This window comes from Pseudomonas sp. RV120224-01b (assembly GCF_003208145.1).
GTDB classification, from domain to species: Bacteria; Pseudomonadota; Gammaproteobacteria; order Pseudomonadales; family Pseudomonadaceae; genus Aquipseudomonas; species Aquipseudomonas monteilii.
Genome location: NZ_QKMQ01000001.1, coordinates 1 through 113,840 on the forward strand (window position 1 = coordinate 1; position 113,840 = coordinate 113,840).

Annotated in this window: 101 protein-coding genes, 5 tRNA genes and 3 pseudogenes (1 of these 109 running past the window's edge); 64 read left to right on the plus strand and 45 right to left on the minus strand. The window is 62.4% G+C overall.

Annotated elements, in window-relative coordinates; translation table 11 throughout:
• On the plus strand, positions 1 to 1,401 hold a 1,401-nt coding region (locus tag N436_RS00005), incomplete at its 5' end, for an acetolactate synthase large subunit (protein ID WP_110740149.1).
• 152 nt (positions 1,402 to 1,553) lie between these two features.
• Positions 1,554 to 2,105: a UPF0149 family protein gene (locus N436_RS00010; protein WP_110740150.1), complete on the plus strand. Its 552-nt coding sequence runs from the start codon at positions 1,554 to 1,556 to the stop codon at positions 2,103 to 2,105.
• 79 nt (positions 2,106 to 2,184) lie between these two features.
• On the opposite strand, the gene N436_RS00015 is transcribed toward N436_RS00010, so the two are convergent.
• The 4 genes from N436_RS00015 to N436_RS28640 form a co-directional block, all read right to left on the minus strand.
• Positions 2,185 to 4,518: a TonB-dependent receptor gene (locus N436_RS00015; protein ID WP_158261451.1), complete on the minus strand. Its 2,334-nt coding sequence runs from the start codon at positions 4,516 to 4,518 to the stop codon at positions 2,185 to 2,187.
• A 201-nt stretch (positions 4,519 to 4,719) separates the two neighbouring features.
• Positions 4,720 to 5,661 carry a FecR domain-containing protein gene (locus N436_RS00020; protein WP_158261450.1) on the minus strand — a complete coding sequence of 314 codons (942 nt, stop codon included), beginning with the start codon at positions 5,659 to 5,661 and terminating at the stop codon, positions 4,720 to 4,722.
• Positions 5,658 to 6,164, minus strand: coding sequence for a sigma-70 family RNA polymerase sigma factor (locus N436_RS00025; RefSeq protein ID WP_105945522.1), 507 nt, complete (start codon positions 6,162 to 6,164; stop codon positions 5,658 to 5,660). Before N436_RS00025 ends, N436_RS00020 begins: the two co-directional genes overlap by 4 nt.
• 40 nt (positions 6,165 to 6,204) lie before the next feature.
• Positions 6,205 to 6,339, minus strand: a complete 135-nt coding sequence (locus N436_RS28640) for a hypothetical protein (protein WP_256589585.1) — start codon at positions 6,337 to 6,339, stop codon at positions 6,205 to 6,207.
• A 34-nt stretch (positions 6,340 to 6,373) separates the two neighbouring features.
• Here N436_RS28640 and N436_RS00030 point away from each other — a divergent pair, with 34 nt between their 5' ends.
• The 4 genes from N436_RS00030 (at position 6,374) to N436_RS00045 (ending at position 11,501) form a co-directional block, all read left to right on the plus strand.
• Positions 6,374 to 7,003, plus strand: a complete 630-nt coding sequence (locus N436_RS00030; protein WP_016712045.1) for a glutathione S-transferase family protein — start codon at positions 6,374 to 6,376, stop codon at positions 7,001 to 7,003.
• Between the two features lie 27 nt (positions 7,004 to 7,030).
• On the plus strand, positions 7,031 to 9,067 hold the full coding sequence (locus tag N436_RS00035) for a pyridoxamine 5'-phosphate oxidase family protein (RefSeq protein WP_110740151.1): 2,037 nt from the start codon (positions 7,031 to 7,033) through the stop codon (positions 9,065 to 9,067).
• Positions 9,068 to 9,151: 84 nt separating this feature from the next.
• Entirely contained in the window at positions 9,152 to 10,048 is an 897-nt protein-coding gene (locus tag N436_RS00040) for a LysR family transcriptional regulator (RefSeq protein WP_105945520.1), read from the plus strand.
• Positions 10,049 to 10,205: 157 nt separating this feature from the next.
• Entirely contained in the window at positions 10,206 to 11,501 is a 1,296-nt protein-coding gene (locus tag N436_RS00045; protein ID WP_105945519.1) for an MFS transporter, read from the plus strand.
• A 148-nt stretch (positions 11,502 to 11,649) separates the two neighbouring features.
• Here the strand turns inward: N436_RS00045 and N436_RS00050 are convergent, their stop codons facing one another.
• From N436_RS00050 to N436_RS00085, 8 genes are all read right to left on the minus strand, one after another.
• The gene (locus N436_RS00050; protein ID WP_110740152.1) at positions 11,650 to 12,519 is read right to left on the minus strand and encodes an aldose 1-epimerase; all 870 of its coding nucleotides are present in this window, start codon (positions 12,517 to 12,519) and stop codon (positions 11,650 to 11,652) included.
• 24 nt (positions 12,520 to 12,543) lie between these two features.
• Entirely contained in the window at positions 12,544 to 13,467 is a 924-nt protein-coding gene (locus N436_RS00055) for an EamA family transporter (RefSeq protein WP_105945517.1), read from the minus strand.
• 157 nt (positions 13,468 to 13,624) lie between these two features.
• Entirely contained in the window at positions 13,625 to 14,905 is a 1,281-nt protein-coding gene (locus N436_RS00060; protein WP_110740153.1) for a TRAP transporter large permease, read from the minus strand.
• Positions 14,906 to 15,433: a TRAP transporter small permease gene (locus N436_RS00065; protein ID WP_105945516.1), complete on the minus strand. Its 528-nt coding sequence runs from the start codon at positions 15,431 to 15,433 to the stop codon at positions 14,906 to 14,908.
• A gap of 66 nt (positions 15,434 to 15,499) precedes the next feature.
• Positions 15,500 to 16,471 (minus strand): TRAP transporter substrate-binding protein, encoded by a 972-nt coding sequence (locus tag N436_RS00070; protein WP_105945515.1) that lies wholly within the window; start codon positions 16,469 to 16,471, stop codon positions 15,500 to 15,502.
• A 65-nt stretch (positions 16,472 to 16,536) separates the two neighbouring features.
• Positions 16,537 to 17,418, minus strand: a complete 882-nt coding sequence (locus N436_RS00075; protein WP_110740154.1) for an SMP-30/gluconolactonase/LRE family protein — start codon at positions 17,416 to 17,418, stop codon at positions 16,537 to 16,539.
• Positions 17,419 to 17,444: 26 nt separating this feature from the next.
• Positions 17,445 to 18,251 (minus strand): NAD(P)-dependent oxidoreductase, encoded by an 807-nt coding sequence (locus N436_RS00080; RefSeq protein ID WP_110740155.1) that lies wholly within the window; start codon positions 18,249 to 18,251, stop codon positions 17,445 to 17,447.
• 231 nt (positions 18,252 to 18,482) lie between these two features.
• Positions 18,483 to 19,721 carry an OprD family porin gene (locus N436_RS00085; protein WP_105945512.1) on the minus strand — a complete coding sequence of 413 codons (1,239 nt, stop codon included), beginning with the start codon at positions 19,719 to 19,721 and terminating at the stop codon, positions 18,483 to 18,485.
• 702 nt (positions 19,722 to 20,423) lie between these two features.
• On the opposite strand from N436_RS00085, the gene N436_RS00090 reads away from it, so the two are divergent.
• Positions 20,424 to 20,663: a type II toxin-antitoxin system RelB/DinJ family antitoxin gene (locus tag N436_RS00090; RefSeq protein ID WP_110740156.1), complete on the plus strand. Its 240-nt coding sequence runs from the start codon at positions 20,424 to 20,426 to the stop codon at positions 20,661 to 20,663.
• 326 nt (positions 20,664 to 20,989) lie between these two features.
• On the opposite strand, the gene N436_RS00095 is transcribed toward N436_RS00090, so the two are convergent.
• The 4 genes from N436_RS00095 to N436_RS00105 form a co-directional block, all read right to left on the minus strand.
• Positions 20,990 to 21,526 (minus strand): Bro-N domain-containing protein, encoded by a 537-nt coding sequence (locus N436_RS00095; protein WP_105945510.1) that lies wholly within the window; start codon positions 21,524 to 21,526, stop codon positions 20,990 to 20,992.
• Between the two features lie 200 nt (positions 21,527 to 21,726).
• Complete coding sequence (locus N436_RS00100) at positions 21,727 to 22,977, minus strand: ribonucleotide-diphosphate reductase subunit beta (RefSeq protein ID WP_105945509.1); 1,251 nt, start codon at positions 22,975 to 22,977, stop codon at positions 21,727 to 21,729.
• Positions 22,978 to 23,418: 441 nt separating this feature from the next.
• Complete coding sequence (locus N436_RS28645; RefSeq protein WP_256589582.1) at positions 23,419 to 23,550, minus strand: hypothetical protein; 132 nt, start codon at positions 23,548 to 23,550, stop codon at positions 23,419 to 23,421.
• A gap of 139 nt (positions 23,551 to 23,689) precedes the next feature.
• Positions 23,690 to 26,569 (minus strand): ribonucleoside-diphosphate reductase subunit alpha, encoded by a 2,880-nt coding sequence (locus tag N436_RS00105; protein ID WP_016712029.1) that lies wholly within the window; start codon positions 26,567 to 26,569, stop codon positions 23,690 to 23,692.
• Between the two features lie 745 nt (positions 26,570 to 27,314).
• Between N436_RS00105 and N436_RS00110 the strand changes: the two genes are divergently transcribed.
• A complete protein-coding gene (locus tag N436_RS00110) occupies positions 27,315 to 28,013 on the plus strand; it encodes a response regulator transcription factor (RefSeq protein ID WP_060498597.1) in 699 nt (232 codons plus the stop codon).
• Positions 28,010 to 29,617, plus strand: a complete 1,608-nt coding sequence (locus N436_RS00115) for an ATP-binding protein (RefSeq protein WP_110740157.1) — start codon at positions 28,010 to 28,012, stop codon at positions 29,615 to 29,617. Before N436_RS00110 ends, N436_RS00115 begins: the two co-directional genes overlap by 4 nt.
• Positions 29,618 to 29,620: 3 nt before the next feature.
• Here N436_RS00115 and N436_RS00120 read toward each other — a convergent pair whose 3' ends face one another.
• Together N436_RS00120 and N436_RS00130 are read right to left on the minus strand one after the other, a co-directional pair.
• Positions 29,621 to 30,322, minus strand: coding sequence for a 4'-phosphopantetheinyl transferase (locus N436_RS00120; protein ID WP_110740158.1), 702 nt, complete (start codon positions 30,320 to 30,322; stop codon positions 29,621 to 29,623).
• A 174-nt stretch (positions 30,323 to 30,496) separates the two neighbouring features.
• Entirely contained in the window at positions 30,497 to 31,288 is a 792-nt protein-coding gene (locus tag N436_RS00130) for a dienelactone hydrolase family protein (RefSeq protein WP_110740160.1), read from the minus strand.
• A gap of 129 nt (positions 31,289 to 31,417) precedes the next feature.
• Between N436_RS00130 and N436_RS00135 the strand changes: the two genes are divergently transcribed.
• From N436_RS00135 to N436_RS00155, 4 genes are all read left to right on the plus strand, one after another.
• Entirely contained in the window at positions 31,418 to 32,023 is a 606-nt protein-coding gene (locus tag N436_RS00135; protein WP_110740161.1) for an outer membrane beta-barrel protein, read from the plus strand.
• 86 nt (positions 32,024 to 32,109) lie between these two features.
• Entirely contained in the window at positions 32,110 to 32,787 is a 678-nt protein-coding gene (locus tag N436_RS00140) for a response regulator (protein ID WP_105945505.1), read from the plus strand.
• A complete protein-coding gene (locus tag N436_RS00145; protein ID WP_105945504.1) occupies positions 32,784 to 34,130 on the plus strand; it encodes an ATP-binding protein in 1,347 nt (448 codons plus the stop codon). Before N436_RS00140 ends, N436_RS00145 begins: the two co-directional genes overlap by 4 nt.
• Positions 34,131 to 34,541: 411 nt before the next feature.
• Positions 34,542 to 35,864, plus strand: a complete 1,323-nt coding sequence (locus N436_RS00155; RefSeq protein ID WP_019098118.1) for a dicarboxylate/amino acid:cation symporter — start codon at positions 34,542 to 34,544, stop codon at positions 35,862 to 35,864.
• A gap of 63 nt (positions 35,865 to 35,927) precedes the next feature.
• On the opposite strand, the gene tsaA is transcribed toward N436_RS00155, so the two are convergent.
• The 4 genes from tsaA to N436_RS00175 all read right to left on the minus strand — a co-directional run bounded on the left by tsaA (position 35,928) and on the right by N436_RS00175 (position 38,376).
• On the minus strand, positions 35,928 to 36,620 hold the full coding sequence (gene tsaA / locus N436_RS00160) for a tRNA (N6-threonylcarbamoyladenosine(37)-N6)-methyltransferase TrmO (RefSeq protein ID WP_110740163.1): 693 nt from the start codon (positions 36,618 to 36,620) through the stop codon (positions 35,928 to 35,930).
• 6 nt (positions 36,621 to 36,626) lie between these two features.
• Positions 36,627 to 37,088 carry a DUF1456 family protein gene (locus N436_RS00165; RefSeq protein ID WP_019098116.1) on the minus strand — a complete coding sequence of 154 codons (462 nt, stop codon included), beginning with the start codon at positions 37,086 to 37,088 and terminating at the stop codon, positions 36,627 to 36,629.
• A gap of 47 nt (positions 37,089 to 37,135) precedes the next feature.
• Positions 37,136 to 37,846 carry an rRNA pseudouridine synthase gene (locus tag N436_RS00170; RefSeq protein ID WP_110740164.1) on the minus strand — a complete coding sequence of 237 codons (711 nt, stop codon included), beginning with the start codon at positions 37,844 to 37,846 and terminating at the stop codon, positions 37,136 to 37,138.
• 77 nt (positions 37,847 to 37,923) lie between these two features.
• Positions 37,924 to 38,376, minus strand: a complete 453-nt coding sequence (locus N436_RS00175) for a GNAT family N-acetyltransferase (protein WP_110740165.1) — start codon at positions 38,374 to 38,376, stop codon at positions 37,924 to 37,926.
• A 197-nt stretch (positions 38,377 to 38,573) separates the two neighbouring features.
• On the opposite strand from N436_RS00175, the gene N436_RS28500 reads away from it, so the two are divergent.
• The 4 genes from N436_RS28500 to N436_RS00195 are packed head-to-tail and all read left to right on the plus strand — an operon-like array spanning position 38,574 to position 42,559.
• Positions 38,574 to 39,230 carry a hypothetical protein gene (locus N436_RS28500; protein ID WP_371920888.1) on the plus strand — a complete coding sequence of 219 codons (657 nt, stop codon included), beginning with the start codon at positions 38,574 to 38,576 and terminating at the stop codon, positions 39,228 to 39,230.
• Positions 39,231 to 39,287: 57 nt separating this feature from the next.
• Positions 39,288 to 40,082, plus strand: a complete 795-nt coding sequence (locus tag N436_RS00185; RefSeq protein WP_110740166.1) for a DUF6502 family protein — start codon at positions 39,288 to 39,290, stop codon at positions 40,080 to 40,082.
• Positions 40,079 to 41,755, plus strand: coding sequence for a DUF5666 domain-containing protein (locus tag N436_RS00190; RefSeq protein ID WP_110740167.1), 1,677 nt, complete (start codon positions 40,079 to 40,081; stop codon positions 41,753 to 41,755). Before N436_RS00185 ends, N436_RS00190 begins: the two co-directional genes overlap by 4 nt.
• Positions 41,756 to 41,809: 54 nt before the next feature.
• Positions 41,810 to 42,559, plus strand: coding sequence for a hypothetical protein (locus N436_RS00195; RefSeq protein ID WP_105945499.1), 750 nt, complete (start codon positions 41,810 to 41,812; stop codon positions 42,557 to 42,559).
• A 57-nt stretch (positions 42,560 to 42,616) separates the two neighbouring features.
• On the opposite strand, the gene rimO is transcribed toward N436_RS00195, so the two are convergent.
• The gene (rimO, locus tag N436_RS00200) at positions 42,617 to 43,948 is read right to left on the minus strand and encodes a 30S ribosomal protein S12 methylthiotransferase RimO (protein ID WP_060498611.1); all 1,332 of its coding nucleotides are present in this window, start codon (positions 43,946 to 43,948) and stop codon (positions 42,617 to 42,619) included.
• A 310-nt stretch (positions 43,949 to 44,258) separates the two neighbouring features.
• Between rimO and N436_RS00210 the strand changes: the two genes are divergently transcribed.
• The 3 genes from N436_RS00210 to N436_RS00220 all read left to right on the plus strand — a co-directional run bounded on the left by N436_RS00210 (position 44,259) and on the right by N436_RS00220 (position 46,886).
• The gene (locus tag N436_RS00210; RefSeq protein WP_110740168.1) at positions 44,259 to 44,513 is read left to right on the plus strand and encodes a type II toxin-antitoxin system RelE/ParE family toxin; all 255 of its coding nucleotides are present in this window, start codon (positions 44,259 to 44,261) and stop codon (positions 44,511 to 44,513) included.
• Positions 44,497 to 44,823 carry a helix-turn-helix domain-containing protein gene (locus N436_RS00215; protein ID WP_110740169.1) on the plus strand — a complete coding sequence of 109 codons (327 nt, stop codon included), beginning with the start codon at positions 44,497 to 44,499 and terminating at the stop codon, positions 44,821 to 44,823. Before N436_RS00210 ends, N436_RS00215 begins: the two co-directional genes overlap by 17 nt.
• Positions 44,824 to 44,975: 152 nt before the next feature.
• Positions 44,976 to 46,886, plus strand: a complete 1,911-nt coding sequence (locus N436_RS00220; protein WP_105945498.1) for a potassium transporter Kup — start codon at positions 44,976 to 44,978, stop codon at positions 46,884 to 46,886.
• 135 nt (positions 46,887 to 47,021) lie between these two features.
• Here the strand turns inward: N436_RS00220 and N436_RS00225 are convergent, their stop codons facing one another.
• The 5 genes from N436_RS00225 to N436_RS00245 form a co-directional block, all read right to left on the minus strand.
• On the minus strand, positions 47,022 to 48,314 hold the full coding sequence (locus tag N436_RS00225; RefSeq protein ID WP_105945497.1) for a virulence factor family protein: 1,293 nt from the start codon (positions 48,312 to 48,314) through the stop codon (positions 47,022 to 47,024).
• The gene (gene mprF / locus N436_RS00230) at positions 48,314 to 50,956 is read right to left on the minus strand and encodes a bifunctional lysylphosphatidylglycerol flippase/synthetase MprF (protein WP_110740170.1); all 2,643 of its coding nucleotides are present in this window, start codon (positions 50,954 to 50,956) and stop codon (positions 48,314 to 48,316) included. Before mprF ends, N436_RS00225 begins: the two co-directional genes overlap by 1 nt.
• A gap of 260 nt (positions 50,957 to 51,216) precedes the next feature.
• Positions 51,217 to 51,293 (minus strand) — tRNA-Met (locus N436_RS00235).
• Positions 51,294 to 51,426: 133 nt separating this feature from the next.
• Positions 51,427 to 51,503, minus strand: a tRNA-Met gene (locus tag N436_RS00240).
• Between the two features lie 133 nt (positions 51,504 to 51,636).
• Positions 51,637 to 51,713, minus strand: a tRNA-Met gene (locus N436_RS00245).
• A gap of 220 nt (positions 51,714 to 51,933) precedes the next feature.
• Here N436_RS00245 and dinB point away from each other — a divergent pair.
• Positions 51,934 to 52,992 carry a DNA polymerase IV gene (gene dinB, locus N436_RS00250; protein ID WP_164525228.1) on the plus strand — a complete coding sequence of 353 codons (1,059 nt, stop codon included), beginning with the start codon at positions 51,934 to 51,936 and terminating at the stop codon, positions 52,990 to 52,992.
• A gap of 27 nt (positions 52,993 to 53,019) precedes the next feature.
• Here the strand turns inward: dinB and N436_RS00255 are convergent, their stop codons facing one another.
• From N436_RS00255 to N436_RS00265, 3 genes are all read right to left on the minus strand, one after another.
• Positions 53,020 to 53,973: a hypothetical protein gene (locus N436_RS00255; protein ID WP_105945495.1), complete on the minus strand. Its 954-nt coding sequence runs from the start codon at positions 53,971 to 53,973 to the stop codon at positions 53,020 to 53,022.
• 20 nt (positions 53,974 to 53,993) lie between these two features.
• Positions 53,994 to 55,709, minus strand: coding sequence for a proline--tRNA ligase (locus tag N436_RS00260; protein ID WP_110740171.1), 1,716 nt, complete (start codon positions 55,707 to 55,709; stop codon positions 53,994 to 53,996).
• Positions 55,710 to 55,869: 160 nt separating this feature from the next.
• Complete coding sequence (locus N436_RS00265) at positions 55,870 to 57,150, minus strand: OprD family porin (protein WP_105945493.1); 1,281 nt, start codon at positions 57,148 to 57,150, stop codon at positions 55,870 to 55,872.
• 691 nt (positions 57,151 to 57,841) lie between these two features.
• On the opposite strand from N436_RS00265, the gene N436_RS00270 reads away from it, so the two are divergent.
• Positions 57,842 to 58,261, plus strand: a complete 420-nt coding sequence (locus tag N436_RS00270; protein WP_105945492.1) for an HIT domain-containing protein — start codon at positions 57,842 to 57,844, stop codon at positions 58,259 to 58,261.
• Between the two features lies 1 nt (position 58,262).
• On the plus strand, positions 58,263 to 58,469 hold the full coding sequence (locus N436_RS00275; RefSeq protein WP_016712002.1) for a SlyX family protein: 207 nt from the start codon (positions 58,263 to 58,265) through the stop codon (positions 58,467 to 58,469).
• 60 nt (positions 58,470 to 58,529) lie between these two features.
• Here the strand turns inward: N436_RS00275 and N436_RS28840 are convergent, their stop codons facing one another.
• Positions 58,530 to 59,123 (minus strand): cold-shock protein, encoded by a 594-nt coding sequence (locus N436_RS28840; protein ID WP_019098462.1) that lies wholly within the window; start codon positions 59,121 to 59,123, stop codon positions 58,530 to 58,532.
• Positions 59,124 to 59,404: 281 nt separating this feature from the next.
• Between N436_RS28840 and N436_RS00285 the strand changes: the two genes are divergently transcribed.
• From N436_RS00285 to N436_RS00425, 28 genes and pseudogenes are all read left to right on the plus strand, one after another.
• Entirely contained in the window at positions 59,405 to 59,878 is a 474-nt protein-coding gene (locus N436_RS00285) for a Dps family protein (RefSeq protein WP_003254783.1), read from the plus strand.
• A 222-nt stretch (positions 59,879 to 60,100) separates the two neighbouring features.
• On the plus strand, positions 60,101 to 60,430 hold the full coding sequence (locus N436_RS00295; RefSeq protein ID WP_105945491.1) for a ribbon-helix-helix domain-containing protein: 330 nt from the start codon (positions 60,101 to 60,103) through the stop codon (positions 60,428 to 60,430).
• A 92-nt stretch (positions 60,431 to 60,522) separates the two neighbouring features.
• The gene (locus tag N436_RS00300) at positions 60,523 to 60,744 is read left to right on the plus strand and encodes an FmdB family zinc ribbon protein (RefSeq protein WP_003254776.1); all 222 of its coding nucleotides are present in this window, start codon (positions 60,523 to 60,525) and stop codon (positions 60,742 to 60,744) included.
• Between the two features lie 93 nt (positions 60,745 to 60,837).
• Positions 60,838 to 62,613 (plus strand): aspartate--tRNA ligase, encoded by a 1,776-nt coding sequence (gene aspS, locus N436_RS00305; RefSeq protein ID WP_105945490.1) that lies wholly within the window; start codon positions 60,838 to 60,840, stop codon positions 62,611 to 62,613.
• A 113-nt stretch (positions 62,614 to 62,726) separates the two neighbouring features.
• Positions 62,727 to 63,473, plus strand: coding sequence for a YebC/PmpR family DNA-binding transcriptional regulator (locus N436_RS00310; protein WP_016711997.1), 747 nt, complete (start codon positions 62,727 to 62,729; stop codon positions 63,471 to 63,473).
• A gap of 189 nt (positions 63,474 to 63,662) precedes the next feature.
• Positions 63,663 to 64,187, plus strand: coding sequence for a crossover junction endodeoxyribonuclease RuvC (ruvC, locus tag N436_RS00315; RefSeq protein WP_003254769.1), 525 nt, complete (start codon positions 63,663 to 63,665; stop codon positions 64,185 to 64,187).
• Positions 64,188 to 64,296: 109 nt separating this feature from the next.
• Positions 64,297 to 64,914, plus strand: a complete 618-nt coding sequence (ruvA, locus tag N436_RS00320) for a Holliday junction branch migration protein RuvA (protein WP_016711996.1) — start codon at positions 64,297 to 64,299, stop codon at positions 64,912 to 64,914.
• Entirely contained in the window at positions 64,911 to 65,957 is a 1,047-nt protein-coding gene (ruvB, locus tag N436_RS00325) for a Holliday junction branch migration DNA helicase RuvB (RefSeq protein WP_019098466.1), read from the plus strand. Before ruvA ends, ruvB begins: the two co-directional genes overlap by 4 nt.
• Positions 65,958 to 66,082: 125 nt before the next feature.
• Complete coding sequence (ybgC, locus tag N436_RS00330) at positions 66,083 to 66,535, plus strand: tol-pal system-associated acyl-CoA thioesterase (protein ID WP_016711994.1); 453 nt, start codon at positions 66,083 to 66,085, stop codon at positions 66,533 to 66,535.
• Between the two features lie 2 nt (positions 66,536 to 66,537).
• A complete protein-coding gene (tolQ, locus tag N436_RS00335; RefSeq protein WP_010952367.1) occupies positions 66,538 to 67,233 on the plus strand; it encodes a protein TolQ in 696 nt (231 codons plus the stop codon).
• A gap of 14 nt (positions 67,234 to 67,247) precedes the next feature.
• Positions 67,248 to 67,700: a protein TolR gene (gene tolR / locus N436_RS00340; RefSeq protein WP_003254760.1), complete on the plus strand. Its 453-nt coding sequence runs from the start codon at positions 67,248 to 67,250 to the stop codon at positions 67,698 to 67,700.
• Positions 67,700 to 68,818, plus strand: coding sequence for a cell envelope integrity protein TolA (gene tolA, locus N436_RS00345; RefSeq protein ID WP_016711993.1), 1,119 nt, complete (start codon positions 67,700 to 67,702; stop codon positions 68,816 to 68,818). Before tolR ends, tolA begins: the two co-directional genes overlap by 1 nt.
• A 26-nt stretch (positions 68,819 to 68,844) precedes the next feature.
• Entirely contained in the window at positions 68,845 to 70,116 is a 1,272-nt protein-coding gene (gene tolB, locus N436_RS00350; RefSeq protein WP_019098470.1) for a Tol-Pal system beta propeller repeat protein TolB, read from the plus strand.
• Positions 70,117 to 70,170: 54 nt separating this feature from the next.
• Positions 70,171 to 70,671, plus strand: coding sequence for a peptidoglycan-associated lipoprotein Pal (gene pal, locus N436_RS00355; RefSeq protein ID WP_012273762.1), 501 nt, complete (start codon positions 70,171 to 70,173; stop codon positions 70,669 to 70,671).
• 6 nt (positions 70,672 to 70,677) lie between these two features.
• The gene (gene ybgF, locus N436_RS00360) at positions 70,678 to 71,484 is read left to right on the plus strand and encodes a tol-pal system protein YbgF (RefSeq protein WP_105945489.1); all 807 of its coding nucleotides are present in this window, start codon (positions 70,678 to 70,680) and stop codon (positions 71,482 to 71,484) included.
• A gap of 168 nt (positions 71,485 to 71,652) precedes the next feature.
• Positions 71,653 to 72,300, plus strand: coding sequence for a 7-carboxy-7-deazaguanine synthase QueE (queE, locus tag N436_RS00365; protein WP_105945488.1), 648 nt, complete (start codon positions 71,653 to 71,655; stop codon positions 72,298 to 72,300).
• Between the two features lie 17 nt (positions 72,301 to 72,317).
• Complete coding sequence (gene queC, locus N436_RS00370; protein ID WP_198749417.1) at positions 72,318 to 72,992, plus strand: 7-cyano-7-deazaguanine synthase QueC; 675 nt, start codon at positions 72,318 to 72,320, stop codon at positions 72,990 to 72,992.
• A 63-nt stretch (positions 72,993 to 73,055) separates the two neighbouring features.
• Positions 73,056 to 73,131, plus strand: a tRNA-Lys gene (locus N436_RS00375).
• 410 nt (positions 73,132 to 73,541) lie between these two features.
• Positions 73,542 to 75,722 carry a hypothetical protein gene (locus tag N436_RS00380; protein WP_110740172.1) on the plus strand — a complete coding sequence of 727 codons (2,181 nt, stop codon included), beginning with the start codon at positions 73,542 to 73,544 and terminating at the stop codon, positions 75,720 to 75,722.
• A gap of 12 nt (positions 75,723 to 75,734) precedes the next feature.
• A pseudogene (locus N436_RS00385) lies at positions 75,735 to 77,381 on the plus strand (glycosyl transferase family protein); the annotation flags it as partial.
• A gap of 68 nt (positions 77,382 to 77,449) precedes the next feature.
• A complete protein-coding gene (locus N436_RS00390; RefSeq protein WP_218277629.1) occupies positions 77,450 to 80,224 on the plus strand; it encodes a hypothetical protein in 2,775 nt (924 codons plus the stop codon).
• A gap of 11 nt (positions 80,225 to 80,235) precedes the next feature.
• Complete coding sequence (locus N436_RS00395; RefSeq protein ID WP_110740173.1) at positions 80,236 to 81,219, plus strand: twin-arginine translocation pathway signal; 984 nt, start codon at positions 80,236 to 80,238, stop codon at positions 81,217 to 81,219.
• 3 nt (positions 81,220 to 81,222) lie between these two features.
• Positions 81,223 to 82,350 carry a cell division protein FtsQ gene (locus tag N436_RS00400; protein WP_105945483.1) on the plus strand — a complete coding sequence of 376 codons (1,128 nt, stop codon included), beginning with the start codon at positions 81,223 to 81,225 and terminating at the stop codon, positions 82,348 to 82,350.
• Positions 82,340 to 83,914, plus strand: a complete 1,575-nt coding sequence (locus tag N436_RS00405; protein WP_105945482.1) for an MBOAT family protein — start codon at positions 82,340 to 82,342, stop codon at positions 83,912 to 83,914. Before N436_RS00400 ends, N436_RS00405 begins: the two co-directional genes overlap by 11 nt.
• Before the next feature lie 14 nt (positions 83,915 to 83,928).
• Positions 83,929 to 84,162: an acyl carrier protein gene (locus N436_RS00410; RefSeq protein ID WP_105945481.1), complete on the plus strand. Its 234-nt coding sequence runs from the start codon at positions 83,929 to 83,931 to the stop codon at positions 84,160 to 84,162.
• A gap of 33 nt (positions 84,163 to 84,195) precedes the next feature.
• The gene (locus tag N436_RS00415; RefSeq protein ID WP_105945480.1) at positions 84,196 to 85,668 is read left to right on the plus strand and encodes an AMP-binding protein; all 1,473 of its coding nucleotides are present in this window, start codon (positions 84,196 to 84,198) and stop codon (positions 85,666 to 85,668) included.
• Positions 85,665 to 86,324 (plus strand): alginate O-acetyltransferase AlgF, encoded by a 660-nt coding sequence (locus N436_RS00420; RefSeq protein ID WP_105945479.1) that lies wholly within the window; start codon positions 85,665 to 85,667, stop codon positions 86,322 to 86,324. The genes N436_RS00415 and N436_RS00420 overlap by 4 nt, the downstream gene beginning before the upstream one ends.
• 6 nt (positions 86,325 to 86,330) lie before the next feature.
• Positions 86,331 to 87,461, plus strand: coding sequence for an acyl-CoA dehydrogenase family protein (locus tag N436_RS00425; RefSeq protein ID WP_110740174.1), 1,131 nt, complete (start codon positions 86,331 to 86,333; stop codon positions 87,459 to 87,461).
• A 15-nt stretch (positions 87,462 to 87,476) separates the two neighbouring features.
• On the opposite strand, the gene N436_RS00430 is transcribed toward N436_RS00425, so the two are convergent.
• The 5 genes and pseudogenes from N436_RS00430 to N436_RS00450 form a co-directional block, all read right to left on the minus strand.
• Positions 87,477 to 88,472, minus strand: coding sequence for a DUF4434 domain-containing protein (locus N436_RS00430; RefSeq protein WP_218277631.1), 996 nt, complete (start codon positions 88,470 to 88,472; stop codon positions 87,477 to 87,479).
• Between the two features lie 40 nt (positions 88,473 to 88,512).
• A complete protein-coding gene (locus N436_RS00435) occupies positions 88,513 to 89,472 on the minus strand; it encodes a cation diffusion facilitator family transporter (RefSeq protein WP_060498628.1) in 960 nt (319 codons plus the stop codon).
• A 154-nt stretch (positions 89,473 to 89,626) separates the two neighbouring features.
• Positions 89,627 to 90,382: a methyl-accepting chemotaxis protein gene (locus N436_RS28855; protein WP_371920889.1), complete on the minus strand. Its 756-nt coding sequence runs from the start codon at positions 90,380 to 90,382 to the stop codon at positions 89,627 to 89,629.
• 102 nt (positions 90,383 to 90,484) lie between these two features.
• Positions 90,485 to 91,693, minus strand: a pseudogene (locus N436_RS28860) (HAMP domain-containing protein); the annotation flags it as partial.
• Positions 91,694 to 91,759: 66 nt separating this feature from the next.
• Entirely contained in the window at positions 91,760 to 93,112 is a 1,353-nt protein-coding gene (locus N436_RS00450) for an APC family permease (protein ID WP_105945474.1), read from the minus strand.
• 442 nt (positions 93,113 to 93,554) lie between these two features.
• Here N436_RS00450 and N436_RS00455 point away from each other — a divergent pair, with 442 nt between their 5' ends.
• Both N436_RS00455 and nadA read left to right on the plus strand, forming a co-directional pair.
• A complete protein-coding gene (locus N436_RS00455) occupies positions 93,555 to 95,063 on the plus strand; it encodes a YdgA family protein (protein ID WP_110740176.1) in 1,509 nt (502 codons plus the stop codon).
• Positions 95,064 to 95,278: 215 nt separating this feature from the next.
• Positions 95,279 to 96,337: a quinolinate synthase NadA gene (nadA, locus tag N436_RS00460; protein ID WP_016711984.1), complete on the plus strand. Its 1,059-nt coding sequence runs from the start codon at positions 95,279 to 95,281 to the stop codon at positions 96,335 to 96,337.
• A 123-nt stretch (positions 96,338 to 96,460) separates the two neighbouring features.
• Here the strand turns inward: nadA and N436_RS00465 are convergent, their stop codons facing one another.
• Positions 96,461 to 97,897: a M48 family metalloprotease gene (locus N436_RS00465; protein ID WP_016711983.1), complete on the minus strand. Its 1,437-nt coding sequence runs from the start codon at positions 97,895 to 97,897 to the stop codon at positions 96,461 to 96,463.
• Positions 97,898 to 98,018: 121 nt separating this feature from the next.
• On the opposite strand from N436_RS00465, the gene N436_RS00470 reads away from it, so the two are divergent.
• Positions 98,019 to 98,258 (plus strand): sulfurtransferase TusA family protein, encoded by a 240-nt coding sequence (locus N436_RS00470; protein WP_008097503.1) that lies wholly within the window; start codon positions 98,019 to 98,021, stop codon positions 98,256 to 98,258.
• A 20-nt stretch (positions 98,259 to 98,278) separates the two neighbouring features.
• The gene (locus tag N436_RS00475; protein ID WP_019098477.1) at positions 98,279 to 99,349 is read left to right on the plus strand and encodes an AI-2E family transporter; all 1,071 of its coding nucleotides are present in this window, start codon (positions 98,279 to 98,281) and stop codon (positions 99,347 to 99,349) included.
• 34 nt (positions 99,350 to 99,383) lie between these two features.
• Here N436_RS00475 and N436_RS00480 read toward each other — a convergent pair whose 3' ends face one another.
• Positions 99,384 to 99,857: a peroxiredoxin gene (locus N436_RS00480; RefSeq protein ID WP_016711981.1), complete on the minus strand. Its 474-nt coding sequence runs from the start codon at positions 99,855 to 99,857 to the stop codon at positions 99,384 to 99,386.
• A gap of 10 nt (positions 99,858 to 99,867) precedes the next feature.
• Entirely contained in the window at positions 99,868 to 100,428 is a 561-nt protein-coding gene (locus N436_RS00485; RefSeq protein ID WP_003254741.1) for a glycine cleavage system protein R, read from the minus strand.
• 259 nt (positions 100,429 to 100,687) lie between these two features.
• Between N436_RS00485 and dapA the strand changes: the two genes are divergently transcribed.
• From dapA to N436_RS00510, 5 genes are all read left to right on the plus strand, one after another.
• Positions 100,688 to 101,575 (plus strand): 4-hydroxy-tetrahydrodipicolinate synthase, encoded by an 888-nt coding sequence (gene dapA / locus N436_RS00490; protein WP_019098479.1) that lies wholly within the window; start codon positions 100,688 to 100,690, stop codon positions 101,573 to 101,575.
• A 15-nt stretch (positions 101,576 to 101,590) separates the two neighbouring features.
• Positions 101,591 to 102,712: an outer membrane protein assembly factor BamC gene (gene bamC / locus N436_RS00495; RefSeq protein WP_110740177.1), complete on the plus strand. Its 1,122-nt coding sequence runs from the start codon at positions 101,591 to 101,593 to the stop codon at positions 102,710 to 102,712.
• The gene (locus tag N436_RS00500) at positions 102,713 to 103,471 is read left to right on the plus strand and encodes an MBL fold metallo-hydrolase (protein ID WP_110740178.1); all 759 of its coding nucleotides are present in this window, start codon (positions 102,713 to 102,715) and stop codon (positions 103,469 to 103,471) included.
• Positions 103,472 to 103,501: 30 nt separating this feature from the next.
• Complete coding sequence (purC, locus tag N436_RS00505) at positions 103,502 to 104,212, plus strand: phosphoribosylaminoimidazolesuccinocarboxamide synthase (RefSeq protein WP_011535129.1); 711 nt, start codon at positions 103,502 to 103,504, stop codon at positions 104,210 to 104,212.
• Positions 104,213 to 104,303: 91 nt separating this feature from the next.
• Positions 104,304 to 104,393, plus strand: a tRNA-Ser gene (locus N436_RS00510).
• 73 nt (positions 104,394 to 104,466) lie between these two features.
• On the opposite strand, the pseudogene N436_RS00515 reads toward N436_RS00510, so the two are convergent.
• From N436_RS00515 to N436_RS00525, 3 genes and pseudogenes are all read right to left on the minus strand, one after another.
• A pseudogene (locus N436_RS00515) lies at positions 104,467 to 104,643 on the minus strand (putative addiction module antidote protein); the annotation flags it as partial.
• Positions 104,640 to 104,912, minus strand: coding sequence for a DUF3077 domain-containing protein (locus tag N436_RS00520; RefSeq protein WP_016711970.1), 273 nt, complete (start codon positions 104,910 to 104,912; stop codon positions 104,640 to 104,642). The gene N436_RS00520 and the pseudogene N436_RS00515, both read right to left, overlap by 4 nt.
• A gap of 138 nt (positions 104,913 to 105,050) precedes the next feature.
• Entirely contained in the window at positions 105,051 to 105,314 is a 264-nt protein-coding gene (locus N436_RS00525) for a hypothetical protein (protein ID WP_110740179.1), read from the minus strand.
• Positions 105,315 to 106,352: 1,038 nt separating this feature from the next.
• Between N436_RS00525 and N436_RS00535 the strand changes: the two genes are divergently transcribed.
• The 3 genes from N436_RS00535 to N436_RS00545 are packed head-to-tail and all read left to right on the plus strand — an operon-like array spanning position 106,353 to position 110,330.
• Positions 106,353 to 107,213 (plus strand): SH3 domain-containing protein, encoded by an 861-nt coding sequence (locus N436_RS00535; RefSeq protein ID WP_016711968.1) that lies wholly within the window; start codon positions 106,353 to 106,355, stop codon positions 107,211 to 107,213.
• A gap of 8 nt (positions 107,214 to 107,221) precedes the next feature.
• Complete coding sequence (locus N436_RS00540; RefSeq protein ID WP_110740180.1) at positions 107,222 to 109,111, plus strand: hypothetical protein; 1,890 nt, start codon at positions 107,222 to 107,224, stop codon at positions 109,109 to 109,111.
• 10 nt (positions 109,112 to 109,121) lie between these two features.
• Positions 109,122 to 110,330, plus strand: a complete 1,209-nt coding sequence (locus N436_RS00545) for a hypothetical protein (RefSeq protein ID WP_105945466.1) — start codon at positions 109,122 to 109,124, stop codon at positions 110,328 to 110,330.
• 78 nt (positions 110,331 to 110,408) lie between these two features.
• Here N436_RS00545 and N436_RS00550 read toward each other — a convergent pair whose 3' ends face one another.
• Positions 110,409 to 111,026 carry a LysE family transporter gene (locus tag N436_RS00550; protein WP_016711965.1) on the minus strand — a complete coding sequence of 206 codons (618 nt, stop codon included), beginning with the start codon at positions 111,024 to 111,026 and terminating at the stop codon, positions 110,409 to 110,411.
• Between the two features lie 189 nt (positions 111,027 to 111,215).
• Here N436_RS00550 and N436_RS00555 point away from each other — a divergent pair, with 189 nt between their 5' ends.
• Positions 111,216 to 111,407: a YhfL family protein gene (locus N436_RS00555; protein WP_003254720.1), complete on the plus strand. Its 192-nt coding sequence runs from the start codon at positions 111,216 to 111,218 to the stop codon at positions 111,405 to 111,407.
• Between the two features lie 88 nt (positions 111,408 to 111,495).
• On the opposite strand, the gene N436_RS00560 is transcribed toward N436_RS00555, so the two are convergent.
• Positions 111,496 to 113,840, minus strand: the 3' portion of a protein-coding gene (locus N436_RS00560; RefSeq protein ID WP_110740181.1) for a TonB-dependent siderophore receptor. It continues 85 nt past the right edge of the window; the window shows 2,345 of its 2,430 coding nt (coding positions 86–2,430); its start codon lies beyond the right edge, outside the window — the gene reads right to left on this strand; its stop codon occupies positions 111,496 to 111,498.

Genomic DNA, 113,840 nt, shown 5'->3' on the forward strand with positions numbered 1-113,840 from the left:
GCCAGTGCCTACGCCTACCTGGGCGGCATGCCGATGATGATGATCACCGGCCAGAAGCCGATCAAGAAGTCCAAGCAGGGCCGCTTCCAGATCATCGACGTGTGCGGCATGATGGACCCCATCACCAAGTACACCCACCAGTTCGCCTCGGCCGACAACATCCCGTCGCGCATGCGCGAAGCCTTCCGCCTGGCCGAAGAAGAAAAGCCGGGTGCGGTACACCTGGAGCTGCCGGAAGACATCGCCGCCGAGCAGACCGATGCACTGCCGATCCCGCGCAGCCTGCACCGCCGCCCGCTGGCCGAGCATGTGGCCATCGAAGCCGCCGTGCAGAAACTGCATAACGCCCGTAACCCGATCCTGGTGATCGGCGCCGGCGCGAACCGCAAGATGACCGCCAAGGTCCTCAAGCAACTGATCGACAAGACCGGTATCCCGTTCATCACCACCCAGCTGGGTAAAGGTGTGGTCGACGAGCGCCACCCGCGCTTCCTGGGCAACGCCGCCCTGTCGTCCGGCGATTTTGTGCATCGTGCGGTTGAAGCCGCCGACCTGATCGTCAACATCGGCCACGACGTGATCGAGAAGCCGCCATTCTTCATGGTCCGTGGTGGCACCGAAGTCATCCACATCAACTTCCGTTCCGCCGAAGTCGATGCCGTGTACTTCCCGCAGGTCGAAGTGATCGGCGATATCGCCAACGCTGTGTGGCAGATCAGCGAAGCCCTCACCGAAACCTCGCACTGGGACTTCACTCGCCTGATGGCCATCCGTGAAGCCAACGAAGCGCAAATCGCCGAAGGCGCCGACGACGACCGCTTCCCGGTCTACCCGCAGCGCCTGGTTGCCGACATCCGTCGCGTGCTGCCGTCCGAAGGCATCGTTGCCCTGGACAACGGCATCTACAAGATCTGGTTCGCCCGCAACTACAAGGCGCACAAGCCAAACACTGTGCTGCTGGACAACGCCTTGGCGACCATGGGCGCCGGCTTGCCATCGGCCATGGCCGCGCATCTGGTGCACCCGGACCGTCCGGTGATTTCGGTTTGCGGCGACGGCGGCTTCATGATGAACAGTCAGGAGCTGGAAACCGCCGTGCGCCTGGGCATGCACATCACCGTGGTGATCCTGCGTGACGACGGCTACGGCATGATCCGCTGGAAGCAGGCCAACATGGGCTTCACCGATTTCGGCCTGGACTACGGCAACCCGGACTTCGTCAAATACGCCGAAGCCTACGGTGCCAATGGTCACCGCGTGGAAAGCGCCGAAGGCCTGCTGCCACTGCTGGAGCACTGCATCAAGACCCCGGGTGTGCATGTGATCGACTGCCCGGTCGATTACAGCGAAAACGACCGCATCCTCAACAGCGAGCTGCGTGAGCGCGCGCTGGCGGTATAAGGCGTAGCTTCAAGCTGGCACCGACCGGCAGCATGAGTTGCCGGGTTGGCTGCCTTCCTGAAAAATCTGCCCGTGCTGTGGCACGCACGGGCAACCCTTCAAGCGTTGCTGTGCTAGGGTGCACACACTTTTGCTTCTCAGGATGTACGCCCATGCTCCCCGCACTCAGCGAAAAAGAACTCGACCGCCTCGAAGACCTGCTGATCACTTACGGCAACGACTACTCGGTGCTGAACCTGGCCGAACTCAATGGTTTTTTCACCGCGCTCGCCAGCTCGCCGGTCACCGTCTACCCCGAGCAATGGCTGCCTGCGGTAGCCGGTGGCAAGGTGCCGAAGTTCAAGAAGCCTGCGCACGAAGAAGCGTACACCGCGTTGATGCTGCGCTATGCCAACCAGGTGGCAGAAGAGCTGGGTGACGACGTCGACCACTTCGAGCCGCTATTCGAAGAAAACGAAGGTGATGAAGGCAATGTGATCGTCATGGAGGAGTGGTGCTTCGGTTACATGCGCGGTACCCAGGTTGCCGGTTGGGAGGCGTTGCCGCCAGAGCAGGATCAACTGCTCAAGGCTATTTCGCTGCATGGGCTGGAGGACAACTTCGAGTTGTTGGACCAGATGAGCGAAGCCGATATCCAGGCGTGCGTGCCACAGGTGGTCGAGGCCGCGCGGGGGCTGTTCCGGTATTTCAACAAGCTGCACTGATCGGGAATTTGGAATGAGGCTGCTGGCCTCTTCGCGGGTAAACCCGTTGAGAGGCCAGCAGGTCCAGCACACAATTGACTCAGAACCCCAGGCTCACCGTCGCCACCAACGATGCTGGCTCACCCGCATAATTCCCCGCACTGGAAATGGTCTCGATGTAGTCCTTGTCCAGCACATTGCGCGCGTTCAGCGATACCCGCAGGTGCTCGTCGAAGTCATGGAATACACTCAAGTCCAGCCGCCCGTAACCACTGGCACTGTAACTGTTGGCCAGGTCGCCATAGCGCTTGCCGGCAAAGAACACGCCCGCACCAAAACCCAGCCCTTGCAGCGGGCCATCCTGCAGTTGGTAGGTTGACCACACCGAGCCACTGACCACAGGCACACCCTCCAACCGGTTGCCTTCCTCGTAACGCGTATCCTCGACCAGCTTGGCATCGAGCACGGCGATGTTCCCGATCACGTTCCAGCCGTCGCGGATCTCGCCACTCACATCCAGCTCCACACCGCGCACCCGCTGCTCACCCGTCTGGATCGAATAGTTGCTGTCCAACGGGTCATTGGCCGCCAGATTCTTGCGGCGGATCTCGAACGCCGACAGTGTTGCAGCCAGGCGCTCGGGGATGATGTCGTACTTGGCGCCCACCTCGTATTGCACACCGGTTTCCGGGTCGAGCACGCTGCGGTCACGGGTCAGGCGGTTTTGTGGGGCGAACGAGGTGCTGTAACTGAGGTACAGCGCCAGCCGATCGGTAGGCTGGTAAACCAGGCCTGCACGGGGCGATGTGTCGGAGGGCTCGATGTCGATATCGGCGTAGTCACCTGCTTCGGTGTAGTTGCGGTTACGCTGCTTCACCTGGTCGTGGCGCACGCCCAGCAGCAGCTTCCATTGCTCGCCCAGGTCTATCTGGTCCTGGACATACACACCGTAAGTCTCCTGGTCGAAGCGCGAGTCCTCACCAAAGCGGAACCGCCCTGGCTGCGCGCCATGCACGGGGTTCCAGATATTCAACGGGGCAACATCGGCCCGCAGCATGGTCACGCTGCGCCTGCCCGTTACCGACTCCACCCCCGTCAGCAACTGATGCGCCAGCCCGGCAGTGGCGAAGCGTGCGATGGCCTCGAACTGGGCGCTGAGCGAGCGCTGTGTTTCGTCGAAGTCGGTGGCACGTCGGGTCAGGGTAAAGCCGTCCTTCTCCAGGGTGCGCTGGGAGATGTTGAGCATGGTCTTGTTCGACTTGTCCCAGCGGGTGAGCTGGCGCAGGGTCAGCCAATCGTTCAGGTCGTGCTCCAGCTTGAACCAGGCGGCAGTCTTGTCGCTGTTGCTATGTGACCAAGGTTCTTCGAGAAACACCTTGTGCCGTGAGTCGACCCGGTCGCCGATCACTTGCAGCCCGCGGTCGTACTGGGCATCGGTCTCGGTGTATTCCAGGCCCATGTCGACCCGGGTGTGCTCACCCGGTGTCCACGACAGCGATGGGGCAAAGTGGCGGCGGTGGCTGTCGCGGTACAGGTCACGAAAACTGCCCTCGGTCTGGTAGGCCATGGCCAGGCTGCCAGCCAGGTTGTGTTCGGCCGACAGGGGGCCACTGAGCCAGGCCTGGCCGCGCTGATAGTCGTAGGAGCCGGCTTGCAGCTTGACCTGGGCTTCCGGCACCAGCGTCGGCTTGCGTGTCACCACGTTGATCAGCCCGCCCGGGTTACCACGGCCATACAGCACCGAGGCCGGGCCTTTGAGCACTTCGATTCGCTCCACGCCGGCCAGGTCGGTGAGGATTTCCGGGCGTACGGTCAGCGAGTTGGTCAGCACCCCGTCGATGGCATAGGTGGTGCCCTGAAAACCACGCACGATGAAGCTCTCGATACTGCCACCGTGGGTGTTACCGCGCTGGATACTGCTGACGTTGCTCAGAGCGTCGGCCATGCTGTTGGCCTGTTGGTCTTCCAGCACCTGGCGCGGTACCACCTGGATCGATTGGGGGATGTCTCGCAGTGCGGCGTCGGTCTTTGTACCCACTGTGCTGCGTGAGGCCTTGTAGCCTTGCAGCGCACCGATGGCCGAGAGATGCATGTCGTGCAGACCGTTGATGTTGGTCGACTCCAGTTGCAAGGCCGAGGAGGTGGGCCTGGTGCGCAGGGTATAGGTGTTGCCGCTTTGCGGTACGGCCTCCAGGTGGGTGCCACGCAGCAACAGGTCGAACCCTCGAGCGGTGCCTACGTCGCCTTGCAGGCCTGGGCTTTGCAGGTCGCCGAGCATGGCCGGGTCCAGGGGCAGGGTAACGCCGGCCTGGGCGGCGAACTCGGCCAGGGCCTGGTCCAGGGGGCCGGCGGGGATCGCGTAGTGACGGTCGTCCTCGGCCCAGGCGAGGGGCGAGGCGATGAAGCTGGCGAGCAGGGTGAGGCGCAGACGCATGGGGGCTTCCTGATGGGCTGAAGGGTGGTTTTCAGGAAGAGGACACCTGAGGCGGGTAAAACACGACACGGTCATTTTCATGTGTTGGTTTTGCTGGCCTCTTCGCGGGCACGCCCGCTCCCACAGGTACTGCATCAACCTTGAAACCTGTGCCATCCCTGTGGGAGCGGGCGTGCCCGCGAAGAGGCCAGAAGCACCAACTCATCCCTCGGCCGGTAACACCGTCACCCAGTAACGCGACACGTACTTCACCTTCAGCGCAAACGCCATCGTCAACGCCCGCAGCGCAGCATCGCTGTCCGCCAGCTGATAAACCCCGGAAATCTCCAACCGGGCAACCTCGGGTGCACACCGCACCCATCCATGGCGATAACGCCCCAGCTCTGTCAGGAACTGTGCCAGCGGCATGCGTTCCACCCGCAACACGCCATCGATCCAATCCACCCTGGCCGGCACCGTGGTCAAACGCGTTACCTGGGTATCGCTGACCAATGCCTGCTCTCCGGCCATGATGCGCAAGGTCGCACCCGTATTCGGCGTCGCTGCGACCGTCCCCTCCAGTACTTTGAGTTCGTCATGCCCGGTGAACTGGCGCACGGCAAAACGCGTCCCCAGCGGCTGGAACATGCCCCACGTCGAGCGCACCAGCATCGGCCTCGGGTCCTTGCCGGTACGCACATGCAATTCACCGCGGCGCAGCACCAACAGGCGTGCACTTGCGCTGTAGCGGATGTCCACGGCTGTATCGGTGTTCAGGCGTAACTCGGTGCCATCGTCGAGGGTCAGCTCGCGCTGCTCACCGACACCGGTACTGGCATCCGCCAGCCAGGTGTCCACTGCCCCCGTGCGTGACAGCGTCACCCCAAGCGAGCCCAGTACCACCAGCGATGTCAGCGCCTTCACCGCCGCACGGCGGCCCAATGCTGCCGGCCGCTGCAACGTCGAGCGGGCCAGCGTGGGCGGTATTGACTGCACCTGGGCACTGAAACGTGTCGCCAATTGCCAGGCCCTTTCGTGATCGGCACTGGCCGCGCGCCAGGCTGCGCAGGCCTGCTGCTGCTGATCGCTGGCGCCACCTTGCAGGCACAGAAACCAGCGCGCCGCTTCCTGGGCTATACGCCGTGATACCGGTTGTGCCGTCATGCCCATTCCCCCGACGCCAGTACGATGCATTCCTCAAAGGCCCGTACCAGCCAACGTTGCACCGAGCGCACGGTCACCCCCATCTCCTGGGCAATCTGCTCTTGGCTGAAGCCTTCCACTTGCGACATCAGGAATGCACGTCGTGCCTTGCCCGGCAGGCGCGCCAACACCCGATCCACGGCATTCAGGGCCTCGAGCAAGGCCGCTTGGTATTCGGCGCTGGGGGCCTGGTCTTCTGGCATGTTCGCCAGTGCTTTCAGGTAGGCCTGCTCCAACGAGCGGCGACGATAAAGGTTGAGTAGCAGGCGCCGGGCGATGGTAGCCAGGTAGGCACGCGGTTCGCGCAGCTCGGCGGGTGGTGCGTGGGTGAGCAGTTTCACGAACGTGTCCTGGCTCAGGTCTGCTGCATCGCAGCGGTCATTCACCCGGCGGTACAGCCAGCTTTGCAGCCAAGTGTGATGGCTGCGGTAGAGCTGCTGGATGGGAGCGCGATCCGGGGGCATGGGCAGGGTGGTTTCGTTATTGAGAATTAGTTGCATCATTCTATGCGGGGTCGCGCTGGCGCGGCAATTGGTGTTTGGCACGACCGATCTGGCAGATTATTTCGCGCAGCGAAATTATGGTTTCCTCATCACACGGATTCTGCTCTGCGCCGATCAGGTGCAGCATGTGCTCCATCAGCCCACTCCGGTGCTGACCAGGAGCCAAGCCCATGTCGAACCCGATCAAGCTTTACAACTTCCCCAAGTCTGGCCACGCCCATCGCATTGAACTGATGCTGTCTCTGCTCAACCTGCCCACCGAGCTGGTATTCGTCGACCTGGCCAAGGGGGCGCACAAGCAGCCGGACTTCCTGGCTCTCAACCCGTTCGGCCAGGTACCGGTCATCGATGACAACGGCACGGTGATCGCAGACTCCAACGCTATCCTCGTTTACCTCGCCAAAAAATATGACAACGGCACCTGGCTGCCCGAAGAGCCAGCCGCTGCCGCCCGCGTGCAACGCTGGCTGTCGGTCGCTGCAGGCCCGCTGGCCTTCGGCCCCGCCGCTGCCCGCCTGGTGACCGTGTTCGGTGCTGCGTTCAACACCGACGAAGTGATCACCCGCGCCCACACCCTGCTCAAGGTGATCGATGCCGAGCTGGCCAAGTCGCCCTTCCTGGCCGGCAACACAGCCACTATCGCTGACATCGCCAACTACTCGTACATCGCTCATGCACCAGAGGGCAATGTGTCGCTGGAGCCCTATGCCAATGTGCGTAGCTGGCTGGCGCGGATCGAGTCACTGCCGGGCTTCGTGCCCATGCCACGTACCGTGATCGGGCTGCAGACCAGCGCCTGACACCCCGCCCTCGGGAGGAACGCCGCCATGCAACAGACGCCGGACCAACGCCCCTCGCCCTGGCATGCGGGCGAGAAAACCCTGCAGGAAAAGGTCGGTGTAGCAGAGCGCATGGAGGCGTTCGGGCAAAAGGTCATTCGTGACTACATGCCCGACCAGCACCGCACGTTCTATCACCAGTTGCCGTTCATGGTGGCGGCCAGCGTTGACGCTCAGGGTCGGCCCTGGGCGACGCTGCTGGAAGGGCCAGAAGGTTTCGTCAGCTCGCCCGACCCACGCCAATTGACGATTGACACCAGGTTACCGGCAGATGACCCCGCCACCCCGGGGCTGGTCGCCGGGCAGGCAATCGGCCTGCTGGGCATCGAACTGCACACCCGCCGGCGCAACCGCCTCAACGGGCAGATCCGCCAGGCTGCTGCGGGGCAATTGCAGGTGGCGGTGGAGCAGTCGTTCGGCAACTGCCCGCAGTACATCCAGCTGCGCGACTACACCCGCGTCACCGAACCGGCCCTGGGGCGCGTCGATGCGACAACACTGGATGCCACGACCGTCAGCATGATCCAGTCTGCTGACACATTCTTCGTCGCCAGCTATGTCGAGCATGAAGGCGGCCAGCGCTCGGTGGATGTTTCCCACCGAGGCGGTCGGCCGGGGTTCGTCAAGGTCGAAGGCAACACGCTGACCATTCCCGACTACGCCGGTAACCTGCACTTCAACACCTTGGGCAACTTGTTGGTTAACCCGAGGGCAGGTTTGCTGTTCATCGACTTCAGCAACGGCAACGTACTGCAGGTGTGCGGGCGTGCCGAGGTGCTGCTGGAAAGCCCGGCCATCCAGGCTTTTGAAGGTGCAGAGCGGCTGTGGACGCTGGAGGTCGAGCAGGTGGTGTGGCGGCCGGCTGCGGTTTCCCTGCGCTGGGCCTTCAAGGAGTACGCACCGACCAGCCTGATGACCGGCATCTGGGCTGAGGCCGATGCGCGTTTGCAGCAACGCCAGCAACAGCGCCAATGGCAAGCCTGGCGCGTGCTGCGGGTGGAGCAGGAGAGCCGCGATATCCGTTCGTTCTACCTTCAGCCGCCCAGCGATAGCGCTGTGGTGTTTGCACCCGGGCAACATGTTCCGGTGCAGGTACAGCGCGACGGTGAAGCGCCGCTGATCCGCACCTACAGCTTGTCCAGCGCACCTTCCGATGGCTATTTGCGTATTAGCGTCAAAGCCCAGGGCCCGGTTTCCCGCCACTTGCATGAGCGCATCGCGCCCGGCGATGTGCTTGACGTGCGTCCACCCATGGGCAGCTTCACGCTGGACGTGCAGAGCACGCGGCCGCTGGTGCTGATTGGCGCGGGGGTGGGTATCACGCCATTACTGGCCATGCTGCGTGAGCAGTTGAGCAAGGCCCAGACGCGGCACATCCACTTGTTCCATGGCGCGCGTAGCCTGGCCGACCTTCCGTTCAGGCAGGAACTGGCGAGCTTGTGGCAACAGGCGGGAGGCTTTCTGCACATCCATCGCGCCCTGAGTCAGCCGGAAGGCCATGCGCTGCTTGGGCGAGATTACGAGTTTGCCGGGCGTCTGGGCATCGAGCAGGTCAAGGCGACGCTGGCGCTGGACGACTACGATTTCTACCTGTGCGGACCGGGCAGTTTTACCCAGGACTTGTATGAAGGGTTGCGCGGCGTGCATGTGCCGGATGCGCGGATTCACGCCGAAGCCTTTGGGCCGTCGACGTTGCGGCGGCACACGGACGCCGACCAGCCCACCTTGCAACAGCCGCCCGCCGCCAGCGAGCCAGTACCGGTGTACTTTGCGGCGTCAGCCAAGGAAGCGCGCTGGGCACCCGGCAGCGGTACCTTGCTGGAGCTGGCCGAGGCGCGCGGTCTGGCGCCGGAGTTCAGTTGCCGGGGTGGCTCGTGTGGTACCTGCAAGACCAAACTTGTGAGTGGCCAGGTGCATTATCCGAATCCACCGGCAGAGCTGCCGGAGGCGGGGTCGGTGTTGATCTGTTGTGCGGTGCCGGCGCAGGTGGAGGAGGGGTTACAGGCATTGGTGCTGGACATCTGACAAACCAGCCCCGGCCTCTTCGCGGGCAGCACAAAATGCCCAGATGAATAATAATCCCGGCACCTCATGTCCTCAGGAGCCCGCATGGACCAGATCCACCTGATGAAGGTGTTCGTCGCCGTAGGTGAGCTGGAAAGCTTCGCCGCTGCTGCCCGCCGCCTGGACATCTCCCCGGCTGCCGTCACCCGCGCCGTCAGCGCCCTGGAAGACCAGCTTGGGGTAAAACTGCTGCTGCGCACTACCCGCAGCGTACGCCTGACCGAAGCGGGAGGCCGCTACCTGGAAGACACCCGTCATATCCTCGCCAGCATCAACGAGGCCAACGCCGCCGCTGCGGGCATCAACGCCACCCCCAAGGGCGACCTGGCGGTTACCGCGCCGATCCTGTTCGGCAAGAAGTTCGTCATGCCGTGCATCGTCCGCTACCTGCAGCAGTACCCTGAAGTCGATGTGTCTGCCTACTTCCTGGACCGCGTGGTGAACATGGTCGAGGAGGGCATGGACGTTGCGGTGCGCATCGGCCCGTTGCCCGACTCGGGGTTGAAGGCGCTGCGGGTCGGCAGGGTGCGGCGCATGTTGTGCGCATCCCCCGATTACCTGGCGCGACATGGCGTGCCGAAACATCCTTCGGACCTGGCCGGGCATGCGGTAATCGGCACCACCAACCTGTCGCCCCGTGCCGGCTGGCGCTTTGGGGTGACAGAAGAGCCGACCATGGTACGCATGAAGCCGAGGCTGACGGTCACCAGCAACGATGGGGCCATCGCGGCTGCCAGTGGCGGGCTGGGTATTGCCCGGTTGTTGTCGTACCAAGTGGCCGATGAACTGGCCAACGGGCAACTGCAGGTGATTCTGGCTGAGTACGAAGAGGCACCCTGGCCAATTCATGTGCTGCATCGGGAGAGCAAGTATGGCTCGGCCAAGGTCAGGGCCTTCATCGACATGCTGGCGCAGGCACTGCGAGCCCAACAACTCGATTGAGATCGTACAACAAGGGTTAAAACAGCTCGAAATAATATTTGTTGTACGACGACCTATGACGTGGCACTCTTTCGCCTGAAACAATTTGTCGCAAATAGCCCTGCCGGCGTTTGCGCCAAACGCTCGCCACTCTAAAAACAAGAAATTCAGGTGAACCATGAAGATGAAAGGCATCCGTTGGTGGATGGTCAGCCTTGTCACGGCTGGGCTCGTCGTCAACTACCTCGCCCGCAACACCCTCTCGGTGGCTGCCCCCACCTTGATGACCGACCTCGCCATCAGTACTGAGCAATACGCCAAGATCGTAGCTGCCTGGCAGGTGTGCTACGCCCTCATGCAGCCCATTGCAGGCTGGTTCATCGACTTCATCGGCACCAAGCTGGGCTTTGCCGTGTTCGCCATGGCCTGGTCGCTGGCCTGTGCCGGCGCGGCCCTGGCCACTGGCTGGCAGAGCATGGCGTTCATGCGTGGGTTGTTGGGCATGACCGAAGCCGCCGGCCTGCCGGCCGGGGTCAAGGCCACCACCGAGTGGTTCCCGGCCAAGGAGCGATCGGTGGCGATTGGCTGGTTCAACATCGGCTCGTCGCTCGGCGCCTTGCTGGCGCCGCCGCTGGTGGTGTGGGCGATCCTGCACAGTGGTTGGCAGCTGGCGTTCGTGATCGTTGGTGTTTCGGGCATTGTCTGGACCCTGTTGTGGATGCTACTGTACAAGCACCCGCGCGACCAGAAACGCCTGAGTGACGAGGAGCGCGACTACATCCTGGCCGGGCAGGAAGCGCACTTCAAGCAGGACACCCGCGAGAAGGGCGCGTGGAAGCGTATCTTCAAGGCCCGTAACTTCTACGCCATCGCGTCGGCGCGGATCCTGTCGGAGCCTGCCTGGCAAACCTTCAATGCCTGGATTCCGCTGTACCTGATGACCGAGCGGCACATGAACATCAAGGAAGTGGCGATGTTCGCCTGGCTGCCGTTCCTGGCGGCGGACATCGGCTGTGTGCTGGGCGGTTACCTCAGCCCGCTGTTCCACCGCTACTTCAAGGTGTCGCTGTTCACCTCACGCAAGATGGTGCTGGTGTTTGGTGCCAGCTGCATGATCGGCCCGGCCTGCATCGGCCTGGTGGAAAGCCCGTACACCGCGATCCTGTTGCTGTGCATTGGCGGGTTTGCCCACCAGACGCTGTCGGGGGCGCTGTACTCGATTACCTCTGACTCGTTCAGCAAGGACCAGGTGGCCACGGCGACCGGTATGGGCGGCATGTGTGGGTATCTGGGGGCGGCGGCGTTTACCTTGGTGTTCGGCGTGCTGGTCACGCAGATTGGCTACAGCCCGTTGTTTGTGGTGCTGGCCGCGTTCGATATCGTGGCGGCGGTGTTGGTGTGGAAGGTGGCGCGGGAGGTGCGGACGCCATCTTCGGAGAAGCCGGTAATGGCTTCGACCGAGGCGCTTGCATAAGGCTTGAGATTTTGGGGCCGCTTTGCGGCCCATCGCCGGCAAGCCAGCTCCCACAGGTACTGCACAAGGCTTGAAGTCTGTACGGTTGGTGTGGGAGCTGGCTTGCCGGCGATGGGCTGCGCAGCAGCCCCAATTCCAGGCAACATGATTACAGCGTCTGATATTGCATCCTGAACCCCAGGCTCATCGCCTCCCCATGCTGCAACAATTTCAGCCCCGGCCGCCCCGGCAGGTGATGCGCATTCACCGGGTGACTAACCGGCTCAAAGCAGAAAAAGCCTTGTCCCTGCGGACAAAACAGCAAGAAATGCTCAGCCCCACTGGCACTGCACGCCAAGCGATACCCGGCACCGGGCTGTTCGATCACACAGTCCCCCGGCCAGCCATTGAAGGCGTGGTCCACGACCGTGTCAGGCAAGCCTCCCATGCTTTCAAAACTCCACTGCTCTGGTATCTCGGCCTCATACGAAGGCAGTCGCCCCTCTTCGGCCAACCATACCTTGCGCGCTGCTGCATGCAGCCTGGTATCGGGATATCGCGGGAAATAGGGATGTAACCCCAACCCATACCAGTTAGCCTGCTCATCCAGGTGCGTGACATGCAGGTCCAGGTTCAGGCACCCCTCGTGCAAATGCACATCCAGCGTAGCCTGGTAGGCGAACGGCACTTCACTGTGCAGTGTCAGGCGTACGCGCCGCTCGCTGTGGTGCTCCACCTGCCAGGGTTGTTGCCAGGCGCTGCCATGAATCGGGTAAGCGTCGTGCGTGGTATTGGGCGCCAGTGCCTGCCAGCCTTCGGGCCGGGAAAAGCCACCCTCGGAAATGCGATTGGACCAGGGCGCCAGCGGGTAACAGGCCAGCCGTCGTGGGGTACCGGTGGCCAGCGCGGCCGCGTCGGAATGGCGTAGCAATGGCTGCCCGGTTGCCTTTACTTCCCAGTTGACCAGGCTGGCGCCCAGTTCCGGGGCCAGGCTCAGGCGGGTCAGGTTGTCTTGCAGGTGCAGCTCGGTCACAGCCATTCAAGGCTCCTTTCAAATGAACAATCAACGGGCTCGACGGTAGGTCAGCAGCACGATGCCGCACACCACCACGGCGGCGCCGATCAGTTGCGGGGTACTCAGCTGCTGATCGAGCAACGCCCAGCCCAGCAGCAGTGTCGCGATGGGTTCGACATTCATCACCGGTGCGTTCTGCGCCATGTTCAGCCTTGGCACACACACAAACAGCAAGGTGAAGGCCAGGCCGTACAGCACCACCAGGCTGCCCAAGGCGACCCAGCCACCGCTGCTGCCGGGCAGTGACAAGCCCGACGGCATCACACCGCTTGCACCTGCAACCAGCATGCTGGAAAACACGATCAGCAAGGTCAGCAGGCTGCGCACTGGCCCGCGTACGGCAGCCAGTTTGTGGTCGGTGATCCACAAGGCACAGGCAAACGCACAGGCGGCACCAAAGGCCAGGCTGACGCCCAGCGCCCAGTGCGGGTTGGCCGCGCCACTGTCGGCCAGGCGAGCGGGCACATCCAGCGCCAGTACCAGCCCGCACAGGATCAGGCCCATGAACAGCGCCGTGCGGCCAGTAGGCCGTGCGCCACCCAGTGCCCAGGTGAGCAATGCCAGCAACATCGGGAAGGTGTTGCCCACCAGCAGCGCCAATGCCACCGGGATGCGCGCAACTGCCGAGTACAGGCACAGGCTTTGGGTGGCGATCAGCAGGCCGAGCAGCAACTGCCAGTGACGGGTACCCGCAGGCAGGCCTATCGCCTGGCGTTGCCACAGCAACAGGCAGGCGAGTACCAGCAAGGTGATGCCTGAGCGGCAGAGAATCGCCAGCAGCACGCCGGTGCCGTCATCGAAGGCGATGCGAGCGGCGATGTGGTTGCCGGCGAATGAACAGGCCAGCAGGGCCAGCAAGGCGATGGCCAGTTTACGTGGAAACAGAGGGGCAGCAGAGGAGGGGACAGCCATGTGCAGGGTCCATTTGCAGGTAGAGCCAAGGGGGCTGCTTTGCAGCCCATCGCAGGCAAGCCAGCTCCCACAGGAACTGCGCTGGGCTGGCAGGCTGCACATTCCCTGTGGGAGCTGGCTTGCCTGCGATGGGCCGCAAAGCGGCCCCCTATTTCAGTTAAAGCACCACGCTAGGCAGCCACAGGGAAATGGCCGGAATGTAGGTCACCGCCATCAGCACCAGGAACAGCGCCAGGTAGAACGGCAGCAGCGCCTTCACCGTCGACTCGATGCTCACCTTGCCGATGGCCGAGCCCACGAACAGCACGGCCCCTACCGGCGGGGTGATCAGGCCTATCCCTAAGTTCACCAGCATGATCATGCCGAAGTGCACCGGGTCCACGCCGATACCGGTGATGACCGGCAGCAGGATCGGTGTGAGGATCAGGATCAGCGGCGCCATGTCCATCACCGTGCCCAGCAGCAGCAACATGAAGTTGATGCACATCAGGATCACGTAGCGGTTGTCCGACAGGGTCAGGAACGCCGTGGTGATCTTCGACGGGATCTGCATCAGCGTCATCACGTAGCCGAAGCTGGCGGCAAAGCCGATCAGGATCATCACAATGGAGATGGTGCGAACCGTGCGGTGCATCAGCTTGGGCAGGTCGCGCCACTTGTAGTCGCGGTAGATGAACATGGTCACGAAGAACGACCACACCACCGCCACGGCTGCCGATTCGGTCGCGGTGAACACACCCGACAGGATGCCGCCCAGGATGATCACCATGGCCATCAGGCCCCACAGCGCCTCACCGGCAATTTTCAGCGCCTGGCGCAGCGGGATCACTTCGCCCTTGGGGTAGTTGCGCTTCTTGGCGAAGATCAGGCACAGGCCCATCATCACCGCGCTCAGCAGCAAACCGGGCATGACACCTGCCATGAACAGCGAGGCAATCGATACCGTGCCGCCCGCCGCCAGCGAGTACAGCACCGAGTTGTGGCTGGGTGGGGTCAGCAGCGCCTGCACCGAGCCGCTGACGGTCACGGCGGTGGAAAACTCGCGCGGGTAGCCCTTGCGCTCCATCTCCGGAATCAGCACCGAGCCCACCGAGGCCGTGTCGGCCACCGACGAGCCCGAAATTGCCCCGAAGAAGGTCGAAGCCATGATGTTGACCAGCGACAGCCCGCCACGCACGAAGCCCACCAGCACCCCGGCAAAGGCCACCAGCCGGCGTGACATACCGCCTTCGGCCATGATCGCACCGGCCAGCACGAAGAACGGAATGGCCAGCAGCGAGAACTTGTTAACCCCACTGGCTACCTGGATCATCATCGCCTGCAGTGGGATGTCGATCCACCACGCACCGATCAACGCCGACAGGCCCAGTGCATAGGCCACCGGCATGCCCAGCAGGATGAGCGCAACGAAACTGCCCAACAGAATGAACGCATCCATTTACGCCACTCCTTCGCTTTCTTCTACATGGTCGAAACGCACCACCTTGCGATGGCTCTGGTCGCCGAGCAGAAGTTTTTCCAGCACGAAGACCAGGGTCAGCACGCCACCCACCGGGATCGGCGCATAAGTCATGCCCACCCGTACACCCGGCAGCGACGCCAGAAACTGGTTCCAGGTGGTGATGCACAACTTGGTGCCGTAGTAGGTCATGAATACACACACCAGAATCATCAGCACCTGCACCAGCAGCGCGACCAGCTGGCGCTGCAGCGGTGGCAGGCGATCGGTAATCATCGCCACCGCCATGTGCGCCCCGGCGCGGTAGCTGGCGGCGGCGCCGACGAAGGTGAACACCACCATCAGCAGGATGGCCACCGGCTCCGGCCAGCTGGCGCCGGTGCCGAGCACGTAGCGGGCGAAAATGCCCCAGGGAATGATCAGCGACATCGTCAGGATCGACAGGCCGGCGACCCAGATGCAGCTGCGGTACAGTGTGTCGTTCACACGCAGGACAAGGTTTTTCATGGGCATCACCAAAGCGGCAGGGCGACGGGCGCCGCGCTGCCGAGGTCGTTCAGAAAGGGGCCGCTGTTACTGGACGGCGTCGATGCGCTTCATCAGGTCAGCGTACTGCGCGCCGTATTTTTCACGCACCGAGGCGGTGGCGTCGTAGAACGGTTTCTTGTCGACGGTGATGAACTCGACACCGGCGGCCTTCAGCTTCTCTTCACTGGCAGCGGACTTGGCGTCCCACAGCGCGCGCTCTTCCATCTGCGCCTCACGCGCGACCTTCTTCACCAGCGCCTGCTGCTCGGGGGTGAGCTTGTTCCAGGTGGTCTTGGACATCACCACCGGCTCCGGCAGGATCAGGTGGCCAGTCAGGGTGTAGTACTTGGCGCTCTGGAAGTGGTTGTGCTCAAGCAGCGTTGGCGGGTTGTTCTCGGCGCCATCGATCACACCGGTTTGCAGGGCGCTGAAGATTTCCCCGGTGTCCATGGCGATGCCGTTGCCGCCCATGGCGTTCATCATGTCGATGAACAGCGGGTTGCCCTGCACGCGAATCTTCATGCCCTTGAGGTCTTCAAGGCTGCGTACGGGCTTCTTGGTGTAGATGCTGCGCGAGCCGCCATCCATCCAGGCCAGGGCCACCAGGTTGAAGTCGGAGTTGGTGATCTTGTCGAGGATCTCCTGGCCGATGTCTCCGTCGATGATCTTGCGCATGTGCTCATGGTCGCGGAACACGAACGGCATGTTGAACACGTTTACATCCGGCACTACCGGGCCGACGATCCCCAGGCTGACGCGGGTCATCTGTACGGCACCGATCTGCGCCTGTTCGATCACTTCCTTTTCCGAGCCCAGCACGCCGCCGGCGAACATCTTGAAGGTGATGTCGCCATTGCTGGCTGCTTCAAGTTTTTTGCCCATGTTCTGCTCGGCCACCACGGTGGGATAGCCGGCCGGGTGGATTTCGGCGAACTTGATGTCCAGTGCCGAGGCGGGCATGGCCACGCTGAAGGCGAAGGGGAGTACGGCAAGAAGCAGCTTGCGTTTGAACGTCATGATGAAACTCCGTGGTTTTTATTATCTGGTTTCGTACGTGCAAGTGTGGGTGTGGCAGGTGGGGCTCAGCCCCGGTAGGCAGGCTCCTCCAGGCCTTTGGTGCCCGGGTTGAGGGCAAATACCCCGCCAGCCAGCGGCTGGTCGCTGAGGTCGATGCCCGCAGGGCGGATCGAGGTGACGTACAGGGTGTCCAGGTTGGCGCCGCCGAAGGCGCACATCGCCGGCTTTTTCACCGGTACGTTGAGCGAGCGGTCCAGGCGGCCATCAGGGGTGAAACGGTGGATCTGCCCGGCATCGTTGCCGCAGATCCAGTAGCAGCCGTCCTGGTCGATGGCGGCGCCATCGGGGCGGCCGGGGTAGCCGCGCATGTCGACGAACAGCCGCTTGTTGCGCGGCGTGCCGCTGTCGGTGTCGTAGTCGAAGGCCCAGACTTTCTGCACGTTGGGGTGCGAGTCGGAGAGGTACATGCGTGTGCCGTCGGGGCTGAAAGCCAGGCCGTTAGGCACGATCATGCCGTCCTGCTGCAGGTGCAGATGACCTTCGCCGTCATGCCGGTACAGCGCGCCCACGTGGGCACCTTGCTGCATGTCCAGCAGCATGGTGCCGGCCCAGAAGCGGCCCTGGCGATCGCAGCGGCCATCATTGAAACGCATGCCCGCCTGGGCATGTGGCACGCTGCTGAGCCGCCGGCCGTCCAGGCTACCATCGGCCTTGGCCTGAAGCTGGAAGATGCCGCTTTCCATGCCGGCAACCCAGCCTTGGCCGCTGCGGGCGATGCAGGCCAGCATCTCGTCGCCCTGCCAGACCTGATGCTTGCCATCGGCCGCCTGCCAGCGGTGCAGTTGGCGGGCGGGAATATCGACCCAGTACAGGGCCTGTTCACCGGCGTGCCACACGGGGCTTTCGCCAGTGCCGTTGCGGGCGTCGACGATCAGTTCGCAGTTCATGGCCGTGCCTCCTGGCATGCGTGGGGTCAGTTGAATGGGCCGGCCACGGCGAAGGCGCCGCCCTGGTAGACCATGCTCGGGTCATCGGCGGCGGGCGCCGGCTGGGCTTCGACGGCGGCGCGGAAGGCTTCGGAGCTGTCCTTGGGCACATAGCCCAGGTGCTCGGCATGGCGGTTGTCCCACCACACGGTGCGGTTGTCGGAGGCGCCGTAGACGATGGTGTGGCCAACGTCGGGCGTGAACAGCCCGCGCTCGATCAGTTGCACCAGGTCGTCGTAGCTCAGCCAGGTGCAGAGCATGCGTGGGTTCTGGGGTTGCGGGAACGACGAGCCAATACGAATGCTGACGGTCTCGATGCCGTAGCGGTCGAAGTAGAAGCTGGCCACATCCTCGCCGTAGCACTTGGACAGCCCGTAGTAGCTGTCGGGGCGGCGCGGGGAGTGGGCGTCGATGCGCTCGTCCTGGCGATAGAAACCGATGGTGTGGTTGGAGCTGGCGAAGATGATGCGCTTCACCCCATGCTTGCGCGCCGCCTCGTAGACGTGGAACACGCCGCAGATGTTGGGGCCGAGGATGTCTTCGAAGGAATGCTCGGTAGAGACGCCGCCGAAGTGGATGATGGCGTCAACGCCTTCGACCAGGGCATGTACCGCCGCCTTGTCGGCCAGGTCACAGGTGATTACTTCTTCATGCGGGCCTGCGGCAGGTGCCATGGGGCTGATGTCGGAAAGGCGCAGGACCTCGGCGTAGCCTTGCAGGCGTTCGCGAAGGATCTTGCCCAGGCCGCCTGCGGCTCCGGTGAGCAGCAGGCGATTGAGGGGAGTAGGGGTCATGGCCGGCTCTTGTTGTTAATTGTTGTAGGTTGTCGTATGACTAGGCTGATTATTGGCGGTGAATTTGGGTGTTGTCAATGAGGCTTGTGTGGCTTTTACCGGCCTCATCGCCGGCAAGCCAGCTCCCACAGGTACTGCACATGCCTTGAAGTCAGCGCGGTCGGTGTGGGAGCTGGCTTGCCGGCGATGGGCCGCAAAGCGGCCCCAATAAAGGCAGCGCCGATGTTCCGGTTACAGCAACGACAATGGATAGTTAAAGATCAACCGGTTCTCATCAAACTCGTTATTGCTGTAATCCCGCCGAATCGACGAGTTACGCCACTTCACACTCAAATCCTTGAACGCCCCGCTCTGGATCACATACGCCAGTTCCGTCTCGCGCACCCACTCCTTGCCATCGGTCACCGACCCGTTATGCACATCACGCCCGCTGATATACCGGTTCATCAAGGTCAGGCCAGGCACCCCGACGGTGACGAAGTTGAAGTCATGCCTCACCTGCCACGAGCGTTCGTTGGCATTGTCGAAGCTGGAGTTGTAGCTGTCGTTGGCCAAGGTTCCGCCGCTGGTGCCATTGACCCGCATCCAGGTATCACCATCGACCTTTTGCAGGCCCACCCAGAAGGTGCTGCCACCGTACTTGGCCGAGAACATCCCCGAATAGGTCTTGTTGTCCAGCTGCCCGGCGCGCTCGGAGCCATCCTCATCGCCATGGAAGTAGCCCAGGTTGGCGCCCAGGGTCCAGTCGCCCACCGGTTGGCTGTGGCTCAGTTGCAGGTACTGCTGCTGATACACATCCTTCAGCACCGCATTCCACAGCCCCACCAGCGTGCGGTCCTGGTTGAACTTGTACTCGCCACCCACAAAGTTGAAGCGGTCCGACACGCCACCGCCGTAGCTCATGTCTTCCATACTGGCGTCGTTGCGCGGGCTGTTGCCGCGGAACTGGCCGCCGTACAGGGTCAGCCCGGCAATCTCGTTAGAGGTGATTTGCCCGCCACGGAACGTCTGCGGCAACGAGCGCCCGTCGTCCGAACGCAGGATCGGCAGCACCGGCATCCACTCGCCAATCTTCAGTTCGGTCTTGGAAATACGCGCCTTGCCGGCCACTGCCAAACGTCCGTAATCATCCGCCGGCTTGCCATCGTCATGACGCGGCAACAACGCCGTGCCATAGGTGCCGCCGCCGCCATCAAGCTTGACCGACCACAGCCCCAGCACATCCATCCCGAACCCGACCGGCCCTTCGGTGAACCCCGAGCGGGCATCGAGGATGAAGCTTTGCGTCCATTCCTCGGCCTTGCTCTGAGCGTTGCTGGGGTTGGTGAAGTTACGGTTGATGTAGAAGTTGCGCAGCCCGAGGGTGGCCTTGCTGTCTTCAACAAAACCCGCAGCCAGGCTGGTACCCGGCAGGCCGGCGATGACCCCGGCGCCAAGCAGGGCGAAGGGCAGGGTTTGGCAGATTTTCATTATTGTTGTGCTCCCGAAGGGTGTGGCAGCCCGTCCACCGGGCACGCACAAGCGGCCTGCGGCAGGGGCGGGTAAGTAACGGGCCGGTCAGGGCCAGGGGTGAATGCGCGGTAACCGGGTGCTAGGTACTGACGGGCGTACGCAGGCAGGCCGGGGGAAGAGGGGTGTGCAACAGACGTGGGTGTCGCGGGATGGGTGTCGACATGAGTTCGTCCACTGATTGTTGTTTTTGTTATGCGTTGTCGTACAACTGTGAGCGATTATTAGCAAGGGGGAGGTGGGCTGTCAACGGCTGATGGCTGAGCAATTTAGGGGCAAGATGGCAAAAATCGGGCTGTAGAAGCTCTACCGTGAGCCCTTTAGAGACATACTACGACCAAGGTAGTCCCAGGCACTATTCCAACAGCGGGAGCGATCTCTGTATGAGCGGCTTTAGCCGCGAACACCGGCAAAGCCGGTGCCATCCACCGCGTAGCCTGCTTCGCGGGCATGCCCGCTCCCACAGACGTACGCCTGTAAACCGGGGACATGGTTTACAAATCCAATCCAATCGCCTGTGGACCCTGCCGCAACCCTGCGCTATCTTCAGATCTGGCCTCGCCCTCGACCACGTAGACTGGCATGTCCAGTCCCGGCACCTCGTTGTGCCGTACCCCTCTTGTCGGCGTGGGCGGGGCCTCTTCTTTTCTCGAAAGTCGAACCATGGCGTCCATCAACATCCGCATCGACGACGAGCTCAAAGCCCGCGCCTACGAAGAGCTAGAGCGCCTCGGTGTAACCCCCTCCGAACTCATGCACCAGGTTCTGCAATATGTAGCAGAGCAGGGCAAGTTGCCTTTCGGGCCAGCCAGCATGGCCGAGGAAGATGAAGACCTCATCGCGTCTGTAAATGAGCGTCTCGCTTCCCCGCTGCGCGTGAAGGTCCAACTGGATGACCTATAGAATCTGACTCGATGTACGGCACCGGCTTTGCCGGCGTTCGCGGGTAACCTCTAATGCCAATCCGTCAGGAAAATTGGGGCCGCTTTGCGCCCCATCGCCGGCAAGCCAGGCTCCCACAGGTACAGCGCATGGCTTGAGTGCGATTCGGTCGGTGTGGGAGCTGGCTTGCCGGCGATGGGCTGCGCAGCAGCCCTGATTGGCTTAACTGACTGGCATTAACCCGCTACCCCGCTTTTGACCGGCTAACCAAAAAATTGCCAGCAAACGAAGTCTTTTGTGGGAGCGGGTTCACCCGCGAAGAGGCCAGCACAGGCAAAAACCGCCCGCTAAACCCCATGCATCCGCAGCGCCCGCTGCGCACACTCCCGCCAACTCAATTTGCGTTTCTCAACCAACCCCGGCAACTCCACTTCCCCCGCCAGCACCACTGGCATATCCCGCATCCTCACCCAAGGCTCACTCTGCCAATACAGCAAAGTCGCGCTCCGCCCACCAGGCCAGCACATCTGCCCCAGCCGCGGCGCATCGTCTACCCCGTCAGCCTGAGCATCACGCAGCACCGCCACCACCTCATGCGTCAACCACCAGCGCAAATGGCGGTTCTCCGGCACATGGTGATGCGCCAACAAGGTATAGGCCCCGGACTCACTGACCATGGTGGTCTGCTGGTACTTGCCATAGCGCAGCAGCGGCACAGTGCGGTACTGGTCCGGGTCGAGCTTGCGCATGCAGTGTTCGTCGAAGAAGTGACCGCTCAGCCGGCCGAGTTCGTGGGCGCAGAACCAGGCTTGGGTTTCGAGCCAGAGGGTGTGGAGAGGGCGGTTATAGCGGGTGAAGAGCGTAGGTTTATTGAGACTGTCCATGTTTGGCCATCCTGATTTGGAGAGCCGTTTCTAACGGGAACGGGATTCCGCTGCGTGAGCGTTCTTAAGCGCCAACAGACGTTATCGCGATGCTAAAAAAGTGACAATGAAAAACCTTGTAGGAAGGGTCCTGTTCGCCTTTCCCCTGCCAATAAAAAAGGCTGCCAATTGGCAGCCTTCTCGATACTCAGCCCGGACAATCAGTCCCAGCTCAGTGCCCCGCCGGTCTGATACTCAATCACGCGCGTCTCAAAGAAGTTCTTCTCCTTCTTCAAGTCCATGATCTCGCTCATCCATGGGAACGGGTTGGTAGTCCCCGGATACTCTTCTTTCAAACCAATCTGAGTCAAACGACGGTTGGCAATGAACTTGAGGTAATCCTCCATCATCGCCGCGTTCATGCCCAGCACGCCGCGTGGCATGGTGTCACGGGCGTATTCGATCTCCAGCTGGGTCCCTTGCAGGATCATCTGGGTCGCTTCTTCCTTCATCGCCGCGTCCCACAGGTGTGGGTTCTCGATCTTGATCTGGTTGATCACGTCGATACCGAAGTTCAGGTGCATCGACTCGTCACGCAGGATGTACTGGAACTGCTCGGCCACGCCGGTCATCTTGTTGCGGCGGCCCATGGACAGGATCTGGGTGAAGCCGCAGTAGAAGAAGATGCCTTCCAGTACGCAGTAGTAGGCGATCAGGTTGCGCAGCAGCTCTTTGTCGGTTTCGACGGTGCCGGTGTTGAATTCCGGGTCGGAGATGGCGCGGGTGTACTTCAGGCCCCAGGCGGCTTTTTTCGCGACCGACGGGATCTCGTGGTACATGTTGAAGATCTCGCCTTCATCCATGCCCAGCGACTCGATGCAGTACTGGTAGGCGTGGGTGTGGATCGCCTCTTCGAAGGCCTGGCGCAGGATGTACTGGCGGCACTCCGGGTTGGTGATCAGGCGGTACACGGCCAGGGCCAGGTTGTTGGCAACCAGCGAGTCGGCGGTGGAGAAGAAGCCCAGGTTGCGCATGACGATGCGGCGCTCGTCTTCGGTCAGGCCGTCCTGGCTCTTCCACAGGGCGATGTCGGCGGTCATGTTGACCTCTTGCGGCATCCAGTGGTTGGCGCAGCCGTCCAGGTACTTCTGCCAGGCCCAGTCGTACTTGAACGGTACCAGCTGGTTCAGGTCGGCGCGGCAGTTGATCATGCGCTTTTCGTCTACCGCAACGCGGGCAGAGGAACCTTCCAGCTCGGCCAGGCCTTCGGCAATGTCGAGGGCGTCGAGGGCGGCCTTGGCACGTTTGACGGCTTCGGAGTCAGAGGCGGTGGCCGCACGGGCTTCCAGGGCGGCGGCACCACCGGCGCTGTCGAGCTTGTCGAGGGTGGCGGCGGCAGCGGCCTGCGCAGGGGTGTTGCCTTTGGCGGCTACTTCGCCGTCTTCCTTGTCGAATTCGTCCCAGCTCAGCATGGTTTGGCTCCTGCTTGAGGGTCGCCCTGGGGCAACCGGTTGGATTTTAAGAATGTGATGCCTGACGCACGGCCAATGGGCAAATGATCAGCTCGAGAGGCTGACTCTCGTTTACATCTGAATGTGTTCTGGCTTGTACCTGGCCAGCCCTCGGGGAGGGGCCAGGACAATTGAATGGTGCTCTTTTCAGAGGGCGCAAAGTATACCGGAATTCACCTTCGATCGGGGCGCGCGTGTTGCCGGCGAGGGTAACTTTTTCGACCGGTTTTGCGTGCGTCCGTTCACGAAATGGCTGTGTTCGTCTACGGGGGGAGAGTGTAGCGCCAACCTATATGTTGTGCCAGTTTAAATTTCGAGACACATCATATGGTGTTTTTGTCAAAGGGCATGTTAGCCGAACGGGCCTCAGCGCGGGCTTGCCGGCGATGAGGCCCGGCAACACTAGCTGCGGTGGGTATGCAGCGTTTCGACAATGTGCGTCTTGGGCTGCTTGCGTGCTGCTTCGACCGAGGTGAAGCGGCCGGTTTCTGCGTTACGGCCAATCTTGCGAGTCGCCACTTTTTTCCGCGCCATGGGCTTGCGTCCTTTTTAGAGAGGTCCAGTCCTTTTACCGAACCGCATACGCAGCGGGAAAAGGGCAGGGCTTCTCAGTGACGCAGATACAAAAATGCCGCGCGGGGCACCCGTAGGCACCCCGCGCGGCATTCAGGCCTTACTGGCAGGCTTCGCAGTCAGGCTCGTCGATTGCGCAGGCCTTCGGCACTGGCGCAGGGCCGGCTGCCTGGACCGGGGCGCTGTCGCCACCGCTGGAAACGGCGTTGAGCTTGCCGGTGTTGATGGTCGACTTCTCGGTGCTGGTCGCGGCCAGGGCACGGAGGTAGTAGGTGGTTTTCAGGCCACGGTACCAGGCCATGCGGTAGGTCACGTCCAGCTTCTTGCCCGAGGCGCCAGCGATGTACAGGTTCAGCGACTGAGCCTGGTCGATCCACTTCTGGCGACGCGAGGCAGCATCGACGATCCACTTGGTTTCCACTTCGAACGCAGTGGCGTACAGGTCTTTCAGCTCTTGCGGAATACGCTCGATCTGCTGCACCGAACCGTCGTAGTACTTCAGGTCGTTGATCATGACCGAGTCCCACAGGCCACGGGCCTTCAGGTCGCGGACCAGGTACGGGTTGATCACGGTGAACTCGCCCGACAGGTTCGATTTCACGTACAGGTTCTGATAGGTCGGCTCGATCGACTGCGAAACGCCGGTGATGTTGGCGATGGTCGCGGTTGGCGCGATGGCCATGATGTTCGAGTTACGAATACCTTTTTGTACGCGGGCACGTACCGGAGCCCAGTCCAGGGTCTCGTTCAGGTCGACGTCGATGTACTTCTGGCCGCGGGCCTCGATCAGGATCTGTTGCGAATCCAGTGGCAGGATGCCCTTGGACCACAGCGAACCCTGGAAGGTCTCGTACGCACCGCGCTCATCGGCCAGGTCGCAAGAAGCCTGGATGGCGAAGTAGCTGACCGCTTCCATCGACTTGTCGGCGAACTCGACCGCAGCATCGGAACCGTAGGCAATGTGCTGCAGGTACAGAGCGTCCTGGAAGCCCATGATGCCCAGGCCGACCGGGCGGTGCTTGAGGTTCGAGTTACGCGCTTGCGGCACCGAGTAGTAGTTGATGTCGATCACGTTGTCGAGCATGCGCACGGCGGTGTTCACGGTGCGTTGCAGCTTGGCGGTGTCCAGCTTGCCGTCGACGATGTGGTTCGGCAGGTTGATCGAGCCCAGGTTGCAGACTGCGATCTCGTCCTTGTTGGTGTTCAGGGTGATCTCGGTGCACAGGTTCGAGCTGTGGACCACGCCCACGTGCTGCTGCGGCGAACGCAGGTTGCACGGGTCCTTGAAGGTCAGCCACGGGTGGCCGGTCTCGAACAGCATCGACAGCATCTTGCGCCACAGGTCTTTGGCCTGAATGGTCTTGAACACCTTGATCTTGTTGTACTCGGTCAGGGCTTCGTAGTACTCGTAGCGCTCTTCGAAGGCCTTGCCGGTCAGGTCGTGCAGGTCTGGCACTTCCGAAGGCGAGAACAGGGTCCACTTGCCGTCATCGAAGACACGCTTCATGAACAGGTCAGGGATCCAGTTGGCGGTGTTCATGTCGTGGGTACGACGGCGGTCATCACCGGTGTTTTTACGCAGCTCGATGAATTCTTCGATGTCCAGGTGCCAGGTTTCCAGGTAGGCACACACGGCGCCCTTGCGCTTGCCACCCTGGTTCACGGCAACGGCGGTGTCGTTGACCACTTTCAGGAACGGTACAACACCCTGGGACTTGCCGTTGGTGCCCTTGATGTAGGAGCCCAGTGCACGTACAGGGGTCCAGTCGTTGCCCAGGCCACCGGCGAATTTCGACAGCATGGCGTTGTCGTGGATCGCGTGGTAGATGCCCGACAGGTCGTCCGGCACGGTGGTCAGGTAGCAGCTGGACAGCTGCGGGCGCAGGGTGCCGGCGTTGAACAGGGTCGGGGTCGAGGCCATGTAGTCGAAGGACGACAACAGGTTGTAGAACTCGATCGCGCGGGCTTCCTTGTCTTTCTCTTCCAGCGCCAGGCCCATGGCCACACGCATGAAGAACACCTGCGGCAGTTCGAAGCGCACGCCATCCTTGTGGATGAAGTAGCGGTCGTACAGGGTCTGCAGGCCCAGGTAGGTGAACTGCTGGTCGCGCTCGTGGTTGATCGCCTTGCCCAGTTTTTCCAGGTCGAAATCAGCCAGGGCCGGGTTCAGCAATTCGAACTCGATACCTTTGGCGACGTAGGCCGGCAGGGCCTTGGCGTACAGGTCGGCCATTTCGTGATGGGTAGCGCTGTCGGCCACGTTCAGGAAGCCCAGGCCTTCGGCGCGCAGGGTGTCCATCAGCAGGCGGGCGGTGACGAACGAGTAGTTCGGCTCGCGCTCAACCAGGGTACGGGCGGTCATCACCAGGGCGGTGTTGACGTCCTTGATGGCCACGCCGTCGTACAGGTTCTTCAGGGTTTCGCGCTGGATCAGGTCGCCATCGACTTCGGCCAGGCCTTCGCAGGCTTCGCTGATGATGGTGTTCAGGCGGGCCATGTCGAGCGGCGCCAGGCTGCCGTCGGCCAGGGTGATGCGGATGGACGGGTGCGGCTCGACCACGGCATCGGTGTTGGCGCGGGTGGCACGCTCCTTGGCGCGCTGGTCGCGGTAGATCACGTAGTCACGGGCGACTTTCTGCTCGCCGGCGCGCATCAGGGCCAGTTCGACCTGGTCCTGGATTTCTTCGATGTGGATGGTGCCACCCGATGGCATGCGACGTTTGAACGTGGCGGTAACCTGCTCGGTCAGGCGCGCGACGGTGTCGTGGATGCGCGACGAAGCGGCAGCGGTGCCGCCTTCAACTGCGAGGAACGCCTTGGTGATGGCCACGGTGATCTTGTCGTCGGTGTAAGGGACGACAGTGCCGTTGCGCTTGATCACGCGCAGTTGGCCAGGGGCGGTGGCGGCCAGATCCTGGTTGGAATCGGCAGCTTGCGGCACCTTGGCTTGCGGGTTCTCGCGAGTTGTGTCGGTTTGCATGGGTGGGTGTCTCCACAGTTTCTATAGTGTTCAGGCGCCTTTTGGGCGCCCACCGTTCCGTCCACTTGCTCGATGCCCCGGCGGGGATGCGCAATGCATGCGCATCCGCCCGCGCGGGCGTACCGACTTCGGGACAGACTCAGGAATAAGGGCAATAGCTCGCCGCTCCCTGGCCGAAGTCAAAGGTTCTGGGCTGAGCCCAAAATCTGTTGCTGATGAGTGTCAGGCCTGGCCTGCAACACCCATACCCGAACAAGGCCCTGGAAGGGCTTGCCTCGGTCGCCTCCGCAGGAGCGGTTTGGCTGCTGAAATCACTTGAAGTTCCGCCCGGAAAATCGCTCGATTTTGCGGGTTGACTTTTGTGTGTGATTTTGCACGAACCCCAACATCTAGTGGTTCGCTGCGATCGGGATACAAGATAATGCGGTATTGGGGCCTTTGCAAGGCGAGCGCCTGTGGATAACTTGTGCGTACTTTGTGTGTGAATGGTGGGTATTCGCTGTAGGCCTTGTGCCAAGTGGTTTGCAGTATTTTTCTGCGCCTTGCTGCCCCGGGGCAGTTTTTTTCGGGCGCGAACCCTATCACAAAAACGGTTCAGTCGAGGGGGCTGTGAGTGGCTTGGCAGTGCCGGGGGCGGGACGTAGTATCCGAGGCAGATGTTGCCTTTTGGTTAAAGGGGTATGTTGCCTGTGCCGGCCTCTTCGCGGGCACAGGCAAAAGAAAACAACAAGCGAAGGCCTAAGCCATGGACCATCCCACCCCCCGCATCCTCATTGTCGAAGACGACCAGCGCCTGGCCGAGCTCACCGCCGAATACTTGCAAGCCAACGGCTACGAGGTCGCGGTGGAGGGCGACGGCGCCCGCGCCGCACGGCGCATCGTCGACAGCCAGCCCGACTTGGTCATCCTTGACCTTATGCTGCCCGGCGAGGACGGCCTGAGCATCTGCCGCCGTGTGCGCAGCCAGTATCCCGGCCCGATCCTGATGCTCACTGCCCGCAGCGACGAACTCGACCAGGTCCAGGGCCTGGACCTGGGGGCCGACGACTACGTGTGCAAGCCGGTACGCCCACGCCTGCTGCTGGCGCGTATCCAGGCCCTGCTGCGCCGCAGCGAGGCTGTGGACAACAAGCGCCAGGACCTGGCCTTCGGCGCCCTGCGTATCGACAACCGCTTGCGCGAGGCGCGCTTGGGCGAAACGCTGATCGAGCTGACCGGCGCCGAATTCGACCTGCTCTGGCTGCTGGCCAGCAACGCCGGCCGGGTGCTGACCCGCGAGCAGATCTTCACCGCGCTGCGCGGTGTGGGCTACGACGGCCAGGACCGCTCCATCGACATCCGCATTTCAAAAATTCGCCCCAAGATCGGCGATGATCCGCTCCAGCCCCGCTTGATCAAGACCCTGCGCAGCAAGGGCTACCTGTTTGTCGGCGAGGCGCCATGAACAACTCGATCTTCCTGCGTATCTACGGCGGCATGCTGGCTGTGCTGGTGCTGGTGGCCCTGCTTGGCATACTCAGCCTGCATCTGGTCAACGAAGTGCGCGCCGCCCAGCACCGCGAAGGCCTGGCCCAGGGTACCTTCAGCCTGATGGCCGACAACCTCGCACAGCAGAATGACACCGAACGCAAACGCTCGCTGCTGATCTGGGAGCGCCTGCTGGGTGTGCCGCTGGCGTTGCAGCCCATGACTGCGCGCACCCTCGACGGCGGCCAGCGGGCGCGCCTGTACCGTGGCCTGGTGGTGGTCGAAAAGACCGGCCCGCATGCGGCACAAGTGCTCCGCAAGGTTGGCCAGGAAGACCTGATGCTGGTCGCGCAGATCAAACAGATAAGCGAGCAGTTGGCGCGCGCCACCCTTTATCTGCTGGCCGATGAACTGGTGCGTTACCCGATCACCGAACAGCAGCAGCGGTTGGCGCAGATCAAGCAGGAAAAGGGCTTCGGTTTTGGCGTCGCCCTGCAGCGCATCGAGCGGGTAAGCCTGGACGATGACCAGCGGCGCCGGGTCGAGGAGGGCGACACCGTGATGGCGCTGGGCAGGGATGGCGACTCGATCCGTGTGTTTGCCGGGCTGTCAGGTTCGCCCTGGGTGCTGGAAATCGGCCCGTTGTACCAGCTCAACCCGTATCCGCCGCAGTTGCTGATATTGATCGCCTTCCTTGGCCTGTGCCTGATCGGCCTGGTGGTCTACCTGCTGGTACGCCAGCTGGAGCGCCGTGTGTCGGGCCTGGAAGTTGCCGCCACTCGCATTGCTCAAGGCAGCCTGGATACCCGCGTGCCTGCCGGTGACGCCGACTCGGTCGGGCGCCTGGCCGCTGCCTTCAACGGCATGGCCGAGCACCTGCAGCGCTCGTTGACCATGCAGCGTGAGCTGGTGCGGGCGGTGTCCCACGAGCTGCGCACGCCGGTTGCGCGCCTGCGCTTTGGCCTGGAGATGATTGAAAGCGCCACCACCGAACAGGCACGGGCCAAGCACCTGGCGGGCATGGACGGGGATATCCAGGACCTCGACAAGCTGGTTGACGAGATGCTGACCTATGCCCGCCTGGAGCAGGGTGCGCCGGCCTTGAAGTTCCAGCGGGTAGACCTGGACGCCTTGCTCGACCGTGTGATCGAAGAGCTTGCACCGCTGCGTGCCGAGGTGCGGGTGGTGCGTGGCGACTGCCAGGGCGCGGATGCCGATGGCGCCTGGGTCGAGGCCGAGCCGCGTTACCTGCACCGGGCCCTGCAGAACCTGGTCGGCAATGCCATGCGCCATGCCGAGCGCGAAGTGCGCCTGAGCTACCAGCTGGGGCAGCAACGCTGTCGCATTGATGTGGAAGATGACGGCCCAGGTATACCCGAGGGCTTCTGGGACCGCATTTTCACCCCGTTCACCCGCCTCGACGACAGCCGTACACGGGCCTCGGGTGGGCATGGCCTGGGCCTGTCGATCGTACGGCGGATCATCTACTGGCACGCAGGCCGGGCCACGGTGCGGCGCAGCGAGGCGCTGGGCGGCGCCTGCTTCAGCCTGAACTGGCCGCGCCAGCAGGCCCCTTTGTAAAGGTCAGACGCTGACCAGGCTGAGCAGGTGGCCGTCCTGCAGGCTGAACTGGCCCTGCAGCTCTGCGCCGTGCTGCCATTGTGGCGACAGGTCGGTGAGCAGGCGCAGGCGCGCCAGGCCATCGGCGGACCATTCCAGCACCTCGGCGTGCTCGAAGTAGAAGCGTTGGCGGGTCATCGGGTAGAGGGTCTTGAACAGGCTTTCCTTCAGCGAGAAGGTCAGGGTAACCGTCAGGCCGAGCTGGCGACGGTCCAGGCGTTCGAGTTCGGGTGGGGTAAGGATTTCGCCCATCAGCCGTTCGGCGCGCTCGTCATCCAGCAGGGATTCCTGATCCAGCCCCAGGCCTTGGCAACTGCCCTGGGCCGCGACCACGGCGGCGGCCCAGCCTTTGCCATGGGTGATCGAACCGAGGATACCTGCCGGCCAGATCGGTGAGCGGTCCTCGTGGGTGCCGGGCACGTAATTGCGGCCATCCAGGCGTTGCAGTGCAGCACGGGCGCATACGCGGCCGGCCAGGTACTCGGCCTGGCGCTTGGCCACCGAGCGTTGCAGGCTGGCACTGGGCACGATGCCGGCGCGCTGGAAGTCATCGGGGCCCAGGAGGGCGGGGTCAAACGAGCAACTGACCAGCACCGCGCCGGGGAGCGGGCGGGGCAAGGGCCAGTGGTGCTGGAGTGGGGAACAGCAGGTGGGGAGTGTGTTCATGGCGAGTATTGTGCCAGCAGAGTAGGCACTGTCACATCCCTGTGGGAGCGGCCTTGTGTCGCGAAAGGGGCGCGCAGCGTCCCCAGAATCTCAGCCATCCTGCAAAATTGCCGGGGCCGCTGCGCGCCCCTTTCGCGACACAAGGCCGCTCCCACATCGGGCCCGTGCAAGCGGCTATTTGAACACCTTCTTGAAGAACGCCTGCATATCCGCCCAAGAGCTTTCATCCGCCGTCTTGTTATAGCCAATGTCCGGCCCGCCATGCTCGCCATGGCTCAGCCGGTCGGCATCCGGGTTGGTAAACCCGTGCTTGGCCCCCTCAATACTGACGAATTCATAGTTGACCTTGGCCGCCTCCATTTCTGCCTTGAACGCATCCACCTGCTGCTGGGTGACCATGCTGTCCGCCGCCCCGTGCTCGACCAGGATATCGGCCCGCACCACGCCCGGTTTTGCCGGTGTCTGGGTAGCCAGCGCACCATGGAAGCTCACCACGCCGTCCAGCTTCTCGCCCCGGCGCGCGGCATCGAGCACCACCTTGCCGCCGAAGCAGTAACCGACAGCGCCCAGTTGATGCTTGTTGGTGTTCGGTTGCAGCTTCAACAGTTCAAGGCCGGCGTCGAAGCGCGCTGCCGCCTTTGCCGGGTCCTTCATTGCTGCGGCCATGAACGCCTGGGCGTCCTGCGGGTGCTCGGTGTGCTTGCCGTCGCCATACATGTCGATAGCCAGCGCGTTGTAGCCCAGCGCCGCCAGGTCGCGGGCGCGGCGTTTGGCGTAGTCGTTCAGCCCCCACCATTCATGCACCACGACAATGCCGGGGCGCTTGCCCTCGATGGCGTCGTCGTAGGCGTAATAGCCGACCAGGCGGTTGCCATCGGCGTCCTGGTAAGGGATTTCACGGGTTTGTACCGCCGCTTGGGCTAAGGCGGCGCTGCACATCAGGGTCAGGGCCAGCAGGGCACGCATGGTTACTACTCCTTGTCTTGCAGACAGTTCGTTCAGCCGGTGTTCAGCCAGGGTTCAGTCGCGGTTCAGGGTGCCCTGCTTACTCTAGCTTCCAGACCGAAACAGCGCACCCAACTGGAGTATCCAGCCATGAAAACCTTCAACACCCTGCTTGCCGCCATGGCCGTCTGCGCCGCTGGCATCACCACCGCCCAGGCCGCCGACGACAACTTCGCCAGCCTGACCTACGGCCAGACCAGCGACAAGGTTCGCAAGTCCGGCCTGCTGCAGCGCAATACCGAAAACCTCAACGCCGATGGCATCATCGGCAAGGACGACACCTGGGGCGTGCGTCTGGGCAAGATCAATGACCAAGGCCGCTACTACATGACCTATGACAACGTCTCGGGCGACCACAGCGGCCTCAAGCTGCGCCAGGAAAACCTGCTGGGCAGCTATGACCTGTTCCTGCCGGTGGGCGATACCACCAAGCTGTTTGGCGGTGGCAGCCTGGGCGTGACCAAGCTGACCCAGGACTCGCCAGGTGCCAGCCGCGATACCGACTACGGTTATGCCTATGGCCTGCAGGCGGGTGTGATCCAGGACATTACCGACAAAGCCTCGGTTGAACTGGGCTACCGTTACCTGCGCACCAATGCCGCGACCGAAGTGGGCGAGCGTGGCGGGCCGAAGGACGGCACCCTGCGCCTGACCAGCAGTGCGCAGACCTACCTGGCTGCAAGCTACAAGTTCTGACGGGCGAGCCGCGTTATCCTGTACCGGCCTCTTCGCGGCTTTAGCCGCGAAGAGGCCGGTACAGGCAATAAATTAAGGAGCTGCACATGAAACTGCTGGTGGTCGAGGACGAAGCCCTGCTTCGCCATCACCTCTACACCCGACTGGGCGAAAGCGGCCATGTGGTCGAGGCCGTCGCCGACGCCGAAGAGGCCCTGTACCAGGCCGGGCAATACCACTTCGACCTGGCCATCATCGACCTGGGCCTGCCCGGCATCAGTGGCCTGGAGCTGATCACGCGCCTGCGCAGCCAGGACAAGACCTTCCCCATCCTCATCCTCACCGCCCGTGGCAACTGGCAGGACAAGGTCGAAGGCCTGGCGGCCGGTGCTGACGACTACCTGGTCAAGCCGTTCCAGTTCGAAGAGCTGGAGGCTCGCCTGAATGCCCTGTTGCGCCGCTCCAGCGGCTTCACCCAGTCGACCATCGCCGCCGGCCCGCTGGTGCTCGACCTCAACCGCAAACAGGCCACCCTCGACGACCACCCACTGGCGCTGACGGCCTACGAATACCGCATTCTCGAATACCTCATGCGCCATCATCAGCAGGTCGTGGCCAAGGAGCGCCTGATGGAGCAGCTGTACCCGGGGGACGAGGAGCGCGACCCCAATGTCATCGAGGTGCTGGTCGGCCGCCTGCGCCGCAAGCTTGAGGGCGAGCACGGCTTTAAACCCATCGACACCGTGCGCGGCCTGGGCTATCTGTTCACCGAGCGCTGCCGATGATCCGCTCCCTGCGGGTACGCCTGATGTTGGCCGCCGCCGTGCTGGCGCTGCTGTTCATGCTGGCGCTGCTGCCGGCCTTGCAGAAAGCCTTCAGCCTGGCCCTGCAGGAGTCGATCGAGCAGCGGCTGGCCTCGGATGTGACCACACTGATTTCCGCCGCGCGCATCGAGCATGGCCAACTGCAGATGCCGACGCTGTTGCCGGACGAGCGTTACAACCTGCCGTATACCGGCCTGCTGGGCTACATCTTCGACCGCGACGGCAACCTGGTCTGGCAGTCGCGGGCCACTGCCGACCGGCACATCAATTACAGCCCGCGCTACGACGGGCGGGGTAACGAGTTTGCCCGCATTCACCAGTCCGATGGCGAAGAGTTCTTCGTTTACGACGTCGAGATCAAGCTGCTGGGCGGCCAAAGCGCCGCTTACAGCATTGTCGCCCTGCAGCCGGTGAGCGAATACAAGGCCACCCTCAATGGCCTGCGAGAAAAGCTCTACCTGGGCTTTGGTGCTGCCTTGCTGGCATTGATGGTGCTGTTATGGGCGGGCTTGACCTGGGGGCTGCGTTCGTTGCGGCGGCTCAGCCACGAGCTGGATGAGGTGGAATCGGGCGCACGCGACGGCCTGAGCGGCGAGCACCCTCGCGAGTTGCTGCGCTTGACCCGTTCGCTCAACCGCCTGCTACGCAGTGAGCGCGAGCAACGCACACGCTATCGCGATTCGCTGGATGACCTGGCCCACAGCCTGAAGACGCCGCTGGCGGTGTTGCAAGGTGTGGGCGAGAGCCTGCAGCAGCGCAGCGGCGAGCGCGAGCAGGCGCGGGTGCTGCAAAGCCAGATCGAGCGCATGAGCCAACAGATCGACTACCAGCTGCAACGCGCCAGCCTGCGCAAGAGCGGCCTGGTGCGCCACAGCGTGAGGCTGCTGCCGTTGCTCGACAGTTTGTGCAGCACGCTGGCCAAGGTTTACCGGGACAAACAGGTGAACGTGGCCCTGGAGGTGCCTGATGCGGCGCAGGTGCCGATGGAGCAGGGCGCCTTGCTGGAGATGCTCGGCAACCTGCTGGAAAACGCCTACCGGCTGAGCCTGGGCCAGGTGCGGGTAAGCCTGGAGCAGGCGCCCGGTCAGTTGACCTTGTGTATCGAGGACGATGGGCCGGGGGTGCCGGCCGATCAGCGTGAGCGCATCCTGGAGCGGGGAGAGCGGCTGGACAGCCAGCACCCGGGGCAGGGTATCGGGCTGGCGGTGGTCAAGGACATTGTCGACAGCTATGACGCCGTGTTGAGCCTTGGCGATTCCCCGTTGGGTGGCGCGGCGTTCAGGATCACCTTCAATTTGGAATGAACCGTCGCCTGTACTGGCCTCTTCGCGGGCTTGCCCGCTCCCACAGGTACTGCGCACGAGCTGAATGCAGTGCGGTCCCTGTGGGAGCGGGCGAGCCCGCGAAAGGGCCGGCATAGGAAAACTGCAATGGGCGGATTCCCGCCAACGCCCCTGTACAAATCCCGCCACCGGGCGGAAATCCGCCAGCCTTCCTCAGGCAAATCGCCCCGTCGTTGGGCATTTATCCCTAGCAAATACGGCCTTTGCACCCTTCATGGGCATTTTGGCACCACCCTTGCTATTGATCCCTTCAGAGGCCTGCCCAGGCAGCTCGAACACAACGACAAATCCCTCCGGGTGCAGGAGGGTTAGCGATTCAGGTGCCCCATCACCCTGGGAAGGGTGGGCCGGCACACTTGAGGAAAATGAGCCATGACGACACGTCAGCCGCTGTACAAATCCCTGTATGTCCAGGTGTTGGTCGCCATCACCATCGGTATTCTGCTCGGCCACTACTACCCGGAAACGGGCGTCGCCCTCAAACCTTTGGGTGACGGCTTCGTCAAACTGATCAAGATGGTCATCGCCCCGATCATCTTCTGCACCGTGGTCAGCGGCATCGCCGGCATGCAGAGCATGAAGTCGGTCGGCAAGACCGGCGGCTACGCGCTGCTGTACTTTGAAATCGTCTCCACCATCGCCCTGATCATCGGCCTCGTCGTCGTCAACGTGGTCAAGCCAGGCGCTGGCATGCACATCGACGTCAGCACCCTGAACGCCAGCAGCGTGGCTGCCTACGCCGCCGCCGGCGCGCAGCAGACCACCGTCGGCTTCCTGCTCAACGTCATCCCCAACACCGTGGTCGGCGCCTTCGCCAACGGCGACATCCTGCAAGTGCTGATGTTCTCGGTGCTGTTCGGCTTCGCCTTGCACCGCCTGGGCAGCTATGGCAAGCCGGTGCTGGACATGATCGACCGCTTTGCCCATGTCATGTTCAACATCATCAACATGATCATGAAGCTGGCCCCGATCGGTGCCTTCGGCGCCATGGCCTTCACCATTGGCCAGTACGGCGTTGGCTCGCTGGTGCAACTGGGCTACCTGATGGCCTGCTTCTACATCACCTGCCTGCTGTTCGTGCTGGTGGTGCTGGGCGGTATCTGCCGCGCCCACGGCTTCAGCGTGCTCAAGCTGATCCGCTACATCCGTGAAGAGCTGCTGATCGTGCTGGGTACTTCTTCGTCGGAATCGGCACTGCCACGCATGCTGGCCAAGATGGAGCGCCTGGGTGCCAAGAAGTCGGTTGTCGGCCTGGTGATCCCGACCGGTTACTCGTTCAACCTGGATGGCACCTCGATCTACCTGACCATGGCCGCGGTATTCATCGCCCAGGCCACCGACACCACCATGGACATCACTCACCAGATCACCTTGCTGCTGGTGCTGCTGGTGGCCTCCAAAGGTGCTGCCGGCGTTACCGGTTCGGGCTTCATCGTGCTGGCCGCCACCCTGTCGGCTGTTGGCCACTTGCCAGTTGCCGGCCTGGCGCTGATCCTCGGCATCGACCGCTTCATGTCTGAAGCCCGCGCCCTGACCAACTTGGTAGGTAACGCCGTTGCTACCGTGGTGGTTGCCAAGTGGGTCAAGGAAATGGACAACGACAAGCTCGCTTCGGAGCTGGCTTCCGGTGGTGCTCCGCTGGTCGATACCCGTCCTACCGATGACCTGGGCGTGGCCGAAGGCCCGGCTCGCTGATCGCGGGATGGTTAAATGAAAAAGGCGACCCTTGAGGTCGCCTTTTTCATGTTCGTGCCGCGTTCAGGCCAGCACCACTTCCAGCACCCGGATCACCTCCGGCTGCGGGTAATGCCACCTCACTTGCACATCCCAGAACTTCACCCCATACACCCGCTCGGCCGGTGGTATCTGATAGGCCGGTCGTGGGTCCTGGGCCAGGCACTGCTCGATCAGCTCTACCAGTGGCTCAGCCAGGCGTAGTGCGTGCTCGCGAGCCTGGGGCAGGGCGTTTTCACCCCACTGCACGGCAATCGCAGCGGGTGCTTCACTGGCCATCTGGTTGCTGGCGCCCGGGATGCTGTCGGCGTAGGGCACATAGGGCTTGATGTCCAGTACCGGCGTGCCATCGAGCAGGTCGATCCCGGACAGCAACAGGCGGCCAGGCTCTACCCCCTCCAGGCGCACCACTGACTGGCCGATGCCGTTGGGCCTGTGGGTGGCGCGGGTGGCGAACACGCCCATGCTCTTGTTGCCGCCCAGGCGCGGTGGCCGCACTTTCAGGCGGGGTTTGTCTTCCAGGGCCTGGTGGAACAGGAACAGCAGCCAGACATGGCTGACCTGCTCCAGGCCTTCGACCGCATCACCCTGGTCGAACGGCGGCAGCAGTTCGAGCACGCCGCGCGCCGCAGGCGCCAACTGCGGCTGGCGCGGGATGGCGAACTTCTCCTTGAAGCAGGAGCGCACAATACCGACCGGGGCAACCGTGTGCTGCATGGCCACTCAGCCGCGCACGCGCAGGGTCAGGCCCTTGAGGAAGTTGCGCAGCAGCTGGTCACCGCACGGGCGGTAGTTATCGTGGCCGGCCTTGCGGAACAGCGCGCTGAGCTCCGGCTTGCTGACCGGGAAGTTGACCGACTTGAGGATCGCGTGCAGGTCGTCTTCCTTGAGCTCGAAGGCCACCCGCAGCTTTTTGAGGATGAGGTTGTTGGTCACCGGCAGCTCGACCGGCTGCGGTGGGCGGCTGTCATCCTTGCCACGGCGGTGAATCACCAGGCCATCGAGGAAGTGCGCCATCACCCGTTCAGGGCAACGTACGAAACCTTCCTCTTCTTCTTTCTTCAGGTAGGTGGCCAGCACCAGGGGATGCACTTCGAGGCCGGAAAGCCCGATGATTTCGGCCATCTTGGCGTCGTTCACCTTGAGCATGTAGCGCAGGCTGCGCAGGACATCGTTGTGGTTCATTGCTGCAGAATCCTGTTCAGGTGCCACGCGTGTGCGTGGCGTATTGCTTAGAAACGTTCGGTAGTGGCCAGGTAGCGCCATTGGCCTAGCGGCAGTTTGCCCATCGATACGCCACCCAGGCGAATACGGCGCATGCTTACCAGCTCCAGGCGCAGGTAGGCGCACAGCTCGGAAATTTGCCCGGGCTGCGGGTTTTTCAGCACCATGCGCAGGTGGGTCTCGTTTTGCCAGCTGGCTTTGGTCTTAGGCAGTTCGCGATCATTGCGCGTGGCCCCGCGTGCCAGGCGTTCCAGCGCCTGGGGCGTGGTTTCGCCGCGCACTTCGACGATGAACTCCTGCTCCAGGCGGCGCAGGTCGGCGTTGATCTTGCGCGTTACCCGCCAGTCCTGGGTGAATACCTGCAGGCCGGTGGCGCCGCGCTCCAGCGGCGCCACGCAGTCCTGCCGGGCAAAATGCCCGTGCAGGGCGCGCACGCCTTCGCGGTGAGCCTCGCTGAGGTTGCCCATGTTCATGCTGGCGCGGGCGGTTTCACCGTCGATACCGGCGGGTTGGTTCATCAGCAAGGTCACCGGTTCCAGCGTTTCGGCGCGGGCGCCCGGCAACAGCTCGACGCGCTGTTGCTCAACCTTGAACTGCGGCTGCTCGACGACCACGCCATCGACCGTCACCCAGCCGCCTTCGATATACAACTCGGCCTCGCGACGGGAGCAACCCAGCTGCTCGATAAGGCGTTTGGACAGGCGGACGGGTTCAGACATGACGGTAATTCGCAAAGGCAGGGAAAGACCCGCATTGTACCTGCCTGCGCGGCGCAGGGGCTGGGAATCTGTGTCATTTACGCCGTTTTGCGCAGGCGCATGTGTAGCAGCGGGTAGGGCTGGCCCAGGCCATCGGTGTCTGAACGGCCGAACACCTCGAAACCTTCATGCAGGTAGAAGCCCAAGGCTTGCGGGTTCTGTTCGTTGACGTCCAGGCGTTCGGCGTTCAGTTCGTCGATCGCATAGTGCAGCAGGCGCTTGCCAACCCCTTGGCCGCGGTACTCAGGTGCGACGAAGAGCATGTCCACGCGCCCGTTGGCGACCCCGGCGAAGCCACAGATACGTTGCCGGTCCTTGCAGCAGACCAGCATCACCGCATCCAGGTAGCGGTGCAGCACGTGGTCGCGCAGCAGCACGATGTAGCCCTCTGGCAGGAAGTGATGGGTGGCGCGTACCGAGTCCTCCCACACCTGTACCAGCTCGCTGTAGTCGCTCAAGCGCGGCGTTTGCAACGTCAGTGGCGCAGGCATGCCGGTGGTCCTCCATGGCGATAGGGAAAACATAGCAGCCCAACCACCGGTCGGCTTGTCTGTGTAGCGCTTGAACGGCGGGGGGTAGAGGTCTATTAATTAAGCGTGGGAAAAAATCCCACGCAAAGAAAAACTAAAACTGACAACAAGACTTTTACTGATTTGGCGTTCTCGTGGCGACGACCTGGAGACGGACTATGCAAATCCACCTGCTGTTCAAGAAGGCCTTACTGGCGGTTGCCGTAGCTGGCGTGCTTTCGACGTCCATTGTTTTGATCCCTGACACGATTTCTCACGGCTCCAGCGCCTATGCCAAAGATGGTGGCGGTGGTGGTGGTCACGGCGGCGGTGGAGGCGGCGGTCACGGTGGTGGTGGAAGTGGCGGTGGCGGTGGAGGCCACGGCGGTGGTGGGAGTGGTGGCGGAGGCGGAGGCCACGGCGGTGGAAGTGGTGGTGGCGGAAGTGGCGGTGGTGGTGGCGGCCACGGTGGTGGCAGTGGAAGTGGCGGTGGTGGCCATGGCAGTGGCGGAGACGGTGGCGGCCATGCCGGCAACAGTGGCAGCGGCCACGACGGTAATTCAAACGCTGGTCGCAGCAGCAACCATGCTGAAGCGGGTGACGATCATGGCAATCACGTGGGTGGTGAGCCCGGTGACGATCACGGCAATCACGTTGGCGGTGAGCCCGGTGACGATCATGGCAACCATGTTGGCGGTGAGCCCGGGGATGATCATGGTAATCATGTCGGCGGCGAGCCTGGCGATGATCACGGCAATCACGTGGGTGGTGAACCTGGTGACGATCGCGGCAACCATGTGGGTGGCGAACCGGGTGATGACAACAGCAGGAGCTGACAGGCGTTGATCAGCCCAACTTCTCCCCCTTCGATGTTAAGCGCACTGCGGCGTGTCATGCGTCCGCTGGTGCGCTTGATGTTGCGCAAGGGGGTGACCTACACGATGTTCGCCGACCTGCTCAAGGACGTGTTCGTCGACGTAGCCCATCGCGAGTTTCGCCTGGACGGCACCCCGCCCACCGACAGCCGTATCAGCCTGCTCACAGGCGTACACCGCAAGGACGTCCGGCGGATTCGCAGTGAAGGCGGCACAGCGCTCGCAGCCCTGCCGGCAAACATCACCCTGGGTGCACAGCTGGTCAATGTATGGACCACCAGCCCGCCGTTCTGCTCGGCACCAGGCCAGGCGCTGGCACTGCCGCGTTTGGCCAGTGTCGGCGGCGACTGTTCATTCGATGCCCTGGTGGCCAAGGTCAGCACCGATATCCGTGGCCGGGTTGTGCTGGATGAGTGGTTACGCCTTGGCATCGTCCGGCTCGACGAGCAGGATCGTGTGCACCTGGAGGCCCAGGCATTCGTGCCGCAGACGGGTTTCGATGAAAAAGTCGCCTACTTTGGCCACAACCTGCATGACCATGCCTGCGCAGCGGTGCACAACCTCAGTGGCGAAGGTCAGCCGTTCTTTGAGCGCAGCGTTCACTATGATGCCTTGAGCCTGGCCAGCGTCGAACACGTGCGTGAAGTGGTTTCCACGGATGGCATGCAGACGCTGCTTGCTTTCAGCCGGCTTGCAGCAGAGCTGGAGGGCGCTGATGAGCCCGCCGTCGAGCAACGTCAGCGCATCACCGTAGGGCTTTATTTCTACACTGAAGCTACCCAACCCGATTTGTCGAAGACACCCGGCCCATGACTTCTCTTGCGCGCTGCCTCAGTGCCATCACGCTCGCCCTGGTTTTCGGGTTGAACCTGATGGCGCCTGCCGAGGTGGCCGCAGCGCCGGTGTGTGTCAGCCGTGATGAAGTGGGGATGGCCGGTGCCGCAGGCATGCAGTTTCCGGGAGGGACGGGCGGCACCGGTGTGCGCAGTGAAAACGGTGGCGTTGGCGGCACTGGCGCACCGCATCCGCAGCGCCCCGGTGGCACAGGCGGTACGGGTGCAGTGGCCGAGGGTGTGGACGGCACCTACTTCGATCACAGCAGTGGCGGTGTTGGCGGTACCGGTGCGCCAATCCTGCGCCCGGGCGGTACTGGTGGTACCGGCATTGTCGGCACCATCACCGGGTTTGCCTCGATCTGCGTCAATGGCATGGAAGTGCACTATGGCAAAGACGTACCGGTGAGTCAGAACGGTGCACCGGCCAGCAGTGCTCACCTGGCCATCGGGCAGGTTGTGGCGGTGGAGGCCATTGCCACCCAGCGCGGCCTGCAGGCTGGGCGTATCTCGATCCTCAACGCCTACGAAGGGCCGCTGACGGCGCTCCCCAGCGCTTCGGCCCCGCTGCGGGTGATGGGGCAACCGGTGCGCCTTGCCGCAGGCGCGCGGGTGGCGGAAGGGCTGCGCCCGGGCGAGCCGGTCCGGGTCAGCGGCTTGCGCGATGCCAGGGGCGAAGTGGTGGCGACCCGTATCGAACGGGCCCCGGGGCTGCGAGAGGCCAGTGCCATTGGTGCGATTGATCGCCCTGGTAGCCTTCAAGGGCTGCAACTGGGTACCCGCGTAGCCCCGGCACGGGAACTGCTGGTGCGCGGCCAGTGGACCGGGCGTCAACTGGAAGTGGCGCAAACCCGCCCTGACCCGAGCCTGCCGTTTGCTGGCCGTGTGCAGCAGGCGGTGGTCGAAGGGCTGGTGCAGCGCGCGCAGGCTCGGCAACTGGTGGTTGCAGGCATCAATGTGACGCTGGGGCAGGGCACCGTGATCGTTGGTAAACCGGCGGCGGCGTTGGCGCTCGATCAGCGTGTGCGGGTGAGTGGTGTACTCAATGGCGCTCACGAACTGCGGGCAACGCGTGTGGAGTTCCAGTATGACCGCGCCGACAACCCGGACAGAGGCCATTCGGGGCGTGGCAGCGAGCACGGCAGCAGTGATTCCGGAAGTTCCGGCAACAGTGGCCATGGCACACGCGAAGCGACCGCTGTTGGCACCGAAGGCCGTGAGGATCACAGCGGTGGCAGCGACATTGAGGACGCCAGCGGGCACGGCAAGTCAGACAGCGTGGACAAGTCTGGCAAGACAGAGCATGTCGAAACGGTAGAGCAGCCTGAAAGCAGCAACAGCGGTCGTTCTGACCGGGTAGAGCGGGTCGAAGTCGAAAAGGTAGAAAAGGCCGAGAAGGTTGAGAAGGTCGAAAAAGTAGAGAAAGTCGAAAAGGTGGAGAAAGTCGAGAGGCCTGAAAAGGTCGAGAAGGTTGAAAAAGTCGAGAAGGTAGAGAAAGTCGAGAAGGTCGAAAAGCCCGAAAAAGTAGAGAAAGTCGAAAAGCCTGAAAAGGTCGAGAAGGTTGAAAAAGTCGAGAAAGTCGAGAAAGTCGAAAAGCCGGAGAAGATAGAGACCGCCGAAAAAGTCGAGCATCCGGAGCGTTCCGGGCGTTAGGCAACTAGGCTGGGTATGTCCGCTCACACTTCCCGACGGGATTCCGAGGTGCCGATGAGACCGACCCTCCCGCTTCTCGCCTGCCTGCTGTCATGCACCAGCGCATCAACCTTGGCTGACACCTTCAGCGCGGCCATCGGCATGGACTATTCAAGCGGCGACTATGGCACGGGTACCACGTCGGAAATCTGGTACGTGCCCGTGGTCGGCAAGTATGAAACCGGCCCCATGACCTACAAGGTCACCGTGCCCTGGTTACGCATCACCAACCCGGAAGTCGGCCCGAATGGTGACCCCTTGCCCGGCGGTTGCCGGGATGTGGAGAGCGGGCTGGGCGACACGGTTGCCAGTGCCGGGTACGCCCTGCTCGATGGCAGTGACGGCGGCCTGATGCTGGACCTGATCGGCAAGGTCAAATTCCCCACTGCCGATGAAGACCAGTGCCTGGGTACCGGCGAATACGACTACACCGCCCAGGTCGACATCACCAAGGGCTTTGGCCCGGTCACCGGCTTCGCGACACTGGGCTGGAAGAAATTCGGCGACCCACCCGACAGCGATTTCGACGACCCGGTATTCGCCAGCCTCGGCTTTGCCATACCTGTGGCTACTGGCACGTCGGCGGGCGCGTCCTACGACTGGCGGCAGAAGGTGGTCTCGACAGGGTCGCAGATCAAGGAACTGACCTTGTTCCTGACCCACAAGCTCAACCCGCAATGGAAAGTGCAACTGTATGCGGTCAAAGGCTTTTCGGACGCCAGCCCGGATGCAGAGGGGGGGCTGATGCTGTTTCACACGTTCTGACAAAAAAGCCCCTGCGCCGGATTACCGGGGCAGGGGCTTTTCAGTGTTTCAGCCGCTTTAGATAGGCTCGGCCCACATGTCGTACTCGTCGGCATCCACCACACGGCAGCGCACTTTGTCGCCTGGCTTGAAGCCATGATCGCCGTCGATGAACACGCTGCCGTCGATTTCCGGGGCATCGAAGAAGCTGCGGCCAACCGAACCTTGCTCCTCGACTTCGTCGATCAGCACGTCGATTTCCTTGCCGATGCGCAGTTGCAGGCGGGCGGCGCTGATGGCCTGCTGGTGGGCCATGAAGCGGTCCCAGCGGTCCTGCTTGATGTCGTCCGGCACTTCTTCCAGGCCCAGGTCGTTGGCCGGTGCGCCTTCTACCGGCGAGTACTGGAAGCAGCCCACGCGGTCCAGCTGGGCTTCGGTCAGCCAGTCCAGCAGGTACTGGAAGTCTTCCTCGGTTTCGCCCGGGAAGCCGACGATGAAGGTGGAACGGATCACCAGCTCGGGGCACTGTTCGCGCCAGTTCTTGATGCGCGCCAGGGTGCGGTCTTCGAAGGCCGGGCGCTTCATCGACTTGAGCACTTTCGGGCTGGCGTGCTGGAACGGGATGTCCAGGTACGGCAGGATCTTGCCGGCGGCCATCAGCGGGATCACGTCGTCGACGTTCGGGTACGGGTACACGTAGTGCAGGCGTACCCAGGCGCCCAGGCTGCTCAGTGCTTCGCACAATTCGAGCATGCGGGTCTTGACCGGGCGGCCGTTCCAGAAGTCGGTCTTGTACTTGACGTCGACGCCATAGGCGCTGGTGTCCTGGGAAATCACCAGGATCTCCTTCACCCCGGCCTTGACCAGGCGCTCGGCCTCGCTCAGCACTTCACCTACCGGGCGGCTGACCAGCTTGCCACGCATCGACGGGATGATGCAGAAGCTGCAGCTGTGGTTGCAGCCTTCGGAAATTTTCAGGTACGCGTAGTGGCGCGGGGTCAGCTTGACGCCCTGAGGCGGCACCAGGTCGATCAGCGGGTTGTGGTCCTGGCGTGGCGGTACCACTTCGTGCACGGCGTTGACCACCTGCTCGTACTGCTGCGGGCCGGTGACCGACAGCACGCTCGGGTGCACATCACGGATGCTGCCTTCTTCGACACCCATGCAGCCGGTGACGATGACCTTGCCGTTTTCCTTGATCGCTTCGCCGATCACTTCCAGCGATTCTGCCTTGGCGCTGTCGATGAAGCCGCAGGTGTTGACCACCACCACGTCGGCGTCCTCGTAGGTGGGCACGACTTCATAGCCTTCCATGCGCAGCTGGGTCAGGATGCGCTCGGAATCGACCAGGGCTTTAGGGCAACCCAGGCTTACGAAACCTACCTTGGGGGTGGCGGGCGTGGTGGACATGACTAACCTCGGTATTGAATGCAGGTCGCCCGGCCGGAATCGGGGGCGATCTTGACGGGCGCTTTGGGCGCCTCTGATCAAAAAGTGCGCAATTCTAGCGAGCGTAACGTCGCTTGACCAGCAGAAATACGACGAACGCTGCGCTATGCAAGCCAACCGGACTGTGCACGACTGGTAAAACCTCGAAACATAGCCAGGCAATGCCTCCCCTTGAACCGATGAGCTCCTGTCATCACCCTCTTTCACGCCTATGAAACCTTTTCTTGAACTTATTCAATTCTTATAGTTTTCTTATAAGACTGGCGTGGATATGAATACGATCAACTGGTCACGCAAAGCAGTGAAGCAACTCAGGAAAATCGACAAGGTTGATCAACCCAAGGTCTACGACGCCGTTCAGGCGTTGGCGCACATGCTGCACGCTCAAAGCGTCAAGGCGCTGGTCAACCACCATTATGGTTACCGGCTAAGGGTAGGTAACTACCGGGTTCTGTTCGACTGGGATGGAGGCGTGAAAATTGTCAGCATCGAGGAGGTCAAGAAGCGCGATGAGCACACCTACTAATGTACAGATCATCAATGACGCCGACGGTCGTCCTGCCTTCGTCGTGTTGCCCTATGCCGATTACATCGCCAGCCGTCCCCAACCGGACCTGGTGCCCAACGAGGTGGTTGGCTATATGGTGAAGGACGGCATGACCGCCATCGCCGCCTGGCGCCGGCATCTGGACCTTACTCAGGCTGAAGTTGCCCAGCGCCTGGGGATCTCGCAGTCAGCCTATGCCCAGCAAGAAACAGCAGAGCGCCCGCGTAAGGCTACTCGCGAAAAGATTGCCGCTGCCTTGGGCATACCCATGCAGTGTCTGGACCTTTAGTGTTGGCCGCCATCTTGCTCTGACAGAGGCGGACCAGCAGAAAATCGACGAACGCTGCGCTATGCTTCGCGCCATTGCGTCCGGGGTGTCAGTGTTACTTCGGCGCAGGTGAGAATTCTACTGGCCTATAAGGCCGTCTGCGGGAGTGGTCGATGGTTCAGGCAAGCAGTCACGCCGAGGGCGGGCACGAGGGGAAGCAGGGCGCGGCGCGGTCGCTGGGCCTGCTCGTGGCGGCGGTCGGGGTGGTTTATGGCGATATCGGCACCAGCCCGTTGTACACCCTGAAGGAAGTCTTCACCGGCGGTTACGGGGTGCCGGTCAACCATGATGGCGTGCTGGGTATCCTGTCGCTGATCCTGTGGTCGCTGTTGTGGGTGGTGTCGTTCAAGTACGTGATGTTCATCCTGCGCGCCGACAACCAGGGCGAGGGCGGCACCATGGCCCTGACCGCACTGGCACGGCGGGCCACGGCGGCCTACCCGCGGTTGCGCACGCTGATGGTGATCTGCGGCCTGATCGGCGCTTCGCTGTTCTATGGCGACAGCATGATCACCCCGGCGGTGTCGGTGCTGTCGGCGGTAGAGGGCATGGGCCTGGCGTTTGACGGTATCGACCACTGGGTGGTGCCGATTTCGCTGGTGGTGCTGGTGGCATTGTTCCTGGTGCAGAAGCACGGTACCGAGAAAATCGGCAAGCTGTTCGGCCCTATCATGGTCACCTGGTTCGTGGTACTGGGCGCGCTGGGTGTGCATGGCATCTCGCAGAGCCCGGAAGTGCTCAAGGCCTTCAACCCGGGTTGGGCGATCAACTTCTTCGTGGTGCACCCCGGCATGGGCGTGGCCATTCTCGGCGCAGTGGTGCTGGCGTTGACCGGTGCCGAGGCGCTGTACGCTGACATGGGCCACTTTGGCCGCAAGCCGATCGCCCGGGCCTGGTTCATCCTGGTGCTGCCCGCGTTGGTGCTGAACTATTTCGGCCAGGGTGCACTGCTGCTGCAAAACCCGGACGCAGCCCGCAACCCGTTCTACCTGCTGGCGCCGGGCTGGGCATTGCTGCCGTTGGTCGGGTTGGCGACCATGGCCACGGTGATCGCCTCGCAAGCGGTAATCTCGGGGGCGTTCTCCCTGACCCGCCAGGCCATCCAGCTGGGCTACATTCCACGTATGCAGATCCAGCACACCTCCAGCGACGAGCAGGGGCAGATTTACATTGGGGCGGTGAACTGGACGCTGATGGTCGGCGTGGTGCTGCTGGTGATCGGTTTCGAGTCGTCCGGCGCCCTGGCGGCGGCCTACGGTGTGGCGGTGACCGGCACCATGCTGATGACCACTATTCTGGTGTCGGCCGTCATGTTGCTGCTGTGGAAATGGCCGCCTGTGCTGGCGGTACCGATCCTGGTGGGCTTCTTGTTCGTCGACGGGCTGTTCTTCGCTGCCAACGTGCCGAAAATCGTCCAGGGCGGTGCCTTCCCGGTGTTGGCGGGTGGTGTGCTGTTCCTGCTGATGAGTACCTGGAAGCGCGGCAAGCAGATACTGGTCGAGCGTATCGACGAAGGCGCGCTGCCGCTGCAGCTGTTCATCAGCAGTATCCGCATTCAGCCGCCACATCGGGTCGAAGGCACGGCGGTGTTCCTCACCGCACGGGCCGATGCAGTGCCTCATGCGCTGTTGCACAACATGCTGCACAACCAGGTGCTTCACAGCCAGGTGGTACTGCTGACGGTCGTCAGTGAAGACCGGCCGCGCGTGCCGGAGCAGGAGCGCTTCGAGGTGGAGGCATACGGTGATGGGTTCTTCCGTGTGCTGCTGCACTTTGGCTTCATGGACGAACCGGACGTGCCGGCGGCATTGAAACTGTGCCACCTGGACGACCTGGATTTCACCCCGATGCGTACCACCTATTTCCTCAGCCGCGAAACGGTGATTGCTTCACGGCTGGAGGGGATGTCGCGCTGGCGGGGCAACCTGTTTGCGTTCCTGTTGAAGAATGCCAACGGTAACCTGCGCTTCTTCAACCTGCCGCTGAACCGGGTGATCGAGCTGGGGACCCAGGTCGAGATCTGATTGCCAAGGGGCTGCTTTGCAGCCCATCGCCGGCAAGCCAGGCTCCCACAGGGACCGCGCAATGCTGAAGGTCTGCGCAGTACTTGTGGGAGCCTGGCTTGCCAGCGATGGGCCGCAGAGCGGCCCCAGTCATTGTCAGTTCTGTTCGGCGACGCTCGATTTACCTTGGCGGGTCTCGATCTCACCAATCAAGCGCTTGGCCAGCGCCGGGTAGTTCTCGTCGAAATGGTGCCCGCCAGGCAGCTTCAGGCGCTCACCCACCGCCGTCTTTTCCGTGCAACCGCTTTCATCGGTCTCTTCAACGCCATACACACACACCACCTTGGACGCCGGCAGCCTGGCCATCTCTGGCCCGGTAGGCGCTTCCTGGCCTTCTTTGCCCAACCAGCCCTCGACCTCGATCTCGAAGCTGCCACTGCGGGCAAACGCCAGCAGCATCACGGCATCGATACGCTGTTGGTCCTCTGCCGGCAGGCGGTTATAGATGGCTGGCAGCACATCGGCGCCGAACGAATAACCTGTCAGCACGAAGCGCTTGGTGCCCCACTTCTGCCGGTAATGTTGCATTAGCTCGGACAGATCAGCGGCGCTTTGCTCCGGGGTCTTGTGCTGCCAGTAGTAGCGCAGCGTGTCGATGCCTACCACCGGGTAGCCCAGCTTGGCCATTTCCCCGGCCACATCACGGTCCAGGTCGCGCCAGCCACCATCACCGGAGAGGAACAGGGTGACCGTGTCGGTGGTCTGCCCGGCCGGTACCTCGACCACTGGAATAGCCAAGGCGTTGCCGTCACGGCCAACCAGGGCCTGGGTCAGCTGGGCCTTGAGCACTTGTGGCAAGTGGATGTCGTAGTCGCTGATACTGGTTTCGGCGTTGGCCTGGTCACGTACGAAAGCGGCGCTGGCGTCATCCGGGTTGTCGTTCCAGGCGACGTTCCAGTGGCCATGAGGTGCCGCCTTGGGCAGCGGGGCCTGACAGCCGGGTTGCTCCAGGCTGAAGTCCACTGAAATGGCCCGCGCCTTGTCATCGCTCTGACTGGCCAGCCAACGCCAGGCCTGGGCGGCGCCAGGGCCTATGCCGGCGACCAGCGTCGGCTTTTCCGACAGCTCTGCCAGGGCCTGGTCCATGGCCTGCTGCTGTTTGCTACAGTCGTTCGGCGGCAGCACCACCTGCACCAGCTGGGCTTCGCCGGCTTGGCTCAGGTCCAGCAGTTGCTTGTCGGTCAATGCCTGGTCCTGCGGTACGCCAATGGCCACCCGGGCCTTGGGGTGCACGCCAGGGGTCACCCGGGTGATGTGGGTGTCATTGATGCTCAGTTGCTCCAGGCGCGCCTCGGGGGCCGGGCGCGTCCACAGCCAGAACGCCAGCGCGCCACCCAGGGCAGCCAGCAGCAGGGGAACCAGCAGGTACAGCCAATAGCGTCGGGTCATCAACGTTTCACCAATCCAGTCAGGCCGCCTGCAATCAGGGCGGCGGTGTCGGCCAGTGCTACCAGCGGGTCGAGCCCGGCCGGCACGGCCATGTAGCGGGGTTCCCAGTCCGGTTGGAATTTGTCCTTGAAGCGGCGAAGCCCCTGGAAGTTGTACAACTGCTCGCCCCGGCGGAACACCATCGAACCCAGGCGCTGGGTCAAGGGCGCACCTCGCCGCGGTTGCAGGCCGGAAAGCGGCACCATGCCAAGGCTGAAGCGGGCGTAGTCATGGCTTTTGTAGTGCAGGATCAAGCCGATCATCATGAACTCCATGGTCAGCTTGGGGGCCTCGGGGTGCGCACGCATCAGGTCGAGGCTTGCCAGTTCGTTGCCATGGGTTTCCAGCAGGTTGGCGAAGGCTACCGGGCGGCCCTGGAAGCGAATCAGCGCGATGCGGAAGTGTTGCAGGTAGTCCGGGCTGAAGCGCCCCAACGAAAAGCCTTTCTCACGCACGTTCTTGCCGCCGAGCCAGGCATCGGAAATTTCCTTCAGCTCTGCCAGCGGGGCGTGGCCGGGTTCATGGATTTCCAGGCTCAGGCCGTCGCGACCACCGCGATTCCAGGTGTAGCGCAGGTCTTTCATCTCCTTGCCCTTGGCTTCCAGATCGAAGCGGCGCAGGTCGACACGGGCTTCTTCACCCAGCTTCAGCGCTGTCAGGCCAATATCCATGTAGAACGGCAGGTTCTCGGCACGTACCTGGTAGAACACCGGGCGAGCGTGGTGCAGGTCGCACAGGTCGCGGAACTGCCAGATCATCTCGGCGCGCTCCTGGGCCGGGCCGATGGGGTCGTACAGGGCCACCAGGCTGCGGCCACGCCGCGCGTACATGAGGAAGGCATTGTCACGCGGGTGGAACAGCAACGCTTTGTCGCCCGTCAGGGCCAGGCCGCCGTCGGGCTGGTCGGAAGCCAGCAAGATACGGTTGGCGCGCTGCAGTTCCGCTTCGTCGGGCAGGTGGATCACAGGAGGGGCGGTGCGCAGCAGCCAGGTCAGCGCCACCGCGGCCAGCAGCAAGGCGCTGCCCATGGCGGCACGCAGGCCGCGTGGGGCATCGGCATCGAGGGTGAACTGCCACCACAGCTGATGGCTGTAGGGCACATCCTGGTAGGCGAACAGCAGCAGCCACACCGAAGCGCCGACTGCGCAGGCACTGGCCACCAGGAACACCGGCGAGAAGGGCAACTCCAGCAGGCGGCTGGGGCGGTAGAACGAGCGACGGAACAGGGCAAGCAGGGTAGCGGTGAAGGTCAGCAGGCACGCTTCTTCCCAGTCAAACCCCTTGAGCAGCGACAGCAGGGCGCCCACCAACAACAGCACGGTAGTCAGCAACCAGGCGGCGGACAGGCGCCGACGCAGGCCCTGGGCCAGCAGCAGGCACAGCACGCCGATCAGGCTGGCGCCGAAGTGCGAGGCATCGATAAGCCGGTGCGGCACCAGGAAGCCCATGTGTTCCAGACGCGTGTCGATTTCGGGTGTGGCGCCCGAGAACAGCAGCACCACACCGGACAGGAATACCAGAATCGACAGGATCGGTGCGGCCAGCCCGGAAGCTGCCTTGATGGCCTGCTGGGCGAACAGCAGGCGCCGGGCTTCGTTGGCCAGCAACAGTACGCAGGCCAGCAGCAATGGCAGTACCACGTAGATCAGCCGGTACAGCAGCAGGGCGGCCGCCAGCGGTGCAGCACCGAGCTGGTCGGCAAAGGCTGCCAGCAGGATCGCTTCGAACACCCCGACGCCGCCCGGCACATGGCTGAGTACGCCAGCGGCCAACGCCAGCAGGTACACCAGCACGAATGCCCCGAAAGGTGGTGCTTCGGGCAGCAGCAGATACAGGACAGTGGCGGCTGCTGCCACATCCAGCGCGGTGATCAGCAGTTGCAGGGCCGCCAGCCGTGTGCCTGGCAGGCGTAGCGTGCGGCGGCCCACCTGTACCAGCAGGTTGTTCGCCAGCGGTTGCTCGGCCAGGCGCCGGCGGTACAAGCCGAACAGCAGCAGGGCAGAGGCCACCAGCACGGCGGTGGCGATGCCTGCCAGCAGGCCCGGCGCCAACCCCAGTGCAGCCGACGCTGCCGGCAGGTCGCTCAAGGTCGCCAAGGCTGCCAGGGGAGGCAGCGCGCAGCCCAGCGACAGGCTGGCAAACACCGTCATGCGAGCGACTTCGCCAGCCCCCAGCCCTTGGCGTGCATAGAGCCGGTAGCGCACCGATCCGCCTGACAGCATCGACAGCCCGATGGCATTGCCGATGGCAAAGGCGCTGAAGCCGCCCAGCACCAGGCTGTGCACTGGCAACTTCACCCCGGCATAGCGGCTGGCCGACCACTCGTAACCCAGCAGGATCACGAAGCCCACCACCGTCGCCACAAAGGCGCCCAGCAACGACTGGGTCGGCACACTGAGCATGGCGTCGTGCAAGGCATAGATATCCAGCTCGCTCAGCAGGTGGCGGCAGGCAATCAAAGCCATGGTGAACAGCACCAAGGTCACTGCCAGGCCGATGGGCTGGCGGTAGCGGCTCAGGCGTTCGAGCAAGGGCAGGCGTTGCACGGCACCGGGCAGTGCCGAGGCGAGCGGCACCGGAGGTTCGGGGTTATGGGAAGTCATGAGTTGCCCCGGGCATGCTGCGCGAGGTAGAGGGAAGGTGCGGCCAAGTGAAAGTCCCTTAGGAAAACGTATCCAATATTACTCCGGCCTTTGGCGCTTTCAGCGGCCTGGCAGGGTTAAAGATAGTTCATCCGGGGGACGATGCCTCAAGCCTGCGGGATGGCTGGAGGGGCGGGGAAAATGAAGCGATGAAATGCAGGGGCGTAGAAACAACAAACCCCGCGCTGCTGTTAAACAGGCGGGGTTTGTTCTGACGAATATGGTTGCGGGAGCCGGATTTGAACCGACGACCTTCGGGTTATGAGCCCGACGAGCTACCAGGCTGCTCCATCCCGCGTCAGAGGGGCGCATTCTACAGTCTGCCAATTGAATGTCAAGCATTCGGCTTCGGTTTGAGCGTTTTTATTCGCTGTGCTTTTTAGCGAGCAAAGAAAAAGGCCACTGTGTTAACAGTGGCCTTTTCTTGAATCTGGTTGCGGGAGCCGGATTTGAACCGACGACCTTCGGGTTATGAGCCCGACGAGCTACCAGGCTGCTCCATCCCGCGTCAGAGGGGCGCATTCTACAGTCTGCCAATTGAATGTCAAGCATTCGGCTTCGGTTTGAGCGTTTTTATTCGCTGTGCTTTTTAGCGAGCAAAGAAAAAGGCCACTGTGTTAACAGTGGCCTTTTCTTGAATCTGGTTGCGGGAGCCGGATTTGAACCGACGACCTTCGGGTTATGAGCCCGACGAGCTACCAGGCTGCTCCATCCCGCGCCTGTGAGATCGAATTCTACGGATTTACTTCCTGCTGTCAAGCAAATATTCAGGAAAAACCTTTTTTGTTCAAACCCTTAGCACTCGTCGGCAAGATGCAGCTCAGGCGCGGCGCGGCTTTCAGGCCAATTGTCGAATGCTGGCGCGGGTAGCTGTTTCAGGGCAGGGCGCATGCGATACTATCTGTATGAATTTACAGTGCTGACGGTCATCCATGTCCTTGCGCAAGATCATCCACGTCGACTGCGATTGCTTCTACGCTGCAATCGAGATGCGTGACGACCCGCGCCTGGCCGGTCGGCCTATGGCAGTGGGGGGCTCGCCCGACCACCGTGGGGTGATCGCCACCTGTAACTATGAGGCGCGTGCCTATGGTGTGCGCTCGGCCATGTCGTCGCGCCATGCACTTAAACTGTGCCCCGACTTGCTGATCGTCAAGCCGCGCTTCGAGGCTTACCGGGAGGCCTCGCGCGAAATCCATAGCATTTTCCGCGACTACACCGAGTTGATCGAGCCGTTGTCGCTGGACGAAGCCTATCTGGACGTGAGCGATAGCCAGTGGTACTCGGGCAGCGCCACGCGTATTGCCGAGGATATTCGCCGGCGGGTCGCCCGTACCTTGCATATCACCGTATCGGCGGGGGTGGCGCCGAACAAGTTCCTGGCCAAGATTGCCAGCGACTGGCGCAAGCCCAATGGCCTGTTCGTGATTACCCCGGGTGAAGTGGAGGCGTTCGTGGCAGCCTTGCCGGTGGCCAGGCTGCACGGGGTGGGCAAGGTAACGGCAGACAAACTGGCACGGCTGGGTATCGAAACCTGTCTGGAACTGCGCGAATGGTCGCGCCTGGCGCTGGTGCGCGAGTTTGGCAGTTTTGGCGAGCGCTTGTGGGGGCTTGCGCGGGGGATCGACGAGCGTGCGGTGCACAACGACAGCCGTCGACAGTCGGTGAGTGTGGAAAACACCTACGACACCGACCTTCCAGACCTGGCCAGCTGCCTGGCGCGGCTGCCCGAGCTGCTGGAAAGCCTGAATGAGCGCATCGCCCGCATGGACAGCAGTTACCGGCCGGACAAACCCTTCGTCAAGGTCAAGTTCCACGACTTCAGCCAGACAACCATGGAGCAGGCCGGGGCGGGCAGAGACCTGGAAAGCTATCGACAGTTGCTGGGGCAGGCCTTCGCCCGTGGAGGCAAGCCGGTACGCTTGCTGGGGGTGGGGGTGAGGTTGCGCGATTTGCGCGGGGCGCATGAGCAGTTGGAACTGTTCCCGCCCAAATGAAAGGGGCCGCGACGCGGCCCCAGTGTGTTATTGCGCGCCCGGATCAGCCACCAAACGGCCAGTGGCCTTGGTCAGCGACTGCAGAAACTCCTGCTGCAGCTCCGGATCGTTGCGGGTCAGCTCGATCAGGCTTTGTTCCATTTCACTGGCTTCTTCTTCAAGGCCCAGCTCGGACAGGCGCTTGACCCGGTGGACCCATTGGCCGACATCGTCATCTTCGAGGTCATCGAAGATCAGCTCATGGGCTTCGAGCAGCTTGTTGCGCAGGGTGGCGCTGACCAGCAGGCTGGCATCGCCACGCACCGCGTTGTCCTCGTCGAGTACCTGCAGGTGCAGGGTGCCGATGTGGTTGAGGTTCTGCTCCGAGAACGGGCTGTCGAGCAGGTTCAGGCGCAGCACGCCGTTCCTGTCGGTAGTCAGTTCGTGGGTCATCTTGCCAGCCTTGACCTCGACCAGGCGTTCGCTCCAGGGCACGCTGGTCGATTCTTCGCGTTTGCCTTTCTGCACCTCGCTGATCCCGGCCAGGTTCTGCTGGGCGCGGCCGTTGGACGGCACGTTCATGAACGGGTTGAGCCCGTCCACGCCGTAGCTGAGCCAGTCGTGAGTGATGCTTTCCGGCAGGTTGCCCAAGGCGAAGACGTTGACCACGTTGGCCCCGACGCCCGCCACCACGGCCACTGCACCCAGCGGGATCTCGTAGATCTCCCGCCAGGGCTGGTACGGCGTGTAGCGGTCGTAACGACGGGTAACTTCGAACTCGGTGACTTCGAAGCGCTTCTGCTCATGCACACGCACACGTCGTTGCGGAAGCTCCATCACCTTCGGCTCGCCGACATCGATCTGCAGGGTGTGCTCGAGCAATTTGCGCTCGACGCGCTCCTCATGGTCGCTGCGCTGGGACATCTGGTTGGCGCAGCCGCTGACGAGCAGGGCACCGCACAGTGCGGCGCCCCCCAGGGTAAAGGTACTTCGCTTGAACATGATCACTCGTGCATTGGTTATCAGCGGCGAACGCGGGCCTGCAGGAAGCTCAGCACTTCATTGAGCGGCAACGCCTGGGCGTCCTGCTCGGTGCGGTGCTTGTACTCAAGGTTGCCTTCGGCCAGGCCGCGATCGCTGACGACGATGCGGTGCGGGATGCCGATCAGCTCCATGTCGGCAAACTTGATGCCTGGGCTGGTTTTCTTGTCGCGGTCGTCCAGCAGCACTTCAAAGCCGGCGGCGGTCAGTTCGGTATACAGCTTGTCGGTTGCCTCGCGGACCACGTCGGTTTCGTAGCGCAGCGGTACCAGGGCGATCTGGAACGGAGCCAGGGCGTCGTTCCAGATGATGCCTTTGTCGTCATAGCTCTGCTCGATGGCAGCGGCGACCACGCGGGACACGCCGATGCCGTAGCAGCCCATGGACAGGGTTACCGGCTTGCCGTTCTCGCCCAGTACCTGGCACTTCAGCGCTTCGCTGTACTTGGTGCCCAGCTGGAAGATGTGGCCCACTTCGATGCCGCGCTTGATCACCAGGGTACCCTGGCCGTCCGGGCTTGGGTCGCCTTCGACCACGTTGCGCAGGTCGGCAACTTGTGGAACTGGCAGGTCGCGCTCCCAGTTGACGCCGAAGTAGTGCTTGTCGTCGATGTTGGCGCCGATGCCGAAGTCGCTCATCAGGGCAACCGAACGGTCGATGATGCATTCCAGCGGCAGGTTCAGCGGGCCGAGCGAGCCGGCACCGGCGCCAATGGCGTCGCGCAGTTCGGCTTCGGTGGCCATGACCAGCGGGTCGGCAACCTGTTCCAGCTTGGTGGCCTTGATTTCGTTCAGCTCGTGGTCACCACGAACGACCAGGGCAATCAGCTTGCCTTCTTCGGCGCCGCGCACGATCAGGGTCTTGACGGTTTTTTCGATGGCCAGGCCGAAGTTTTCCACCAGCTGGGCGATGGTTTTGGCGTTTGGCGTGTCGACCAGGCGCAGCTCCTCGGTAGGGGCAGGGCGCACGGTTTCACGCGGGATGGCCTCGGCCTTCTCGATGTTGGCGGCGTAGTCGGAGCTGTCGCTGAAGATCACGTCGTCTTCGCCGGACTCGGCCAGTACGTGGAATTCGTGCGAATAGCTGCCACCGATCGAGCCGGTGTCGGCCTGCACTGGGCGGAAGTCCAGGCCCAGGCGGGTGAACACGTTGCTGTACGCCTGGTGCATGCGGTCGTAGGTTTCCTGCAGGGAAGCCTGGTCGGCATGGAACGAGTAGGCGTCCTTCATGATGAACTCGCGGCCACGCATCAGGCCGAAGCGCGGGCGGATCTCGTCACGGAATTTGGTCTGGATCTGGTACATGTTGAGCGGCAGCTGTTTATAGCTGGACAGCTCGTTACGGGCCAGGTCGGTGATGACTTCTTCGTGGGTCGGGCCAACGCAGAAATCACGCTGGTGGCGGTCCTTCAGGCGCAGCAGCTCAGGGCCGTACTGTTCCCAGCGGCCGGACTCCTGCCACAACTCGGCGGGCTGAATGCTTGGCATCAGCACTTCCAGGGCGCCGGCGGCGTTCATTTCCTCGCGTACCACGGCCTCGACCTTGCGCATTACCCGCAGGCCCATCGGCAGCCAGGTGTACAGGCCGGAGGCCAGTTTGCGGATCATGCCGGCGCGCAGCATGAGCTGATGGCTGATGACCACTGCGTCGGCAGGGGTTTCTTTCTGGGTGGCGAGCAAATATTGACTGGTGCGCATGGTTAGCCGTGTCGATTGCCTAAGACGTTGAAATAGCCCCGCATTGTACGGGGGTGAAACGAAGGCGTACAGGATGCCCCAGGGCGTGACGCTTGTCAGCCAAGAAAAAGCCCGGCGTGATCGCCGGGCTTTTTCAGGTGCGGGGCACTGCAAGCCAGGCTTACAGGATGCTCAGCGGGTACTCCACGATCAGGCGCAGTTCGTCGATCGAGCTCGAACCGTAGTAAACGCCGTCTGCGGAACGGTAGGTGGCCTGACGTACGCGGAAGCTCAGGTCTTTGGCCGGGCCGCTTTGCAGCACGTACTTGACGTCTACGTCGCGTTCCCATTCCTTGCCGTTGTTAGTGCTTTCGGTAGTGGCACCGGAACCGCGCACATAGCGGGTCATGAAGGTCAGGCCAGGTACGCCGTATTCGGCGAAGTTCAGGTCGTAGCGAGCCTGCCAGGACTTCTCGTCTTCGGCGTTGAAGTCGGAGCGGGCAACGGAGTTGGCCAGGAAGATGGTGCCGCCACCGTCGACGCCGTAGGCGTAGTCGCCGTCGCCGCTGACTTTCTGGTAAGCCAGGGTGAAGGTGTGGGCGCCAATGTTGTAGGCGGCCGAGAGGCTGGCTGCGATGTTGTCCAGTTCGTTGCTGCCGTCAGCCTTGCTGACGAAGGCGCCGGTCAGGTTGTCGCCGATGGACTTGGTGTCATAGATGTTGAAGTCGAACACCAGGCCTTGCTTGTCGCTGATCGGCAGCGCCCAGTTGATGTTGCCGTACCACTTGCGGAAGTGATCTTCGACGCGCGAGTAGTAGACGCTGGTGCTGAGGTTTTCGTTGATGGCATAGGTGCCACCGAAAACGTTGGCCTCGGTCAGGCGCAGGCTGTCGTGGTAAGTCTGGGCCTGCGCGTTCAGGGCAGTGAAGTGACCGGCGTGCAGGGTCAGGCCATCGATTTCGTTGCTGGTGATCAGGCCACCTTCAGCAACTTCAGGCAGCAGTCGGCTGTCGTCGGTGGCGAATACCGGCAGGGCGGTGAATTGGTCACCGAACTTCAGCACGGTGTTGGAGACGCGCAGTTTTACCGCACCGCCGCCTTCGGAGTAATCATCTTGCGAACGGCCGTCGGAACCGGTCGGGAACAGGCCGGTGCCGGCGCGGCCTTTGCCGCTGTCCAGTTTCAGGCCCAGCATGCCGATGGCGTCAACGCCGAAGCCCACGGTGCCTTGGGTGAAGCCCGACTCGAAGGTACCCAGGAAGCCCAGGCCGGTTTCTTCGACGCGGCTCTTGCCGCTGTCGTTGTTACGGAAGTCACGGCTGAAGTACAGCATGCGGGTTTTTACGTTCAGCTTGCTGTCTTCGAGGAAACCTTTGGACTCGTCTTGTGCCGAGGCCATTGCCAACTGCGAGGTCCCTGCCGCAACGGCCAGGGCGATCATGCTCCACTTCATCACGCGCATCGTGATTTGCTCCTTTGGTTTTTAGGAAGAGTACCGCTGCATCCATGTGTTTTAGTTATATGGAGCAGCTCTTTCTTGTTATGTCGGCGAAAATGTATAGCACGCTGACTGTTGTTGGCGATATGGCTATAAGCACTCTTTTCGGAACTTTTTCACCCTGTCGCTTTTAGGTATTTCCATGTCGCAAATCACGCCCCGGTTTAAGGGCCGTACAACGCCAGCGCTGTTCCTGTCACCGTAACAAACCTGTAACTACCGGTTCCGGTTAGGGGAACTCCCTGGTAACCAATGCCGCTGTTGTTATTTGTCGCGTTCACCTGCCATTGCAGATGTCGTGCCGACTTGGCGTGAAGGGAATGCAACAAGCATGCTCAAAATTCGCAACACTTCATGAAATTTTCACAAAACCTGCTACCGAGGGTCGGAAAGTCCCGTAAACACGGGGTGAGGCCGGCTCGCGCACAGGTTGGAGTCGAGAATCATTAAAATTTAAAAAGCTGCCATTAAAGTCAATGTGTTACCGCAACTTGTTCATCCAGAGTCATTTGTGGGGTGACAGGTGTGGAGAGCGTGGACAGAAGGCCTCATTTTGGTGCGAAAAGTAGCGCTGTGTTACCGGGAGTGTGCAAGGTATCCTTGCAGGCCTGATTTCCGCTTGAAGCGGGTTGGTTTTGCCTGAAGGAGATATGCCGTGTTCGTCCTCGATTCGCGTTTGCAGCAGGATTCCCTGGTGCTGGGGGAGTTTGCACTGTGCCAGTTGCTGCTGAGCAAGGATGCCAACTACCCATGGTTTATCCTGGTGCCCAAGCGCGCCGGCATCAGCGAACTGTTCGAGCTGGAAGCGGCGGAGCAGCAGCAGTTGTGGCAGGAAACAACCCTGTTGGCTGAGGCGCTGAAAGCCAGCTACAGCGCCGACAAGATGAACGTGGCCACCTTGGGTAACGTGGTCAGCCAGTTGCATATGCACGTGATTGTGCGCCAGCGTGACGACGCTGCCTGGCCGGCACCGGTGTGGGGCAAGTGCCCGGCGGTGGCCTACAGCGACGATCAGTTGAATGCCATTCGCCAACGCCTGCGTGGGCTGCAACTTGCTGGTTATCAGGAGGCCTGAGATGTCGCTGGAGTTACGTATTGTCGAACTGGAAACCCGCCAGGCGTTCCAGGATGACACTATCCAGGCGTTGAATGACGTGGTGGTCGAGCAGGCGCGGGTGATCGAGCGGCTGCAGTCGCAGATGGCCGAGCTGATCAAGCGTTATGAAGAGATGGTCGGCCAGTACGGCAGCGAAGGGGAGGAGGCGCCACCGCCTCATTATTGATGCGTCGCAGAGGCATATTCACCGGCATGCCGGTAAATATGCCTCTGGATGAAGCGGCAATCAGCGGCGGGTGACCGCAACCACATCTTCGGCCTGCAGGCCTTTGTCGCGGTGCATTACCGAAAACTCAACGCGCTGGCCTTCGACCAGAATGCGATGGCCTTCGCCGCGAATGGCGCGAAAGTGCACGAAGATGTCATCACCCGAATCGCGGGAAATGAAGCCAAAGCCTTTCGACGTGTTGAACCACTTGACGGTGCCGGTATCGCGGTTGCCGGCATCCTGAGCGGCATGCTGGCTGTTGCGTGCCCTGCGCGGGCTGCGGGCAAAACCCACGGCCAGGTGCAGCGCCACTGCCAGTGCCGCGCAGACCAGTGCCGCGAGGTTGCCCATTTCCGGGCGGGCCAGCAATGTCAGGGTTTGCAGCACCACCGCCACCACCAGCAGGGCGCAGGCAAGGTGCTGCAACTGCTGCCGCGCGCCGCGGTAGTACAGGGGCACGACCGGGGCCAGGACCAGATTGAGCAGGCCGAGGAGTGTCAGGTAGACCGCGTCAGGTTGTTGCAGGAAGGGTGTCGCGTCGGTTTTCAGGCTGGGTATGAGCGATAGCAGCAAGGCTGCCACGCCCGTCACCAGATGGACGATCTTGAACATGGGGTTGGCTCACAGTTGATAAGGCCGATCACAGGAAGAGCGGGCAGCACGGTGCGCATGAGGTGTAGAGCGCGAACACGTGGCAGGCCAGCCTATGCACCCGGCAATGACAGTCCGCACGGGTGGCACGGTGCCTATTTAACAGTAAAGCCGCAGGCTACTCAAACCGCAGGCCGCCCGGCGGGCAATGTGTTGCGCCATGTCACATGCGGCAGGGGGGAAGTGTTGCTACAGTGGTCCACGTCCGCTTGAGTCTCAAGCCTTATGGAAAGGGGAGCTTCATGGCAATCGATATCGGTATCAGCGAAGAAGATCGCAAGTCCATCGTCGATGGGCTGTCCCGCCTGTTGTCGGATACTTACGTGTTGTATCTGAAAACCCATAACTTTCACTGGAACGTCACCGGCCCGTCGTTCCGCACCCTGCACCTGATGTTCGAAGAGCAGTACAACGAGCTGGCGCTGGCGGTCGACTCCATCGCCGAGCGTATCCGGGCCTTGGGCTTCCCGGCGCCGGGGTCGTATGCATTCTATGCGCGGCACTCGTCTATCAAGGAGGAGGAAGGTGTACCCCCGGCGGACGAGATGATCCGCCAGCTGGTGCAGGGGCAGGAGGCCGTGGTGCGCACGGCGCGCAGCATTTTCCCCGTGGTGGACAAGGTCAGTGACGAGCCGACCGCCGACTTGCTGACCCAGCGCATGCAGGTGCACGAAAAAACGGCCTGGATGCTGCGGGTGCTGCTCGACGGCAAATAAAAGTTGCCCAAGACTCACGCATGACCCTGTAGGAGCGGCTTTAGCCGCGAAGCAGGCACCGCGGTGCATGGCACCGGCCTTGCCGGTGTTCGCGGCTAAAGCCGCTCCTACAGTGATCGCGTCAGCTTTCAGATTTTGTGCAGGAAGATTTTGCCGCTGCTCTAAACCCGCCTATCAGCGCTTCATACGTCACCTGGTACCTGTGACGAGGAAGTGTGGCGCATGATGCAAGCGAACAAGCGTATGGCGGGGCAGGGGAGCTGGCCGGCAAAGCAGTGCATGGATCCGTTCAAGGCTGATTTCGACATGTTGCAGATCCAGCCGGTGTCGCGCTCGGTGCGGTTGAACGGGTTTTCCACCTGCTTGCGCCTGGAGGCCGTCTACTGGGGCATCCTGGAGCGTATCGCCGCTGCTAACCGCTGTTCGGTCAGTGCGGTGTTGTCCTACGTAGACCGCGAAGTGCACTTGCGCCAGGGTGGGGTGCGTAACTTCAGTGGGCTGATCCGGGTCATCTGCGTCGCCTGGCTGCAAAACCCGCCAAGTGTGCGCTGATCGCCGGGCGGGCTGCGCAGTGCCTGTTAACCATATATAATCCCGCTTTTTGCTGCCCCGGCAGCCAGCGTTGTGGTTGACGAGAGACACCCATGCCCCTTTATGACTATCAATGTGCATCCTGCGAGCACCGCATGGAAGTGCTGCAGAAGATCAGCGCCGCGCCGCTGACCGATTGCCCGGCCTGTCAGGCCCCAGCGCTGAAAAAGCTGCTGTCGGTGCCAGGCTTCCGCCTGAGCGGTAATGGTTGGTACGAAACCGACTTCAAGACCGGGGCAAAAAAGAATCTGGCAGGCGGCGACAAGGCCGACTGAGTTGAATGCTGTGACCGGGTCTTGCAGTATTAGCCCTCCGGGCGGCCAAGGCCTCCACCGAATACACGAATCACGAGAAGCGAAACCACCATCATGATGCGCAGCCATTATTGCGGCCAACTGAACGAGAGCCTGGACGGCCAGGAAGTCACCCTTTGCGGCTGGGTCCATCGTCGCCGCGACCACGGCGGGGTGATCTTCCTCGACATCCGTGACCGCGAAGGCATGGCCCAGGTCGTGTTCGACCCTGATCGCGCCGAAACCTTCGCCGCCGCCGACCGCGTGCGCAGCGAATACGTCGTGCAGATCACCGGCAAAGTGCGCAAGCGCCCAGACGGTGCGGTGAACGCCAACATGGCCTCCGGCGCCATCGAGATCCTCGGCTACCAGCTGAACGTGCTCAACGAAGCGGAAACCCCGCCGTTCCCGCTGAACGAGTACTCCGACGTTGGCGAGGAAACCCGCCTGCGCTACCGCTTCATCGACCTGCGTCGCCCGGAAATGGCCGACAAGCTGCGCCTGCGTTCGCGCATCACCAGCAGCATCCGCCGCTTCCTCGACGAAAACGGCTTCCTCGACGTCGAAACCCCGATCCTCACCCGTGCCACGCCGGAAGGTGCGCGTGACTACCTGGTGCCAAGCCGTACCCACGCCGGTAGCTTCTTCGCCCTGCCGCAGTCGCCCCAGCTGTTCAAGCAGCTGCTGATGGTGGCCGGCTTCGACCGCTACTACCAGATCGCCAAGTGCTTCCGTGACGAAGACCTGCGTGCCGACCGTCAGCCGGAGTTCACCCAGATCGACATCGAGACCAGCTTCCTCGATGAAAGCGAGATCATGGGCCTGACCGAAAGCATGATCCGCAAGTTGTTCAAGGAAGTGCTGGACCTGGAATTCGGCGAATTCCCGCACATGACCTTCGAAGAAGCCATGCGCCGCTACGGTTCCGACAAGCCGGACCTGCGTAACCCGCTGGAACTGGTTGACGTTGCCGACCAGCTGAAAGACGTCGACTTCAAGGTCTTCGCCGGCCCGGCCAACGATCCGAAGTGCCGTGTGACCGCCTTGCGCCTGCCTGGCGGTGCCAGCATGCCGCGCAGCAAGATCGACGAGTACACCAAGTTCGTTGGCATCTACGGTGCCAAGGGCCTGGCCTACATCAAGGTCAACGAGCGCGCCAAGGGCGTCGAAGGCCTGCAGTCGCCGATCGTCAAGAACATCCCTGAGGCCAACCTCAACACCATCCTCGACCGCGTCGGCGCCGTAGACGGCGACATCGTGTTCTTCGGTGCCGACAAGTTCAAGGTGGTCAGCGAAGCCTTGGGCGCGCTGCGTATCCGCCTGGGTCACGACTTCGAGCTGCTGACCTGCGAGTGGGCGCCGATGTGGGTCGTCGACTTCCCGATGTTCGAAGAAAACGAAGACGGCAGCTTCACCGCGCTGCACCACCCGTTCACCGCGCCGAAGTGCACCCCGGAAGAGCTCGAGGCCAACCCGGCCAAAGCCCTGTCGCGTGCCTACGATATGGTTCTGAACGGTACCGAGCTGGGTGGCGGTTCGATCCGTATTCACCGCAAAGAGATGCAACAGGCGGTATTCCGCCTGCTGGGTATCGAGGCAGAAGAACAGGAAGAGAAGTTCGGCTTCCTGCTCGACGCCCTGAAGTTCGGTGCACCGCCTCACGGTGGTCTGGCCTTCGGCCTGGACCGCTTGGTCATGCTGATGACCGGCGCCCAGTCGATCCGTGAAGTGATCGCCTTCCCGAAAACCCAGAGCGCTGCATGCGTCATGACCCAGGCCCCTGGCATGGTCGACGCCAAGGCCCTGCGCGAGCTGCACATCCGACTGCGCGAACAGACCAAGGTCGAGTAAGCAGTCCCGGGCGCATCCACATGGATGCGCCTTTGCGTTTCGGCGCAGGTATTTTTCCGTCCCGCCCCGTACAGGGGCGGGGCTGTTTGTGAAACAAAGGATTCGGAGTCGTTATGGCTGGTCATTCCAAGTGGGCGAACATCAAGCACCGCAAAGAGCGCCAGGATGCCAAGAGAGGCAAGATCTTCACCAAGTGGATCCGCGAGCTGACCGTTGCGGCCAAGCAAGGCGGTGCTGACCCGGCATCCAACCCGCGCCTGCGCCTGGCGCTGGACAAGGCCTTGGGCGCCAACATGAGCCGCGACATCATCGATCGCGCCGTGGCCCGTGGTGCCGGCACCAACGAAAGCGACAACGTCGAAGAGCTCAGCTATGAAGGTTACGGCCCGGGCGGCGTGGCGATCATGGTCGAAGCCATGACCGACAACCGCAACCGTACTGCCGCCGCCGTGCGTCATGCCTTCACCAAGTGTGGTGGCAACCTGGGTACCGACGGTTCGGTGGCCTACCTGTTCGAGCGCAAAGGCCAGATCAGCTTTGCGCCGGGCGTGGACGAAGACGCGTTGATGGAAGCGGCGATGGAGGCTGATGCCGACGACGTTGTGGCCAATGACGACGGCTCGTTCGACGTGTTCACTTCGTTCAACAGCTTCTATGCCGTGCGCAACGCCCTGGAAGAGGCGGGTTTCAAGGCCGCTGACGCCGAAATCGTCATGCAGCCGACCACCAGCGCCGAGCTTGACCAGGAGGGTGCCGAAAAGGTGCTCAAGCTGATCGACATGCTCGAAGACCTGGATGACGTGCAGAACGTCTACTCCAATGCCCAGATTTCCGATGAGATCATGGAAAACCTCGGCTAAGGATTTTCTGAACCTTCGAGTCAGGGCTGCAATTGGGGCTGCTGCGCAGCCCATCGCCGGCAAGCCAGCTCCCACAGGTACAGCGCATTTCTATAGGCTTGTGCTGTATCTGTGGGAGCTGGCTTGCCGGCGATGGGTCGCGCAGCGGCCCCAATGGTCTTGAAACGTTAGTATTTTTCGACAGGCACTATGACTCTGATTCTTGGTATCGACCCCGGCTCGCGCATCACTGGCTATGGCGTGGTACGCCAGACCGCCCGTGGGTGCGAGTACGTGGCGTCGGGCTGTATCCGCACCGGCAGCGGCGAGCTGCACGAGCGGCTGCAGATTGTTTTTCGTGGTGTCAGTGAAATCATCGCCCAGCACGGCCCGGTGACCATGGGCATCGAGCGGGTGTTCATGGCCCGTAACGCCGACTCGGCGCTCAAGCTCGGCCAGGCCCGCGGTGCGGCCATCGTCGCGGCCGCCGAAGCCGGCCTGGAAATCGCCGAATACAGCGCCACCCAGGTCAAGCAGGCAGTAGCCGGCACGGGCGGGGCCAACAAGGAGCAGGTGATGATGATGGTCATGCACCTGCTGAAATTGACGCAGAAGCCGCAGATCGACGCCTCCGACGCGCTGGCCATCGCCTTGTGCCATGCCCATACCCGTTCAAGCCTGGTGCCGCACGGCCTGAGCACGGCACGGCGACGCGGCGGGCGCTTGCGTCTGTAGGCGCTTCATGCGCTGATACACATTTTGTTCGGGTGATGCGTTCACCCGCTGCATTTGCTGATAGGGTTGAGCGGTCTTTGACCGGCTCCCCGAGAGGAAGGATCGGAACGTGATTGGACGTTTGCGCGGCACCTTGGCGGAAAAACAGCCGCCGCACCTGATTATCGACGTCAACGGCGTGGGGTACGAACTGGAAGTTCCCATGACCACGCTGTACCGTCTGCCCAAGGTGGGCGAAAGCGTTACCGTGCACACTCATCTGGTGGTGCGCGAAGATGCGCACTTGCTATACGGCTTTGCCGAAAAACGCGAACGCGAGCTGTTCCGGGAGCTTATCCGCCTCAACGGCGTGGGCCCGAAGCTGGCGTTGGCGCTGATGTCCGGCCTGGAGGTCGACGAACTGGTGCGTTGCGTGCAAGCCCAGGATACTTCGGCGTTGGTGCGCGTGCCTGGTGTCGGCAAAAAAACCGCCGAACGCTTGCTGGTCGAGCTAAAAGACCGCTTCAAGGCCTGGGAAACCTCGCCCGCCATGTTTACCCTGGTGTCCGATGGGCCGTTGCCGGTCGCCAGCGAGTCCACTGCCGAGGCCGATGCGGTCAGCGCACTGGTCTCGCTGGGCTACAAGCCGCAGGAAGCCAGCAAGGCAATCGCCGCGATCAAGGACAAGGCCGGCCTGAGCAGTGAAGAGCTGATCCGCCGCAGCCTGAAAGGGATGATTACCAAGTGATCGAAGCCGACCGCCTGATCGCCGCCAGTGGCCGCGACCGTGAAGAAGTCCAGGACCGGGCGATTCGTCCGCTGCGCCTTGACGAGTACATCGGCCAGCCGGTCGTGCGCGAGCAGATGGCCCTGTTCATCCAGGCCGCCCGTGGGCGCAACGAGTCGCTCGACCACACGCTGATCTTCGGGCCGCCCGGGTTGGGCAAGACCACGTTGGCCAACATCATCGCCCAGGAAATGGGCGTTTCGGTCAAAAGCACCTCGGGCCCGATCCTTGAGCGTCCAGGTGACCTGGCGGCCATGCTGACCAACCTCGAACCGCACGACGTCCTGTTCATCGACGAGATCCACCGGTTGTCACCGGTTGTCGAGGAGGTGCTGTACCCGGCCATGGAGGACTTCCAGCTCGACATCATGATCGGCGAAGGCCCGGCCGCCCGTTCGATCAAGCTCGACCTGCCACCGTTCACCCTGGTGGGTGCCACCACCCGTGCCGGCATGCTCACCAACCCGTTGCGGGACCGCTTCGGTATCGTCCAGCGCCTGGAGTTCTACAGCGACAAGGACCTGGCCACCATCGTCAGCCGTTCGGCCAACATCCTTGGCCTGGTCATCGAAGATCAGGGCGCCTACGAAATTGCCCGCCGTGCCCGTGGCACGCCGCGTATCGCCAACCGCCTGCTGCGCCGCGTGCGCGACTACGCCGAGGTGCGCGGCAAGGGCCAGATCACCAAGGCCGTGGCCGACATGGCGCTGAACCTGCTGGACGTCGACGAGCGCGGTTTCGACCATTCCGACCGCCGTCTGCTGTTGACCATGATCGAGAAGTTCGATGGTGGCCCGGTAGGCGTGGACAACCTGGCGGCGGCGATCAGCGAAGAGCGCCACACCATCGAGGATGTGCTTGAGCCGTACCTGATCCAGCAAGGCTATATCATGCGCACGCCACGCGGCCGCGTGGTTACCCGGCATGCCTACCTGCACTTTGGCCTGAATATTCCCGGGCGCCTGGGGGAGGGCGGTGATTTTTCAGAACCAGGCGATGAATGACAGATCGAATGCGACTTTTCGTGGTCCTACCGCTGGCATGCCCAGGGTGCGCTGGCAATAAGACATTAATGAAGAAAAAACAGTTGCCACAGCGGATTGGCAAGCTGAGGAGTAAGCACTAGAGTATGCGCGCGCAAAATCAGCTCGAACCGTTCGCACACCGTTGTCGCGTCTATTACGAAGACACCGATGCGGGCGGCGTGGTGTATTACGTCAACTACCTGAAATTCATGGAGCGCGCGCGCACCGAACGCCTGCGGCACCTGGGCTTTTCCCAGTCGCAACTGGCCGAAGACAACCTGCTGTTCGTGGTCCATTCCAGCGAAGCGCGCTATCACGCGCCGGCGCGGCTGGATGACGAATTGCGGGTAACCGCGCAAGTACTTGAACTCAATCGTGCCAGCCTGCGTTTCGTGCAGCAGGTCTGGCGGGAAAAGGATGAAACGCTGCTTTGCGAAGGGCAGTTCCTGGTGGCCGCCGTGCGCGCCGACACTTTCAAACCCCGAGCCATACCCCCCCAGCTGCGCGACGCCTTTGCGGCGGACGGCTCGGGTAATCAATCGAATGCAGGAGAATAAGCGTGGAAGCTAACGTCGTCGACCATACCTCCATGTGGAGTCTGGTCAGCAATGCCAGCGTGGTGGTACAGCTGGTAATGCTGACCCTGGTGGCCGCCTCGGTCACTTCATGGATCATGATCTTCCAGCGCAGCACCATGCTGCGCGCCGGTCGTCGTGCGCTGGATGCCTTCGAGGAGCGCTTCTGGTCGGGCATCGATCTGTCCAAGCTGTACCGCCAGGCAGGCAGCAACCCAGACCCGGACTCCGGTGTAGAGCAGGTATTCCGTGCCGGCTTCAAGGAGTTCTCGCGCCTGCGCCAGCAGCCGGGCGTTGACCCGGATGCGGTCATGGAAGGCGTTGGCCGTGCCATGCGCGTGGCCATTTCGCGCGAGGAAGAAAAACTCGAACAGAGCCTGCCATTCCTGGCCACGGTTGGTTCGACCAGCCCGTACATCGGCCTGTTCGGTACCGTATGGGGCATCATGAACTCCTTCCGTGGACTGGCCAGCGCCCAGCAGGCCACCCTGGCCACCGTTGCCCCGGGTATCGCCGAAGCGCTGATCGCCACCGCCATCGGCCTGTTTGCGGCAATCCCGGCGGTCATCGCCTACAACCGTTTCGCCGCGCGCAGTGAAGTGCTGATCGGTCGTTACTACACCTTCGCCGACGAGTTCCAGGCGATCCTGCACCGCAAAGTGCACACCAGCGAAGAGTAATCAGGTAGAAGCCCATGGCCCGAGTTCGCCACAAACGCAAGCCCGTCGCCGAGATGAACGTGGTGCCCTACATCGACGTGATGCTGGTGCTGCTGGTCATCTTCATGGTGACGGCGCCCATGCTCAACCAGGGCGTGAAGGTCGACCTGCCCAAGGTTTCCAGCGAAGCCTTGCCGCAGGACAACAACGTCCAGATCCTCACCATCTCCATCAAGGCCGATAAAACCTATTACTGGAACCTCGGCAGCGAAGTCGATACCGACAAGCAGATGGACAAGGCCATGACCTTGCCCGCCATGACCGACGCCGTGACCAAGATCATTGCTGCCGGCCGTGACCAGGGCAAGCAGACCCAGGTGTTCATTCGTGGCGACAAGGCTGTCGACTATGGCGCGGTCATGGGTGCCATGGGCGGGTTGCAGAAGGCCGGTGTCGGTAACGTTGGCCTGATTACCGAGGCGCCCTGATGCAACAGCGAGAGCCATCCGCCTCGGAAAGCTACTTCTGGCCCAGTGTCTGGGCCATCGGCCTGCATGTGTTGGTGTTCGCCCTGCTGTTCGTCAGTTTTGCCATGACGCCTGAGCTGCCGCCATCCAAGCCGATTGTTCAGGCTACCCTGTACCAGCTCAAGTCCAAGAGCCAGGCGACTACCCAGACCAATCAGAAGATTGCCGGGGAAGCGAAGAAAACGGCTTCGCGCCAGACCGAGGTCGAGCAGCTGGAGCAGAAGAAGGTCGAGCAGGAAGCCGTGAAGGCCGCGGAACAAAAGAAAGCCGACGCTGCTCAAAAGGCCGAAGAGGCCCGCGAAGCCGCCGAGGCGAAAAAAGCCGAGGACGCTGCCAAGGCCGCCGAAGCCGCCAAGGCTGCCGAGGCCAAGAAAGCCGCCGAAGCCAAGAAGGCCGACGAGGCGAAGAAGGCCGCCGAGAAGCAGCAAGCCGACATCGCCAAGAAGAAGGCCGAGGAAGAAGCCAAGAAAAAAGCCGAAGAAGAGGCCAAGAAAGAGGCCGCTGAAGAGGCGAAGAAACAAGCCGCCGAGGACGCCAAGAAAAAGGCAGCCGAGGAGGCCAAGAAGAAAGCAGCCGAGGACGCCAAGAAGAAAGCGGCGGCCGAGGACGCGAAGAAGAAGGCAGCTGAAGAGGCCAAGAAAAAGGCCGCTGCAGACGCCCAGAAGAAAAAGGCACAGGAAGCGGCCCGCAAGGCGGCAGAAGACAAGAAAGCCCAGGCCCTGGCCGAGCTGTTGTCCGACACCACCGAGCGGCAGCAGGCGCTGGCCGACGAGCAGGGTGACCAGGTGGCCGGCGACTTCGACGACCTGATCCGCATGCGCGCGGCCGAAGGCTGGGCGCGTCCGCCTTCCGCGCGCAAGGGCATGACGGTGGTCCTGCAGATCAACATGTTGCCGGACGGTACCATCACCAGTGTCAGCGTGGCCCGTTCCAGTGGTGACGGCCCGTACGACAGTTCGGCGGTGGCTGCGGTGAAGAACATTGGTCGTTTGACCGAGATGCAGGGTATGAAGCCGAGCGATTTCAACCAATATCGTTCGTTCAAGATGACATTTACACCTGAGGATCTAGCGTTGTGATTAAACGTCTTAGAGGGCTGCTGGTCATGCTGTGCTGCGTGGCAGGCATGGCCGTGGCAGAGGAAAAGAACATCCTGGTCACCAGCGGCAGCGACCGGGCAACGCCCATCGCGGTAGTGCCGTTCGGTCTGCAGGGCGGCAGCGTGTTGCCAGAAGACATTGCCGATATCATCGGTAACGACCTGCGCAACTCTGGCTACTACTCGCCAATTCCGCGGCAGAACATGATCAGCCAGCCGTCGCAGGCCAGCGAAGTGATCTTCCGTGACTGGAAAGCGCTGGGTGCACAGTACGTGATGGTGGGCAGCATCGTGCCGGCAGGCGGTCGCCTGCAGGTGCAGTACGCGCTGTTCAACGTCGCTACCGAGCAGCAAGTGCTGACCGGCAGCGTCGCGGGTAGCACCGACCAGTTGCGCGACATGGCGCACTACATTGCCGACCAGTCGTTCGAGAAACTCACCGGCATCAAGGGTGCGTTCTCCACCCGCATGCTGTACGTGACGGCCGAGCGTTTCTCCACCAACAACACCCGCTATACCCTGCAGCGTTCGGACTACGACGGTGCGCGTGCAGTTACCCTGCTGCAATCGCGTGAGCCGATCCTGTCGCCGCGCTTTGCACCGGATGGCAAGCGAATCGCCTATGTGTCGTTCGAGCAGAAGCGCCCGCGCATCTTCATCCAGAACATCGATACCGGCCGCCGCGAGCAGGTGACCAACTTCGAAGGCCTGAACGGTGCGCCAGCCTGGTCGCCGGACGGTTCGCGCCTGGCGTTCGTATTGTCGAAAGACGGCAACCCGGACATCTACGTGATGAACGTGGCTTCGCGCCAGATCAGCCGTGTTACCGCAGGCCCAGGTATCAATACCGAACCATTCTGGGGTAAAGACGGCAACACGCTTTACTTCACTTCCGACCGTGGCGGCAAACCGCAGATCTACAAACAGTCGGTCGGTGGCGGTGGTGCCGAGCGCGTAACCTTCGTGGGTAACTACAACGCCAACCCGAAACTTTCGGCGGACGAAAAAACCCTGGTGATGATCCATCGCCAACAGGGCTTTACCAACTTTAAAGTGGCGGCACAGGACTTGCAGCGCGGAAGTGTAAAGATTCTGTCTGAAACAAGTCTTGATGAGTCTCCCACTGTTGCGCCTAACGGCACCATGCTAATCTACGCCACCCGCCAGCAGGGCCGGGGAGTCTTGATGCTCGTGTCGCTTAATGGCCGCGTGAGGCTCCCACTTCCTACCGCTCAAGGCGAAGTCAGAGAACCGTCCTGGTCCCCTTACCTGAACTGATTGCGGCGTAATACGTTTTGCTTAACACACTGGGGTTTCATTAGGAGTTTCACGATGGAAATGCTGAAGTTTGGTAAATTTGCTGCGCTGGCTCTGGCCATGGCCGTAGCTGTAGGTTGCTCCTCGAAGGGCGGTGACAACGCAGGCGAAGGCGCTGCTGTAGACCCGAACGCTGGCTACGGTGCCAACACTGGCGCAGTTGACGGCTCCCTGAGCGAAGAAGCTGCCCTGCGCGCAATCACCACCTTCTACTTCGAATACGACAGCTCGGACCTGAAGCCAGAAGCCATGCGCGCTCTGGACGTTCACGCCAAGGACCTGAAGTCCAACGGCAACCGCGTTGTTCTGGAAGGCAACACTGACGAGCGCGGCACCCGCGAGTACAACATGGCTCTGGGTGAGCGTCGTGCGAAAGCCGTTCAGCGCTACCTGGTTCTGCAGGGCGTTTCCCCTGCTCAGCTGGAACTGGTTTCCTACGGCGAAGAGCGTCCAGTTGCCACCGGCAACGACGAGCAGTCCTGGGCTCAGAACCGTCGCGTAGAACTGCGTAAGTAAGTTCTTATGCGTATGTGCCGCCGTGTAGTAACCGTCCTCGCACTCAGCCTGCCGCTCGCGGCCTGGGCTGAGGTCCCTGTAGTAGATGACAACGCAGGCAGTTATCCGCCTGCGGGTTATGGCACGAGCGGCGCCTATGCCGGGTCGGGGGCTTCGGCCCCTGCCTCTGCACAGGGCCAGCTGTTCATGCAGCTGCAACAGATGCAGGACCAGCTTTCCCGCCAGCAAGGCATCATCGAAGAACTGCAAAACGATGTGTCGCGCATGAAGCAGGAAAACCTGGAGCGATACCAGGACCTGGACCGTCGCATCAACAGTGGCGCTGCGCCTGCCGCAACCCCTGACAATTCCTCCGGTGGTGGTGCTTCCAATGCCGCCCCCGATGCAGCAGCAGGTGCTGCTGCGCAACAACCGGCCGCCAGTAGCGAGCCCGGTGATCCGGCGAAAGAAAAGCTCTACTACGATGCCGCTTTCGACCTGATCAAGCAGAAAGACTTCGACAAGGCCAGCCAGGCGTTCAATGCCTTCCTGCGCAAGTACCCCAACAGCCAGTACGCCGGCAATGCCCAGTACTGGTTGGGTGAAGTGAACCTGGCCAAGGGCGACCTGCAAGGTGCCAGCCAGGCCTTTGCCCAGGTCAGCCAGAAGTACCCGAAACACAGCAAAGTGCCGGATTCGCTCTATAAGCTGGCCGATGTCGAGCGCCGCATGGGCCACACCGACAAGGTCAAGGGCATCCTGCAACAGGTCATCACCCAGTACCCCGGCACCTCCGCCGCGCAACTGGCTCAGCGTGACCTGCAGAAGCTCTAAGCGCTGTAGCTGTACCTTTCGAAAGAAACCCGCGCCAGTCGCGGGTTTTTTCGTTAGAATCACTGCCCTTTTTTCGTAAACACGCTGCCGCGGATAACGCTATGTCGAGTCCGCGACAGTGCCTGACGGAGGCGGACAGCCTGTTTAGCTGTCACGCCCGTGGCGAGCATGCAAGACACACTACGCATCACCGAAGTCTTTTACTCTTTGCAGGGTGAAACGCGAACGGCTGGGCTGCCCACGGTTTTCGTGCGCCTCACCGGTTGCCCCTTGCGCTGCCAGTACTGCGACAGTGCCTATGCCTTCACCGGCGGTACCATTCGTACCCTTGATTCGATCCTTGAGCAGGTAGCCGGCTTCAAGCCCCGTTATGTCTGTGTCACCGGCGGCGAGCCGTTGGCCCAGCCGAATGCCTTGCCGTTGCTGCAGCGCCTGTGTGACGCCGGTTACGAAGTATCATTAGAGACCAGTGGCGCACTCGATATCTCTGGCACCGACACCCGCGTCAGTCGCGTGGTCGACCTGAAGACCCCGGGTTCCGAAGAGTCGCACCGTAACCGTTACGAGAACATCGAGCACCTGACCCGCAACGACCAGGTCAAGTTTGTCATCTGTTCCCGTGAGGACTACGACTGGGCCGTGTCCAAGCTGATCCAGTACAACCTGGCCGAGCGTGCTGGCGAGGTGTTGTTCTCGCCAAGCCATCATCAGGTAAAAGCCAGTGACCTGGCGGACTGGATCGTTGCCGACAACCTGCCCGTGCGCTTCCAGTTGCAGCTGCACAAGCTGCTGTGGAACGACGAACCCGGACGTTGATTGAGGAGCAAGTACACATGACAGAAAAGCGCGCAGTAATCCTGTTGTCCGGCGGCCTGGACTCCGCCACTGTGGTCGCCTTGGCCAAAGCAGAAGGCTATAGCTGCTACACCATGAGCTTCGACTACGGCCAGCGCCACCGCGCCGAGCTGAACGCTGCCGCACGCGTGGCCCGCGACCTGGGTGCGGTCGAGCACAAGGTGATTGGCCTTAACCTCGACGGTATTGGTGGTTCGGCGTTGACCGACAGCAGCATTGACGTGCCGGAAGCCCCCAGTGAAGGTATCCCGGTCACCTACGTGCCGGCCCGCAACACGGTGTTTCTGTCACTGGCGCTGGGTTGGGCCGAAGTGCTGGAGGCGCGGGATATCTTTATCGGCGTCAATGCCGTGGATTACTCCGGTTACCCGGATTGCCGCCCCGAGTTCGTCGAGGCCTTCGAGCGTATGGCCAACCTGGCGACCAAGGCGGGTGTAGAGGGGCAGGGCTTCCGCATTCAGGCGCCGCTGCAGAACATGAGCAAGGCGCAGATCGTGCAGGCTGGTATCGCCCGCGGTGTGGACTACAGTTTGACTGTTTCCTGCTATCAGGCCGACGATGACGGCCGTGCCTGTGGCAAATGTGACAGCTGCCGCCTGCGTGCAGACGGCTTCAAGGCAGCCGGTGTCGAAGACCCGACACGGTATGTTTGACAAAAAACCTTTGATGGAGTGTTGATTTCCCGTTAGAAATCAGTATTATACGCGCCATCCAACGGGTCGTTAGCTCAGTTGGTAGAGCAGTTGGCTTTTAACCAATTGGTCGTAGGTTCGAATCCTACACGACCCACCATACTCAGTACGTCAAAGCCCGCTACCGGCAACGGTCGCGGGCTTTTTCGTTTCTGCCGGGTGTCACGGATCCTTCGCATTTTGCATCGTGGCGCCAGGGTGCCGCCTGGCAGTGCAAGGCCTGCCTCATACATTCATTTGAATAGTCAAAAAAACGTCTTTTTTGTATCTCACGCATTTTTCTTATGGTTTTTAATCAAAATATTGACATTGGCACTTTGATCCTAGAGAGTACGCCCCCGTTGTCGCCTGGAAGCGGCATCGCACTGGAATAACGGATTGATGTCGATTCCATTCTGCCGTTTCCCCAGTCCCCGAGCGAAGACGTGCGCCCTGATGCGCCTGTCGGCGCATTCGTCTGCACGCCCGCTGTGGCTGCGATGCCACTCAACCTTTGCAAGGACTAGATCGTTGAGCCTTTCGTCTTACCGTTTGCAGTTCGCCGTTCTGAGTACTGTTCTGACTGCTCCGCTTTTCGCGTGCGCCACACCGGCCAGTGATGCCTTGCAAGCACTGGCTGCCCAGGATTGGGTGGCGCGCAGCGTCTCGCTCAAGGACCTCGGCATTACCAACCCGGTAGTGCTCGACCAGGCTGATAACCGCCAGGTGTTCTTCCTGCCAGTGCCCAAGGGCGTAGCGATCCGCGATGCGCATATCGCGCTCGAGGGCGAGTTCATCAAAGGTGAAGAGCAGCCGGCCACACTGCGCCTGGCGGTGGATGGCCTGCCTCGTGTGGCCGAACGCATCAATCAGGCGCGCGGCACTCTGTCCCGCACGTTGCCGGTAGACAGTGGCAAACACGCCAGTGGCTTCGTCAATTTTGCCCTGGACTGGAGCTCGCCGGTTTCTGAAGACTTCTGTGCGCCACCGCGCGCTACTGCCAATGTGTTGACGTTGTCGCCAGAAACACGGCTCGATTACCGCTATTCGATGTCGGCATTGGCCAGCCTGACCGATGCATGGGGCAGCCTGTCTGCCGAGCCGTCTATCCTGGTTGCCGCTGGCGCGCTTGAGGGTGCCAGTTTCGACAGTGCCTGGCGCTTGGGTGTAGCCCTGGAGCGCAGTGCGCGCCGTGCCCAGGTGCGGGCGCTGCCCCAAGTGGGCGATAGCGTGCAGTTGGCAGGTGTTGAAGTACCGGCCGCATTGACCACGGTGCCGGCGTTTGCCGCATTGGCCGGGCAGCAGCGCCACACGCTGGCCAACCCGGCGGAGCTGGGGGCACTGCTGATGCTCGATACGCCAGCGACGCGCGCTGAATTGGCCATTGCCGACAGCGCACTGATCGCTCAGCTCAACACAGCCCTGGATGCACTGGGCCATCAGTTGCAGGGTGACCCGGAGGCATTTGCCGCGCTGGGCCAGTGGCGCCAGCAACGGGCAAGCCTGGCGCTGGAGCCCGTACCCGGTCAGCAGTTGCAATTGCGTAGCCTTGGCCGTCAGGTGTTGGTGGCTATTGCGGCTGATGCGGGGGCCAAGGCGGCAGGTGTGCTCGATGCACACTGGCGTAACGTGCTGGTATCGCACCAGGCCGAGGTGAAGGCCGTAGGTGAGGCGCTGCGCAACGAGCACGGTCATTTGCGCCTGAGCAGCCTGGGTGGCAACTTCGGTACCTTCGATGTGGTCAGCCGCGGCGAGTGGACGGCCACATTCCCGCTGAGTGCGGTATCGGTCAACGGCCTGATACCGGGCGAACTCAACCTGGATGTTGCTGCCGCACCCGGCGCCTCGAGCACCCGGCCGGTGGCATCGGTCATCTGGAACAATGTGTTGCTGAGCGCGGCGCAACTGGATGCCGACGGCCACCCTGAGCGGCTCAAGGCGCGTATTCCCGGCTACGCCCTGGGGGTGACCAATACCGTGCAAGTACGCTTCCAGCGCCAGCCGAGTTCACCCGATTGTGCCGAGGTACCGCAGGCCTATCCAGTCAACGTGCTACCTAGCAGCTACCTGATTTCGGCAGATGCCGAGCCTGATGGCACCTTCGTCGGCTTGCTGCCGCTGCTGGCCAACAAGCCACAAGTGTTTGTCGACAAGGCCGCGTTGCAGGCGCCGGTTGCAAGCCTGGGTAAGTTGATCCGTCTGGCCAGTGCCGCCGCGCTATCGCCGGTCAACGCCGAGCTGGTGTTGGCTACAGGCAAGGCTGATGCAGCCCCGTCGCGGCCTTTCCTGGCGCTGGATGTTCCGCTGACGGGGGCCCGGCCTTTGCTGGGTGTAGCCGAGTTGCAGCGCCTGCAGGCTCAGGGTAATCAGGCCCTTGCGCTTGACCTGCAAGGGCCGCAGGGCCTGGGCACAGTGTCGGTGGTCAGCGCCAATGGCCAGAGCGGCGTGCTATGGAACAGCCTGGGTAATCCCGACATGGTGCCGCAAGTGCCGTTCCTGCTGTCCCAGGGCAATGCCGTTGTAGTGGGCGAGCAGGGCCCGCTCACCTGGGTCGACACCACAGACCCTGAGCTTAACCTTGCAGGCACGCCGTTCCATCAGTGGCGCAAGCAACTGGTATGGGCGTTGCCGACGTTGTCTGGCGTGGTACTGCTGCTGTTGCTGCTGGGCGTGATTGCCCGCCGGCTGCGCTTGAAGAACAAAGGCAAGTAAGGCGCGGCGAGCATGTCTTCCCTCTATTGGCCATACCTGCTGGCGGACTACTACCGCGTGCTGGAAATCGTCACTGCCTGTGTTGGCGTGCTGATCCTGCTATCGAGCCTCGATGACCTGTTTATCGACCTTTGGTACTGGGTGCGTCAGGCGTATCGCAAGCTGCTCATCCGTCGTAAACGCTACCAGGCGCTGACGGTAGAGCAGTTGCGTGGCAAGCCTGAACAGCCGCTGGCGATCATGATCCCGGCGTGGCTGGAATACGACGTGATCGCTCCGATGCTGGAGAACATGGTCGGTTCACTGGACTACAAGAACTACTACATCTTCGTGGGGACTTACTGCAACGACCAGCGCACGATCGATGAAGTTGAACGCATGCGTCGGCGCTACAAGCAGCTGGTGCGGGTAGAGGTGCCTCACGAAGGCCCAACCTGCAAGGCCGACTGCCTGAACTGGATCATCCAGGCCATTTTTGCTCAGGACGCACGCATGCCTGAGCCCTTTGCCGGGGTGATCCTGCACGACAGCGAAGATGTACTGCACCGCCTGGAGTTGCATTACTTCAACTATCTGTTGCCGCGCATCGACTTCATTCAGTTGCCGGTCACCTCGCTGGAACGTGACTGGTACGAACTGGTGGCGGGTACCTACATGGACGAATTTGCCGAATGGCACACCAAGGACCTGGTGGTGCGCGAGAGCATGTCGCGCATGGTGCCGTCAGCCGGCGTGGGCACCTGTTTTTCGCGCAGGGCGCTGCTGGAGCTTTCCGCCGAGACCAACAACCAGCCGTTCAACACCGACACCCTCACCGAGGACTACGACATCGGTGCGCGACTTGCGCGGCGCGGCATGAAGCAGATTTTCGGCAAGTTCCCGGTCGACTATGTGGCCCGGCGCAGCACCTGGTTCGGCATGGGCAAGGAAAAGATGGTGGCCGTGCATATGCCGTTGGGCGTGCGCGAGTACTTCCCGGATACCTTCCGCACCGCCTACCGGCAAAAAGCCCGCTGGACCCTGGGCATCGGCCTGCAAGGCTGGAGCCAGGTAGGCTGGGCAGGCTCGCTGGCAACCAAGTATCTGCTGTTCCGCGATCGCAAGGGTTTGATCACGTCGTTCATCGCCATCCTTGCCTATGTGTTGCTGGCCCAACATCTGCTGTTCCTGGCTATCAGCGTCACCGGCCACTGGAGCCTGTTCTTCCCGTCGGCATTCGGCCCCAACAGCTGGCTGCTCGATTTGATGTGGGCCAACACCGTGGCATTGAGCCTGCGCATTCTGCAGCGTGCGTACTTTGTCGGGCGTCTGTACGGCTGGGAGCATGCCTTGCTGTCAGGGCCACGCATGATCATTGGCAACTTTATCAATGCCATGGCGGCGGCCCGGGCGTGGCGTCTGTACCTGGGCTACCTGTTCCTGGGCAAGCCGTTGGTCTGGGACAAGACCATGCATGACTTTCCGTCCGCCGACCAGTTGCAGCAGCAGCGGCTGCGCCTTGGCGAGTTGCTGGTGTCGTGGCGAGCCATTGATGAAGGCACGTTGGCCAAGGCACTGGACGCGCAGGCCGAGGCACACAAACCGTTGGGTGAAATCCTGCTCGACTACGGCTTCCTGGATGCCGAAACGCTCAACGAGGCGATCCTGTTCCAGCAAGAGAACGACGATGTCACCCCCGCTCCCGCAGCCGCTTCGGCGGTGAAGAAGAAACAGGTTGCCGCACTGTCATGATGCTCATTCGTCCCGCCACTTTGTTGATCGGCGTGGTGCTTGGCTGCGCCAGCCTGCCTGCCGCCCTGGCTGCCGAGGCACCACTGCAAGGCGTCGCCTGGGAACAGGCCGACCTTGCCTACCGCAGTTACCAACAGGGGCGCTACCGCGATGCGCTTCAGCAGGTGGACACCGCGCTCAAGCTGCGCCCCGAAGTGGCTCGGCTGAACCTGCTCAAGGTCTACACCTTGCAGAAGCTGGGCCGGCGCAATGAAGCACGGCAGGCTGCGCAAGGTGCGCTCAAGCGTGGCGTGCGCGACCCGGGCCTGCTGGCGGCAGTGAGTAACCTGCAAGGTCAGTCGACTGCCAGTGGCCCTGCGCCCACGGCGGCCTATCAGCGCGGCTTTCCACTGGCGACCAAGGCCTATGCGGCCTACAACGCCGGCGACATGGCAAGCGCCGAGCGCGATGCCGAACGCGCGTTCCGCACCGACCCAAGCCAAGGGGCCTGGGCGTTGCTCTGGCTCGATAGCCTGGAGGCCCGACAGCGTTGGCCCGAGGCGGTTGCGGCGGCAGCGACTGCGATCAGTCTTGGCGCGCCCAACACTGCCGATCTCGAAGCGCGCCGGCAAACCCTGAACCGCCGTATGGCCGTACGCCCTGCAGAGCAGGCCTATCAGGCGCTGATCGGTAACCGGCCGGGTGATGCCGTGCCGCTGGCCCGAGAGGCAGTGCACCTGGCGCCTGATATTGCCAGCCATCGTCTGTTATTGGTCACCGTTCTGCTGCTCGATAATCAGCCAGGCGCTGCGGAACAGGCGGCCAGCGAAGCGATCGAGGTCGACGACGAAAGCACGGTGATGATCGTGATGCGCGGCTACCTGCGTCAGTTGCAGGGTAATGCGCCGGCGGCGGATGCCGACTTCGACAGTGCGCTGTCACAGGACTGGCTGGATGAAGAACAGCTGCGCAATGTGCGCCTGATCGCCACCGATGCCGCGCTTGCGGGGGGTGACAAGGCCCGAGCTGCCACGTTGTTGGCACCGCTGGATGCGCAGGATGAAGCCGTTGCCCGACGCCATGAGGCGCTGTCCGCCCTGCGTGAGCCGGCGGGTGCATTGAGCCTGGCCAATTACCCGGCGCCACGCCAGTCGTGCCAGGACACCCCCTACGGCACCCAGTGCGAACTGCTGCCGGCCGACGGCGGTGGCGCGGCGGGGCCGGCTGGCGAGGCCTATGCCGCCTACGCCAGGCAGGATTACCAGACGGCCATTCGCCAGGCGCGCCGTGCCACAGAGCAGGAGCCGGACAACCTGGCGTTCCAGCGCCTGTTGACCACCGCTCTGGCCGCGGGCAACGAGCAGCAGGCTGCTGAAGCCGAACAGCGCCTGAGCGATGCCATTGCCAACACGCCCACCGATGGCGACCTGCTGATGCAGCGTGGTTACCTGCGCATGCGCACTGCCCAGCCAGCGCGCGCCCGTGAAGACTTCCGCGCCGCCCGCGACAGCGGCAAGGCGCCGAAAACCGCCATCCTCGACGAGGCCTATGCCCTCTCGGCAATGGGGGACAAACCGGCGGCGGTGCAGCAGCTCAAGCACGCCATCGACATGGACGACTACGGCACCCTCGACCTCGACGCCGAGCAGCGGCACAACACCCGCAGTGCCATCAGCGGTTTCGATCGTGAATGGGGCGCTACCGTCACCACGAGCTACCGTGGTGCCAGGCCGACCACCACCATTGCCAACGCCGGGCAGAGTTCGGCGGGGGATTCGGTGTTCAGCACCGCAGAACTGTACTGGCGGCCGAGCCAGTTCAATGACCAGCGTGGTGTGTTGGAGGTGTACGGGCGCCTGAGCAATACCCTCTGGGATGAGGGAGGGCGCTTCAAGTCGCAGGGCGCGATCGATCCTTGCAGCAAAGCGTCCGTGGACGATGACGGTGTCAGTGATTCGCAGTCTGTCAGTGGTTTCCCCAGCACGATCGGGTCGTTGGGTGTGCGTTACATGCTCGCTGATACGGGCTTCACCTTTGGCCTGGAACGTCGCTTTCTGCTGGGTTCGGCAACCCGCGAAGGGACTGCAAACCCGGCAAAGAACAGCGTGCGTTGCGAGATCCAGGAAGCCATCGCGACAGAAAACCAGAACCGTGCACCGACCGAGCGTATCAACGGTGCGCTGATGGCATACAAGCTCAAAGACAGTGCCGGCGGCTGGTTGGCCTATGCGACTTACGGCTTCTACCGGGGCACGGAGCTGCGCATGGAGCGCAGTTGGTGGACGGTGGATGCCTATTCGCAGCTGGGTTATTCGCTGGAAGACAATGCCGCCACCTTCAGCCTGTATGACGTCGATAGCGAAGGCTCGCGTACGGACAAGCTGGCAGAGGCCTCGGGCCGCCTCAAACGCCAGCAATTGTTCCTCAGCAATGAAATTCGCCTTGGTCGCAGCTTCCGGTTACCCGGGCTGTCGTCGAACCTGGTTGTTTTTCCGCACGTTGTGGGCGCTGCCGACGTGATTTGGCAAAAGGATGAAGCCAGGCAACTGAAGGGAAAAAGTGGCCTGTTCGCCGATCAGCTTGATGGCGGCAGCTACTCCCTGACCCGTGATCAGGGCACCTGGTCGATGGGCGTGGGGCCAGGCGTGGCCCTGCGTTACTACTTCCGTGAAGACCATTACCACGCGCCACGCTCCTACCTCGACTGGACAGCCCAGTACCGCTTCGCCATCGGCGGCGGTGCCCGCGAGCGGGCCGAAGGGCTGTTCATGAACCTGACCCTGTCGTATTGAGGACCCTGCACATGTCTTCTCTGTTCAACCGTTCCATCAAACACCTCGCCACCGGCCTGTTGCTGGCCGGCCTGGCATTGCCCGCTGCTTACGCCGACGATTCGTCGATCGTGCTGCGCGGTAACGACGGCTGGCTGTTCCCGGGTTGGGGCAGCCTTACCGAAGTCGACAGCCGTGGCATCGAAGCCTCTACCGCGCTGATCAAGGAAGCCCGGCAGGCCCTGGCCGCGCGTGGCGTTCAACTGCATGTGCTGGTGCTGCCTGACAAGACCCGCTTCTACCAGGACAAGCTGCCAGCCGGCAAAGCGCTGAGTACACCAGTGCAGCAACGTTACCAGACCATTCTTGCCAGCCTGCACAAGGCTGGCATCAGTGCTGTCGACGATGAAGCCGTGCTGCGCCAGGTCAAAGACAGTGGCCAGGAGGTGTTCTACCGCACCGACCAGCACTGGACCCAGGCAGCTGCGGATGCCACGGCACAGGCCACTGCTGCGCAGGTTCGCCAGGATACGCCGGCGCTGAAGGGGAATGCCGGCAGTGGCATGGCGCTGGGCAGCGAATTCAAGGAACGCCGTTACGGCGACCTGGCCGAACGCTTCCTTACCCCCGAGCAACGCAAGCAGACTGGCCGCGAAACCTTTACCGTGCGCCGCCAGGCCGCCACTGGCGGCCTGCTGGATGACGCCCCGGCGCCGCTGCATGTGACTGGCCACAGCATGGTGCAGCCGTACTTCGGCTTCCCGCAGAAGCTGTCCAACAGCATCGACCGCCCGGTATCGGTGAACTGGAAACCGGGCAATGTCGGCCAATGGATCATGTTGCTGGAGTACCTGGAGTCTGCCGACTTCAAGCGCAACCCGCCGCAGGTGCTGGTGTGGCAGATGTTCGAGCCTACCTACGCGCAGGGCCCCCAGGCCAGCGGCCTGTGGGACAACGCGTCGATCATGAGCGCTGACAGTTGGCGCCAACGCCTGCGCGCTGCCACCGGACAATGACCCATGGCTGAACAGGCTTCCACCGTGACCAAGTCGCACCGTGGCTACACCGCTGCGGTCGTCACCCTGCTGCTTGTTGCCCAGGCCTGCGGCCTGTGGATGCTGTTCAACAGCGAGCTCGATGCCGCGCAACTGCGCCCGCAGGCCTGGCTTGACGGCAGTGCCGGCAAGGCGTTGGGCGATGCGCTGCAACCGCAACTGCAACAGGATGCCGACACCCTCAGCGCTGCCGTACGCTATCGGCTGCTGGGTGACCTTGGCGACCAGGTGGTGCAGGGCTGCCCCGGCTGGTTGTTCTACCGCGACGGGTTACGCGCTCAGCCAGGGGTGAACGGGGCCTATGAAGCACGCCTGCAATTGATGCGGCACTGGTTTGCGCAGTTGCGGGGGCAGGGCTTGCAGGTGTTGCTGGTGGCTGTGCCGGATAAATCGCGTGTCGAAACCCAGGCCCTCTGTGGCCTTCGCCAGGCACCCTCGTTGCAGGCACGGCTGGGGCATTGGCAAGCCGCCCTGGCCGGTCTGGGTGTGCCTTATGTCGACCTCGCCCACGCGTTGGCCGCAGGCCCACACGCCGCGCCGAGGTTCTTCCGTACGGATGTGCACCTCAATGCCCACGGTGCTCAATTGGCCGCCGATGCGGTGGCCGCAGGGGCCTTGCCGCTGCTGGCCGGCAAGCGCGACCAGTTGTTTGCCGGCAGCCCACCTGGCCCCGCGCAGCCGCGCATGGGCGACCTGATTGTGCTCGCCGGCCTGGAGCATGCGGCCACGGCCTGGCGCCCGGCGCTGGAACGTGAGCGCCCCGAGCACATTCAGGTGCAGCGCAGCGGTGGCCTGCTCGACGAGACGCCGCCAGTAGAAGTGCTACTGGCCGGCAGCTCCAACGGCAGGCGCAGTGCCTTTGCCGAACGCCTGGGACGCAACCTTGGGCAGCAGGTGTGGAACCAGAGCCTGGACGGTGGCCAGTTCAGTGGTGCGTTGCTGGCTGCGCTGGCCCGCCGTGAACGTTGGCCAGGTAGCCTGAAGCTGGTGATCTGGGAGTTTTCCGAAAGCGCCCTGTCGTTGCCCTTGACTGCCGATGAACGAACCGCGCTGGCAGCGCTCGCCGAAGGACAGGCCGCCCATGCTCTTTAACTCGTATCTGTTCTTGTTGCTGTTTTTGCCACTGACGCTGGCGGCGCACTACCTGATCGCGGCGCGCAGCTTGCGTGGTGCGGCGCTGTGGCTGTGCGTGACGTCGATTGTCTTCTACGGCTGGTGGAACCCGCAGTTCGTGCTGCTGCTGATCGGATCGATCGCCTTCAACTACCTGGTCAGCCTGGCCATTCTTGGCTGTGCAGGAAGGTCACGTCTGCAATTGCTGGTGACCACGCTGGGTGTTGCTGCCGACCTGGCGCTGCTGTTCCATTACAAGTATTTCGTCACGCTGGTGAACTTCGCCCAGGACTGGGGGCTTGCCGGCACTCGCATGGACGACATCATCCTGCCGTTGGGCATTTCGTTCTTCACCTTTACCCAGATCGGCTACCTGCTCGACTGCCGTGCCGGTATCGTCAAGGAACGCAGCCTGCTCAGCTATGTGCTGTTCGTGACCTTTTTCCCGCACCTGATTGCCGGGCCGATCCTGCACCACAAGGAAATGATGCCGCAGTTCGCCCAGCCGGATAACTACCGTTTCCGTGCCGAGAACCTCAGCGTCGGCAGCATGCTGTTCGTCATTGGCCTGGCCAAGAAAGTGTTGTTGGCCGACCCGATTGCACCCTATGCCGACGCCGGTTTTGCCGAGCCAGGTACGCTTGGCTTGTGGGCCGCGTGGGGGACCGGCATCGCCTACGCGCTGCAGCTGTATTTTGACTTTTCCGGTTATTCGGATATGGCCCTGGGCCTGGCCAAGATGTTCGGCATTCGCTTCCCGTTGAATTTCAACTCGCCTTACAAGGCCAGCAACATCATCGACTTCTGGGCCCGCTGGCACATGACCCTGACCCGTTACCTGACGGCCTACCTGTATTACCCGGTGGCCATGGCTGTGTCGGAGTGGCGTGGCAAGCGTGGCCTGCCAGTGGGGACTCAAGGGGCGGCGACCGCTGGCGGCTTTGCAGCGGCAATCATCCTGCCGACCACCTTCACCATGGGCCTGGCTGGCATCTGGCACGGGGCGGGCCTGCAGTTCCTGATCTTCGGGCTGCTGCATGCCGCCTACCTGTCGATCAACCACGCCTGGCGCATCTTTGTGGTCGGCCGCGCGCCCAAGGGCAAGCAGCACCCGCTGAAAGTGGCGGCCTGTGTATTGCTGACCTTCGCGGCGGTGATTGTCGCCCAGGCATTTTTCCGCGCCGAATCAACGCACGATGCTGTGCTGCTGGTCGAGGGCATGTTCGGCTTGCGTGGCCTGGGCAGCCTGCCCGACATCCTGTACCCGGCCGGTATCGCCTGGGGCGACGCCTGGCGGCTGCTGGTCGGCCGCCACCTGGAGGCGCTGCATGTACTGGCGGTGCTGGCCGTGGCCTGGTGCCTGCCCAATTCGCAACAGATCATGGGCGGCTTCTCGCCATCCCTGGCCCGCGCGCAACTCGACGGCCCGGCGGCCTTGCGCTGGGCACCCAGCCTGAAATGGCTGGTGATCATGTTGCTGCTGCTAGCGCTGTGCCTGATGAACCTGCACAAGGAAGCGCGCTTCCTGTACTTCCAATTCTGACCGGAGTGAACGACATGAATGATATGACCCTCAAGCAACAACTGGCCGACATCATCGAGAACGTGATCGGTACTGCCGTGGCGCACGACGACCTGCTGATCGAGTCTGGCCTGGTCGACTCGATGACTGCCGTGGACATCGTCATGGCGGTGAAGACCCACTTTGGTTGCAAGGTACCGGCGACTGAAATCGATGAGCACCTGGAGTCGGTCGATACCCTGGCCCTGTTCGTTCAGAACAACCGCTGAGCCTGCCTGGGCACACAAGGAGGAGGGCGCCTGATGCACTTCGATTTCGACCACTGTGTGTTTGCCGACTGCAGTCAGGGCACCGACGCCCCAGCCTTGCGTGACGCCCGTCGGGTACTGGACTGGGCGGGGCTGCAGGCCGCTGTCGAAGCCTGGGTAGTGCGTGCCGGTGAGGCTGGCATCAGCCCGGGTACGGCGCTGGTGCTCAGCGGCCACAAGCAGATCGAGTTCGTGGTGGCCATGCTCGGCTGCCTGCGCATGGGCGTTACCTATGTGCCGCTGGACAGCATCAACCCGCCCCAGCGCTTGCAGCGCATTATCGAGCTAGTCGGCGCCGGGCACTGCTACGATGCGCAGGCCGACCAGTTTCTGGCTGGGCTTGCGGTGGCCACGCCGCTGCCGGAAGAGGGCCTGGCCTACATCATGTTCACCTCGGGCAGCACTGGTGACCCCAAGGGCGTGCAGATCGGCCGTGACAGCTTGGCGCTGTTCGCGGGCTGGATCCGCGATTGCCTGGCCTTGGGCGCAAAGCCGACGTTCATGAACCAGATGCTGTTCAGTTTCGACTTTTCGTTGTTCGACCTGTGTGGTGCGCTGGCGCTGGGTGGCCAGTGTGTGTTGTGCCCGCGCGACGTGATTGGCGACCCCGACGGCTTTATTGGCTACCTGGCCGACAGCCAGGTGCAGGTGTGGGCGTCGACCCCGTCATTCGTGCGTCAGCAACTGCTCAACGACCGTTTCGACAGCCAGCATCTGCCGGCCTTGCAGGTGTTCGTGTTTGGCGCCGAGTCGCTGACACCGACCTTGGCCAACGCGTTGTGGCAGCGTTTCCCTGGCGCCCGCATCATCAATTCCTATGGCCCCACCGAAGCGACGTGCTCCACCACCTGGATCGAGATCGTGCCGCCGCTTGAACCAGGTGCCCAGCCGCTGTCGATAGGCCGGGCCAAGCCCTACGCCGAAGTGTTCCTCGAAGACGGCGAGCTGTGCATTGCCGGTGACCATGTGATGCGTGGTTACCTGAACCGCCCGGACCTGACCCAGGCGGTGCTGTTCCGGCACAATGGCAAGCGTGCCTATCGCAGCGGTGACCTGGCTGAAATCGATGCGCGGGGCAAGGTGTACTTCCATGGCCGGCGTGATGACCAGATCAAGTTGCATGGCTACCGTATCGAGTTGGGCGAGGTGGATGCCGGCCTGGCCAGGCTGCCAGGTGTGAATGCTGCCGCTACGGTTGCCTTGCGCCGCCCCGACGGCACCCTGATGCGCATGGTCGGCTTTATCGAGCTGGCCGACCAATTGCCGGCGTCTACCCTGGGCCCGCTGCCGTCAGTGCTGGCTGACTGGAAGCAGCGGCTGGCCAGTTTCCTGCCTGGCTATATGATCCCTTCCGAACTGCTGGCCTGTGGTCGCTTCCCGACAACGTTGAGCGACAAAGTCGACCGCAAGCACCTGGCTGCGCTGTACCAGCAGGCCCGTGTGAAACGCTCCAAGGAGACTGTATGAAAGCCCGTATTTTGCTGCTTGCCACGTTGCTGGCGGGTGGTGCATTGCCGTGCGCGGCCCAGGCCGAGGGCAAACTGGCCCAGCTTTATGCGCCGCGCCCGCCAGCCGGCTCAGCGTTCGTGCGGGTGTTGCAGCCTGCCGACAACGCAATCGACGTGCAGGTTGGGCAGAACCCGTCCCAGCAGGTGGGGGCGGGCAAGTTGGCCAGCGGCTACAACGTGGTCAAAGGGGGAGAGCCCTTTACCGTGCGCATGGCGGGTAAAGCAGTTGGCACCTTGACCGTGGCCGCCGACACCTACCAAAGCCTGGTGCTGCACCAAGGCACGTTGCTGGTGCTGGACGATGGTGCCGCCAGCGAGGATGCCTTGAAGGCCGAGTTACGTTTCTACAACCTGGCCGGCAATTGCCCTGCCGGCCAGTTGCAGGTCCAGGGTGGCCCCACCCTGTTCACCGAGGTGGCTGCACGTTCCAGCAAGGCACGGGCGATAAACCCGGTCAGTGCGAGCCTGACTGCAGGTTGCGGCGCAACCCAGGCCAAGGCACTGGCGTTGCCGCCACTGCAGCCAGGCGATCACTACGCGCTGTTTCTCACGGGCGATGCCAGCCAGCCGGTACTGCGCGGCGAGCTCGGCAGCACCGCGCCCTTCACCCGGTAAGCGACCATGCGCACATTCTTACGTGATGACCACCTGCTGTTTCGTGACCAAGTTCGGCGTTTTATCGACGCGCGAATCCAGCCGTTCTATGCCGACTGGGAGCGCGATGGCCTGACCCCGGCAGCCTTGTGGCGCGAGGCCGGTGAGCAGGGCCTGTTGTGTTGCGCGCTGCCAGCCCCGTATGGCCCAGGCGGAGACTTTGGCCATGCCTTGGTCGTGATCGAGGCGTTGGCGCGGGCCAACTGCCTGGGGATCGGGTTTTCGATCCATTCCGACATGGTTGCGCCTTACCTGTACAACCTTGGCACACCGGCACAGAAGGACCGTTGGCTGCCGGCCATGGCGGCGGGCGAGCTGATCGGTGCCATTGCCATGACCGAGCCCGGTGCAGGCAGCGACCTCAAAGCGGTACGTTGCCGAGCTCGGCGCGAGGGTGACCACTTTGTGCTTAGCGGCCAGAAGACCTTCATCACCAACGGCGTCAATGCAGGGCTGGTCATCGTGGTGGCCAGCACCGAACCCGATCTGGGCGCTCGTGGGCTGTCACTGTTCTGCGTCGAAGCCGGCTTGCCAGGCTTCAGCAAGGGGCCGGCCATGAGCAAGATCGGCCAGCATGCACAGGACACTTGCGAACTGTTCTTTGACGAATTGCGTGTGCCAGCCGACTGCCTGCTAGGTGAAGAAAATGCCGCGTTCGAGTACATGAGCCGCGAATTGGCGCGTGAGCGCCTGGCCATTGCCTTGCGCGCTGCCGCCCATGCTGAAGGCATGCTCGAACAGACACTGGCGTACACCCGCGAACGCAAGGTGTTTGGCAAGCGCGTCAGCGATCACCAGCACAACCGCTTCATCCTGGCCGATGCCCACGCGCGGCTGACCATGTTGCGGGTGTTTCTCGATGATTGTGCCCGTCAGTTGATCGAAGGCAGCCTGGACCCGGTGCTGGCAGCGATGGCCAAGCTCAATGCCAGCGAGCTTCAAGGCGAGGTGCTTGACCAGTTGCTGCAACTGCACGGTGGCTACGGTTACAGCAGCGAATACGGAATCGGCCGCGCTTGGGCCGATGCCAGGGCGCTGCGGATTTTCGGCGGCACCAGCGAGATCATGCGCGAGATCATTGGCCGCAGCCTGCCTTGAGTGGCCCGTCAGGGGCTAGCCGCGTAGCCAGTCCTGATGCAGGCGGCGGGCCTGCGGCTCGTCGCCCAGTGCCCACGGGTCGAGGGCGAATGCCACCACGTGCTCGGCGCCCGTGGTGCGTGCCCACTCCAGTTGGCGACGCACCCGGGTGTAGTCGGCCGAGCGTGCCTTGAAGTCGCTGCCGTCGTTCTTTTCCGAGGGCAGCTGTTCAAACAACTCCACCACCACATCGAACGGCACCTGCCGGCGGCGCAGCTCCAGCAGTAGCGGCTCGATGGCCTGCAGGTTGGCCCAACCGGCTACGCCGACGCCGTCCTGCACCACCGGGCGCAGCGCGGTGCTGTCGAGCAGCGTGCGCCACAGCTGTACCAGCGAGCCTTGGCTCGGCAGCACGCTGTAGTAGGTGGAAATGGCTGGCACCTGATCACTGTGCTGACGGGTCAGGTTCGACATGTCGCCCAGCCAGAGCGCCAGACGTTGCTGGCTGTCGGCGCTGGCCCAGTGGTACTGCTCCAGCTCGTAGGGGATGTACCAGCCGGCAAAAGCTCGATGCTGCGGCCATGGGGCAGTGGCCAGGTAATGCCGGGCGTCGGCCAGGGACTTGGCGAAGAACTGGCCTTGCCCCTGCGCATCTGCCGACAGCGCCTGCCACCAGGCGTTGTCGTAGGGCAGGCCGACCTGCACCTGCATGCCTTGGTCATGTGCGATATCGAACACGGTGCGCAGCGTGTCCTCGGGCATCATCCACGGTGAGGCGCCGCCGATCAGGCCGACCCACTGCAGCGTCACGCTTTGGCAGCCCATGTCAGCCATGGCCGCCAGGCGCTGGCGCCATTGCCCCGGGGTCAGGTCGTTGTGGCTTTGCCACAGTTGCAGGAAGCTGCCCTGCAAACCGGTGCTGCGGCTGCAGCCTGGCAGGCTGGCCACGAGGGGCGCGGTGGCCAGCAGGCAGAGCAGGCTGCGGCGGCTGAGGCTGAAGGTGGAAATGGCGAACATCCTTATAGGCAGCATTTGAAGCACAAGGCCACAGACTACCTGAATTGCGCCCAGCTTACTCAGCCCACTCCGGATCCCCGGTGAACACCACCGTCAGCCAGCGGTCCGGCCCTTCGCCACCGACGGCATCACCAATCTCGTTGCGCCATGCGTCCCATTCATCGATGGTCTTCGCCGCCATGGCCTTTGGCACGATGAAGTACAGCTCGATCTCCCGCGAGCGCCCGACCTTGGCCACATAGGCGCGGTATGACTGCAGCCCGTGGCGGGCAACGAAGGCCTTGGCCACCTCATCCACATGCAGCTTGAGGTCGCCGGGGGTGACCAGAAATATTTCTGACAGTGCCTGACGCACCACCGACATCGGCAACGGCACGATTACCAGGCACACCAGCGCCAGTACGGCCGGGTCGATGTACGGTGATACCCACTCCAGCGACGTGCCCTGCACCGCGTAACCAAAGCAGAACGCAATCAGCAGCGCGGCGGTGATGCTGGCCGACATCACCCAGCCCTTGACGTCCATGCGCACGAAGTCTGATTTCAGCTTGCGGTTGGCGCGGGCTTCGACCACGGCGATGGTCACGCAGGTGATCACGGTCAGCACCGCATAGATCATGGCAATGCCGAATTCGAGGTGACGGCCGCCTTGCAGCAGGCTGCTGACGGCGTTGATCAGTGCGTAGATGGCCACGCCGCTGAGCAGAATGCCGTTCAGAGCCAGCACCATGGGTTCCAGGTGCCAGAAACCCATGGTGAAGCGTTCGCGCAGCTTGCGCGACATCTGCACGCTGGTGGTGTGCGAAGTGATCAGTTTGACCACAACAAGCGACAGGCCACTCATGCTGGCATCGACCAGCGAATAGACGCCGTCGAAGACGATGGAGTAGGAGCCGGAGGCCACGCCGAAGGCGATACCGATGCTGGCGATGAACAGGGTGACGGCAATCGAGGTGCGTAACAGGCCCTGTTCGCTGGTGATGTCGAAAAAGGTGGATCGGGTTGCGGTTTGCATGAATTGTGCTCAGTAAAAACGATAATGCTGTGGAGTCTGTGGTTGCCTCTTCGCGGGCTTGCCCGCTCCCACAGGTCCGCTGCTGACTTCAAGGTCTGTGCAAATCCTGTGGGAGCGGGCGAGCCCGCGAAGAAGGCGCATTGGCCCTCACAGACTAGACGCGGAATTGCTCCATCAGCGCCTGTTGTTGATTGGCCAACCGGTTCAGCGCCTGGCTGATGCGTGCCGATTCGTCGGCCTGGCCCGCCAGCGACTCGGTCACATCCCGAATACCGGCTACGTTGCGGTTCACTTCCTCAGCCACGGCGCTCTGTTCTTCCGCGGCCGAGGCAATCTGCAGGTTCATGTCGCTGATTACGGTCACCGCCTCGCCAATGCGCTGCAGTGCCGGCAGTGCCTGTTCCATGCGCGCTGCGCTGTCCTGTGCCTGGCGCTGGCCGTCGTGCATGGCGCCCACGACATCCTGGGTGCCTTGCTGCAAGCCTTCGATGACCTGGCGAATCTCCTCCACCGACACCTGCGTGCGCTGGGCCAGCCCGCGTACTTCATCGGCGACCACGGCAAAACCGCGCCCGGCCTCGCCAGCACGGGCCGCTTCGATGGCGGCATTCAGCGCCAGCAGGTTGGTCTGCTCGGCGATGGTGCGGATCACTTCCAGCACCGAGCCGATCTGCCCGCTGCGGTCTTCCAGGGCACGCGCCTCGTCCATGGCGGTGTCCATGCCGGCAGCCAGGCGGTCGATGCCCTGGCGGGTGCTGTCGATCAGCTGCAGGCCTTCGCGGCTGGCCTGGTCGGCGGCGCGCGCGGCCTGAGCCGCCTGCGAGGCGTTGTGGGCGACATCCAGGGCGGTGGCGCTCATCTCGTTGGCAGCCGTGGCCACCTGCTCGATTTCCCGGTGCTGCTGTTGCATGCCGTTGCTGGTCTGGCTGGCGATGGCGGCTGACTGGTCGGCGGTGCTGCGGGCTTCCTGCAACGAGCCTTTGACCTGGGCGATGATCGGCTGCAGCTTGTCGAGGAAGCGATTGAACCACCCCGTGAGCTGGCCCAGTTCGTCGTCGCGGGCGTATTCCAGGCGGCGGGTCAGGTCGCCTTCGCCGCTGGCGATGTCTTTCAGGCGCGCAGCCACGGCCAGGATGGGCCGGGTAACGCCGCGTGCGGTCAGCCATACCAGCAGCAAACCCACCACCGCCGCGCCAAGGCCGATCAGCAGGCTGGTGAGGTTGGCGCTCTGGTTGTGTGCGTCCAGGCGTTGATTGAGGGCCACGGCGGGTGCCTGCAGCACGCTTTCTGGCAACTCCAGCAAAACCTGCCACGGCGCGGCGTCAGGGATTGGCGTGAAGGGGTGGGCCACGCGCAGCAGGCCGTCGGCTACCGCCTTGTCCATGGGCTGGCCGAGCGCGCTGTCGTCGCGGCTGTTGCCTGCCAGCAGGCCGGCAGCGCTGGCGATACTCACCTGGCCCTGGCCATCGAACAGTTCGCGGCGGCCATCCACGCTCAGTTGCTGGAGGTTGGCAAGGCCAATGTCCAGGCCTACCACGCCGATCACCTTGCCGTGCTCCAGCAGCGGCAGGGCGATGCTGGTCATCAGCACCTGGCGGCCGTTGACGTCGTCCAGATACGGCTCGAGCATGCACGTTTTGGCGGTGTCCTGCGGGCAGGTCAGCCAGCGGTTCTTCGCCGCGCCGTTGCTGCCGATGCTGGCATCGCCGAGCATCGATTCCGGCATGGCCTCACGTTCCAGTGCGCCGGGGCTGGGCTGTGACCAGTACAGCGAGAAGCGCCCGCTGTCGTTGCTGCCTGCGGCATCCTGGCCGACGAACTGGCTGTCCTGCTGGTCCAGCGCGTTGGGCTGGAACACGAGGTACAGGCCTATCACGTCCGGGTTGCCGGCCAGGCTGGCACGCGCCTGGCGGGTCAGCTCGGCGCGCAGGTCGCTGCCGCCACGGGCCTTCAGGACTTGTACCAGGCGGGCAAAGCCATTGCCGTACTGGTAAGCGTCCATGAAGTAGCGCTGGATACGCAGGGCCTGGGTTTCGGCGTGGGCCTGCAGGCGCTGGCGGGCGCTGCTGTCGAGCATGGCGGTGTTGGCCTGGTTGACCAGCGCGGCACTGCGTTGTGCCTGGGTCAGCGAAGTGGCCACCAGCAAGGCGACGATGGCCAGCAGGCACAAGCCGGCGAGCAGGGTGATCTTCCATTGGATGGAGAGGCGACGCAGCGGCATGAGGGCTTTCCTTTTCGAGCAAGTACAACGCCCGCGGTCAGGCGCGGGCGTTGTTGGCAGCGTGGGTCATTCGGCGACGTAGTTGGGCGGTGCCGACCGGAAGGCTTTGGTCAGCCAGCCCAGGTAGATGAGCCCGAGCGCAGCCCAGATGCCGCCAAACATCAGCGAGTGCGCATTCAGGTCCAGCCACAGCGAGACGATGATGCAGAAGCCGACGGTAGGCAGTACCAGGTACTTCAGCTGGTTGGCCAGGCCTTTGCGGTTGCCTTCGCGCAGGTAGCAGTGGTTGATCACCGACAGGTTGACGAAGCTGAACGCGACCAGGGCGCCGAAGTTGATGATCGAGGTGGCGGTCACCAGGTCGAAGAAGATTGCCGACAGCGAAATCAGCCCCACTACCGCAATGTTCAGCACGGGTGTCTTGTAGCGTGAATGCAGGCGGGCGAAGACGCTGGCCGGGATCACGTTGTCGCGGCCCATCACGTACAGCAGGCGCGACACGCTGGTTTGCGAGGCCAGGCCAGAGGCGATGGTGTTGATCACGGTGCAGGCGATGAAAATCGACTGGAACAGTTTGCCACCCACGTACAGGGCGATTTCCGGCAGGGCCGCTTCATGGTCGTGGAAGCGCGCCATGGTCGGGAAATAAGCCTGGATGAAGTACGACACGGTGATGAACACCACGCCGCCGATCAGCGCAGTGAGGAAAATGGCACGAGGGATGGTCTTGCTCGGGTCGCGGGTTTCCTCGGACAGGCAGGTAACCGCGTCAAACCCCAGGAACGAGAAGCACAGGATGGTCGCGCCAGCGGCCAAGGCGCTGAACTGGGTCTGGCTGTCGCCGAAGGGAACCAGGCTCCAGGCGGTACCCAGCCCTTCACCTTGGTCCAGGCCGCGCACGCACAGGTAGATGAACACCGCGATGATCGCTACCTGCACGCCCACGAACAACAGGTTGAAGTGTGCCACCAGGTTCACGCTGCGCATGTTGATCAGGCTGATCAGGGTGACGAAGCCGGCCACCCACATCCACTCTGGTACTTCCGGGAACATGGCCGAGAGGTAAAGCTTGGCCAGCAACGCGTTGACCATCGGCAGCAGCAGGTAATCCAGCAGCGACGACCAGCCGACCAGGAAGCCTACATGAGGGTTGATGGCGCGTTGGGTGTAGGTGTAGGCCGAGCCCGACTGCGGGAAGCGCTTTACCAGAGTGCCGTAGCTCACGGCGGTGAACAGGATGCCGGCCAGCGCCAGGATGTAGGCGCTGGGTACGTGGCCGGCGGTAATCCCGCTGACGATGCCGAAGGTGTCGAACACGGTCATCGGCGTCAGGTAGGCCAGGCCGATGATGATCACATGCCAGAGACGCAGGGTTTTGCGAAGTTGGCCGTTGCCGGTAGCGCTGTGGTCATGCTGCATGCTGGCATGGCTCCTGCTGCTGGGCGTAAACGACGGGCACGGTGTATTGCGCATGCGGCAAGGGCGAGCGGGTGGGCTCCATGTTGTTCACCTTTTATGTTGGAGCAGCGGAAGGCGCGGGGGGACGCGCAAAGTGGTGAAAATAAAAAACGATGGGTAGGTGGGTGTCAAGTTAAACATGACAAGATGTTACTGAATTGAAACATTTATCGATTTAAAGGCTGTTTTGTTCGGTTTTTGCGCGGTTTTTTGCGATTTTGATCAATTTAAATGTTCGTAAAAATTAACGACTGGGCAACGTCGTTGGGCTGGGTGTCAGACGCTTCCCAAAAATGCCATTTCTCGATCCGCACCCGCCTGTGTCACCTGTTGCAGTGGTAATCTTCGCTGCGTGGCCTTTGGTCGCCCAACAAGCCCTTACGGACAGCATTCGGTTCTATTCATGAAGAAATCAGTTGGCATCCTTTCCGGCCTGGCTATCGCCATTGCCGTCGCAACCACCGCTGGCGCCTGGTACACCGGCAAGCAGCTGCCGGCCGAGCTGGACAATGCCCTTGCCCGCAGTAACGCCGAGCTGAAGAAAGCCCTGGTGACCACCGGTGGCAGCATGAGCATCGAGCGGCTGTCGCTGGAGCAGCATTTCTTCAGCAGTACCGCCCAGTACCGCCTGAAAGCACGCGACATCAACGTGGGTGACGGCGAGGTGTTGAGTTTCGACGTGGGCGTGACCGACCAGATCGAGCACGGCCCGTTCCCCTGGTCGCGGGTCAAGGCGTTCAAGCTGATGCCGGTGCTGGCGGTCAGCAACAGTAGTTTGCAAAAGGACGAAGCCACCGCACCGTGGTTTGCCGCAGCGGGTGAGCAGGCGCCGGTCAGTGCCCAAACCAGCCTTGGCTACGGCGGTAATGTGGTCAGCCAGGTGCGGCTGGCGCCGGTCAAGCTCGACGAAGCGGACGGCAACAGCCTCGACTTCTCGGGCATGCAGCTGGAGGTCAGTGGCGACAAGGAAGGCAAGGCATCCAGATTCCACGGCCAGGCCGACCGCTTTGTGATGAAACTGGTGCATGACGACCAGCCGCCTGCCACGTTCGAGCTCAAAGGCCTGAAGCTTGGCGGTAACCTGGCAGCCACCGCGCACGACGCCATCTATGTCGGTAATGCCGACCTGGCGCTGGCTGAAACCAAGGTCACCCTCGGGCCCAAACAGCAGGTACTGCTGATCAAGGGCTTTGAGCAAAATGCCCTGCAAACCCTTGATGGCCCGGATACCGTGGGCGGTCGCGTGGAGTACAAGGTTGGCGACATCACCTGGGATGGCCGTGCAGTGGGTAAGGCACAGATGGCGGTGAGCATTACCTCGGTCAACGCACCGGCGCTGCAGGCATTGTCGAAGTGGTACCAGGCGCATCTGGCGGAGTTCGAGGCCGCGGCAGCCGCCGGCCAGCCGGTGCCGCAAATCCAGATGGACGACGCCGAGAAGGCCCGTTTCCAGGGTGACTTGCAGAAGCTGCTCGCCGCCAGGCCCAAGGTGGCGATTGAAAACCTGTCGTTCAAGACCGCCAACGGCGAGAGCCGCTTCAACCTGTCGATGGACTTTGCCGCCCCGTCCAGCTTCGACCTGCCGCCGGACCAGTTGAGCAAGCAGATGATCACCGAGGTGAAGAGCAAGCTCTCGTTGTCCAAGCCGATGATGGGTGACCTGGCGACCTTGCAGGCCCTGCTGGAGGGTCAGACTGACGCTCAGGCGATTGCCATGCAGTCGAGCCAGGCGGGGGAGATGGTTGGCATGATGGCGCTGCAGAGTGGCATGGCGACTGTCGAAGGTAATGATGTGGTGAGCAGCCTGCACTATGCCGATGGCATGGTTGACTTCAACGGCAGGAAAATGACCGTGGAAGAGTTCGCCATGCTGATGGCGGCGCACCTGGCTGCGTTGTCGCCGCAGGGTTGATTGGTTCTGCCTGTGCTGGCCTTGTCGTCGGCACAGGCAATACAAAAACCACTTTAGAAATCGCTGGATTGTCTGTAGCCTTCGGCCTCCGATAATAATCCGTGCCCGCAGAGGGCCGTGGCGGGCAGTATGCCGTCCGGCACCCTTAGCCGATCTGCCAGGGCCGGGTGATACACTCGATTTGACGCGCACGCGCGCCTGCAGGTCCAGCGATCATGACCCAGATTTCCGAACGCCTGTTGGTTCAGGCCCACCTCGACGCCAAGCAGCCCAACCCGCTGACAGCCGAGCAGGAGGCCGAATACCGTGCGGCCATCGCTGCCGAGCTCAAGGCCCAGAACGCAGTGCTGGTTGCCCACTATTACTGCGACCCGGTTATCCAGGCGCTGGCTGAAGAAACCGGCGGCTGCGTGTCCGACTCGCTGGAAATGGCCCGCTTCGGCAAGAACCATCCGGCCGAGACCGTGATCGTGGCTGGCGTGCGTTTCATGGGCGAAACGGCAAAAATCCTCACCCCGGAAAAGCGCGTGCTGATGCCGACCCTGGAGGCGACCTGCTCGCTCGACCTGGGTTGCCCGGTGGAAGAGTTTTCTGCGTTCTGCGACCAGCACCCTGAACGCACCGTGGTGGTTTACGCCAACACATCCGCTGCCGTAAAGGCCCGTGCCGACTGGGTCGTGACCTCAAGCTGCGCGCTGGAAATTGTCGAAAGCCTGATGGATAACGGCGAGACCATCATCTGGGGGCCGGACCAGCATCTGGGCCGTTATATCCAGAAGCAGACCGGTGCCGACATGCTGCTGTGGGACGGTGCCTGCATCGTTCACGAAGAGTTCAAATCGCGTCAGCTGGCCGACATGAAGGCGCTGTACCCGGACGCCGCGATCCTGGTGCACCCTGAGTCGCCGGAAGCGGTGATCGAACTGGCCGACGCAGTGGGTTCTACCAGCCAGCTGATCAAGGCAGCGCAGACCCTGCCGAACAAGACCTTCATCGTCGCCACCGATCGCGGCATCTTCTACAAGATGCAGCAGCTGTGCCCGGACAAGGAATTCGTCGAAGCGCCTACAGCCGGCAATGGCGCGGCCTGCCGCAGCTGCGCGCACTGCCCGTGGATGGCGATGAATACCCTGGAGCGCGTGCTGCACTGCTTGCGTAATGGCGGTGACGAGATTTTTGTCGACCCGGCGCTGGTGCCCAAGGCGATCAAGCCGCTGAACCGCATGCTGGACTTTACCCAGGCGGCGCGCCTGAAACTGTCCGGTAACGCTTAAGATTTCTGGGGCCGCTTTGCGGCCCAATCGCGACGCAAGGCCGCTCCCACAATGGTCGGCGTACGCAGGACCCTGTGGGAGCGGCCTTGCGTCGCGATTGGGGCGCAAAGCGCCCCCAGAATATCAGCGCCCCATCATTTCCCGAACCATGCGCTGCTGCTCCATGATCTCGCGTTGGCGCTGGTCAATCTGCGAAGCCAGCGGGAAGTTGCTGCCCGACCGGCGCTTGGCGTAATCCAGTTGCTGGATCGCCTGGTCAAAGTCCCCCACCAGGGTGAAATACTCGGCCCGTGCGCGGTGCAGGCCAATGGTATTGCCCGACAAGCCCCGCACTTCAGCCATGTCGTACCACACGTCCGGGTCATCCGGCCGGCTCTTGACCAGTTCGTTCAGCACCTTCTCCGCTTCGGCAGGCTTGTTCTGCTTCACCAGCAAATCGGCCCGAACCTGTTTCAGCGGGTAGTTGCCCGGGTACAGCCCCTGCATCCGCTCGGCCCGCTGCTGGGCGTCGGCCAGGCGGTTGTTGGTGATGTCCAGGTCGATCTGCGCCAGGTTGTAGGTGATGTCGTTGGGTGCCTTGGCCAGTAGCGGTTTGAGCATTTCACGTGCTTCGTTCAGTTGCCCGCCTTTGATCTGAGCCAAGGCCAGGCCGTAACGCGCGGCGTCCAGTTTCGGGTCTTCGTCCAGCTGGGCACGGAAGCGCTTGGCCGCAAGCCCCGGTGTACCTTCGTAGGTCAGCGCCACCCGGGCGCGAATCAGCTGGTAGCGCATGCTGTCTTCAATGCCGCCCTTGGGCGCCTGGTCGGCCCGGTTGCGGGTATCGGCGATACGGGATTCGGTCACCGGGTGGGTCAGCAGGAATTCAGGCGGCTTGGCGTCATAGCGGTACTGGCGTGCCAGGCGCTCGAACATGGTCGGCATGTTGCGCGGGTCGTAGCCGGCCTTTTCCAGGTTCTGGATACCGATACGGTCGGCTTCCTGTTCGTTCTGGCGCGAGAAGCGGCGCTGTTCCTGGATGGCCGCCGCCTGGGTACCGGCAATCATGCCGATGCCCGCATCGCCGGCGCCACCGGCGGCCAGCACGATACCGGCCAGCAACGCCGCCATCATCGGCAGCTGCATGCGCTGCTGCGCCTCGACGCCTCGGGCGAAGTGGCGCTGCGACAAGTGCGCCAGTTCGTGCGCCAGTACCGAGGCGTACTCGCCTTCGGTCTGGGCGTTGAGGAACAGCCCGCCGTTGACCCCGACAATGCCACCCGGGGCGGCAAAGGCGTTCAGCTCGCGGCTGTCGATCAGGATGAATTCCAGGCGTCGGTCCTGCAGCTGGCTGGTTTCGGCCAGTTTGTACACGCTGGTTTCGACATAGTCTTTGAGCTGTGGGTCGTTCAGCTGATTGACCTGGCCACGCAGCAGGCTCAGCCAGGCGCGGCCCAGCTGGTGCTCCTGTTGCGGCGAAACGATCGCGGAACTGGCGTCACCCAGTGATGGCAGGTCGTCAGCATGGCCGGGAAGGGCCATCAGGCAGGCCAGCGTCAGCAGGGTAGGGCGCAGTAGATTCATGCATGAAGCTCGCGTCGGTCAAAGATACCTACTGTAGCGGGCTCACACGTTGGCGACCAGTGGCGCTATCCTAGCCGACCCTGTCAGCAAGCAGTCTGGCAACGCCTTTGGAGACCCTGCGATGAGTGACACCCTGACCTGCGATGCCGAACTGGACGCCAGCGGGCTGAATTGCCCTTTGCCGCTGCTCAAAGCCAAGATGGAGCTCAACCGCCTTGCCAGTGGCGCGGTACTCAAGGTGATCGCCACGGATGCCGGGTCGCAGCGTGACTTCCGCACTTTCGCCCAGTTGGCCGGTCATACCCTGCTGCGGGAAACGGCCGAGGCCGGCACCTACACTTACTGGCTGCGCAAGGCCTGAGTCTTTACCAAGGATCGTCAATGTTCAAAGTGCTTCGCGACTGGATGCAGCGCTACTTCTCCGATGAAGAAGCAGTGGTGCTGGCGGTCCTTCTGTTTCTGGCTTTCACGGCCGTTCTCACCTTGGGCGGCATGCTCGCGCCCGTGCTGGCGGGTATGGTACTGGCGTTCTTGATGCAGGGCCTGGTCAACGCCCTGGAGCGCGTGCGGGTACCGACGCGGCTGGCGGTAATGTTGGTGTTCGCCCTGTTCATGGGCGCGCTGGCGCTGTTCATGCTGGTGCTGGTGCCGCTGCTGTGGCACCAGCTTATTACCCTGTTCAACGAGCTGCCGGGCATGCTCGGCAAGTGGCAGTCGCTGTTGCTGCTGCTGCCCGAGCGCTACCCGCATCTGGTATCGGACGAGCAGGTGCTGCATGCCATCGAATCGGTACGAGGCGAAATCGGCAAGTTTGGCCAGTGGGCGCTGACCTTCTCGCTGTCGAGCCTGCCGTTGCTGGTCAATGCCATGATCTACCTGGTGCTGGTGCCGATCCTGGTGTTCTTCTTCCTCAAGGACCGCGAACTGATCGGGCGCTGGGTGAGCGGCTATCTGCCGCGCCAGCGCACCCTGCTGAACCGGGTGGGCAGCGAGATGAACCGGCAGATCGCCAACTACATCCGTGGCAAGGGTATCGAAATTCTGATCTGCGGCATTGCCACCTACATTGCCTTCATCAGCCTGGGGCTCAACTACGCCGCACTGCTGGCGCTGCTGGTGGGGCTGTCGGTGGTGGTGCCCTACGTGGGGGCGGTGGTGGTGACGGTGCCGGTGACGCTGATTGCGCTGTTCCAGTGGGGCTGGGGCGACCAGTTCATCTACCTGATGACGGTGTACGCGATCATCCAGGCGCTGGATGGCAACGTGCTGGTACCGCTGCTGTTCTCCGAGGCGGTAAGCCTGCACCCGGTGGCGATCATTTGCGCGGTACTGCTGTTCGGCGGGTTGTGGGGGTTCTGGGGGATTTTCTTCGCCATCCCACTGGCGACCCTGATCAAGGCCGTGCTGGATGCCTGGCCGCGGCAGGAGCCTAGCGTTTCACCGATGCTTTGATGTGATTGGGGCCGCGTTGCGGCCCCAAACGATCTCAAGCCTTGTTCAGCGCTTGTGCTGCTGCCAACACGGCATCCACATGCCCAGGCACCTTCACCCCACGCCATTCCTGGCGCAGTACACCCTTCTTGTCGATCAGGAAGGTGCTGCGGTCAACGCCCATGTATTCCTTGCCGTACAGCTTCTTCAGCTTGATCACGTCGAACAGCTGGCACAGGGCTTCGTCCTTGTCGCTGATCAGCTCGAACGGGAAGCCTTGCTTGGCCTTGAAGTTCTCGTGCGACTTGATGCCATCGCGCGACACGCCGAACACCACGGTGTTGGCGGCGGCAAAGGCGTCATGCTGGTCGCGGAACCCCTGGCCTTCGGTGGTGCAGCCCGGCGTGCTGTCCTTCGGGTAGAAGTAAACCACCACTTGCTGGCCCTTGAGTTCGGCCAGGCTGACGGTTTGCCCGCTGGTGGCCTGGGCCTGGAAGTCGGCAACAGGTTGGTCGAGTGCTACAGCCATGGTGGTTTCCTTACATGGGGTTCTGTGGGCGCCAAGGTTCGATCAGCGCGTCCAGGTTCAGGGCATCGGCAAAGTCCAGGAACTGGTCACGCAACCAGCTGATTTGCGTGCCGGCCGGCAGGATCACGGTGAACTGGGCGTTGAGCATGCTGCTGCCGGTTTGCGGAGCCAGGTAGGTGTCGCAGGTCATGGCTTCCAGCTCGACGCGGTGGTCGAGGAAGAACTGGCACAGCTCGTTGATGATGTCCGGGCGGTAGGCGGCGCTGACGTAGGCCACGTACGGCAGGGCCTGCGGGCGCACTTCCTGGTCGGCGCTGCGCACCACGTCCAGGGTCAGGCCATGTTTTTTGCCCAGGCCCGGCAGGGTGGACTCCAGGCGCGCCAGGGCGTCCCAGCTGCCGCCCACTTGCAGCACCAGGGCGCTGGTCTCGCCGTGGCGGCTCAGGCGCGAGGTGACCACCGCGCAGCGGTTTTCGAAAGCGGCGCGGCTGAGGACGTTGGCCAGTTCCATGGGGTTCGGGCCCAAGGCACTGATGACAAGGAATTGTTCGCGGACGGTGGGGGTGGACATGCAGCGTTCCTAAAGCGATGAGCGGTCGGTACAGGACGGGCGAAAGCCTCCTGTCGGCAGGGCCCGGGGCTCGCATGCGAGGTCGTGGACGCTGGCGGGGAGCAAGGTCGACGGCCCGGCGGGCCGCGCTGCACCGATCAAAGGATCAAGGGTAGCGAAATAAGGCGCCGAGGGGAATGCTCCGCCTGCCTGCTTCGCTTGTGCAAGGCCGATGCCCCCAGTACCATTACGGCTCTCTTTTTCCGGCAGGAGCAGTTACATGATTGCGGGCAGTATGGTGGCATTGGTCACACCCATGGATGCACAAGGGCGTGTGGACTGGGGCAGCCTCGACAAACTTGTAGACTTCCACCTGGAAAACGGCACCCATGCGATCGTCGCTGTCGGCACCACTGGTGAGTCCGCCACGCTGGATGTCGAAGAACACATCCTGGTCATCAAGCACGTGGTCGAGCGCGTCAAGCGCAGCAGCCGCCGCGTTCCGGTCATTGCCGGTACCGGTGCCAACGCCACTGCCGAAGCCGTGCACCTGACCCAGAACGCCAAGAGCGCCGGTGCCGATGCCTGCCTGCTGGTGGTGCCGTACTACAACAAGCCGACGCAAGAAGGCCTGTACCAGCACTTCAAGCACATTGCCGAAGCCGTCGACATTCCGCAGATCCTCTACAACGTACCCGGCCGCACCTCCTGCGACATGCAGGCCGAGACCGTGATCCGCCTGTCGACCGTGCCGAACATCATCGGCATCAAGGAAGCCACCGGCGACCTGGTCCGCGCCAAGGCCATCCTCGATGGCGTCAGCAAAGACTTCATCGTCCTGTCCGGCGATGACCCGACTGCCGTCGAGCTGATCCTGATGGGCGGCAAGGGCAACATTTCTGTTACCGCCAACGTCGCTCCGCGCGAAATGGCCGATCTGTGCGAGGCCGCCCTTGAGGGCAATGCCGAGAAGGCCCGCGCCATCAACGAAAAACTCATGCCGCTGCACAAAGACCTGTTCTGCGAGGCCAACCCGATCCCGGTGAAATGGGCGCTCGTCGAAATGGGCCTGATGCAAAAGGGCATTCGCCTGCCACTGACCTGGCTGAGCGAAGGCTGCCACGAAAAAGTCCGTACTGCCTTGCGCCAGTCCGGCGTACTGGTTTAAGAGGAAGTACACCGCATGAAGCGACTGGCTGGTCTTTCCGCCCTTGCCCTGATTATCTCCAGCACCAGTGGGTGTGGCTGGCTGTGGGGCGAGGATGGCTATTTCCGCGACCGCGGCAGCGACTACCTGCAGGCGCACCCGACTGCGCCGATGCAGCTGCCGCCGGACGCCAGCAACGTCAAGCGCCTTGACCCGCTGCTGCCCATTCCGCGTAACGTCGCCGACGATCACGTCACGGGCGAGTTCGAAGTGCCGCGCCCGCAACCCCTGACCGGCGGTGCCGCCCAGGTCACCGACTACAGCCTGCAACGCAGCGGCAGCAGCCGTTGGGTGCTGGCCCAGCACTCGCCAGCCGAAGTGTGGCCGGTGGCTCGCCAGTTCTTCGAGGACAACGGCTTCCGCATCGCTGAAGAGCGCCCGCAGACCGGTGAGTTCAACACCACCTGGCAGCGTTTCGACGAGTTGTCGGCATCGCTTGGCCAGCGCCTGGCGAGCACCGCTAGCAGCGGTGACAGCGAAGTGCGCGTACGTGTGCGCATGGAGCCGGGCGTGCAGCGCAACACCTCCGAGGTGTATGTGGTCAGCGTCGAGCGCCCGGCCGGCAGCACCGCCGAGCCTGGCTTCCCGTCCACCTCCAGCAACACGGGTGCCGATGCCCTGCTGGTTGACGAAATGCTTGCCAGCATGAACCGCAGCGCCGAGAAAGGCGGTTCGGTGTCGCTGTTGGCCGCGCGCGATTTCGACGCGCCAAGCCGCGTCAGCCTGAGCGAAGACGGCAGCGGCAACCCGGTGCTGTACCTGGGTTCCGACCTGGACCGTGCCTGGTCTGGCGTAGGCCGTGCCCTGGAGCAGGGTGGCGAGTGGCGTGTTGAAGACATCAACCGCAGCCTGGGCCTGTACTACATCAACCTGTCGGAAAAACCGGACGACAAGCAGAACCAGCCTGGCTTCTTCGGCCGTATGTTCGGCAGCGAGCCGACCAAGGAAGAGCGTGAAGCCCGTGCCGAGCGCTACCAGGTTCGCCTGAGCAAGGTGGGTGATAGCGTGCAGGTCACGGTCGAGAAAAACATCAACACCGTGGCCCCGGCCGATGTTGCCCGCCGCGTGCTGAGCGCCATTCAGGACCACCTGGGCTAAGTGCGCTTCGCGGTACTCGGAAGCGGCAGCCAAGGGAACGGCACGCTGATCGCCAGTGGTGACACGTTCATCCTGGTCGATTGCGGCTTTTCCCTGCGTGAAACCGAGCGGCGCCTGGCGCTGCTCGGTGTGTCGGCGGCTCAGCTCAGCGCAATATTGGTCACCCACGAACATGCCGACCACGTGCATGGGGTGGGCTTGCTGTCACGGCGCTACAATGTACCGGTCTACCTCAGCCAGGGCACGTTGCGCGGCATGCGCAAGCCGGTGGAGGTGGCCGGTTTTCTCGCTTGTGGCCAAAGCCTGCGTATCGGCAGCCTGGAAGTGACCGCAGCGCGGGTTGAGCACGACGCCTACGAGCCGCTGCAATACGTGATCAGCGACGGCCAGCGGCGCTTCGGCATGTTGACCGACTTGGGCTCGTACGACGCGCTGCTGCTGGAGCGTTACCAGGGTCTGGATGCATTGCTGATCGAGGCTAACCACTGCCGCGACCTGCTGGCACGCGGTCACTACCCGGCCTTCTTGAAGCAGCGGGTAGGGGGCATGCAAGGGCATTTGAACAATCACCAGGCCGCGCGCCTGGTGCATGAGTTGGGCTGGAACAACCTGCAACACCTGGTGCTGGCCCACCTCAGCAGCAAGAACAACCTGCCACACTTGGCCCGCCAGTGCTTCGTCGACACCCTTGGGTGCGACCCGGACTGGCTCCAGGTGGCGAATCAGGAACACGGGCTCGACTGGCGCGAAATCGCCTAGCCCAACACCTCAAGCAAGCGGAGCCCAATCATGGAAAAACGCGACGAACTCTACCGCGGCAAGGCCAAATCGGTTTACAAGACCGACGACGCCGACCGCTTGATCCTGCTGTTCCGTAACGACACTTCGGCGTTCGACGGCAAGCGCATCGAACAACTCGACCGCAAAGGCATGGTGAACAACAAGTTCAACGCCTTCATCATGCAGAAACTGGAAGAAGCCGGCGTGCCGACCCAGTTCGACAAGCTGCTGGGCGACAACGAGTGCCTGGTGAAGAAGCTGGACATGATCCCGGTCGAATGCGTAGTGCGTAACTACGCCGCCGGCAGCCTGGTCAAGCGCCTGGGCGTGGAGGAGGGCATCAAGCTGGAGCCGTCCACCTTCGAGCTGTTCCTGAAGAACGACGAGAAGGGCGACCCCTTCATCAACGAATCCCACGTTGTCGCGTTCGGCTGGGGCACCGCCGAGCAGCTGGTGGAAATGAAAAAGCTGTCGCTGAAAGTCAACGAAGTGCTGAGCAAGCTGTTTGATGACGCCGGCCTGCTGCTGGTCGACTTCAAGCTGGAGTTCGGTGTCTTCCACGGCCAGATCGTGCTGGGCGACGAGTTCAGCCCGGACGGCTGCCGCCTGTGGGACAAAGAAACCCGCAAGAAGATGGACAAGGACCGCTTCCGCCAGGGCCTGGGCGACGTGATCGAAGCCTACGAAGAAGTTGCCAAGCGCCTGGGCGTGCCGCTGTAAGCGGCGCATTCACGCAAGCGCCTGATACCACGCGATTTTTTTGAAAAAAAGATTTGCGTTTTCAAAAAACGCTGGTAAGATGCGCGGCATTGGAGAGATGCCGGAGTGGTCGAACGGGACGGATTCGAAATCCGTTGTACTGGCAACAGTACCTAGGGTTCAAATCCCTATCTCTCCGCCATACATCGAGAAGCCCCGCAGATTTAGGTCTGCGGGGCTTTTTCGTTCTGGGGCAGAAAAATGATCTGCTACTTCACGCGTGTTGCGTTTGTAGCTTCTCCCTGCGCGTGTTTCAGAGCCTGAGCATCGTCGGTCTTCAAGGCTTCGCGCGGGAATACACTGACCGTTTCGGGGCTATCGAGAAAACGAGATGCTTCGAAGCGTTTCGTGTTGCTTAGATCCAGATTGAGAATCGGCATATCGTCGCTCATTTCTTCATCATCCCCAATTCAGCATCATCCAGCAGCGCCTTGGCCATTGCGCTCAGGTAATGCGAAGCCCAGATCAGTTTCTGGTCGCCGTCCATCAGGCCGGTGATGATCAGGTCGCGGACGTAGCCCATCAGTTCGGATGCTTGCTCGCGGGCGTCCTGGCAGGGGATGCCGGGTTCGATGCGGAACAGCGGGTGGGTGCTGTTTTCGCCTTGGTAGAAGCAGGTTTTGCCGACTGTGGTGGGTTCTTTGGTGTTGTCGGTGGGCATTGTTTTTTACTCCCTGAAATCTTGGTTGTCTGGGCTGGCCTCTTCGCGGGCATGCCCGCTCCCACAGGTACTGTGCAGTGCTTGAGGGCAGTGAATACCCTGTGGGAGCGGGCGAGCCCGCGAAGAGGCCGGGCACTGCTAGTGCAAGGTGTACGGCTCGCTAGGCAAATGCGGCCGCATCTGCAATTGCATCAATGCCGACTCGACCAGCCCCTGTACCGCCTCCATTTCATGGATCACGGCCTGCATCACGATCGAACTCGGGGCAGTGGGTTTGAGTTGCACGGATTGGCGGGCCACTGACAGGGCGCAGAGTACGTACTCTGAGGACTGGACCAGGGTGTCTTGCAGTGCCTGGGTGGTATCGAGGGAGTAGGGTGGATCGGGTACCATCTTGCGCATGTAAGCTCCTTGGGTAGTGGAGCCGCCTGGCAACGCTGTCAAACGAATGGAGGCAGCTATACATGGGTTGACAGACCGGTACCCAAGGACCCGGCGCACACGAATGTGCCCCATGCACAGCTGCCATTAAGCGCTGCAACGGAAACTTGAGTAGTCGGCCTGTCAAAGCCGGTCGTTGGTTGGTAACGACAAGCCGAGACTAGATCGCGACATAATCCGTCGCAAGCGTTTGAGCAGTTTGGCAGTATGTTTGGGAAACGGCCTACAAGGAAGGGGATTATTCCGAGCTTTTTGGTGTAGGGCAGGGCCGCTTACGAAATTCGGCAGATTCCGATGGATCTTGTCCAATGGACGTTTCGAGACTGCTTCGTCTTGATCGGAGGGTGGAAAACGGTTGCCGGACGTACCAGCTTCGCCCACAATCCTTCGCGAGGGCTCAATAAGAGCAGGGCTGATCCGGTTCATGGCGATATTGGCGGGTCAGTGTGGATTGTGCGAGTCGCCACTCGTACGGTAGCGGTAACCGGCAACAGTGGTTAGCTTCCGACCCCTTCCGAATGTGTTTCTGGACGTGCTAAGCAAGCGCTTCGACTACCAGCCCTCATGATTTCCCGAAAGGCACCTATGGTGCCTTTTTTGCTTTCGGCGTGACGGCCCTCGTGGCGTCGCCCCCGCTTTGGCAGCGGAGCGATTTTAGTGGGAGCGTGGCAGCCCTGAGGTAGAGCAGTTTTCCGCAACATTTTGTCTTGAACTGCCATTGGCACCTTGCGCTACAATGCGCTCCTCTAATACGCCACTCACGCCCAGGCCAAACGCCGTAATGATTACGCGCGCTGGGCGATGACCTTTTTCTGACATGGATTCGTTGGATGCTTCGCGCCGTACTGGTCTCCCTCTACGCCCTTCGCTGGACGGCTGAATTGTCGTCTGCGGCCAGTGCTGCGCCCTCTCTGAAATCCCCGCACAACGTCGAATGCTGCCGCCAGACCCTGGCTGCGGTACGCGGCTGTGCGCCCCACCGAAAATGGAGTGCTCCACTTGCGTAAGAAATTCGTCGCATCCCTCTTGGCGGTCGCCATCGCCTCTACCACGGCCTGTGCACAGCTCGGGATCAGCAAAGAGCAAGCGGGCACCGTGATCGGTGGCCTGGCCGGTGTGGCCATCGGCTCGACCATGGGCAGCGGCAACGGCAAGATTGCCGCGGCCCTGATTGCAGGTGGCATCGGTGCCTACGTGGGCAACCGCATCGGCCACATGCTGGATGAGAAGGACCAGCAGGCCCTGGCGCTGCGCACCCAGGAAGTGTTGAGCCAACAGCAGACCACCGCCAGCGCCCAGCCGGTGACCTGGACCTCCGACCACTCGGGCGCCACCGCGCAAATCGTGCCGGGCAAGGAATACACCCAGACCAAGAAGGTTGAGGTCAAGCGCGCGCCGAAGATCCAGGCGGTGCCGTCCATGAAGCTGATCAACGAACCGTACGTGACCATCAGCGACAACCTGAACGTGCGTGCCGCGCCTAACCAGAACGGTGAAAAGGTCGGCAGCCTGAAGAACCACACCGAGTTCACCGCCGTCGGCTCCACGGGTGACTGGATCCTGGTCGGCCGCAAGGGCGTGACTGTTGGCTATGTGCACAAGAACTATGTCGAACCGAAGGCGCAGGCAGTTGCCAAGCGCGTAACCCCGGCGGTGAACCTGGACGAGCTTGATGTAGCCGCCAGCAAGGAAACCCAAGGCTTCGACCTGGATTCGGTGCAGTCGCTGCCGACCGAAACCGTCGCTGCCGAAGCCGCCTGCCGCCCGGTCACGGTCAACCTGAAGTCGCAAAGCGGCAAGACCGAGCAAGAGCAGAACACCTTCTGCAAACAAGCCAACGGCACCTGGGAACTGATCTGAGGAACTCCATGAAAAAGCACGCGCTCGCGCTGGCTGTGATCGGCGCTTGTGGTCTGGTACCGCAGGCGTTCGCCCATGAGCTGGCCTTCTCGAAGAAAGAAAATATCAAGGTCGAAGTACCTGGGGACGCCACCACCTGGTGCAAACCCGAGGTCGAGCTGACCATCACCCGTCCGGCCTGGGACAACCAGGAGCTGCTGTCGGGCCTGCTGACCAAGCTGCCGTTTGTGTTCGCCAAGGACTGTTCGACGGCCAAGGTAAGCTGGAAAGCCGTTGATGCCAAAGGCAGCCTGTACGCCAGTGGTTCGGGCAATGCCACCAACCTGGGCCTGGTGACCCTGGCGGCTGCTCCGGCTGCTGCTCCTGCAGTTCCGGCGCCGGTCGCTGCTGCCCCGGCCCCGGCCCCAGCTGCACCTGTTGCACCTGTTGCACCTGCGCCGGCAGAAGCTCCGGCGGCCGTTGCTCCAACCCCCGCCCCAGCTGCCGAGCCTGCACCTGCGGTAGTGGAAGCAGCCCCGGCCCCGGCACCAGCTGTTGCCGCAGAACCCGCGCCAGCACCGGCTGCTGAAACCCCAGCCCCAGCGCAAGCGCCAGTCGCTCCGCCAGTGCCGGCCCCGGCCGCCGCGGTCGCTGCTGCCCCCACCTCGGACTTCGGCCGCACCGTGGTCCTGGAAAACCGCAAACTGATGCAGGTAACGGACGGTGCGGGCTGCAAATGGGTGCTCAGCCGCGAGATCATCAGCAACGGTGACACCCTGTCGTTCGGCACCACCCCGGCCATGCCTTGCCCAGCGTCCGGTTTTGGCGAAGGCAACTTCGAAAAATTCAGCTGGAAGGCCGTGGGCACCTACCGTGGGGATAACTGGAACCGCGTATACGTTCACCCGAGCGGTTTGATCTTCAACAAGGTCTTCGAGCCTGCGGTCCAGAACAAGGCCGTTTCCTACCTCACGGCAGAAGCTGACCAGGCCGCATTCCTGGTGGGTGAGATCCCCAGTCGGCAGATGAAGGTGTACCTCACCTTCACCCGCAGCAGCTACGGCGTGCTGCGCCCGTTCGGCAGCGACCCTTACTACGTGGCAGTAACCCCGGACGAGTCGTTCGCCCTGGACGCAGCCAAGTACAAGGAAGCTGCGCTGGAAATCTTTGACCTGATCAAGACCACCTCGCCGACCACCACCGATGTGGCCAATCTGCTCATCGTCAAAGATATTTCGGCGATCACGAACAACATGTGGGGTAACGACGCGCAAAAGATCACCCGCAACCGCATCGGCATCAATCGCCAAGGCCTGTTCTTCGATGTGCGCGATGGCGCGAACTGGGCTGTTCAGCGTGAGGAGCAGCGCGTGCGTGAGGCGCGCCGGCGTCAACAGGAACTGGCCAGCGTCCACACCCGCGTACTGGAGCGTTACCAGCAGTTGCAAGACGGCATGAGCGAGTTCAAAGGGCGCGAAACCGAAGCCCTGGCACAGATGGCCGGCATCAAGGTGCGCTTCGCTTCGCCGCTGGAACAGCAAAACCCGGCAACTTCGGCCCGCGTGGCGCCGATGATGGTCCACGTCACCGGCAAGCAGGGCGACTTCTACGCCATCGACTTCCCAAGCAAGGGCCGCCTGGTAGCGGACGAGGAATACAGCGAAGGCTGGTACGTGGCCCAAGTGGCCAACGCCACGCCGTACTACCCGCTGGACGATGGCCGCGCCGTGCCCACTTACCGTGCCTACAACGCGGGCGAGCCCCAGGCATGCAAGCAGGACAAGTGTGCCGACCTCGTGTCGTTCGGCGCCGTGCTGGCCAAGGAATTCCCTAACGCCGGTATCGATTTCAGCTGGACCCCAGAGGTCTCCCAAAAGTACGTGAACGACTGGAACAACGCTTCCGCCATGGTCCAGTGAGGCAAACACCATGATCAAACAGATGAACAAGAAGCAGCTGCTGATTGGCGGTGTGGCCGCAGCGGTGCTGGTGCTCGGCGGTGGTTACGCGATGCTGTCCAGCTCGGGCAAGAAGGCTGCGATGGCCTACTACGACGACTTCAAGGAGCGCTACTTCCTTGAGGACGTGCTGTCTGAAGGTGATATTTCCTACTCGGCGTTCTCTGGCAACCTGACTGTCGCCGACCCCGAGATCCGCGTGGCGGCCGCGCAGACCAACGGTGCCCAGCAGTTCATGCGCGGCCTTTCGGGCCTGATGGAGTCGGTTCGCGGTAGCTCGGCGGAAGAGGGCCTGGCCGGTTGGGCCAAGTACCAGCTCAACGCCAGCGGCAACGTTGCAGGCGTCTACCTGAAGGCCGATGCGCTGAAGCTGGCGCACGAGGGTGACAGCAAGGACGGCACGATCCACATCCAGCTGCTTGGGATGCAGATGGGCAACCCTTTCGTTGCCAGCAAGGGCGCTGAAGTGGTGCTGGTGTCTGATGTCAGCGACGAGATCCAGCCGCGTGCCGAACTGGCCGCCAATGGCCGTGCCACCCAGTCAAACTTCGACTGGGGTAGCAACATGGCGGTGCGTCAGCCAATGACCGGCGCATTCCTGGTCAGCAGCACCGGCGATTTTGGCACCACGATTGACGTGGACTTCACCCTCAAGCGTTCCAGCGACGGTGAAGGCTCGATGGCGTTCGTCGTGACCCACCGTAACGATGGCTCCAAGGTGGGTGAGATCGTGCGCAAGGCCGACTTCCAGTCGCTGCCGGAGCTCGACGATGTCGAAACCCAGCTCAAGAGTGCGTTGAGCGCCATGCTGATTGGCGCGTACAGCTCGTACAGCGGCCAGGCGGTATTGGCCGAGGCCGTGAGTGCTTTTGCGCGCAAGGCCAAGGTGGAGAACTACAGCGTGAGCTACAGCGGCTTCAAACCGCTGAAAGAGGCTTACAGCGACTACCAGCAGAATGTACCGAAGGCGAAGTTCGCCGCCTTCTGTGAACAGGTCGGGTTGTCGACGTGGAGCAGTGATTTCGGTGCCAAGGGCAAGAACCACAGCGACTCGGAGTGTGCCATCGGGCAGAAGCTGGTCGAGGATGGCAAGTTTGAAGAGCAGTACACCTTCAAGGAAGGCAAAAGCCTGTTTGCGGCGTTGTTCGTGAGCAAGGCGTATGAGCTGGAAACCAATTGACCGGTTGATCGCTGATAAACAAAGCCCCCGGCAACGATGAGTTGTCGGGGGCTTTTTCAATTCTGCGAGTCAGAGGTTTCAGCGCATCGCCGCCAGCTTGATGCCGAACCCTACCAGGCAAGCCCCCGCCAGCCGCTCGAACATATTGGTAATGCGCGGGTTGGCGCGCATGCGTTCGGCCAGCCGGTGGGTCAGCACCACGGCGATCAACCCGTACAGGAACGTGATCACCGCCACCGTTGCCGCCATGAAGCCGAACGTCACCAACCCCTGATGCTTCACCGGGTCGATGAACAGTGGGAAAAACGCCATGTAGAACATGATCGCCTTGGGGTTGAGCAGGGTGATCAGCATGGTCTGGCGCAGGTATTGGCCGTTGTCCATGCGGCTGGTGCGCGGCGCGTCACCCGGTTTGCTCAACAGCATGCGCAGGCCCAGGTAGGCGAGGTACGCGGCGCCGGCCCATTGCACGATGTGGAAGGCCGCAGGGTAGGTGGCCAGCAAGGTGGCGACGCCAGCTACCGCCAGCCACAACAGGACCTGGTCACCAACGATCACCCCACAGGTCGCGGCCAGGCCTGCCTTGATGCCGCCCTTGCCGGTGGCAGTGATCAGGGCAAAATTGCCCGGGCCCGGGATGGCCAGAAGAATGATGAAGGCGATGACGAATGCGCCGTAGTCGGTGACGCCGAGCATGGTGAACTCCTGTAGAGCAGTGCAAAGGCAGAGTCATGACTATCGTCGCCAACCGCGTGCTTTACAACCTGTTGTTGCACATTCGCAATCCATCATTGCCAAGCGCGACTTGGATCCAATGCCTGTTTTCTGTATCATCCCGCCGCCATCAGACGATGGTCGAAGATGATTCATTTAAAGGACTTAGTAATGAAAAAGCTGTTCAAGGCCACCGTAGCCGTTGCTGTAGTTTCGGGTGTTGCCCTGCTGTCGGGTTGCACTGGCCAGGTTTACAACCAGCCGAAAAACTGCACCTACGACTACCTGTTCCACCCTTCGGTTTCCATCTCCAAGATCATCGGTGGCTGCGGCCCGATCGATAAACTGCCTCAGCAGCAGTAATCTTGGCGGTACCCTGATCGCGACGCTTGCGGCGTGATCCAAGGCCCCCGGTCATGTACATGGCCGGGGGTTTTTGTTGGTGGGCCACTTACCAGCGCAGCGACACTGTTCCCAGCAGGGTGCGCTCTTCACCCCAGTAGCAACGACCGGCGTTGTTGCAGCCTGCCACATACTCTTTGTCGAACAGGTTGCGGGCATTGACCTCGACCGACCAGTTCTCGTCGATGTCATAGCCGACCTTGGCATCCACCAGCGTGACATCGCCGGTATCCAGCTTGCCGTACAGGCTTGCCGGGGTGTAAGCGAAGGTGCTGTCGAAGTGGCGCACGCCGCCGCCGATCTGCAGGCCTTTGAGCAGGCCGTCCCGGAAGCGGTAAGTGCTCCATATCGATGCCTGGTTGCGTGGCACGCCGGTCATCTGGTGGTCTTCATACAGCGACCCGGCAAAATCCTTGGTAATGCGCGAATCGGTGTAGGTATACGCGGCAGTAACGTTGAGGTTTTCGCTCAGGTCGCTGTTCAACTCAAGCTCTAATCCCTTGGCTCGGCTGGCGCCGATCTGGCGGTAGTCGCCGGACTCGTAGATCACGTCGTCCTTCTTGCGCAGGTCGTACACCGACGCGGTGAAGGCGGTATTCCACCCTTTGGGTTCGTACTTGATACCCACCTCGTACTGCTCGCTGGTGGTCGGGTCCAGCGGGCCGTTCTTGCTTTCGGTTTGCTGCGTCGGGGCAAAGGCGGTGGAGTAGCTGAAGTATGGCGACAGGCCGTTTTCGAACTGGTACATCACCCCGGTCTGCCAGGTGAACTTGCTGTCCCAGCTGTCCATGTCGACTGGCGGGTTGCCGACCTTGTTGCGGAACTGACTGTTGACCCGGTCCAGGCGCCCACCCAGCAGCAATACCCAGTTGTCGACCTTGGTTTGCAGCTGGCTGTAAAGCCCGTACATGGTCTGTTCAAGCAGGGCGTTCTGCACATGCACGGGCGTGCTTGGCTTGCCGTTCCACACCGGGTCGAACACGTTGATGGTGCCACCGTTGCCCGCGTCCCAGTCCTGGTTGAACGAGGTGCGGTCCAGGCTTGCCCCCATCAGGAAGGTGTGGTCGAACGCACCTTGGGTGAAGTGGCCCTCGAACTGGTTGTCCAGCGAGTAGGCGATGGACTTGTTGTAGCGGTCGTAGGCCGTGTTGCTCAGGGTGGTACCGAAGCCGCCGTTATTCAGGCTGCCTGGCCACATTTCCTGGCGGTCGATACGCGATTGCATGTAGCGCGAGTTCTGGCGGAACTGCCAGGTGTCGTTGAAACGGTGGCTGAACTCGTAGCCCAGGCTCCAGGTTTCGCGTTCGAAGTTGTCCCAGTCCGGGTTGCCGGACAACTGGTCCTTGTCGATCTTGCCGTTGGGGTTGTGCAGCAGGGTACCGGCGGCCGGGTAACCAAGCTCCATCAAGGTGCGGTCGCGCTGGTAGGTGGCCAGCACCGTCAGGCTGTTGAAATCGTCGAAGTTCAGGGTCAAGGACGGCGCAAGGTAAAGGCGATCATCAGGTTGATGGTCAACCTGGGTATCGGACTTGCGGCCCATCATCACCAGCCGGCCAAGCACATTGCCCTCATCGGTGAGCGGGCCGGACACATCCACGCCCAACTGGCGGCGGTTATGCGAGCCGTAGCTCAGTTGCACTTCGCCGCGCGCTTCGGCAGTAGGCCGCTTGCTGACCAGGTTGACCACGCCACCGGGGGCGTTTTCGCCATACAGGATCGACGTCGGGCCACGGAATACTTCTACCCGCTCCAGGCCGTAAGGTTCACTGCTGGTGTCGTAGCGGTTGCCCTGCACCCGCAGGCCATCGCGCAACAGGCCGTAGCCATAGTCAGTGGCGTTGAAGCCACGGATGAAGAACAGATCACCCGCCTGGCCATCACCGCCAGCAAAGGGCGGGGAGAAAATGCCTGGGACGTAGCCCAGCACCTCGGTGAGGGTTTGCGATTGCTGGTCGTCCATGCGTTGGCGGGTGACTACCGAAACCGAGCGCGGGGTGTCAGCCAGGGCGCTGCTGGTCTTGCTGGCGGTGGCGCTGGATACCGCGCGGTAGCCGCTATCGCCCTGGCCGTTGCTGGCGAGCAGGGCTGCGGCGTTGATCGAGGTGGCGTCCAGTTGCAGCGCCGTGCCATCGGCAAGGGGTTGCAGCACGTAGCCGGCGCTACCTTGCGGCACGGCTTGCAGGCCGCTGCCTTGCAGCAGCCGGGCCAGGCCTTGGGCGACGCTGTAGCGGCCTTGCAGCCCAGGGCTGGTCTTGCCGGCGGCCAGTTCGTTACTGCCGGCCAGGTAGATGCCGGCCTGGCTGCTGAACTGGTTGAGTGCGCTGGTGAGCGAGCCGGGGGCGATGTTGAAGCTGGCTTCGGCGCTGGCCGCCTGTTCGGCGTGGGCCAGGCTTG

Coding starts and splice junctions, on each gene's coding strand:
- N436_RS00010 (WP_110740150.1), top strand. CDS start 1,554: ATGCTCCCCGCACTCAGCGAAAAAGAACTCGACCGCCTCGAAGACCTG.
- N436_RS00015 (WP_158261451.1), bottom strand. CDS start 4,518: ATGCGTCTGCGCCTCACCCTGCTCGCCAGCTTCATCGCCTCGCCCCTC.
- N436_RS00020 (WP_158261450.1), bottom strand. CDS start 5,661: ATGACGGCACAACCGGTATCACGGCGTATAGCCCAGGAAGCGGCGCGC.
- N436_RS00025 (WP_105945522.1), bottom strand. CDS start 6,164: ATGCCCCCGGATCGCGCTCCCATCCAGCAGCTCTACCGCAGCCATCAC.
- N436_RS28640 (WP_256589585.1), bottom strand. CDS start 6,339: ATGGAGCACATGCTGCACCTGATCGGCGCAGAGCAGAATCCGTGTGAT.
- N436_RS00030 (WP_016712045.1), top strand. CDS start 6,374: ATGTCGAACCCGATCAAGCTTTACAACTTCCCCAAGTCTGGCCACGCC.
- N436_RS00035 (WP_110740151.1), top strand. CDS start 7,031: ATGCAACAGACGCCGGACCAACGCCCCTCGCCCTGGCATGCGGGCGAG.
- N436_RS00040 (WP_105945520.1), top strand. CDS start 9,152: ATGGACCAGATCCACCTGATGAAGGTGTTCGTCGCCGTAGGTGAGCTG.
- N436_RS00045 (WP_105945519.1), top strand. CDS start 10,206: ATGAAGATGAAAGGCATCCGTTGGTGGATGGTCAGCCTTGTCACGGCT.
- N436_RS00050 (WP_110740152.1), bottom strand. CDS start 12,519: ATGGCTGTGACCGAGCTGCACCTGCAAGACAACCTGACCCGCCTGAGC.
- N436_RS00055 (WP_105945517.1), bottom strand. CDS start 13,467: ATGGCTGTCCCCTCCTCTGCTGCCCCTCTGTTTCCACGTAAACTGGCC.
- N436_RS00060 (WP_110740153.1), bottom strand. CDS start 14,905: ATGGATGCGTTCATTCTGTTGGGCAGTTTCGTTGCGCTCATCCTGCTG.
- N436_RS00065 (WP_105945516.1), bottom strand. CDS start 15,433: ATGAAAAACCTTGTCCTGCGTGTGAACGACACACTGTACCGCAGCTGC.
- N436_RS00070 (WP_105945515.1), bottom strand. CDS start 16,471: ATGACGTTCAAACGCAAGCTGCTTCTTGCCGTACTCCCCTTCGCCTTC.
- N436_RS00075 (WP_110740154.1), bottom strand. CDS start 17,418: ATGAACTGCGAACTGATCGTCGACGCCCGCAACGGCACTGGCGAAAGC.
- N436_RS00080 (WP_110740155.1), bottom strand. CDS start 18,251: ATGACCCCTACTCCCCTCAATCGCCTGCTGCTCACCGGAGCCGCAGGC.
- N436_RS00085 (WP_105945512.1), bottom strand. CDS start 19,721: ATGAAAATCTGCCAAACCCTGCCCTTCGCCCTGCTTGGCGCCGGGGTC.
- N436_RS00090 (WP_110740156.1), top strand. CDS start 20,424: ATGGCGTCCATCAACATCCGCATCGACGACGAGCTCAAAGCCCGCGCC.
- N436_RS00095 (WP_105945510.1), bottom strand. CDS start 21,526: ATGGACAGTCTCAATAAACCTACGCTCTTCACCCGCTATAACCGCCCT.
- N436_RS00100 (WP_105945509.1), bottom strand. CDS start 22,977: ATGCTGAGCTGGGACGAATTCGACAAGGAAGACGGCGAAGTAGCCGCC.
- N436_RS28645 (WP_256589582.1), bottom strand. CDS start 23,550: ATGGCGCGGAAAAAAGTGGCGACTCGCAAGATTGGCCGTAACGCAGAA.
- N436_RS00105 (WP_016712029.1), bottom strand. CDS start 26,569: ATGCAAACCGACACAACTCGCGAGAACCCGCAAGCCAAGGTGCCGCAA.
- N436_RS00110 (WP_060498597.1), top strand. CDS start 27,315: ATGGACCATCCCACCCCCCGCATCCTCATTGTCGAAGACGACCAGCGC.
- N436_RS00115 (WP_110740157.1), top strand. CDS start 28,010: ATGAACAACTCGATCTTCCTGCGTATCTACGGCGGCATGCTGGCTGTG.
- N436_RS00120 (WP_110740158.1), bottom strand. CDS start 30,322: ATGAACACACTCCCCACCTGCTGTTCCCCACTCCAGCACCACTGGCCC.
- N436_RS00130 (WP_110740160.1), bottom strand. CDS start 31,288: ATGCGTGCCCTGCTGGCCCTGACCCTGATGTGCAGCGCCGCCTTAGCC.
- N436_RS00135 (WP_110740161.1), top strand. CDS start 31,418: ATGAAAACCTTCAACACCCTGCTTGCCGCCATGGCCGTCTGCGCCGCT.
- N436_RS00140 (WP_105945505.1), top strand. CDS start 32,110: ATGAAACTGCTGGTGGTCGAGGACGAAGCCCTGCTTCGCCATCACCTC.
- N436_RS00145 (WP_105945504.1), top strand. CDS start 32,784: ATGATCCGCTCCCTGCGGGTACGCCTGATGTTGGCCGCCGCCGTGCTG.
- N436_RS00155 (WP_019098118.1), top strand. CDS start 34,542: ATGACGACACGTCAGCCGCTGTACAAATCCCTGTATGTCCAGGTGTTG.
- tsaA (WP_110740163.1), bottom strand. CDS start 36,620: ATGCAGCACACGGTTGCCCCGGTCGGTATTGTGCGCTCCTGCTTCAAG.
- N436_RS00165 (WP_019098116.1), bottom strand. CDS start 37,088: ATGAACCACAACGATGTCCTGCGCAGCCTGCGCTACATGCTCAAGGTG.
- N436_RS00170 (WP_110740164.1), bottom strand. CDS start 37,846: ATGTCTGAACCCGTCCGCCTGTCCAAACGCCTTATCGAGCAGCTGGGT.
- N436_RS00175 (WP_110740165.1), bottom strand. CDS start 38,376: ATGCCTGCGCCACTGACGTTGCAAACGCCGCGCTTGAGCGACTACAGC.
- N436_RS28500 (WP_371920888.1), top strand. CDS start 38,574: ATGCAAATCCACCTGCTGTTCAAGAAGGCCTTACTGGCGGTTGCCGTA.
- N436_RS00185 (WP_110740166.1), top strand. CDS start 39,288: ATGCGTCCGCTGGTGCGCTTGATGTTGCGCAAGGGGGTGACCTACACG.
- N436_RS00190 (WP_110740167.1), top strand. CDS start 40,079: ATGACTTCTCTTGCGCGCTGCCTCAGTGCCATCACGCTCGCCCTGGTT.
- N436_RS00195 (WP_105945499.1), top strand. CDS start 41,810: ATGAGACCGACCCTCCCGCTTCTCGCCTGCCTGCTGTCATGCACCAGC.
- rimO (WP_060498611.1), bottom strand. CDS start 43,948: ATGTCCACCACGCCCGCCACCCCCAAGGTAGGTTTCGTAAGCCTGGGT.
- N436_RS00210 (WP_110740168.1), top strand. CDS start 44,259: ATGAATACGATCAACTGGTCACGCAAAGCAGTGAAGCAACTCAGGAAA.
- N436_RS00215 (WP_110740169.1), top strand. CDS start 44,497: ATGAGCACACCTACTAATGTACAGATCATCAATGACGCCGACGGTCGT.
- N436_RS00220 (WP_105945498.1), top strand. CDS start 44,976: ATGGTTCAGGCAAGCAGTCACGCCGAGGGCGGGCACGAGGGGAAGCAG.
- N436_RS00225 (WP_105945497.1), bottom strand. CDS start 48,314: ATGACCCGACGCTATTGGCTGTACCTGCTGGTTCCCCTGCTGCTGGCT.
- mprF (WP_110740170.1), bottom strand. CDS start 50,956: ATGACTTCCCATAACCCCGAACCTCCGGTGCCGCTCGCCTCGGCACTG.
- N436_RS00255 (WP_105945495.1), bottom strand. CDS start 53,973: ATGTTCAAGCGAAGTACCTTTACCCTGGGGGGCGCCGCACTGTGCGGT.
- N436_RS00260 (WP_110740171.1), bottom strand. CDS start 55,709: ATGCGCACCAGTCAATATTTGCTCGCCACCCAGAAAGAAACCCCTGCC.
- N436_RS00265 (WP_105945493.1), bottom strand. CDS start 57,150: ATGCGCGTGATGAAGTGGAGCATGATCGCCCTGGCCGTTGCGGCAGGG.
- N436_RS00275 (WP_016712002.1), top strand. CDS start 58,263: ATGTCGCTGGAGTTACGTATTGTCGAACTGGAAACCCGCCAGGCGTTC.
- N436_RS28840 (WP_019098462.1), bottom strand. CDS start 59,123: ATGTTCAAGATCGTCCATCTGGTGACGGGCGTGGCAGCCTTGCTGCTA.
- N436_RS00285 (WP_003254783.1), top strand. CDS start 59,405: ATGGCAATCGATATCGGTATCAGCGAAGAAGATCGCAAGTCCATCGTC.
- N436_RS00295 (WP_105945491.1), top strand. CDS start 60,101: ATGATGCAAGCGAACAAGCGTATGGCGGGGCAGGGGAGCTGGCCGGCA.
- N436_RS00300 (WP_003254776.1), top strand. CDS start 60,523: ATGCCCCTTTATGACTATCAATGTGCATCCTGCGAGCACCGCATGGAA.
- aspS (WP_105945490.1), top strand. CDS start 60,838: ATGATGCGCAGCCATTATTGCGGCCAACTGAACGAGAGCCTGGACGGC.
- N436_RS00310 (WP_016711997.1), top strand. CDS start 62,727: ATGGCTGGTCATTCCAAGTGGGCGAACATCAAGCACCGCAAAGAGCGC.
- ruvC (WP_003254769.1), top strand. CDS start 63,663: ATGACTCTGATTCTTGGTATCGACCCCGGCTCGCGCATCACTGGCTAT.
- ybgC (WP_016711994.1), top strand. CDS start 66,083: ATGCGCGCGCAAAATCAGCTCGAACCGTTCGCACACCGTTGTCGCGTC.
- tolR (WP_003254760.1), top strand. CDS start 67,248: ATGGCCCGAGTTCGCCACAAACGCAAGCCCGTCGCCGAGATGAACGTG.
- tolA (WP_016711993.1), top strand. CDS start 67,700: ATGCAACAGCGAGAGCCATCCGCCTCGGAAAGCTACTTCTGGCCCAGT.
- tolB (WP_019098470.1), top strand. CDS start 68,845: ATGCTGTGCTGCGTGGCAGGCATGGCCGTGGCAGAGGAAAAGAACATC.
- pal (WP_012273762.1), top strand. CDS start 70,171: ATGGAAATGCTGAAGTTTGGTAAATTTGCTGCGCTGGCTCTGGCCATG.
- ybgF (WP_105945489.1), top strand. CDS start 70,678: ATGCGTATGTGCCGCCGTGTAGTAACCGTCCTCGCACTCAGCCTGCCG.
- queE (WP_105945488.1), top strand. CDS start 71,653: ATGCAAGACACACTACGCATCACCGAAGTCTTTTACTCTTTGCAGGGT.
- queC (WP_198749417.1), top strand. CDS start 72,318: ATGACAGAAAAGCGCGCAGTAATCCTGTTGTCCGGCGGCCTGGACTCC.
- N436_RS00390 (WP_218277629.1), top strand. CDS start 77,450: ATGATGCTCATTCGTCCCGCCACTTTGTTGATCGGCGTGGTGCTTGGC.
- N436_RS00395 (WP_110740173.1), top strand. CDS start 80,236: ATGTCTTCTCTGTTCAACCGTTCCATCAAACACCTCGCCACCGGCCTG.
- N436_RS00400 (WP_105945483.1), top strand. CDS start 81,223: ATGGCTGAACAGGCTTCCACCGTGACCAAGTCGCACCGTGGCTACACC.
- N436_RS00405 (WP_105945482.1), top strand. CDS start 82,340: ATGCTCTTTAACTCGTATCTGTTCTTGTTGCTGTTTTTGCCACTGACG.
- N436_RS00410 (WP_105945481.1), top strand. CDS start 83,929: ATGAATGATATGACCCTCAAGCAACAACTGGCCGACATCATCGAGAAC.
- N436_RS00415 (WP_105945480.1), top strand. CDS start 84,196: ATGCACTTCGATTTCGACCACTGTGTGTTTGCCGACTGCAGTCAGGGC.
- N436_RS00420 (WP_105945479.1), top strand. CDS start 85,665: ATGAAAGCCCGTATTTTGCTGCTTGCCACGTTGCTGGCGGGTGGTGCA.
- N436_RS00425 (WP_110740174.1), top strand. CDS start 86,331: ATGCGCACATTCTTACGTGATGACCACCTGCTGTTTCGTGACCAAGTT.
- N436_RS00430 (WP_218277631.1), bottom strand. CDS start 88,472: ATGCTGCCTATAAGGATGTTCGCCATTTCCACCTTCAGCCTCAGCCGC.
- N436_RS00435 (WP_060498628.1), bottom strand. CDS start 89,472: ATGCAAACCGCAACCCGATCCACCTTTTTCGACATCACCAGCGAACAG.
- N436_RS28855 (WP_371920889.1), bottom strand. CDS start 90,382: ATGCAACAGCAGCACCGGGAAATCGAGCAGGTGGCCACGGCTGCCAAC.
- N436_RS00450 (WP_105945474.1), bottom strand. CDS start 93,112: ATGCAGCATGACCACAGCGCTACCGGCAACGGCCAACTTCGCAAAACC.
- N436_RS00455 (WP_110740176.1), top strand. CDS start 93,555: ATGAAGAAATCAGTTGGCATCCTTTCCGGCCTGGCTATCGCCATTGCC.
- nadA (WP_016711984.1), top strand. CDS start 95,279: ATGACCCAGATTTCCGAACGCCTGTTGGTTCAGGCCCACCTCGACGCC.
- N436_RS00465 (WP_016711983.1), bottom strand. CDS start 97,897: ATGAATCTACTGCGCCCTACCCTGCTGACGCTGGCCTGCCTGATGGCC.
- N436_RS00470 (WP_008097503.1), top strand. CDS start 98,019: ATGAGTGACACCCTGACCTGCGATGCCGAACTGGACGCCAGCGGGCTG.
- N436_RS00475 (WP_019098477.1), top strand. CDS start 98,279: ATGTTCAAAGTGCTTCGCGACTGGATGCAGCGCTACTTCTCCGATGAA.
- N436_RS00480 (WP_016711981.1), bottom strand. CDS start 99,857: ATGGCTGTAGCACTCGACCAACCTGTTGCCGACTTCCAGGCCCAGGCC.
- N436_RS00485 (WP_003254741.1), bottom strand. CDS start 100,428: ATGTCCACCCCCACCGTCCGCGAACAATTCCTTGTCATCAGTGCCTTG.
- dapA (WP_019098479.1), top strand. CDS start 100,688: ATGATTGCGGGCAGTATGGTGGCATTGGTCACACCCATGGATGCACAA.
- bamC (WP_110740177.1), top strand. CDS start 101,591: ATGAAGCGACTGGCTGGTCTTTCCGCCCTTGCCCTGATTATCTCCAGC.
- purC (WP_011535129.1), top strand. CDS start 103,502: ATGGAAAAACGCGACGAACTCTACCGCGGCAAGGCCAAATCGGTTTAC.
- N436_RS00520 (WP_016711970.1), bottom strand. CDS start 104,912: ATGCCCACCGACAACACCAAAGAACCCACCACAGTCGGCAAAACCTGC.
- N436_RS00525 (WP_110740179.1), bottom strand. CDS start 105,314: ATGCGCAAGATGGTACCCGATCCACCCTACTCCCTCGATACCACCCAG.
- N436_RS00540 (WP_110740180.1), top strand. CDS start 107,222: ATGAAAAAGCACGCGCTCGCGCTGGCTGTGATCGGCGCTTGTGGTCTG.
- N436_RS00545 (WP_105945466.1), top strand. CDS start 109,122: ATGATCAAACAGATGAACAAGAAGCAGCTGCTGATTGGCGGTGTGGCC.
- N436_RS00550 (WP_016711965.1), bottom strand. CDS start 111,026: ATGCTCGGCGTCACCGACTACGGCGCATTCGTCATCGCCTTCATCATT.
- N436_RS00555 (WP_003254720.1), top strand. CDS start 111,216: ATGAAAAAGCTGTTCAAGGCCACCGTAGCCGTTGCTGTAGTTTCGGGT.